The organism is Tenuibacillus multivorans (assembly GCF_900103915.1).
In the GTDB taxonomy this organism is placed as follows: Bacteria; Bacillota; Bacilli; order Bacillales; family Alkalibacillaceae; genus Tenuibacillus; species Tenuibacillus multivorans.
Genome location: NZ_FNIG01000001.1, coordinates 173015 through 287366, shown reverse-complemented (window position 1 = coordinate 287366; position 114352 = coordinate 173015). Strand labels below are relative to the sequence as shown.

The window sequence follows — 114352 nt, the reverse complement described above, 5'->3', positions numbered from 1 at the left end:
CAATCCCTTCAGCTACAACGTCTAGATTTAAATCTAAACCTAATTGGATAATCGTCTTACATATTCGTTGGTCAACCGGACTTTTATCAACATCATCGATAAAGGTTTTATCCAATTTAATCGTATCAACAGGTAGATACTTAAGATAGTTTAGAGAAGAGTAAGTTGTTCCAAAATCATCGATTGAGATTTTGCAGCCTAGACTTTTTAATTGTTGGAAGGTTACCGCAACATCCTCTAGGTTTTCCATTAATGATGTCTCTGTAATCTCAATCGTAAAAAATTCAGGCGGAAAACCTGTCTCTTCTAAAATGGTTTGAAGCCTTTGAGCAAAGCTTTCCTTTTTTATATGTACGGCTGAAATATTGACCGCAAGCATTAAGTTTTTCCCAGTTTCATCGATTAGCGCCTTCATATCCTGGCAAGCCTTTTTGCAAATGACCTCATCCAACCAGTGTACAAAATCTTGCTCCTCTGCATGTTCAATGAAATCAACCGGCGATACTAATCGCTTATCAGAGCGATGCCACCTGGCTAATGCTTCGACGCCATATAACGACTTACCATCACCTTTAAAAATCGGCTGATAATAAGGCAAAAACTCATCATTTCGTAATCCTTCTTTAACCGAATCAACATACGGCGTTGCTTGTTCAGCTACTCGATCCTCTTGTAATTCAGAATAAAAAGCATGATCCAAATAAACCTGTTTAGTCTCAGCGCACATATAATTAGAAATAATTAAAGCAATCAATTCATTATAAGCTTTTAGCGTTTCAACTTCTTGATCAACCGGACCATGACTATGCTTGGAATAAATCGCAAACGTTCCCATCACTTCATCTGTTCCGGGTAAATAGATAGGCATGGACCAGCACGATTTCAATCCATATGGTGCGACCACATCGTGGTAAATCTTCCAATCAGGATCCTTTCCAATTTCTTTGGAAACAACGAACTTCTTACGCATAGCAGCAACACTACAAGCTCCCATACCTTCAAATAAACGCTTATCTTTAAAGTTTTCTAGTATTTCATCTGGTAAGGTATACGCAACGCCATCTATGAATTCTTCTTTTTCTCTGTCTAACAGCATAATCGTACAATACGAATCGTCAAAACGATCTTCAAAATATTTTAGTGCCTTTTTTAAGACATCACGAAGAGGAATTCCTTCGTTCAAGTATTCCGTAATAAATTGATAACCTTCTACGAAATCCTCTGGGCTTAAAACTCTCTGTTTAATCAACTTTCTCTCCCCCATCACAAGAGCCTCCTGCTAATAAGACTTTAAAACTGTAATTTTTACAAAATTCGACAACTATAGGTAAAAAAAATAAGCTTTTCTGTTATGATAGACTTAAACATTGGAAAAATAAACCTTTATCTTTTATGATAAATAGAGTATTATGTAAAAAAAATGCTACCAAAAATAGTATTTTTGGTAGCTATAAAATTATGGACGAATAAATATGGACGACTTATAAGGAAATGCTTATTAAGTTAAGTGAATCTTGGTATTAGTCTAGAGAACCTGGATCATATCTGTCCTTGCCAATACCTTGAAGTTCTACGTCAAATGCTTGCTCGTTAAGGTCACCCGCACTTACGTTTAGAGAGAACCCAACGATTAGTGCAGTGATGACAGCAATACCTAATAGCTTCTTCATTTGTTTCACCTCCTTGTCCCAAATGACTTATACTAAAATAGTAACAGAAATTCAAATTAAGGATATTTACGATGACAGCCAATTACAAGCAATTAGATCTACTTTTTCTTCGATTTTCTTCAAATTCCTCAAAAAATATAAACATTGGAATATTTGTATCTTTAGGAGGTAATTCATATTGAATACTAGAGAAGAGATAGGAAAAAGAATTTATGAATTAAGAAGATATTTCAAAATAACCCAAAATGAATTATGTGAAGGCATATGTACACAAGCTTATATTAGTAAAATTGAAAACGGTTCGCTAGCTATTGCAGCAGATATTCTATTTCAAATAGCCGAAAGACTTGGGGTAGACATTAATTATTTCTATGACTCTTCTTATAATAGCAGAATAGATTATTCATTAGAAGTAGAATTATTAGCACGTGAATTAGTTGAACGAGATGATTATGACGCTCTAAATCAATTAATAATACGTGAAGAAAAAACGCCATTAATGGAAAATAAAAAATTTAAACAGTTTATACTTTGGCATAAATCACTTTGTAAAAGATTTCTAGGTAGAGATTTCCCAACTGCATTAAAATTATTGGATGAGGCATTAGCTTTATTCAATACCAGTAGCAAGGTGCGATCAGAAAGAGAAATACAAATATTAATTAATAAAGCGAACGTTTACGTCGATATAGAAGAGTATAATCAAGCAATTAAATATTATAAAGAAGCCGATTCGTATATAAAAAAATTACCCTATCTATATGATAAAAGTTTAATTATAATGGTGCATTATAACCTAGCCAGAACAAACTTGTTAAATGAAGACTACGAAAGAGCTATAAAATATGCTGAAGATGGAATATTACAATGTAAAAAACAACAATCGTTTTATGGGTTTGGACAACTCTATTTTGTAATGGGTATTGCAAATAAAAAGAGTGGTCGACTTATTGAAGCTTTAGAAATGTTTAATAGGGCAAAACCAATATTTGAGATTATAGACAATAGTACTTTATATACTAATACAGTTAAAGCGATTGAAGATGTTGAAAACGAATTAGTAGAGACTACGTAAAAGCCTCGCACTAACCATAATAAATTGATTATCCCCAGTAAAGAATCTCACTGGGGATAATTTTTGTTTATTTCACAACCCCACCATATAAACTTAGACCTCTATTCATCTGTGTAAAACCACTAATCCCAAACAATAAATTGTTCCCATTTGACATATAATTTAAATAGTATAAAATGTATAATATAAATTAAACAAACAAAAATAATTATATAAAGGGGGTAATGATTTGTCGGAATCAGACCACAAAGAGAAACTGCAAGAGTCACAGGATGTGATTGTTAGTGCAATCGCGCAATCCATGGTGATCTACGGTGTTACTCCATCAGTGGGTCGAATCTATGGGGTTCTCTACTTTTCGGATGAACCCTTAACGCTAGATGATATTAAGGATCAAGTTGCTATGAGTAAGGCGAGTGTCAGTAATGGCATACGTGAACTCATGGAGACCGAGATGGTCACGAAGGTCTGGAAAAAAGGGGAAAGAAAAGATCATTTTATCGCTGAAAAAGATTTCTTAAAGAATTTCCTTAACTTTTTTGTGAAAATGATCCGACTTGAGCGTAGCCTCATCACAAAAGCCATTGACCAAACGGAACCCGTTATTCAAGAAATAGCGAATGATCCTGACAGTGATGAAGCAGGTCGGACTGCCAATCGGGATTTAGAATTAATCTCGGGCGCAAAGGATTACCTAGATTGGATTATGCGGTTAGCTAACACACTTGAGTCTAGAGAGATTTTTAATCTCCTTCCAAAGGATAAATAAAAAGGGGATCTTAACATGCAAAAGAGTCAGACAGCTTTAGTGTTAATTGATTTACAAAAAGAATCTAATTTTGGTCTCAATAACATGAATTCAGTTATTCAAAACTCAAAACAACTAATCGAAACTTGTAAAGCGTCTAATATACCCGTTATTTATACACGGCAAATTAACAGAGCAGATGGTATTGGACTATCAATAGGAGAACCTTTAAATAACGATGGGACTCCCTATTTCTACAATACAAATACGGATCAAGTCGAGATATTTAATGATATTAAACCCGATTCTAGTGACATTATAATTGATAAATATCGCTGGAGTGCCTTTCATGAAACAAGTTTAGATTTAATTCTAAGAAATTTAGGCGTCACAGATCTTATGATTGGTGGTGTTGTAACAGATGGTTGTTTAATGACATCCGTGTTTGATGCGTACTTTAGAGATTACAACATTCACCTTATACACGATATATGTGATGCTTCTAACGAAGGTGCACATATGTCCGCGATGGTCAACATGGCTAATTGGGTTTATAACTTAAAAGTCTACAATACCGCTAACATGGTGAAAAAGATAAAGGGAGATCAACATGATTATTGGAAAGCCGACCAAGTGGATTCTCTACAATTTACACCAGAAACATTAAGAGAAAAATATAAAAAGATTGTACAACAAGGGAAGGAAGTTTTATAACGTATGAAGAAGTTTTTAACAACATTTATGTTCGTGACCGTTTTAGTTCTAGCAGCTTGCGGTTCACAAAATGAAGACTCAGAAAATGGAGAATTAGAAAACGAAACAAAAGAAAAAGAGACGATTGTTTTCGGTCAAACAACATGGACAAGTACTAAAGCTCCAACACAAATTGCTAAACAAATTTTAGAAGAAGCTGGTTACGAAGTTGAAATCAAATTATTAGACCAACCTATTATTTGGGAAGGTTTAAAAACTGAGGAAATCGATATCTTCATGGATGCTTGGTTACCGTACACCGAAGAAGCTTTATGGGAAAAATATAAAGGTGACCTACAAAAGGTAGCAACAAGCTATGAAGAAGTTCCATTAGGTTGGGTCGTACCTGAATATGTTGATGCTGAAACGATTGACGACTTAGCAGGTCAGGCTGATAAGTTTGATGGCGAAGTCTTAACGATCGGTGAAGGGGCTGGAATTGTTAGTATATCAAAAGAAGTCATGCAAGATGAAAATTACAACTTAGATGGATATGAGCTTGTCCCTTCTAGTGAAGCAGCTATGATGGGTGTCATGGAAAATAAATTCAAAAACGAAGAGCCGTTTATTATTACAGGTTGGCGCCCGCACTCCATGTTTGCGAAGTATGATTTAAAATTCTTAGAAGACACACAAGAACACTTCAAATATGATAATGTTTATGTACTCTCTTATAAGGGTCTAGAGGATAAGCACCCAGAAGTATATGATATTTTATCTGAGTGGAGTATTGAAGTATCTGATTTAGAAGAAATGATGAATGCGTATCAAGAAAATGATAAATCATTCGAAGATTCTGCAGCTGAATGGATTGAAGAAAACCGTGACACTGTGGATGAATGGTTAGGAAAATAGTATAACCTTATATAAACGTTCTTTAAAATAAATCACACAAAGAAACTCCCAGTTGAGCGGACAGGCTATAACTGGGAGTTATACTATATTTGAATGAGATCTCTGAGTTCTTCTTTATTCACAATTAAATCCTCTAACGTATATTGATTCAATCATTTGTTTGCTATAGCCATCCAACAGAGCAAGATGTATATAATAAAGAAGGTTATATCGACCTGCCTTGGTTAAATGAAATCCTTGATAACCAAGATTGTGAATTCTATTTCTGTGGGACAGAGGGCTTTATGAGAAACCTTAAACAAGCACTGATTGCTTGGAAGGTACCCGAGCAACAAATACACTATGAATTCTTTGGACCAAGTATAGAGCTTTAATCACTCAAAAATATATGGATCCCTTACACCAATAAGGGATCCATGTTTCTATTGACCGGCCACATCGCGTTTGTTGAAAAACACCCACGATAAGGATATAAATACGATAAAGTAAACAATCAAGATGGTAATCGAAAAGCCGAGAGTCATACCTTCCATTAAAACATTGCCGGTTTCATACTGTTTTAAATCTGTATTAGCAAATAGGATATATTTTGCCCAATCATAGTCTCGGAAAATGCCAACAACCATACTACCACCCATCATAAGGAAAATACCTAAACCTATCGCAAGCGAACTGTTTCTAAAGATGGTCGAGATCATAAATGCAAACGTCGTCATCATCACTAAATTGATAATGTTATAGCCATATGCTGATAGGGTTTCTCCAATAAGTGGGACATAAGTAAATCCTTCTGTTTTCTCTAATACAATGTGTGGATTAATGCCTTCAAATCCAAAGAAAATGCCACCTATTAATAACGAGCTCAACATCACAAACACTAATGAAAACAAGGCAAAAACTAGCACAGCACTAAACTTGCTTAATAGAATCATCGTCCGTGAAATCGGCCTTATTAATAAGAGTTTAATCGTCCCCCATTTAAACTCACTAGCTACGACACTTGCTCCAATGATGATCGTAAACAAGCTGACAAACGATAATAGACCAGCATTTTCTTGGACATATTGCCATGCACCGTAGTTCAGTGGTCTAATATCATGTTCAAGATAATAATTATTCTTCGCAATCTCACCTGAGTTATATTCAACAGTAAATTCTGGTCCACTATTTTCAGCCATTTCAGTATTTTGATTTAGAAGCTTTTCATTCTCTTGCGTTAGCTCTTCTCGCCAATTATCGGAGTATTCAGTTGTGATATCATCGAACGTAGTTGTTAATATAGCTCCACCAAGCACAATTAATGCCAATAAAATATACATAACCCAAGTCGATTGACGCACATATATTTTATACAATTCGTTGTATATTAGCTTTAGAAATTTACTCAATGACGTTCCCTCCCGTCACTTCTAAGAATTGATCCTCTAACGTTGTTTTCGTTTCTGTTACACAATAAACGGAAATGTTATGTTCAACTAATGCTTTGACGATGCCCGGGATCTCTTGTCGACTTAAATTAACCATGATTTGATCTCCATCACGCTCGAAGCTCAAGTCCTTATCCTTCAAAATATTAGCTGCTTGTTCAGCCTGTCCTACTTCAAAAACAACTTTATTTTTCGCCTCTGTTTGATCCGCTTCATCGTTTACATACCGTTCTGTGATTAATTCACCATTTTGAATAATTCCAATACGATCACACATTAGTTCAATTTCTGATAAAAGGTGACTTGAAATAATGACAGCGACATTTTCTTGAATAGCTAATTGACGTATGTATTCACGAATCTCACGAATACCAGCTGGATCAAGCCCATTTGTCGGCTCGTCCAAAATAAGGACTGCCGGGTTATGTAAAATGGCTTGCGCTATACCAAGTCGTTGCCTCATTCCAAGTGAATATTTACCCACCTTGTCATCGATCACTTTCTCTAATCCAACTAATGAAACAACTTCTTTAATACGTTTTTTCGAAATACCCTGATACATACGAGCGAAGTGTAGTAGGTTTTGCCATCCTGTCATAAACGGATATAATTCCGGATTTTCAACAATCGCTCCAATATTCTTTGCAGCTTCCTTATAATTGGATTGAATACTTTCTCCGAGAATTCGGACATCCCCACTACCAATCTTCATCAATCCGACAATCATTCGAATAGTTGTCGTTTTGCCGGCACCATTAGGACCAATAAAACCATAAACTTCACCCTGATTGACTTGAAGATTTAGTCCTTTAATAATTTCTTTCTTGCCGATACTTTTCTTAACTTCTTTTAATTCCAATGCAACTTGGTTCATACATACTCCCCCCTTAAATTTCATTCTATATGTTTTACGAATGTTAGTAAAAAATGGTTTCAAAAAGAAAAACTCCTTAAGCCATTTAGACTTAGGGAGTTCAGTTTACCAATATAGAAATACAGCTAGAACGGCAACAATAGAAACAATTAAACTCGATATAAATCCAATCACGAACTGCTCTTTTCTTGATATAATACCTTCTTGACTAGCATAAAAAGTCGACGGTGAATGAATTGGAATGATTAACGTACCGCCAATCACCATGATGACAAGCAAGGATAAGGCAATCGGTGAAATATTAACGAGTTCCGCATATGAAATGAAGATTGGAAACACGACGGCAATAGCTGAAGAAGAGTTTGTGAACATAAATCGCATCATCCAAATAAAACAGACTAGACTTATCACAATAAGTACTCTTTGATCATGACCTGGTAAAAACTCAACTAATGCTTCAGCGATGACTTGTGCTGTCCCATTATCTGCCATCAACATCCCTAATGAGAATGATGTCCCTAATAGTAGAAAACTTTCCCAATCAAAACTACGAATTAATTGATTATTAACCAACCCGACTTGAGGTAATGCATAAAACACGACCAACAACATAGGCGGTAAAATAATCGGAAAAACGCTAGGGTCCGTTAGTATCCAAGTTAAAATCATGACACCAAATGCTATAACTGCCAGCCAATACTGATGATGTTTCGCCTCTATGTCCGCTTCAACATCTTTTCCTTCGCTATGCTGTACATTTGCAACAGGTTCAACGGTCCGCCATTTTAAATAAACCCAGACCACGGCGGCTGATAATAGCATTGCTAGCCATAAAGGCGGTGCCATAAGGGTGAACCATTCTATCCATCTTAATTGTCCAACGCCGTATTCAACCATCAGCTGATAAGCAATCACTGAAAAGCCGCCACCAGTAAAAATGATGAGGGTTGCTTTTTGATTAAAAAAGCTGATGACATATAGACCGAACTTTTTAAATAAACTCTGATGGCTGTATCCATACAAATCATTTATTTTAGAAATTAAGGGGTACAGAATTTTATATCTTGCCATCGCTGACGGTAGAATAATCGGCATTAACAACAATAATAATGGCAATCCCACTATGAGCCGTTTAATTCGTCCTCGACTCACACGCTGAAACCACTCAGCTACGGTTCGGTCAAACCCGATTTTGACTAAAACTTGACTGATCAATGATAATAATAAAATAAAGTATAAAGCTTCCGTTAGAAAACCTCTAAATGCCATCTCCGAGCTTTCGACTATCCCCAAACCAATCATGAGTGCGAGAACTAAAAAACTAGCAGGCCCAGCTGGTATAGGGGAAGCAGTCCATAGATAAATCGCTACGATTAATACGAGTAGCGTCATCTGTTGTTGCGCAGAAAATAATTCAAGCCAATTTGACTGGCCTATCCAAAAGATTAAGCCAGTCATTAAGCCCAAAACTATTAGTGTCTTGTTCATTTTTATGCTTTTTTCTTCGCCCATATATTTTTTAATATTGGGAAGGACAGTGAAAGCGCGGATAAGATGATTAATACAAGTGAAATATTGCTTTCAAAGAAAATGGAAATATTACCATCGGAAATCGTCATCGACTGTCTAAAGGACTGTTCCATCATACCACCTAGGATAAAGGCTAGAATAAACGGTGGTGCTGGAAAAGCAAACATTCGCATTAAGAACCCTAGTACACCAAAGGCTAATAGTAAATACAAGTCAAAGACACTAAAACTAATAGCATAAACCCCTATTAAACTAAACATGATCACTAATGAGATTAATAGTGGGCGTGGGATAGTTAAGATTCTAGCAATATACGGGATTAACGGTAGATTTAAAATTAATAAAAAGATATTTCCGATATACATACTGGCAATGATACCCCAGAACACCTCTGGTTCATCACCCATTAACATTGGTCCAGGCTGTAAACCTAACACGAGAAAGGCGCCTAGCATGACCGCAGTTGTACCGGATCCAGGAATACCTAGACTTAGTAACGGCACAAACGCACCACTCGTCGCCGCATTATTTGATGTCTCTGGAGCTGCAAGCCCTTTGACATACCCTTTACCAAATTTATCAGGATTTTTCGAGATTCTTTTTTCGGTAATATAACTAATAAATGATGCAATCGTGGCACCCGCACCTGGCAAAATACCTAGTATGAAACCGAGAATCGAGTGTCTCCCAATAGGTCCGCTCATTTCCTTAGCATCTTCTTTAGATAGCTTAAGGCTTCCGATATCCTTTCCTGAACCTCCTAAAGATTTATGACGGTTCATAACGAGATAACATACCTCAGCAATCGCAAATAACCCTAAGGCAATAACTAAAAAGTCGATTCCATCAAGTAAGTTGGTACTACCAAACGTAAATCGAGCTGTACCTGTCTGTGGGTCAATCCCAATTGTTGCAACCATAAAACCAACCACAGCAGAAATTAGTGCTTTAATGGTTGAGCCTTCTGATAGACTTGCAATCGCTGTTAAACCGAGTAACATCAATGCAAAGTAAGCAGGTGGTCCAAACGAAATAGCGACATTGGCTAGCATTGGCGCAAATATCATTAATAAGACAACACTGACTGTTCCCCCGGCAAATGAGGATAGTGCCGCTATGGCTAAGGCTTTACCCGCTTTGCCTTGTTGCGCCATTGGATATCCATCAAACGAGGATGCAACCGTACCTGAAATACCTGGCGCGTTAAGCAAAATAGAAGAGGTTGAACCCCCAAATACAGCACCGTAATAGACACCCGCCATCATGACAAGTGCTAGTGTCGGCTCCATTCCATAGGTGATCGGAATCATAATCGCAATAGCGCTAATCGGACCTAGCCCAGGTAACATACCAATGAACGTACCAACAAATACACCTAATAGAACGAATAGAACACCTTCTATACTAAAGGCCACTTGAAAACCTGTTAAAATTCCTTCAATCGATCCCATGCTTCCCCTCCTCTCTTAAAACGGTAAAATTCCTTGTGGTAGTCTAATTTGAAGCATGTAGACAAAAATGCTATACAACGCGACTGGAAAAGCAATCGATACAATCGCATTAACAATGTGATTTTTATAACCTAAAAACCATGAACAAAAGTAAACAAATAAGGCCGTCATAATGATAAAACCGACCGTTTGGAAAAACGTAATATAAATAAATGCCAGCAAAAATACACCCAGTAACGCCAGTGTATCTTTTTTCGGTATACGACGCTTCGCTTTTTGTTCTTCTGTATCTTGATCCTTAGCAAAAAATAATGCGATTGATAGTACTAATAATAACCATCCTAATGTTTTCGGAATCGCATCAGCATCGACCGGTATATATGGGTAAGTCGGTAGTTGATAACTCATATATAGATAGCCAGCTGTTAGGATGGCTAAAATTAAACCAATTTTTCGATTCACACCTTGCAGCATCCGTATTCACTCCTTCCATAAAACATTCAGAAGTCAACGGAAAGCCCGTTGACTTCTGAAGTGAACTTATTCTGCTGTCAAACCAAGTTCATCAAGTAAGCCTTTTAACGCTTCTTTTTCTTGATCTAAGAACTCTTGATATTCTTCGCTGCCCATGAACATTTCGTTCCAACCATAGTTAGAGCGAACATCAGCGAAGGCGCCAGAGTCGCTTAACTCTTTAAATTTTGCTTCATAATATTCAACTGCAGCTGGGTCCATATCTTTTGGACCGAAGAAACCTCTCCAGTTAATAAATGATTCGTCAATTCCCTGCTCCATAGCAGTTGGGAATGTTGATAATGTTTCGCCTTCTAAGCGTTCTTCAGATGTTACAGCTAGTACTCTAATCTCACCTGCTCTAGCTTGTTCTACGACTTCTGCAACACCTGTTGAGAAGACATCTGCACTACCATTTAGAAGCTGTGTAATACCACCTGCATCTGGTGCAGATACATATTTGATTTTTGTAATGTCCACACCTGCTGCCTTAGCAAAACGTACGAACTGAATGTGGTCCATACTACCAGGAGAAGAAGTACCAACAACTGTTACACTTTGTGGATCTTCCTTCATATCTTCAAATAATTCATTTAAGTTATCCCACTCCGCATCATCACGAACAGCAAACGCACCATAGTCTGCAATAACGTTCGCAATCGGTGTGAAGTCCTCATGACCGTATTCTGATTGACCATTTAATGGTACTAATAGAATCGGAGAAGATGAAACGAATAGGTTGTGATTACTTCCTGCTTGTTCTGCCATATAAGCCCAACCTACTGCACCACCGGCACCTTCTTTGTTAACAACACCCATATCTTGCTCAATGATTCCTTCTTCATTTAACACCTGTGCTGACATACGAGCTGTGGTATCCCAGCCACCACCAGCACCCGCTGGCGCAACAATTTCAATTGACTCACTAGGTGCCCATTCTCCATCACCTTCGCTTGAGCTTTCATCACCGGAGCTTTCCTCAGATGATGTGTCATCTTCCCCAGCGTTGTCACCTTCTGATGACGTATCATCGCCACCACAAGCAGCTAGGAACAATAACATTAAGATAAACATCGATAATGCTAATAGCTTCTTCATTGATAAATCCCCCTAATTTAAATAAGTTTTAACAATTTCGCCTTAAAATTGTCATAAATGAGTGACTATTCATCACTATAATTCATAAAATTTTAAATGTAATCGTTTTCAAAATAATCAGCATTAAGAAACTTAAAATAATTTTGTTCATTTTGTTCACAAAAAGGGGTAAGTGTCCTAGTTTGACTTCTAAGTGTACGAGTTGCCCCAGTAAGTGGCCAAGATTGGCCTCTGAGTGTACGAGTTTACTTTCTAATTGTCCAAGTTGACCCTCTAAGTGGCCAAGTTCATATAAAAAAAGCTAGTTCCTATTGATAAGGATCCTAGCTTTTGTAATATTTACGTTCCGGTCTTCCGACAATGCCGTATTCTAATTCAGCTAAACATTCACCTTCAGAAATGAGGTGCTCTAAATATCTGCGAGCGGTTGTTCGGGAGGCCCCCATTTGTTGCCCCATTTGATCTGCTGTAATTCCCGATGATGCCTCTTGCAAAATGCCTTTTACTTTTTTTAACGTCAAAGGGTCAATCCCTTTAGGCGTATCCTCTATTTGTTCCGATGGTAAGCTGCGTCCAAAATATGTATCTAATAAAGCTTGATCGACTTCTTCTTTTTCACTCATTTTTTCATGAAACTGCTTATACTTGTTAACCGTATCTTTAAAACGATCAATTGTTACAGGTTTAATAATATAATCAAAAACGCCTCTTTTTAACGCTTCTTGTACAATTTGTTTATCCGTCCCAGCACTAATCATGATAATCCCGATATCCGGCTTGATCGCCTTAATCTCTTCGATAATCTCAGTACCTAGGCGATCAGGCATATAAATATCGAGTAACATTAAATCAACTTCAATCTTCTTAAGCTGGTCTAACGTATCCTCTGCGTTTAGTGCCTTAAATACAACTTCACACCCTCCAACTTGTTCGAGAAAGCCTTCATGGATGGAAGCCACACGATAATCGTCTTCAGTTATGGCAACTTTTAACATTCTATTCACCTTCATTCATCCGTTTTGGTAAATATACCGTAAAAACAGTCCCTTTACCTACTTCACTTTGTACTTCGATGGTGCCACTTAATTCATTTACGACTTCATCAACTATTGATAAGCCATATCCTCGGTCATCTTCATCCTTCGTTGAGAAACCTTTTTCAAAAATGTGACGCTGTAATTCTTTTGGAATGCCTGTTCCCTGATCGCTAACCTCTAAGATAATGTCATTCCCTAAGTCTGTTGCAAAAAACGTCACTTCATTATTGTCAGATTCACTAGCCGCTTCAATCGCATTATCCAATAAATTCCCTAAAATCGTAATCATTTTTGATGTGTTGATATGCTTCGGTAATGGCGATAATGAACTATTCTCGTCAATATTCAATTCAACCTTTTTCTCTGAAGCCTTCCCAATCTTTCCTAATAAGATGGCTTGTATGGTTTGATCTTCAATATGTGAAAATAGCGTTTTAGTTTGATAATTATGCTGATTCGACTCCTCTTGAATCAACCTAATAGCCTCATCATAATGACCCAGTTGCAATAAACCTGAGATGACATACAGCTTATTCGTATATTCATGCGTTTGCGCTCGTAAATCCTCTGAGTAACTTTTCACTTCGGATAGTGTATTCAACATCTCTTGAATCTCAGTCTTATCCCTAAAACTCGCGACAACCCCTGCAACTTCACCATTCTCATAAATTGGCGTACGGTTTACAATCACGACTCGGTCTTTTAGTATAATTTCATCATCTACATTCGGTTCGCCATTTTCTAAAACCTGCTTCATATTCGTATTAGGCAACACTTCATCAATGGGCTTAAACTTGGCATCTTCTGTTAACCCAAGCATTTCGCGTGCAGAGTGATTCAAAATGGTAATTTTCCCGTCCTGATCTATCGCAATAATCCCTTCTTTTATGGAGCGTAATACCGCTTTACGTTCGCGGTAAAAGGAAACAATCTCATGTGGCTCTAACCCTAATATATCTCGTCGTATACTCCGGGTTAAAAACACACCACCGACAATCCCGAGTCCAAGCACGACTAACGCGGTTATAAATATGACGATTAACCGGTCATAAACCATGCCCCGTATATCATCTAGCATGAACCCAACAGAAACTATTCCGATAATTTCGCCTTGATCATTAATAATCGGCGCCTTACCTCTTAAAGAGGGACCTAGTGACCCAACCGCTTCCGACTTATAATACTGTCCATGTACAAGGGCTTGGTCATTATCCCCACCGACCATCGTTCTTCCGATTTTAAACTCTTGAGGATGGGAGTAACGAATACTATCCTGATTGCCCACAACGATAAATTCCGCTCCGACCCTTTCTCTAATACTTTCGGCAATCGGCTGAATGACTTCAGAAGGTTCCTCTAATTCAAAAGCATCGATCACTTCAGGCATGAGGGAGATTGACGTTGCGACATCAAGGGCACGTTGGCCGATTGAATCCTTCGTCTGATTCCATTCAACATAAGAATAAATCCCCGTGATCATTAAAGTGACAAACAACAAAATTGAAATAAATAAAGATAATATTTTAGTTCGGAGTGAAAATTTCTGCATGTTAGACCTCTGTTCCTTTGTTATGATAATTCTATTGTCCATCATAACATGCCATATGTACAACTAAGTATTAAAAAATCCCCAATTAACAACGTCTAATCGGGGACATTATCATAGCGTATTATTCTGACTGTGTTAATTAACTTTTTAAGGGTAAAATAAAAACTCCAGCCGTAACTGGAGCTTTGGTTTACATAAATCCGTGATAACGCTTTTGAACCACGGTGCTATGCACATAATTAATCATCGTAATATAATCAAATACCGGTAATCGTGTCGCTTCTTGAACAGCTGCTGAATATGGTGGAAGGCTACTACACTCTAGTAGAAACACCTTGACATCTGGATGTTCTTGAACCAGTTCTGAAGCAGCAGAAACTACTTCACCTTCAATCACTTCTGGGTCTAGAACACCGATTTCATCATGGGCAGCTTTGACAAAGTTTTCACGATCCTCTAAACCTCTCACACGAAGTCGGGATAGATCTATATCAATCCCTAACATATCGATTAAATCTTCATTAAAATGATTAGAATGACTGCAAATAATACCGATTTTTTCATCTTTACCGATCATGGACGACATAAATGGTAGCTGGAGTAAACTGGACATAAATACCGGAACGTTTAACTCTTGAGCAATTTCTCTTTGAAACATCCCCATATAGCCACAATCTCCGGTTATAGCCCGGACACCTTCTTTTACTAAATTATGTCCAGCATCAAGCATTGAATCTATTACGGCAGGATCTTTTGACAATAGTCTATTAAATGTAAGTCCTTCTACTCTTTGATAACGGACTGGGAAAGAATAAGTGGTCGCATTACCCACATCACCTGGAATGAATGGGGTAAACGTATCTAACATCATAATTCCAATCGACTCACCATAACTGACTTGGCCTTTATTAGCTCTGATGATCACCCGTTTGTCCTCCTTCTAATGGGGCCTCTTGTCTAAACAATTGACCAAGTCCTTTTTGCGGTTTGAATTGGCCCGTGAGCCTCAATGCCTCCCAAAAACTTACTTGATTAGCCGTTAAGACAGGCTTTTTAATTACCGCTTCAATATCATCAATCCATTCAGCAGAATGCAATGCTGTATCTGGGATAAATAATGCATCTGCCTCTGGCAAATCATTTTCTTTTGCTAGATTCAAAACTTCCTCTTTTTCTAGTGTTCCAACTTCTGCAGCTGTAATAATTCCTTGGCTTGAATACTGCAAGACTTCAATTCCATAGTTTTCTAGAAATTTTTTAAACAAAAGCGCAATATCTTCAGGGTATGTCGCGGCAATCGCTACACGTTTTACCCCGATTGTTTTAGCCGCACGTACAAAAGCCATCGCTGTCGTAGAAGCTGGTACATTTAAAGCTTCTTCAAGCGCCGCAATTTGCTCTTTGACACCGTCGACCCCAAGCGTAAAACTCGCACTTGTTGATGTCCATAAAACGGACTGAATGCCTGTACCTTTAAGGTGTTTCGTCCCTTCTAAAATTCGCGGAATACTTCCCATTTCAGTTAACGCCTCTACTGTATGGGCATCTTGATTAAATTCTGTATGAATTAACTTCACATCAACTGAAGGTTCAACCATTTCTCCCAAACGCGGATAATCATCCTCCGCAGCAAAACCTGGGTATAAGAAACCTACTTTTGTTTGTTGACTCAATGACATCACTCCTATCGTCTAATAAGCTTTTTTCATTCTAGGGGATAGCTAATTGAGTGTCAATCATCAATCGATAGACCAATTTTCTTTAAACTATGATGGTATTAGATTGTTTTATAGTGGTTATTAGCAAAATTTACGCAATTTGACTGAATAAATATTAACCTTTATAATTCGATATATGTCGAAATATAAAAATGATTATTCAAAACAATTTAGTGAAATGTTTAAAGCTTTATCTAATGAGCATCGTCTTGAAATATTCTTATATCTAGCCAAGAATTGTTTCCCGGGAGAACTTAGCACAGATAAAGAAATGCGTGCTAGTGTCGGTAAATTAGGAGAAGGGTTAGGTATTGCTCCATCAACCATTTCTCATCATTTAAAAGAATTACGTCAATCAGGTCTGATTCGGATGGAACGAAAGGGAAAAACGATTGAATGCTGGATCGAACCTGATACTTTAGAAGATCTTATTCAATTTTTTCAACAAGCTAAGGGAGGTAAGTAAATTTTTTTAACCCATTATTTCGAATGTTTTAGAATTATAAAACTGATAAGGGGGATACACCATGATCAGCACAATTTTTAGCGGTTTATTATTAGGATTCGTTGCTTCTCCAACCTGTCCTAGTAATGGTGAAGAAATAAAACAAGGCACTAGATATCAACCTTTAATCCATTTACAGTGGTTTGGTGGATCGGGTTAATCACACCTGTTATGGCTGCAAACCAGAACCCAGTTCCATTTTCAATCGCTGTACTAATCGGTTCATTAATATGGTTCGTCATACTGGCTATCCTATTGCATATCGGAAGAAAATTACTAAATAAAATAACACTTCAATGGTTAATAGCTGCTAGTGGGATAGTCGTACTAGGATATAGCTTTTATTTCTTCTGGCAATTTTTTATTGAAATATTTTAATAAAATTCACTGTGGAATAGTGATTCTGTTCCACAGATTTTCTTGCTTAATTTTCTTAATTAATCTTTTAACCAGCAGAATGTCAATGTATAATACAATGCAGACATCATTAAAGAAAAATAATTAGACATTACAGAATAGAAAGTGTGTTGCAATTGAAAACGATTGATACAGATGTACTTGTCATCGGTTCCGGCGCAGCAGGTCTTTCAGCTGCAGCCTACGCCGCACAACAACAAAAAAACGTATTAGTTTTAGATAAAGGAGCTGTCGGACGAAGTGGCTCCTCTGTTGGCGCTGTTCAAATCGCCGGCTTAGGAGACTGGTCGCACGAAGACGATGGGATCGACAGCTATTTAAACGATATTAATGAAAGTGGACGCGGGTTAAGTGATCCAGAGTTAACCCAAACCCTTGCCGAAGAGATAGATGTTAGCCTAAATCATTTAATCGAATGGGGACTCAAACTAGACAAGAATGAGAACAAGGAAGTTGCCGTTTCTCACACATCTGGCCACTCTCTTCCACGTTCTATTAGTGCCAAAAAAGGTAAAACCGGACTTGGCATACTTCACGCGCTTCGCCGAAAAGCGACTAAAGACGAAAACATTCACACATGGAGCGACGTTATCACGCTTGAACTCGTGAAATCCTCTGAACGGGTTGTCGGCGCCATTGTATTCGATCTAACAGATAATCATCTCTATTTTATTCAAAGTAAAGCGACTATTTTAGCAACTGGTGGAGCTGGGCAACTCTATCCTACGACGAGTAACCCCGTACAATCAACCAGTGACGGATTTTCACTCGGATTAGGCGCCGGCGCAACGTTAGTCGATATGGAGCAAGTCCAATTTTACCCCGTTAGTATGGTCGCACCACATTCTATTGCAGGCTTTTGCATTAGCTTCTATCACTATTCCAAGCTATACAATAACCTTGGTGAGCGTTTTATGGAAAAATACGCCCCTAATACATTAGAAGACGCGACAAGGGATAAACTCTCGATTGCGATCGCAACCGAGATTGCAGAAGGACGCGGAACGGAAAACGGCGGACTTTTACTCGATGCACAGGAGGAAATCGAACAAGTTAAAAAAGAATTCCCACACGAGCATAAACTCTGTAGAGACCGTGGTGTAGATTTAAATACGGGTCGTGCTGAAATTGGACCTGCAGCCCACTTTATGATGGGTGGCGTCAAAATAAATAAAGAGGCGGAATCTGAGGTGCCAGGTTTGTTCGTCGCAGGTGAGACGTCAGGTGGATTACACGGTGGAAACCGTTTAGGAAATAATGCCTTATCCGAATGTATTGTCTTCGGGGCACGTGCCGGGCTAAACGGTGCTAAATTGGCGGAAGAAGCTGATGTACCGCAAGTCGACCCATCTGTATTAGAAAAAACTGAGGCACAATTTAAACAAATCCTTTCATCAGCTGAAGGTGAATATCGACCATATGAATTAAAGGAACGCATTCAATCTATTCTAGGTGTACATGCTGGTGTGCTTCGTAATAACGATGGCCTTCTAAAGGCACAGAACAAGCTTGAAGAAGTCCAAAAACAATTCAACCAAGTTAAAATAACAAATACAGCCTACTATTCAAGAGAGGTTTTAGACTATATTGAAGCTGGTCACATGATTCGTACAGCCCAGGCGATTGTCGGATCAGCTGCGGCTAGAAAAGAAAGTCGCGGAGCACATTATAATACGGACTATCCCGAGCAAGAATCGAGCCTACAGCATACACTTGTCAATTTCTCAGATAATCAAATCAACATCCGCACGGCACCGGTTAAAGGAGGTCTATAAGATGAAACTGCATGTGAAAATTCAACGTACCGATGACCAAACAGACCAATTTGAGGTGGATTATGGACCTGATATGACAGTTTTAAATGTTTTAGAAGAAATCTATCGTCATCATGATTCAAGCATCGCCTATCGTTACTCCTGCCGTACTGGGCTTTGTACGACCTGCATGATGTTGATTAATGGCAAGCCCGACCTAAGCTGCCAGAAGACGGCAGAACCCGGGGAAGACGGTTATTTAACTTTATCACCATTACCAAAAGGGAAAACGATTAAAGATCTCGTGAAGGAGTATTAAGTTGTTGAGGAGGAACGCCTATGATTACACTCATCAAAAACGCCGAAACCTATGCACCAGAATATTTAGGTGCGAAGGACTTATTAATCGCCGACCAAAAGATTGCTAAAATATCAGAACATATTGATATGCCCGAATGGGTTCCCACCATTGACGCAAATGGAAAAATCGTGACACCTGGATTCATCGACGGTCACGTCCACATTACAGGTGGAGGCGGTGAAGGAAGCTTTCACACCCGTACACCTGAGTTAAATCTAACCGATGCGACCACAAGCGGTGTGACAACCGTCGTTGGTGTCATTGGAACGGACGGAACCACTCGGACGATGACCAACCTGGTCGCTAAAGCGAAGGCTTTACGCGAAGAAGGGATCACGTGCTATGCCTTAACAGGAAATTACCACGTCCCTGTCCGCACGCTTACGGGAAAATTAGAAGACGATATTATGCTAATTGATGTCATTATTGGTGCGGGTGAAATCGCGATAGCTGACCACCGATCATCACAGCCAACTGCTGAAGAGCTGGCTAAAATCGGATCACAAGCCCGAATTGGCGGGATGCTTTCTGGTAAAAAGGGAATCGTTAATGTTCACGTCGGGCACGGTTCTGATCGCTTGCAACTCATTGAACAAGTCACTGAAGAAACCAATATCCCGGTGGAGCAATTCCACCCAACCCATATTAATCGAAACGAGGACCTTTTCCAAGATGGCTTGAAGTATGCTAAAAAAGGTGGTTTTATTGATTTTACGACCAGCACGATACCGAACCGATCAACCGACCAAACGCTTAAAAGTAGCCAAGCCCTAAAACGTATGCTCGTTGAAGGCGTTCCACTTGAACAAATGACCTTTACATCCGATGCACAAGGCAGCCTCCCACAATTTAACGATAAGGGTGAGCTCGTGGGACTAAAAGTCGGAAAAATAAAATCACTTCACGAAGCCTTTGTTGAATCGGTTAAGGATGAGGGCATTGAATTATCTCAAGCCCTACAAGTGATTACGAAAAATCCAGCGACAATTTTAGGATTGAAACAAAAAGGCTTCCTTAGAGAAGGCCAGGATGCCGATCTTGTATTACTAGATGATTCGCTTGAAATTGATACCGTTATGGCTTTAGGACAAGTCATGGTTCAGGATAAACAAGCTGTTGTTAAAGGAACATTTGAAGATTAAATACTAGTAGATGAGCTTGCTAAAAGCGTGAAAGTCATTTACTATTTTAACTAGAAATATGGCGTTATATAAAAAGTAAATATCATTTTTAAGTTGCCAAAAGTTAAGATGCCATTAGGCGTAAAAGGGAATCTGGTGAAAATCCAGAACTGCCCCCGCAACTGTAAATGCTGACGAAATGAGATCATCCACTATATAGAAACGTTATATGGGAAGGACTCAAAGTAGGTAGAAGCAAAAGTCAGGAGACCTATCTTAGCTTTCGATGTTTCAACTCCTTCGGGGATTGAGGAGATGAATCGGTAGCGTAAAGGGGGGTAATTCCTCTTGGCTTTATTAATGCTGTCGTTTCATCCGCTCAATTCATTTGGGCGGATTTTTCTATGCACTAAAAATTTTCGCTAGATTATTTACAAGTAAAGGGGATCAGAAAATGAAAAACGGATTGAAATTACCATGCAAACATTCAAAAACCATTCAAACGCGATTAGTCTTACCACCAGATACAAACCACTTAGATACGATTTTTGGCGGAAAAGTACTTGCCTATATTGATGAAATTGCGGCACTTGCAGCGATGAAGCACTCTAATAGTGCCGTTGTGACTGCATCTATTGATTCTGTAGACTTCCGATCATCAGCTAAAGTAGGCGATTCACTAACGATAGAGGGCTTTGTCACATACACTGGAAAAACCTCGATGGAAGTGTATGTAAAGGTCACAGCTCATAATTTGATCACAGATAGAAGAGCATTGACAACGGAATCCTTTTTAACAATGGTAGCTGTAAACGAAGAGGGAAAACCAAAACCCGTTCCGGAAGTATATCCAGAAACAGAGGAAGAATCAAAAATTTTTAAAACAGCAAGCGTCAGAAGAGAGAATCGAATGAAACGTTCATCAGTAAAGGATTCGTAATTCTAGAACAGTCTCAGTTTACTAATATTGTTACCGAATCTGAGCAAATGTTTTTATTAGAAAACACTCCGCCTAGTACAATCGCATTTGAATAGACCTTTCAAATGGATATCATACTAAAACCTATAATAAAAAAGAAGGTGACAATATGAAAGCAATAGTGATTGACCAATACGGCGGAGAAGAAGTGTTAAAAGAAAGAGAGGTTAAAAAACCAACACCTAATGATGGACAAGTCATCGTCAAAGTCCATGCAACATCGATCAATCCAATCGATTGGAAGCTGCGAGAAGGATACTTAAAAGAGCGAGTTCCATTCGATTTCCCAATCATTTTAGGTTGGGATGTTGCAGGTGTAGTCGATGAAGTCGCTGACAATGTAACTGATTATCAAGTCGGCGACCGCGTGTTTGCTCGTCCAGAGACCACAAACCATGGAACATATGCGGAATATACAGCCGTTGACGCCCATTTACTTGCTAGAATTCCAGAAAACATTAGCTTTGATGAAGCAGCAGCTGTTCCACTTACAGCTTTAACAGCTTGGCAATGCCTGTTCGATTTTGGTGATGTTAAGGAAGGCGATAGAGTCTTGATTCACGCTGGATCAGGAGGTGTTGGTTCATTTGCCATTCAGCTTGCTAAAAACATCGGAGCTTATGTCGCAACAACCGCAAGTGGCAAAAATGTAGAGTTCCTAAAATCGCTTGGAGCAGATGAAGTAATTGACTATACTCAACAAAATTTTGAAGAAGAACTAAACGACTACGATTTTGTCCTCGATTCTCTTGGTGGTGAGATTCAAGAAAAAAGCTACGATGTTCTAAAAGACGGTGGTCGACTAACCTCCATTGCCGCGCCACCTAATGAAGAAAAAGCCAAGGAGAAGAACGTTAAAGCCGGTTTCATTTGGCTAGAACCTAAAGGCGAACAATTAGCCAAAATAGCCAAACTACTAGAAGAAGGAAAAGTTAAAGTGACAATTGGACACCGCTTTCCGTTAACAGAAGAAGGTATTAAGGAAGCTCACGCTTTAAGTGAGACCCATCATGCTAAAGGAAAAATTGTAATAGAGGTTGAATAATATAGTATTAAACAGAACGAACATCAAAAAGAAACTACTTACTGTGAAGAGGTGGAATGTTCCAGCATTCCACCTTACTTATTCACTTTGTATTTTTTTGATTAATAATTTCACCCTGCATAAAACGGAAAATAAATAATTTAAAAAAACCTCTTTTAAAATTATTTTTCCTTTCTAAAGCCATCCAAATGTCTTTAAAGCCTTATACCGATCAACCGTTAATATCCCCTGCCAATATCTTCGGGCAATTGAATACTCCTCAGGATACATTCCCCAATCCCAAGAAATATCCCAAATGCCTTCATCCGTTATTCGCTCTAAATAAAAATTGATATTCTGTTCAACTAACGCTTCCATTCTCTCATATAGGGCATCATCAGGGCCGCTGATAAAATCTAATGGTAGAGGCAAATAATCCGTCGCCCATTTAGATGGATCTTTCTCGACACATATCTCTGCTAGTGACATTACTTTTTCTGTGACATCCTCATAAGTGTATGCAAGTTTAGCATTAAACGTCTCTTCATAAGGCTCAACAATTCTAACTAGTTGCTGAAAATTATTAATCTCATGATGATCCATTTCATCTGAAGCCATTAAATGATCAACAGCTTTTTCGATGGAAGCCCAGCCAATTTGCGATGCCTCACTCTCCACTTCAGACCAATGCACAAGAAAAGCAGCAAGTTCAGCACTCGGATTAAACATCCAGTTTTTCTGAACATCCTCATCCCAGCCCCACCAAGGTGCATGCGGATGGTCATTATTTTCTGGGATAGCTGAATCCCACATACCTGAGTCTTCATGATAGGTTTTCGTTAAATAATCAACCATCGATTGAACGATTTTATCATTTTTATCCGCTTCAATATCCATCAATATTTGTCCAGCTGCCCATGTAGACATCGGTGAAGATTGTGGTGTCCAAAAATCAGGCTCAATCCCATGTCCAAAACCACCATCATCATTCTGAAATGCCGATAAATATTTGATGACTTGCTCCTTGGTACCATTTTCAAAAAAATATTCCCACCGCGCAACATCCAACGACCTCGCATTACGTTTAACCCATGCACTAGATTTTTGGAAGGTTTGGTTTGAAATTTTCATTTTTATTCCCCTCTCTATTTCAGTATCCTATATAACTTTTCTTCACCTAATCAAATATTGTTTCATGAATCTCCCTTTTACTTGCCTCAAAGCAATACTTAATTTGCTCCTTTGTATTTCGCCTTGTAGATAATGGGGGTAGTTCATCAAAGTCATAAAAGCCTGATTCTACCGTTTCGATGTTTTTCTCAAACGCACCACTTACAAGCTCACATTCTACAAAAATTTTATATACACTATAGGGCAAAGGCTTGGCTTGGTGCTTATTGTAATCAAAAATTGTTACAACACGCTTTGGTTTGACCTCTAAACCCGCTTCTTCTTTAGCTTCCTTCATAATAGCCTCAGATAAAGATGTATCAATGTCTGCCCAGCCCCCGGGTAATGACCATAACCCATCCTTTTGCTCTTTAACTAGCAAAATTTTACCTTCCTTAAATATTGCTCCTCTAACATCAATCTTAGGTGTTTGATAACCTGTTTCGTTAGCAAATAAATCTCTCACTTTTTCATGCTCCAGCTCAGTATAATGATGTAATATATCAACACTAATGTTACGAATCTCCTCAAATCGCTCAATATCAAATCTATCCTTAGAATATGTTAAGCCCGATTGAGCGATAGACTGTAACTTTTTTGCATATTCAAGCCACTTATTTTTCATTGGATAACCCCCAAAAATCATCTAGTATCTCTAATAGCTCCTCATTATTCTCATAATAAAAGTCATCTATTTGTGAAGTGTTAAAAGAAAATACAACTTCTTCACCCTCATATAAACTTACGCTATATAAGTATCCCACTTCACCTTCCTGGTCCTCGTCTGGAGTAAACGAGATGTCACTTATTTCAGATAGGAAGGCTTTAATTTTGTTCGGTTTATCAAGAGACTTTAATTCCCCATTCCCATGTTTAATATCAATGTTTGTAACGTCTGATAAATTATTGGGGTAAATTTCTTCAAAGGTTTTGGATTCTAGTTTTTCTGTAGGTTGACAAGCAACAATTAATATTAGAAAGAATAGTAACATGTAAATTTTCTTCAAATGTAAGACACTCCTCATCAAATAATCCACTGACGAACGTACTCATCAACAATTTGTTGCTTATCCCAATTATCTTTGAAAGTAGTAAAAATATAAGTCTGATAGACAGTTAAATAATAAGCTGGCGAAATTGTTTTTAAAAGCTTATATTCATCATATAGCCTGTCCTTCGAGTCAAATTCACACCAATACTCTAAATATTCATCTAGTAATCTCTTAGCCGCTTCCTTAGAAAAAAGATGTTCAACTTCTTCTAACAACACCATCACGCTTAGAAAAGGATGTGACAATGTACTATCAGACCAATCATAGATAACCGGTCCATCTTGATGGATGATTATATTTCCCCCAAAGAAATCACCATGTTCTAATGCTAAAGGGATATTAGAATGCTGTAATTGGTCACACTTTCGAAAGATATTAGGGACACTCTCTAGTAAAACATTATATGTATGAGTTGAAATTTCTTTATGTTGGTATAGTTTATATAAAGCGGTCTCTAGGTGATGTTGTATCGTTGAGGTTACTGGCCGTGTTGGACAGTACATTGATGATGGGTTTGTGATATGTAAAGTCGACTTCTTTTGTATGTCTACTAATCTGATTAAAGCTTGCTCCCATTGGTGCAAATCGTTTGTTTTTCCAAGCAAGGGACCTTGCAGCTCCTGCATTAGGTACCAATTGTTTTGCGGATGAACTGCGATGACTTCTGGTACATACGAAGCGTGATGTTGGTCTAAAAATTGATTTATACTAGGCTCATGTGAAAAAATTATCGGAACAGCTTTAAAATAATAGTTTCTATTTTTCGCTATAACTTTAAATAAGGCAGAACGTTCCCAACTCCTGATTTGCTCAATCTCCACTGTTTGATCTTGTAAAACGTTTTTTATCCATTGTTCCATTTCCTCCCGCCAACCTGGTTTGAACCATGGAACTACAGGCTCTTCTGAGTTCGATAACCATTCTGATAATAAAGATTGATCAAGATCATTTAAATATCTTAGTGCCTCTGTAGAATCAACCCATGTAGCGTTAGTCACGGAACATGATTCGACTACTTCAACCTCATAACTTCGAACATTTTTCTCCTGTTTTAAACATCTCAAAACATTTGTTTTTATATTGTAGTTTTTATTTAGGTAATCATTAATATGGTTTATGACTGCTACATGACTAACTTCTGGTGAATAGGTGGGTAGCGATACGGAATCTAGTAAAATTTCATTCGTGTTATTCATAACAATTAGTTTGTAAGTCCAGTTAGTTGTCAAAGAAATTCCTCCATAACAATATAACTTCCACATTGACCTTCTTATTACCTTGTTCTCTAAACTGAATAAACTACCTTGCTTCTGGCACAAATAAGGCATCAGCAACTGCTTACAACGATTTAGTTTATGCTAACGGGACATCTTAACATAAGTCCCCTTCACCGCTTTTTCGTATGCCTTTCGATTCATCTTTCTAATAGATTCAGAAACTTCTGAAGCGCGTATAAGTTGATGGTTCAAGTTGACTAACGGATCAATTACTCTGACTTTATTCTTTCGGTGCAAATCATAATCGGACTCATTTTCTTCGATTTCAACATGGTCATGCAACTCATTAAGGTTTTTCATGATGTCAGAATCACCACTTCTTACTAACTTTTGAATAACATCTTCATCTTCCTCAAATAAATCATCCAGGATTAAAATATCTCTTTCCAACGCATGTTTGATCGCTCCCGCTAACCGATCATAACCAAAAATATTAAGAGGGTCCATAAAAAAATCAATAACTTCTTTATGATACGTCTCTACAAACCATTCTGCATGGGTCAGATTATTCAAACATATTTTACCGTCTACGATAGCTAGTGAATCTAAAAATCTGTCAACATCTTCTTTAGAAATTTTCTCGTAATGGTACATGTCTCTTAAAGTATAATCGACTCGATCTGCACATAGGTCAGGTGATGGCTGCTCCAAGATTGACCACTGACTGTCATCTAGGACTATATTTTTATAATCAAAACCGTACTTATGAAGTATGTCAGGTATCTCTGATTTTAATAAAACCTTCTCAAATATCTTTTCATGATAATCTTCTTCCTGATTCTCTAAGGCAAAGTCAATTACGTGAGAAAAAGCGGTATGTGATATGTCATGTAGTAATCCCGCAATTTGCTCCTCAATACAACCGCCTAGTTTTCGGATTAATAGCATCACGCCAATTGAATGCTCATAGCGTGTTACATTCCAATTTTCGTTAACGAGATAGCTAGCGCCACCTTGATGTATACCTTTTAAACGTTGAACAGGTTTGGACTTAATTAAATCTGTTAAAACAGGTTCTATGGTATATGTTCCAAATATAGAGTCATTGATTTGCATGATTTTCCACCTCAATGAGACTTATTGTAAAGAATTTACTGGCTCAAATCGTAGCTATTCTGTAATTTCAATTTTTAGGGTTTTCCTGATTTTTAAAAATCATATAGGGGAGTGAGAAGCACTTTCCCTTGCCTAGCCAGTCATTTAATATAATCCTGGTTTAATTCCAACCCTTTAGATACTTCACGTGTACTCATGATGTGATCAAAAGGATTATGCTTCATGATGTGATCTCTCACTTATAATTTCTGATTGCTAATACTAAGGCGGTTAATCCAATCACAAGTGCAAGTAACGATACAAAAAACGCTGCACTTTCCATTATTAACACCTCATTCTTGTTTTTTTTGAATAATGAGGGTATGATATAGGTAAGATGATAGTAGGGAGGGGCTTAAAAAGCCCCGACCCTTAGTTGTAGGTTGAACTCTCACTTTTTGCGGAAGTGAGGGTTCTTTGTCTTTTTGCTCCTGAAGATTAACAAAGCTACGATAAAATTAACGATCGCGACAGCTAAATTAATCAACGAAGTAAACGCTGATGTAATCTCTACCATCTTTTTCACCCCCTTTCGTAAGGGAGTAGAAGGTATATCATACCCTTTTACTATATTTTACCATTAGAATCACGGACTTCAATGTTAAAAATAATATTCTTGGTTTATATCAACTTCCATAGACACATTATTATTCAATTTCTTTTTTAATCTACCACTAATTTAAGTTAATTGATATAATTTATATTGGAGGTGAAATCAATGGACGAAATCAATTTAAAGAAAATGTTATCTTCACTATTTGATGAAAAATTACAGCCAATCAATGAGCGATTAGAGAAGCTTGAAAGTGGTCAAAGAATGCTTGAAAACAGTATTAAATCTCTTGATAACCGTCAGAGTATGCTTGAAGGCCGCATTAATTCCCTAGATAATCGCCAAAAATCATTTGAAAATATCATTAGTTCACTCGAGAATAGTGTTAGCTCACTTGAGCATAACGTTAGTTCGCTCGAAAATAATGTTAGCTCACTTGAGCATAATGTTAGTTCGCTCGAAAATAGTGTTAGCTCACTTGAGCATAATGTTAGTTCGCTCGAAAATAGTGTTAGCTCACTTGAGCATAATCAGAAGATCATTATTCAAAAATTGGATAACGTATCGAGACAAGTGGCTACTAATACTGAAAAACTAAATAATTTTGAAAGTGTTGTGATCATGGTTAAAGAACATGATACTGACATTAAATTTTTAAGAAATTATGTAACTAAGTAAAATGTAACCTTCCCCGGTACCTTTTTTGACTAAACAATAGATGTCATAATTCATGATATCTAGCCTATCCTAAACTCTACACATTCTCTTGTTTAACCAATAAACTCCATATATACTTGCTTTAATGAAGCTTTATTTGATAAGCAGGTGAAAGATTATGTTCAAATTACTTGTAATCGAGGATGACAAATCCCTTTTTCATGAAATAAAAGAAAGATTAACACAGTGGTCGTATGACGTCCATGGTATTAAGGATTTCAACCAAGTCATGGATGAATTTTCTGAGATAAAACCGGACTTAGTCATCATTGATATTCAACTGCCTAAATACGATGGCTTTCACTGGTGTCGCATGATTCGTTCGCATTCTAACGTTCCGATCATTTTTCTTTCTTCACGCGATCACCCAACAGATATGGTGATGTCGATGCAGCTTGGGGCTGATGATTATATTCAGAAGCCGTTTCATTTTGATGTACTTATAGCCAAAATCCAAGCGATTCTTCGTCGAGTTTACAACTATAGCACCGATCAAATCCAACTAAAAACATGGTGCGGTGCGACAATCGATTATGAGAAAAACACTGTTTCAAACGAATCTGGAACGATTGAATTAACTAAAAACGAGACATATATTTTAAGAGAACTCATTGAACATAAAAACAACATTGTCAGTCGTGAAGAGCTGATTAACAGCCTATGGGAGGACGAGCGTTTCATCAGTGATAACACCTTAACGGTAAACGTTAATCGCTTGAGAAAACGTTTAGACGAAATTGGACTTGGTCAATATATCGAGACTAAAGTAGGACAAGGATACATAGCGAAAGAAGGCAAAACATTATGATTAGAAGGTTTTTAATCGAGCGCAAAAGCTGGATTCTTCTTATTCTACTTTTCCATGCTTTACTTTTGTTTATTTCCTACTTAGATTCACAAATTCCAGTTAGTTCAATCGCTTATTATGTGTTTTTATCCTTTATCATTTTTGTGTTATTCATCATCATTCGATATCGAATAGAATCGCGATATTATAGGCAACTTCGAGAACGAACGAACTACCTTGATGAGGCTGATCTTCCGACTCCTGTCACACCTTTTGAAAAAATCGCCTCAACAAATATAACGAAGCAAACGGAACAGTTGAAGCAAGTTCAATCACATAATCAAACAAATTTGGAACAGGAGAAAGATGAGCTTCTTTCCTGGATTCATGAAGTTAAAACACCCTTAACGGCGATGCAGCTCATTATAGACCGAATCGAGGACCAACATTTAAAGGCTGACTTAAATTACGAATGGCTTCGTGTTCATTTATTACTTGATCAACAACTACATAAAAAACGCATGTCGATTATTGAAAACGACTTATATATCGAAAAAACGGAGCTTGAACCGATTATTTTCCAAGAGATTAAAACTTTAAAATCGTGGTGTATTCACAGAGGAATCGGTTTTGATATTAATCTAAATGAAACGAAAGTACTTAGCGATGGGAAGTGGCTTGCTTTTATTATCCGACAGATATTATCGAATGCGGTAAAATACAGTAAGAACTCTAATATCACCATCACGAGCATGACTCATGACGATCAAAAAATATTAACAATCCAGGATCAAGGACGAGGAATTGACATCAAGGACCTGCCGCGAATTTTTGAAAAAGGGTTTACATCAACAGCTGAGCATCAAGACAACGCTGCAACTGGCATGGGGCTTTATTTAACGAAACGAGTTGCTAACAGTTTACACATCAAAATAGACATTCAATCGAAACCGGGAGAAGGTACAACATTAAAACTCACCTTCCCTAAGAAAAATGATTTTGTGGATATTGCAGAAGTTTAAGGATCTCGCGTGATGCGAGATCCTTTCACTATATACCCTTGTTCTGAAGCCCCAAAATTACCGAAATGATGCATCTTTTCTTAAAGCCTTATAAAAACTGATGACTGTATCAATCAAGACACCGATTAAAAAGACAACCACTAAACCTAACCGAGAGTTATCCCATATTTTTTCAATGGTTGAATAAATTTCAGTTCCAGGCTCAACGTCACTTAGTTGTGTTAAATCTTGCATGAAATGAGGATTCCAGATTAAGTTATCTTTTAATAAGATAAAGATTAACGCTAAAATCACGCCATTTATAAGTAGATTAAAAATCGCTAAGTTCTTTGTCCATTTACCAATAATCAGCTTCAAACATTCCTTCAAAACCCCTACCGCTACTATAAGATAAATAATAGGTAAATACTGACCTATGACATCCTGGTCTAAAAATGGCGCAACACCAACTAAATCATCGTTTTCAAAGAAAAACATACCAATGAGATGATTTGAAAACGTCACAAAAATAAGAAATAAAATGGAAAAGATAATCCCTATAATAGATTCACTTCGTTTAATTTGCTTTTTGGGATCCGGAATTATTGGTAAATCCTTAGGGGACCATTTATAATGAGTGCCTTTAGTTAAACTCCTAGGATTCCAACCATTGTAATCTGCTATGACAAAGCAGACGGTTACCCATAATAAAGCCTGAACTGCCACTGTAATCGTATTCGTGATAAAATCGATAAAATGCTCCAAAATAGAAACCGGGTCCATGATAATTTCAATTGCAAAAACAACACCCATAGCCAACAGAATCGAGAATAGTACGACTTTTATTACCGAAATATAAGTATAGTATAATCTCGGCCCAATTAAAGATTCTTTAACCCCGCCATATTTAGCTGCTAGTTCACTAGGAGAACCTAAGGCGACTAAAACTTCCTCAACGTCTTGCTCCGTCGCTTCTCGATCTCCCACTTTGGAATCAAGCATATCTTCAATTAATCCGCGTAACTCCTCTGAAATATCTTCACGCTGAGAAGGAGGAAGTCGTTTCGAAACGGCGTAAAGATATCGATCAATCATCTTCATCATTAATTTCCCCTATCTTCTTCAATTATAAAATCCAGGCTTGATACGATTTTTCGCCACTCAACACAAAGCTCGTCGTAAACCATACGCCCTAGATGATTTAAATAATAATATTTCCGTGGGCGTGACTCATTCGTATCCCACTTACTACTTAACAGTCCCTGTTTTTCCAAGCGGCGTAATAACGGATACAATGTGCCAGGTTCAACCTGAACCCCTTTTTCGTTTAGCATCGTCACCAACGAATAACCATATTGAGGTTCAGAAAGCTGGCTTAATACTCCGATTGTAATCGTGCCACGCCTTAATTCATGCATTAGCTTATCGACAAGCTTATTGACGTCCTCACTCATGTCATCATCTCCTAAACTTAATATACTGTATGACATACACTATTGTCAATGGCACAATATTTGTCTAAATAAAACAAAAAGATTTCTGATATAATTCTATATAAAGTATCTAGGAGGACGTATGCCCATCATATACAGCTTGATCATATCGCAAATTATTTTTGTCATATTTATACCGCTTTGGATGCAGCTGACGCTTTACCTCCATGCGCTAGTCATGGCAGTTATTTGGTTTTGTTTAACATTCATAGGATTATTTGTGGGGCTATTGATAGGTCGAAAAAAACTTTATATTTCTAAACAAACCTTACATTTCATCATGTTTGTCTACAGTCTGGCACTATTTGCCCTATTATTTTTTAGGCCGAGTAGAGAAGGGATAGAAAACATTAATCTTATACCTTTTAATACAATTCGTTTTTATTTGAATGGAGAAGTTAACTTATTGATCGCGGCATATAATTTGGGAGCTAACCTTGGGCTATTCATACCATTTGGGATCTTCTATAGATATAGGAAACAACCTAGACTCATTCAACTTGTTGGATACGCTGTGTTAGGGGTCTGTATTATAGAAGGATTGCAATTTTTCACTGGACGTGGAAGTTTAGATATAGATGACCTAATACTAAACGTGACCGGGGTTATGGTGGGGTATTTAATCTATCCATTGATTCATAGAGTCATGGAGGTAAAGAATTAATCTTAGACTTATTTTAACCCACATAAAAGTAGGGTGCTTGTAACACCCTACCTGGACTACTATTTTAGTTCTTCCGTTTTACTAACCAGTTCCTCTAACTCATGAGAGATTTCATTTAACGTTGCAATGAGAGTTGATAGGAACTCTGTTGATTCTAGTTGTTCATCAGATGAACTTGCGACGTTCTGAGCATTATCCGTTGCTTCTTCAGCAAAGGCTGTCATTTCTTGAATAGTAGCTGACGATTGTTCGGATACGTCTGAAACATCCTTCGCTGAAGAAGAAATCTGTTTAATCTGTTCAGCCACCCCTTCAACTGACGTATGTATTTTACCGAAAATCTCACCGGTATCTTGAACAATTCGTAGTCCATCTTTAACCGAAGTCATAGCCTCATTCATAGAATCCGCTGAAGTCGTGGTATCTTCTTGAATGGATTGGACAAGCTCTGTAATTCGATTCGCTGAGTTTGCGGACTCCTCTGCTAATTGTCTTACCTCATCTGCCACCACAGCAAAGCCTTTTCCATGCTCACCAGCCCTTGCTGCTTCAATCGCAGCGTTTAAAGCGAGTAAATTTGTTTGTGATGAAATATCCGTAATCAACTCGACAATTTCACCGATTTCCCTGGAACGACTATTCAATAGTTTAATCGTATCAGATGACGAGCTAACTTTATCATTAATCGAGTTCATCTGATCGACTGTCTTTTGAATCATGTCATTTCCATCGTTTGCTTCCTGAACAGTATTTAAAGATACCTCAGAAGCTTCAGTTGATGTCGTTGCAATATTTTGAACGCCTGTGGCGATATCTTGAATGGCTTGTGAGCTTTGAACCGTTTTATTTTTCTGAGTTTCAGCCCCAGCTGAAATTTCCTGTATACCCGAAACAATTTCTTTAAGCGCTACCTGGTTGGACTCATAATTATGTTTTAACTTCCCTGATTCATCGATTAGCTTTTCAGACGTGTGAGATAACTTTTCGATAATACCATTTAAGAGTTCTTGTTTTTTCTCCTTCTCATCAAGGTCCGCCACGAGCTTTCGCTTATTTGCTGTTTGCCAAATAATAGCCCCGGATGTTCCAATTAAAAATAACGCATGAATCATGACCATTGAAAACGGATAAGAGTCTGTACCAAACACATACTCACTAATATAGAAAACACCAGCCAAATGTTGCACAGCAAATATAGCTGTCATAATCAAGATAAGTTTAATACTTTCATAGTAACCTATAATGGCCACAACCATGAAAATAGAGAAATGATATTCAACCATCCCTTCCCCGCCAGCAATCATCGACACACTACTAAAAGTAATCGTGAGCGTATTAAAAAGCGGCAGAAATGGATGTTCCCGATTCATTCGATACAAAATCAAAGACATAATAAAAAGAATAACCGGTACGATCAAAAAAATATTCGTAACCAGGCTTATCTGTTCCGCTCCATGATGATCCCATAGATCGGCAATGTTAAAGACCCGGTGCAATACATGAATTAAAAATGAAACCAAAAGAACAATAAAAGATAATATGAGAACAATGCGGTTTTTAATACCTCTTACCAACTAGCTCTCCCCCTTAAATTTTAAAAGCCACCCACCATAGGGACTTACCCCTAGCGAGTGGCTTCCCTGTGACCTCTCTCATAAGTCTTGTCCATATTTATTCAAAATTCTCTCTATCTAAGTCTATTATACTATGATTTAGCATATTTTGTCTATAAAACTGTTATAAAATCCCAGGAAATGACTTGATTCGAAAATCTAACACGCATATGACAAAATTGTCACATCAAAATCTAAAATGTTAGGTAAAATGAAGGAAAGGCTGCCTTGCTCCCCTATACAATAAAACCATAATCAAAGAAAGGAGCTCTCAATATGAACATGTTACAAGCTCATAAAATCCATAAAAGCTATGGAACCAAATTTAATCGACAAGAGGTTCTAAAAGGAATTGACCTAAGCATCGAACAAGGCGAGTTCGTCAGTATTATGGGTGCATCAGGCTCTGGCAAGACGACACTACTCAATGTTCTGTCATCCATAGATAAAGCGAGCCATGGAACGATTAATATCGATGGTAACGTCATCACCAATATGAAATCAAAGAAATTGGCAGAGTTTCGCAAGCAGCATTTAGGTTTCATTTTTCAGGAGTACAATTTACTAGATACCTTAACGGCTAAGGAAAATATCCTTTTGCCATTATCGATTCAAAAGGTATCAAAAAAAGAAGCCAATCACCAATTCGAAGCAGTTGCAAAAGAACTTGGCATCTATGAGGTCCGAGATAAATATCCGAATGAACTATCAGGAGGGCAAAAACAACGTACCTCTGCAGCTCGTGCTTTTATCCATCATCCGAGTATTATTTTTGCCGATGAACCAACAGGTGCGCTCGACTCTAAAGCCGCTTCAAACCTACTAAACAAATTAAGTGAATTAAATGAAAAACGTGACGCAACGATTATGATGGTGACCCACGATCCCGTTGCGGCGAGTTATAGTAACCGTGTCATTTTTATAAAAGATGGACTCATTTACTCTCAATTAAATAAAGGCGACGAAGACCGACAAAGCTTTTTCAAAGACATTATGAAAACCCAAGGCGTATTAGGTGGCGTTCAATATGAGCATTAATCAACTCATCCTACGTAACCTTAAAAAGAACTTAAGCAACTATTATTTATATGTATTCGCCTTGATTTTCAGTGTCGCCATATACTTTGCCTTTGTCACGTTACAATATGATCCATCCATGGATTCTCAAACAGGGACTGTTAAAGGTGAAGCAGCCGTTAAAGCGGGATCGATATTACTCGTTGCGATCGTTTCAATTTTTCTATTGTATGCCAACACCATCTTTATCAAACGACGAAGCAGTGAAATCGGACTCTTTCAGCTTTTTGGCATGACAAAGGGCCGAATCTTTCGCATTTTAAGTATCGAGAATTTTATTCTTTACTTTAGTTCACTCGTTATCGGAATCTTTGTAGGCTTCTCAATTTCGAAGCTGATTGTCATGATTGTTTATAAAATCACGGAGGTAGAAGCTGTAGCAACATTACGTTTTTCATCCGAAGCACTCATTCAAACTTTACTCGTGTTCATCGGGATTTACCTCTTAATTATGGTGATGAACTATTTCTTTATTAAAAAACAAAGTATATTGGCCCTGTTCCGGGTTCGTTCATCTACTGAAGTTAAAATTAAAAAATTATCCATTTGGCAAGTATTAATCGGCATTTTAGGTATCGCCATGATTGCAACAGGCTACTACGTATCACAAAAGTTATTCGATGGTGCTTTTGTCACCGTTAATGAATTGTTCTTTGCCATGGCGTTTATTTTAGGATCCGTCATAATCGGAACGTATTTCTTTTACAAAGGTTCTGTCACCTTTATCTTTCAGCTCATTCGAAAACAGAACAAAGGCTACTTAAACATCAACAAAGTCATGTCCTTGTCATCGATCATGTTTCGAATGAAGTCGAATGCTTTATTACTCACAATCATTACGACGGTATCAGCACTCGCCATTGGGTTATTATGCTTGAACTATATCTCCTATTACTCAGCGGAGCAGCAAGCAGAAGATTACGTTGTGGATGACTTTGCGCTTGTGAATGAAGAAAGTGTTGAGGAATTTACAACAGCCTTAGAGGACCATGACATCCAATACACCATGAATCAAATTGAAGTCTTTCAAGTTGAAGCAGACATCTCGGATGTGATGGATTTTGATACGGATGGCGCTTCAAACATCAACATGGAACAAAACCAAGCATCACTTCCAATTGTGAGTGATACAAACTTTGACCATATAGACCTTAACCAAAACGAAGCATTGTTCACGGGTTATTCTGACATTATGATGCGTTTTATGACGATTAAGGATTCAGGCGACATCGTATTAAAAGGCCAAAACGTAAGCCTTGATCAAGACTATCTCGGTCTTAACCGTGAATATTTAGTATCATCTTATTTTACAAATGGTGGCGGTATGCCATTAGGCGTCGTGGATCAATCAACTTACGAAACCCTAAGAGCTGATATGAATCCCGACATTCAGAAAGGTTCGTTAATGTTTACTGGAATTAATGTAAATAAAGATGACTTGGAAAAAGCCAATGATCTTTTCCATTCAACTGAAGTTGATCAATGGGCAGGAAACGACTCACAATTACAAATGAGTGGTAATCAGAAAATGAACATGGGACTCACGATGTTTATCGTCGGATTCTTAGGACTAACATTCCTCGTCACATCGGGCTGTGTGCTTTACTTTAAACAAATGGATGAAAGTGAAAGCGAAAAATCAAGCTATACGATTCTTAGAAAACTTGGCTTTACCCAAATGGACTTACTAAAAGGAATTCAGCTCAAGCAAGTCTTTAACTTTGGGATCCCGTTAGCTATCGGACTATTACACAGTTACTTTGCGGTTCAATCCGGTTGGTTCTTCTTTGGAACTGAGCTTTGGACGCCAATGTTTATCGTGATGGGGCTTTATACAGCCTTGTATTCGGTTTTCGGGGTACTATCGGTCATTTACTATCGAAAAGTCATTCGTGAAGCTTTATAAAAAGGGAGACGTTTTATGTTAGAAAGCATATTTTTAATTTTGGCGATTGCAAGCTTTGCCTTGTCTATTTCACTATTAATTTATGAGGCTATTTTTAAAGGAATTAGAAATATTAAAGAAATGAAACTGAAACCCGTTAAAATACTTTTTCTAATCTATGTTATATCAATCGTTGGCTTTTTAATCACAATTAACATGTAATGCCTCGGAAAGCTCCAGCCTTAAAACTGGAGCTTTCCTCTATTAAACTACTTATACAACCCATTCGTATACACTTCCGCAATGTTTTTAATGATCATATCCGGTTCCTTTTGTGTTTTTCCTAAAATCATATTCCACAGATTATTTTCCACCGTGTAAAACAGCACACTCCCGACAATATCAGGATCATAATCAGGATTTCTCGCTAACCCTTTTTCAACGGCATACTCGACATTCCGCCCAACCCGTATGATGAATCGTTGGCTAATATCCTCCCATTTTTCGTGAATAGATGAGGACAACCAAATCGTTTCATGGAACACTTTCAAAATCTCTTGATGCTTGTTAGCTAGGCTAAACAAACTCTCGACATTTCTATAAATGAACTGATAGGCTTCCTCTTTTGAACTTACGGTATACTCATTATTCGCAATTTCATAAAACTCGTCCATCACCTCTTCAATAACAGCGAGAAAAATATCGTCCTTACCATTTGGAAAATGATTATAAGCTGTGCCATAACCAACACCCGCTTGCATTGAAATCATGGAAACTGTCGTTTTTCGATAGCCATGTTCGATGAATAATTGTTTGGCTGCGTTTATTATCTTTTCCCTCGATTGTATCGCTCGGTCTGTTCTCCGGTCTCGTTTCACCTTTCCATCATCCCTTCTCCATATAGGGTACCATAATTTCATATTGGAATTTTCAGAAATTAATTATATAATAAAAGAAGTTGACATGATGTCATTTTCTGAATATTTAGTTCGAAAGGAGAATGTTTCAATGAAGAACATCGGTAACCAGGTGCAATACTCGATTTATCAGACCATGCAAAACCCAGACCCGAATCGCCTTCCCATTGCTTATGAGGAATGGGAAAAGAAAGCTCGTGAAAAATTAAAAGATGGTCCATTCTATTATGTAGCCGGGGGCGCAGGTGGTGAACGTACGATGGACACCAATGTTTCAGACTTTAATCAATGGAAAATCATGCCGCGTATGTTAAACAACGTCGATGACCGTGATTTATCCGTTGAGCTTTTTGGACAAACCTACCCGTCACCTGCAATGCTTGCACCAGTGGGTGTTCAATCAATCATTCATGAAGAAGGCGAGATCGGAACTGCCAAAGCTTGTGCTGAACTCGGTGTACCTTACACTACAAGCTCCGCTTCAACCATTCCGATGGAGAAAATTGCTGAAGTCATGGGAGATGCTCCGCGTTGGTTCCAGCTATATTGGAGTCGTGACCCAGAGATTACTGCAAGCTTTCTCAAACGCGCTGAGGCTTCAGGTTACTCCGCGATCGTCGTAACCCTTGATACGCCAATGATGGCCTGGCGCGAAATTGATCTAAAAAACGTCTACTTACCTTTCTTAATCGGTGAAGGGCTAGGAAACTATTTCACAGACCCTGCCTTCTTATCCAAATTAGACAAAACGCCTCAAGAAGACCCTCAAACAGCTATCATGCACTGGACACAGATTTTTGGAAACACAGGCCTTACTTGGGATGACATTGCTTTCTTAAAAGAACATACTCATCTTCCAATTATCTTAAAAGGAATTCTTCACCCTGATGATGCATCTTTAGCGCTTAAACATGGTGTAGATGGAATCATCGTCTCGAATCACGGTGGAAGACAAGTCGATGGTGCTATTTCAGCGATTGAAGCCCTCCCAATGATTACAGAAGTCGTCGGTGATCAAATCCCAGTTATGATGGACAGCGGGATTAGACGAGGCTCTGACATTATTAAAGCGATGGCTCTTGGTGCTAAAGCCGTGCTCGTCGGTCGTCCTGCTATGTATGGACTTGCCGTAGCCGGACAACGTGGAGTCTACGAAGTTATGCGAAACATGCTCGCTGATTTAGATATTACTCTCGGCTTAATTGGAAAAAGTTCAGTTAGAGAACTTGATTCATCAGTTTTGAAAAAGGTAACACACTATCAAAGCAAAATTCCAAGTGTATAATACATAAGACGAGAGCCTCCACTCTCGTCTTATGTTTCATCCATTTCCGTCTCAAGCTCTTCAATCCGTTCAATAATCTTATCCATATGCTGATCACCAACTGAACCCGAAATCATTTCTCTCCTTGTCAGCTCTTTAACCGATTGATACTCAACATACAACGCATCCCGCTTCGCACTTCTAATATGCTTCTCTTTAATCTTAGGGTACTTTTCATATAAATCATCTAGCTTTTCGTACAATCCCGACAGCTTCTCCTTATACCGATCCTTCAATTCCTCTAGCTCATTTTTCGTAATAAACGACTTGCGCTGCATTTCCTCCCAATCATTAATCGCCGATTCACACCGATAAATATTCGCCACCACGTTCTCGTAATGTTCGACACCCTCATCTTGACCAATGATGCCAACCTTTTTAATCAGTGGCTCAATCGTTAAACCTTGAACAATTAAAGAAAATAATACAACACTAAAGGTTAGTACGATAATGTCATCTCGACCATCAAACGTCGTCGGCAAGCTAAGCGCCAACGCGATAGACAGACTCCCTTTTAGCCCACCCCAATTTAACGCATGAATGAATTTGAGTGGAAAACCTTTAAGCAACGACAAACTGGAATAGACCGCAATCGCCCGGGACGCCACGACAATTAATATCGCAAGGACGACCATTAACCACTTGCCAGTCATATCAATATTATTTATTTCCAGGCCCACCATCAGAAAGATTAATGAATTGGCAACAAACGCAATAACACTCCAAAAGTTGGTGATATTCAACTTCGTCACCGGGCTCATTCCAACCGATCCACCATAATTTCTAAAAATAATCCCGGAGGCTACGACTGCAATAATCCCGCTTGTATGAAGAAATTCTGCTGTGAAGAAGCTTCCGAAAAACAGCAAAATCGAAATTGTGATTTCCATCGGATAATTATCCATCAATCTAATCACAAGTGAACCAATAATCCCGAAAATCGCTCCAATAATTAATCCACCTAAGGCAACCTTGATGAACAGTAGAATGCCACTTCCAAGACCAGCCCAGCCCATATCGATATAATCTAATAAATAAACAGACGCAATCGTAAACAACACAAACGCAAGCCCGTCATTAAACAACGACTCCCCTTCAATCATCGTCGTCAGCTTTTTCGTCACACCAAGCGACTTAAAAATCGACAACACACTAATCGGGTCCGTCGCACTCATTAAAGCAGCGAACGTAAATGCAACTGCTAAAGGTAAATCCAGAATGAAATAGGCACCTGCCCCGATTAATAACGACGTCAAAAACGTCCCGCCAAACGCTAACGTTAAAATCGGCTTTCGATTCTCCTTTAAATCGGAAAAAGGCAAATTTAACGTTGCTTCACCTAGTAATGTCGGTAAAAATATCGAAATAATAACAACCTGAAAAACCGCCGATTGCGTAATAAAATCCATCGCCTCTTCTAAAAAAGGCAAATGCATGAGACCAATCACTAAACCCACAATGACGAGCGCAATACTATAAGGCTGCTTAAAATAATTCGCTAGCATCGTCACCGCAACACTGACCGATAACAAAATCAAAATCTGCATAAAGAGCTCGTTAAACTCATGTACCATTTAATCACCTTTGATATTCAAATTAGTCCATAGCTTAGTATGTACCAATTTAAGGGATTAAATGTTAGGCAAAAATAAACTACCTTGCTTTTGCACAAGCAAGGTAGTAAGAAGAAAGCTACGACTGGATTTCTCTATCTCTTTTTCTACCCGATATGAACCACCATATAAGGTATGAAATGTAACCAACCAGAACTGGGCTTTGCCCAACCAAATTATATTCATAAGGTAAAGCTAGGATTAAAACAACACTTATGACAGCAGAGGGGATCATGATATAAAACCACATTCTCACACTTTTATTATTAATTTCTATTGTCATACCTGCGACCCCCTTTAATTTTTAAACAGCTTATTCATATGAACTTCCTTTTCCTCCATCTATGATCCAAACGATGACATACGATATCAGTGCACTTAGAATCAACTTATAATCCGCAAGCAAAGCTATGAAATCGTTATAACTAATAAAATGAATCACGGCATATGCAATAGCTGTTACAAGCGGTGCTGCGCCATTCTTTTTCGTTATAAAATAGGCAACCAAACCTAATACAGTTGCGATTAATGCTATTAAATATTCCATACCAACACACCTTCGTCATGATTACCTAAATTATAACATTAGATGAACAGCCTATAAAAAGTTTCATGTTGTCTCCTATCACTTATATTTCTAGTTCAGAAGCCGGTTGAACTTGTGGTGTCACAGCTGCATCAACTACCGTCTGTACACCAAATGTATCGACGATTGAATAGGCTACTTGATGCTCTTTACAAGTTTTGACCGTAAACTGGGAAGCATGATGCCGGATATATTTAATTAAAATAATGACCACATCCGCTTTAGCAATTTTCCGTTCTAAACGCTCTTCCCCTTCCGTACCTTCTACCCAATCAAATGTACCACCATGCTGTTCAATCGCCTGTTTATATTCTGCCTTTCTCGGTTCTAATCCTAAGACGAGCACATTTTTATTTTCTAAAAGCGGATCAACAAACTTCTCCTTAGTTCCATTAGAATCTTTGTAATAACCTGATTTAAGTGGCGCTTGATACCCTTTTTCATCCGTATCATGCTTCCAAACCACACGGACTGTTGAAGGTTTATTTTCATAAAAAGCCAAATCCACGACATCACCATCTTCTAATTTGAGCTCTAGCACGTCCTCTCTCGAAAGCAAAAAGGTATGCAAAACACCATTGATTTTTGTGTTTTGTCCACCATTCATTAACGACCGACTGACCATAAAAAGGTCACCACTTTGCTCAACAATACCAAACTGAACTTCCTTACGTTCAGTATTTATAGGTGATCCTTTCTCAGCCAATTCATAATAAAAATGTCCGCTACCCTTATGTTTCGCATACACATAATCGCCATCTTCTGCCCCGATTGACCGAATGGCTCCTTCTGGTACATACGCATTTAACTCTTTAATAAACCCACCACGCAATTGTCGTTCTAACCTATATTTAGGTATCTCTTCCTTAACGGACTCAAATTCCACTTCTTCATTTTCGTTTTCCGAAGCAGTGGTTTCCATCGTCGGCACTTGAAGATAAGTCATTTGGCTTAAAAAGTTTTCATAATGCCTAATCTGCTCTAATGTTTCTTCGATGTTACCGAGCGTCATCTGATCAATCCATAACTGCATGTCTTTCTTTGCTTGCATTAAGAGCTCCCGTTTGTCCATCCTTTCACCTCTTTTGAAGATGTTGGTTTAGTTAAAAACTTAAGTGTCACTTAATACAAAAGCTAAAACGAATAATCTTTTCATACATTTATAACACATTTACTAGTTTATAAACACTACTAGATTAATAATTCCATACAGATTAAAATAAATCCTTTAGAAATGAAAAAATAGAGTCGATGGAGGACTATACTAATTAAAACTAAATTAGTTATAAAAAGACCAAAACAATTACGAATCTTTTTCTGAAACGAGAATTACCTCTATTCACCCAAAATATGTTAAAATGATGTCAACATATGATTGAAGGTGACGTCTTATGGCACAGACCGTTCCAGAAACGATTAAACGATCAGCTACAACGGGTGAGCGCATCTTGTTTAATACATTAAAAAATTATCTTCCTGATGACTATCTTGTTTACTATGAACCCGAGATTCATGGTAGAAGGCCAGATTTTGTCATTATTGGACCGGATCTCGGCCTTATTGTGCTTGAAGTAAAGGACTGGACGTTAAATACAATTGTTCAAGCAACTAAGGATGAGTGGGTCATTTTCGGCAAAAACCAACAACAGGCTTTTGAAAAGAATCCATATAAAAAGGCTGAAGAATTTACGTTCCACATCATGGATCACTTAAAACAAGATAGTAATCTTATTCAAGCGGATGGTAAAAAACAACATCACCTTAAATTCCCCTGTGGGTTTGGTGCAGTATTTTCACGCTTAAATACAGATCAACTAACTAGAGAAAGCCTCTATAACGTGATTAGCCCACAGTTTTGTTTAGCTCGAAATGAAATTGACCCCGATCATGAGGACTTTTCTGAGGAAGTGTTAATTGAAAAACTCGTTAATATGTTTAAAGTTAACTTCCGTTTGCGCGAGCCTCTAAGTCCTGAAGACGTGAATGCTATACGCCATAATTTGTTACCTGAAGTCCGGATAAGTGCGGAATACAAAGAACCTGTGCCTCATCAGGATCAGATTTTATTATCCATGCATAATTTAAAAACTATGGACATTCATCAAGAAAACTATGCGAAGAACATCGGGGATAAAAACCGTTTAATCCGAGGTGTCGCTGGTAGTGGAAAGACGCTTATTCTAGCTACACGCGCGGCACTCCTAGCACGTGAGAACCCTGATTGGAACATATTAATACTATGCTATAACATTTCACTTGCTAGATATTTACGTCAGTTGATTGATGTAAAAGTTGAAGAAATCAACCAAGAAGGGCATCAAGAATCCCTATTTGAAGAAGAGGAAAACGAAGAAAAGCAAGGTAAGATTGACATCTATAACTTTCATGCATTACTTAAGCAAAAGCTTAAAATTCACGAAAACCAACTTTCAGCTCTAATTGAGTCACTAAAATCAAACAATCAATTGATTGAAAAATATGATGCCATTTTAATCGATGAGGGTCAAGACTTTGAACAAGAGTGGCTACAGTTAGTGAGTCATCTTTTAAACCCTAGCACACAATCATTATTACTAGTGGAAGACCGTGCACAAGAGATTTACAAACGTAAACGCACTTATGTTCAAGATGTTGGATTAAACTTCCGAGGTCGCTCAAAAATTTTATCGATCAATTATAGAAATACACAGCAAATTGTTCGATTTGCGTGGGAGTTTTATCAGCGAAATTCGATATTAAAGGATAAAGTCGTAGAACAAGGCTTTGAAGGTGAAATTATTGCACCAAAAACGACGCCACGAAAAGGACCAGAGCCGTTTATCTACAAAGCGAATAACTTTATGGATGAGATGAAAACGGTCTCTCAAATCATACAAAAACTCCATGATAAACATAAAGTCCCTTATGATGAAATGGTTATACTGTACCGCGTCAAACGCGTTTCATCTAAACACGATTACATCGGAACAATTCAACGCACATTAAGACAACAAGACATTCCACATTATTGGATAAGTCAAAATCCAGATTCAAAACGAAGCTATGTTAAAAACGACAACCAAGTCAAAATAAGTACGATAGAATCCAGTAAAGGACTAGACTTCCAGGCTGTCTTCATTGTAAATGTTGACAACATGCCTTTTTTCATGGAAGAAGACGAAAATAGGGAAGCTGCTCTACTTTATATCGCCATGACAAGAGCGCATAAATATTTGTCTTTGACTTATTCAGGGGAGTCGAAGTTTACAAAATTTCTTAATGAATTTTATAAAAATATGACAAATAAAATAAAAAGTGATTCAGTGTAAAACTTTTATATAACAAAAGATGGCCACTCTAATGGTGTGCCATCCACTCCTAATGTATTTAATAAAGCATTGAAGGTTAATTAATAAGACTTGCTATAAAGCTATTGTTTAACCAATAACACTGCTTTGTTACCATTTGCCCATCCGGTAATCTTACCTTATCTGTTCCATCTCTTCCTTTAGGTCTAACATGGGCAACTCCATTGAAATCCTTGTTAGGGAAGTTATTACTTTCAACTATTTGATGTCCCCGCTTTTTGTACTCAATTTCTACACCTTCCCTAACTAATTTATTAATCTCATACCAAAGATTACGAATTTTTGTATCAAGTATATCTTCAGGCATGTTCCATAGCTTAATACCCTTAAAATATGGCTGTCTATCTTTGTTTTCTGCTTTTGTTTCTTTAAATTGAAAAATTACAAACAAAAATTTCGTGTCAATAAACCTTTTACGAAGATGACTATTTTCCCATGTTTCATTATATACTTCATGAAATCTAATTTGTTCAAATGACATGTGCTCTTTTGATATTCCATTTGGTTCTAATCTTACTGTTTTATATTCAATATTGGCCTTAGCAAACTCATCTATTTCGTCTAACCTAGTTCCTCTTATCCCTAGAATTGCACTAATTAATTGCGGAATCATATGTTTCGAGTTTTTCTTGTACTGTATATTAACCTGTTTTGCAATTTGTTCCGGTTTTAATCCTATATATGGTTTAAACCTTTCCATAAGCAAATCTTCTAATGATTTTTCTTGTAAATCCTTTTCGTTAGAAAAACCGACCAATTCATCATTGTCTACCATTTGTCTAAGTAATGCAGTCATATAGGAAGTTTTTAGGGCGAAGGCACGTTGCATTGCCATTTCACCTGAAAATGGCTGAGATCTTAAAGAGTTTTTTGTTGCGCCTTTTGTACAAGCTCCAAGATAATTGGTATCACCTTCGGACAATTTATGTGCTCTTCCTTCCAAAACTTTCTTCCGGATATAATTCCAATCATCTTTGATGACTTTTAAGTCTTTCTCAGGGAATTCATAAAGTTGAACTTTCTTTATGAGATAGTCAAGTTTATCTTTATCTTTTTCATACAAGTAGTGTATAAGGAGAATAAGTTGATTCTTTAACCAAAAAGAACTGTTTTCAAAGTTTTCTTCTACTATTTCTTCATAGTTAATAATATTCAAAACTAATCTTTCTTTAGCTGATAACTTCCCGCTTTTTAAACGTTTAAAAGGGGTGACTTTTAATTCTACACCTGCTTCCTCAAAATCCGGTTTCCGGTCGCTATTAGGTTCATATTTAAAGTGATATTTTTCAACTAATTGACCTAAGCTACCTTTTGAAGCCTCAGCAGATAAATATTCATAACCTGATTCTTTTACAACCGAATCACTACTTTTTAAAATATCTCTAAATGTGTTATTTTCTATAGTTTTTCCGTATTCTTCAATTGATTTTGGACTATAAATGTCGTAACCTTTATACATAAATCCACTTCCTTAAAATTAGGTGTTGATCTTTACATAAAAATTTACTATAATAGAGATAGAAATAAAACCGAAAGGATGTTCGGTCATGATAAATGCCGTAGAATTATTTGCTGGAGTTGGTGGATTCAGAGTTGGATTAGAAAAAGCAAGTAAACAATTTAATGTTACATTTGCTAATCAATGGGAGCCGGCAACAAAATCACAGCCCGCATTTGAATGCTATAAGCAGAATTTTAACGCTGATGACAATGAAGTAATTAATGAGGATATAGCTAATATTATAGGGTTAATACCTGAACATGACTTGCTAGTTGGTGGATTTCCGTGCCAGGACTATTCTGTAGCAAGGACTCTAGCTGGCGAAATGGGAATCGAAGGCCAAAAGGGTGTTTTATTTTTTGAAATTATGAAAGTTGTTAATAGAACAAAACCAAAATTTATTTTATTGGAGAATGTTGACCGTTTACTAAAATCACCTTCAAAACAGCGTGGAAGAGACTTCTCTGTTATGCTTGCCAGTCTTCAAAAGCAAGGTTATGGAGTAGAATGGCGAGTAATTAATGCAGCTGATTATGGCTTTGCCCAAAGAAGACGACGAGTTTTTATATTCGCATACCGAGAAGATACTAACTTCTGCAAAGAACAACAAAAATTCAAGTATAACGATATTCTCCATAATAAAGGTTTCTTTGCAAAGGAATTCCCGGTACAAGAAAAACATAACGCACGTCACGGTGACCAGGATTATGATTTACCAAGCAATTTATTTGAGGTATCAGATAAGTTCAGTGCCAAGTACCTAAACAGTGGTGTAGTTATGAATGGCAAAATTTACACTGCTGAGCTTCTACCAATTGAGATGAAGCCTACGACACTGGGGGATATTCTTAATCAAGCTAAGAAATTTCAGGGAGAAGTTAATGAAAAATACTACCTTACTAATGATAAGAAAAACAAAAAAGATAGAACAGAATACCAAGAAATGAAATATCAAAAAGGTGCAAAAAGAGAGAAAAGAATCTCTAAAACTGGACATGAATATTATTACACCGAAGGCTCTATGTCATTTCCAGATCAATTAGATTTGCCTAGTAGAACCATGCTCACAAGTGAAGGAACTAAAAATAGAAGTTCACATGTCGTAAAGGATTTAGATACAGGAAGAATTAGATATTTAACGCCCATAGAATGTGAGTTGCTTAACGGATTTGAACCGGGTTGGACAGACACTGGAATGCCTGAAAGAACTAGATATTTCTGTATGGGTAACGCATTGGTAGTCGGGTTAATAAAAAAGATGGGTAATCAAATAGTTGAAATTTTCAAGGATGAAAATTATGAAGATGAAACTAGTCACTCCACACAACAATTAGCCTTATTCTAAGTTGTAATGCTATTAGCATTGCAACTTTTTTATTTTAAAAAGGATTTTATCAGAAGCTTATAGTAATCTATTATAGATAACTTATAACTTAAAAGGAGTTTTTCTAAATGGCAGGTTATATTATGACTTTCGATGATTTAGATGCATTAATGGAAACGGCAAAAATAGGGGTCTATTCTACTAGGATTAAAATTAGTGATAATAAATTATGGTCTACAACAAATGAATCTACTTTAGCCGACTATAGTACAATGAAGGAAGGAGACAACATTTATCTATTTCACAAAAGAAAAATTTACGGAATCGGTGAACTAGTAAACATTGAAAAAGACTGTAAGTTGTTAAACTTTCCAGAAGCAAATTTACCGTCTAGGACAAAACTTAAGGAGATTAAAAATGACGCTATTATTATTGACAAAAATGAATGGACAGATAATAAAGAGCACAAAGAACTTAGGTGGGTATGCACTTTTAAACATGAACCTTATTTCTTTAGTGAAGGAATAGATATGGATGCAGCTTTAATGTCTAACCCCTCTGCTTTTAAAATGTTAAGAGCCTTTGAAAGATTATCTTTTATCAAAATTGATGATGTTGAAAACCAAGCTTTAAAAAGCTTGTTTATTAAGAGATTCGAAAATCAGTTAGAAAAACCAGTTGATATAATAGAAAATCATACTATTGACAAACACAATAATATTAAACTGAAAGTTAAAAATGGTAATTATACATTTAACATAGATGGAATCACAGAAAATTCAAAGATAAATACACACCGTTTTAGAAGAGAAACCACATTAGAATTATCTTTACTTTATCAGCTTGCAGAAGAGGATAAACATACTGTAGATATATTTGGAAAGTGGGATTATATATCTCACCAAGTTATCGCTTCACCATTTAAACCGATTATTTATGCCGACAAGATAGATATCTTTGGATACAAATATGTTAAGAAATACCCAACAGTAATCTCAAAGTACTTAGTAACTGAACTAAAAAAAGGTGAAGCAAATAAAGAAGATATAGAGCAACTTCTCAAATATGTTGATTGGGTTAATAGTGAATATTCATTCGGGGATTACTCGATGATTCATGCATACCTAGTTTCTTCCGACTTTAACCAAGAGGTTTTACAACATGTCCAAGATATTGGTACAAGAATTTATACTACTAACTTAAGAGATAATCGAAGTTCTGAAAAATGGAACAACATTACTTTGGTTAAGTATAAATATGATAGTTATATCAAAAGAACAAAGTTCGAAATTGTTAATAAATAAAGGCTGTTATTCTCATGTTAGAACTGGAATGTGAATAACATTCTAGATTGTTTAATTAAGGGGGGAGTGTTTTGTTTTATCGAACAATTTTAATCGTGCTCGGTGTCTTAGCCGTTTCATATCTAGGTATTCGTATGGTTACAGGGTTATGGATTCCGGCAATGCTCGTGATTGGACTTATGACAATCAGTATTGTCAGTTATTTTGAAGATGACAATGTTGATCAAAAGGAAACAAGGCTAGGGGTTAGTTTGGTTTTGTCCTTATATTTGCCATTTGTTCTATTAGATCTGGCTTCAACTTATGATTGGTTGCAGGCGTTTTACTTAATCTTTTATTTTATTATTCCGATGATTAGTTTCTTATGGTTTCAGTCGTTATTATATAAGTTTAAGTTATTTGATTAAGTCATTTAAATCTTGCCCGTCAATAGCAAATGAGCGCTTCCTTTTTGTCTGAAACGCTCATTTATGACTAACTTCGAAAGGTATGATTAAACGTCTTAATTCTATGTGTCCAAGTTTATCAACTAATGATAGCTTAATAAATTCAAGTCACTAATCCGAAACGTCCAAGTATCGCTTTTCATCAGTTCATTTTTCTCAAAGGCATAGATGACGGTTTCGCCGTATTTGTCTTGACTGCTATCACCGGAGCCTGTCCAATAGTGTCCCAGGTTACCATCTTCGGCAAAAGCCTCCAGTCTGACAGTACGAGATTGGGTGCCATCACTATACGCCGATTGGGTGAGCATGGTCCCTCCGTCTTGGGTGTATGTATTTTTAAATCCTACGACAATATTAATCTCTGCTCCGCCTGACATCGTATTCGTGTCTTCATAAACTTCAATTAAATGAACGTCTGTATCATGGACACTAGTGATTTTATGAGGTTCATCGATTCCGAGCAGCATTTCCGAGGTTGAAAGTTTGAATTCAATTGTATCTTGATAAGGTTCGGTATGTATGTTTAAATCGCTAGCTTTTTCCTTCACCTGATGAAGTCCGTCTTCTGAACATGCATTTAGTGTGACTAATATGATACTTAAAGCTAGTCCCATTATCACTTTTTTCACATCGTAACCCCCTTGAAAAATCCTTTTATACTATCATAATCTTCCATTCTAAAGTTATTACATGAGATTAAACCTTTTCCTTGTATTTCAAGATTATATCTGCTAAAGTATATTTAAAATCTCAATACTTTTCTTATTTTAATGCGTTTAAAGTAAGGATAGAGGCGCAATGACCATCAGTACTTATGTGGAGGAGAATGAGCTCCAGAGAAGCATAAGGAAAGGGGGATTTGCCGAAGTGGAAAAGGGACTCATCCCTTGAAGCTGGTTCTGCGATTGAATAAATGCAGGGCTGTCATATAGGAGACTATATGGAGGGCTATCTAGCTTAGGATTCTAAAGAAATTCTAAAGCAGCAGCGAGCTCTCTCGCTGTTGCTTTTTTAGTCCTCCACACCTTAAGTATTTAAAATTTTTGTAAAGGGTGTGTGAAATTTTATGAATTTCGGTCAAGTGTTAACAGCAATGGTAACGCCATTTGATGAACATGGTGAACTTGATTTTGAGGCAATGAGAGGTCTGATCAATTATTTAATTGCAAATGGATCAGATGGTCTAGTGATTGCGGGGACAACAGGTGAATCCCCAACCTTAACTCATGATGAGAAGCTGCAGGTGTTTAAGTTTACAGTCGAGGAAGTAAATGGGCGTGTACCGGTGATTGCGGGTACGGGTTCAAACAACACGAAGGCTTCACTTGAACTTTCAAAAGAGGCTGAAGCTATCGGTGTCGATGCCATCATGCTTGTAACGCCTTATTACAATAAGCCGTCTCAAGAGGGCATGTATCAACATTTCAGCGTGATTGCACAAAGTGTAAGTGTTCCTGTCATGCTTTATAACATTCCAGGACGCAGTGTTGTGAACATGAGTGTAGACACGATAGTGCGGCTTTCTCAAGTTGAAAATATTGTATCGATTAAGGAAGCGAGTGGCGATTTAGATCGCGTCACCCAAATTGTGAATCATACAGCTGATGACTTTTCCGTATATAGCGGTGAGGATAGTCAATCGTTACCAACCCTAGCTGTTGGTGGAACGGGTATTGTTTCAGTTTCAGCCCACGTGATTGGTAATGAGATGCAAGAAATGGTTCGGAGTTACCGTAAAGGAGATGTAACCAAGGCTGCATCTATCCATGGTTATGTTTTACCGATGATGAAGGCAATCTTCTCAGCACCAAGCCCAACACCGGTAAAAGAAGCCTTAAACCGAATCGGCGTACCCGTTGGAAGCGTCCGCTTACCACTCATTCCATTGAATGAAGAGGAACGAGCTTCGTTATATCACATTTTGGATCAACTGAAAAACACAAAAGTTGCAGGTTAATGCATACTAGCTGCAGGGTTTACTTTTCCCTGTAGTTTTTTCTTATTTTATGATATAGTTTCCTTAAGGAAACATTTATTCCTCATATCAACTTTTAAATCAAATACATGCACACTTAACAAATCAACGACATAAGGTTTTAGTATATTTTTTAGCCAAAAAGTTTCCCTAAGGAAAGATGTGGTCTTTAAGGAAACATGCTTTGAGGAGGTTTGTTTATGACTGAGAATTTATTATTTGCTTTTGGGTTAACATTGATGGCGGGTCTTGCAACGGGAATCGGTAGTCTTTTAGCCTTTTTTACTTCAACCACAAACACTCGTTTTTTTTCGTTTTCACTTGGGTTTTCAGCTGGGGTGATGATCTATGTTTCGATGGTTGATATTTTCGTTAAAGCTCAAGATGCCCTTGTTGCCGCCTTGGGTGAAGTACCAGGCAATTGGGCGACAGTAGCCGGATTTTTCGGGGGTATGGTGTTAATTGCATTAATTGACCAGGTCATCCCTAAACAGGGAAATCCACATGAGCTTAAAAAAGTAGAGGAAATGGATAAAAGCCCAAAGAACAATAGCTTACTAAAAATGGGGACTTTTACGGCTATTGCGATTGCCATACACAACTTTCCTGAAGGGATTGCAACATTCACTTCAGCCTTACAGGATCCAGCTTTAGGGGTGGCGATTGCTGTTGCGATTGCGATTCATAATGTACCGGAGGGAATTGCTGTTTCAGTACCTATTTATTATGCAACGGGAAGTAAGAAAAAAGCCTTTAAACTCTCATTTTTATCAGGCTTATCTGAGCCAATCGGGGCGGGCGTTGCCTTTTTAGTTTTAATGCCATATTTGAATGATATTATGTTTGGTGTCATTTTTGCGGGCGTTGCCGGCATTATGATCTTTATCTCCCTAGATGGATTATTGCCTGCAGCCAAAAAATACGATGAAACCCATTTACCAATTTTCGGAGTTATAGCTGGAATGGCTGTTATGGCACTTAGCTTACTATTATTGATTTAAAAAGTCATCCAATTCATTTAGAATAAGAGATAGACTAGTGAAAAGGAGGAAGTTAATTGGCTACCACTCCAAATATGGAAGACTATTTAGAAGTCATCTATATGAAATTTGAAGAAAAGGGTTATGCCCGCGTAACTGATATCGCGGATCACCTAGATGTTCTACCTTCCTCTGTAACAAAAATGATGAAAAAGCTAGATGAACGAGGGCTTGGCGTGTATGAAAAGTATCGCGGCTTTGTCCTGACTTCAAAAGGTAAAAAAATTGCTAAAGATATCGTTGATAAACACCAGACGTTAGAAGATTTTTTCCGAGTCTTTGAAATAAATTCAGACCATGTTTATGAAGAAGTGGAAGGAATAGAGCACCACATTGGCAAGGAAACAACATTCTGCATCTCGACTTTAGTTCGATTCTTTGAAGAACACCCAGAGATTAAACAATCCTATTTTAACTATCGAAAAAAATATAGACCATAAAAAAAAACACATGTTATGTGTTGATATAACATGTGTCTTTCAGTATCTAGGTTCTATTAATAATCGGTAAGATGATAGCCGATGGATAATCCTCACTATGATAGATTGTTTGATGAGCAACTTTCATCTCGCTTGTTTTGCCGAGTGGGGCACCTGTATTTAAATTACGATCATATTTTGGAAAAGCACTCGATGAGACCTCAATTCGAACCCGATGACCTTTTTTAAAGACATGGGATGTATTCCAACAATCAACCTCTAATTTATAGATTTGACCTGGTTCCATCACCTCTGGTTGGTCCATACCATTTCGAAAACGACCACGTACAAAGCCGTCCGTGAGCCGCTGCGCAAAGCCAGAAGGCCTAACATCTAGTAATTTCACCGTAAAATCGGTGTCAAACGCATCGGTTGAGGCATACAACTCTGCCGTTACGGGGCCTGTAACTTCAACATCCTCTTGCAACTCTTCACTCGTATAAACTAAAATATCATCGCGGCGTTCAATGGAAGCGTAATTATCTGGCCCACCAATTTGATGGGAAACCATTTCTGTAATAAATGGCACAGGATTGGCTGGATCATATGTGTAGTGATCCCCTTCTGCTTCGTTATCCGTTGGTTTTCCCTGATTAATCAAACCATCACCAAATCGGCTGTTGGCTTTGCCTCCACTGTGTAAATAGTATGGCGTCCAATCTGTATTTGGAAGAGGCCACGCTTTTTCACCTCGCCATTTATCATCACCCATGACAAAAATGTCGACCGGGTCTTTTTCCCGAAATCCGTTGTCGACACCTTTTAGGTAACAGTCAAAAAACCGCTGCTGATAATAGTACATATCAATTAACGAATCAGCTCCAAAATCTATTTCGCCAAGCTTTGTTGACTGATTTATATTGTGTGGCCAAGGCCCCATGAGTAGATGCTGATCGAGCTTACCCGCTTCAACCATGCCACGATAATTCAGTGGTGTTCCGACCTGCTCATCATCATACCACCCTGAAATATGTAGCACTGGCAAATCAATCTCATCAAAACGATGCTGATAAGCGATATGTTCCCAGTACTCATCAAAATACGGGTGCTCAATCTCTTCACGCCACTGCTCTGAATACCAGCCCGTCTCAGTGTCCATTTCTTGATAAGGCAAATGCCAATATACCTTTTCCCAATCAACTAGATTAATATTTTGTAGCATACGTCCTCTCGTCATATACAACCAGCACATATGCATAGGATTAGGCATACCAGTAGGCCATTCTACAAATGGATCAGATGGCGTTACCATAGGAATCATCGCCTTTAAGGCTGGTGGTTTTTCAAGAGCTGTTAACCATTGAATACGTCCGAGATAAGAACCACCAAGCGTCCCGACATTGCCATCACACCAAGGTTGTTTAGCTACCCACTCAATTGAATCATATCCGTCAATGCCATCATGGCGATAAGGGACAAATTCTCCATCTGAATCCCCACGCCCTCTCACATCAATGTTAACGACAGAATAATCATGATTTGAAAAATAGAGCGCTTGTTGATGCTCTTTATCTCTCGTTTTCATGTAAGGCGTTCGAACGACGATGGTCGGATAAACTCCTTCACCTTTTGGCAAGTAGACATCGGCAGATAGCATCACACCATCACGCATCGGAATTTTAACATCACGTACAATTCGGCTCTCTTTCATCATAACCTCCCCTTTTAGATTTATTTACTTCTTCAAAAGAAGCAAATGTCCTTTATATTAAACCAAATAGGAGAAGTTTTAACTGTTATGAATTAATCAAGTTCCATTTCCTTTTCAATTTCTTTAAGAATTTCATAAGCTCCTTCATCTTCATTAGAGCAGACAACTATGGCCGTAGATGTTTCTGGATAATAAACAGATCTAAAATTAACACCCGGATCGTAACCCATTAAAATATACTTAACGACACCTTCTTCGCAAACCTGCATATAGCCAGCGTAGCCATAATAAATGTCATCTTCGACTTGTTCGCGTGGTTTTAATAGTTGTTCAGTCATTTCCTCAGATAACAATTGATTATTAAACAGACTTTCCCAGAATGTGACCATATCTTTGGCTGTGACATAAGCACCACCATCTGAGCCACCTTTTGCTGGAAGTGAGTATATATTCGTTTTCCATTCACCATTTGGTTTTTCAATATAACCGAGTGCTACTCGTTCTGGTAAGGCATCCATATCAAAGTACCCGGAGTCTTACATACCAATTTTATTTTTAGAATTTTTAGTATAATGGGTATTATAACCTATAGAAAAAATTTAATCTATCAGCTTCTGGGCTGAATGAGAGCAATCATAATCCTTTTGTTGAGGAGAAGGAAAAATTCGAACAGATGGTGAAAGAGTTTAGAGCATATAATGGATGGTGACAACATGTTAAAGAAAATCAGCATAGTATTATTATTTTTCTTAATGATATCTGGATGCGACCAAGAAGGTATGAATCATTGCGACGTCGCTGAAGGTGAAGGGAAAATTGAACATGAGGTTTATACTGCGATTACACTTGATGATGATTTAGATCAAGATGGATATAAAAGGGTTAATTCTAATCTGCTCATTAATGATAACGAGGATGAATTATGTGTTGAAGTAGAAGAGGTAGTGGATTATTACTCGCTTGATCATGAATATTTAAGGTCAGAGGTCTTATCTAGTTATAGTCGTAAGGATAAACTAACTAAGAGACAGGATGAGGCTGAAAAAGTCGAAGAAATTAATGGGCCAGCTACGATTTTGTTACCTGATTCTGTTAAAGGGCCGGATTATCCCGCTGATTTATCTGAGGAAGAAAAACAACGTGTTAAAGAGCATGTGGATCAATTAGTTGAAAAGCATTTAAATTAAGGGGGATTAAGAATGAATAAATTAACAGCATCACTAGTACCAGGCTGTACGATGCTCGGTTTAGGAATTGGAATGCTTGTTGACCAAGATGATTAATTTTTCTAAGTGTCCAAGTTCATGAAGTTAGTGTACAAGTTGCTTCTTTATCTGTGCAAGTTCGTCATGTGAGTGTCCAAGTTTCCACATTATTTGTCCAAGTTTTATGTATCAACTTCACTCTGATAGCTTTTGATAGTTTCTATTATTCATTTTCCACGTTATAAGACCGAACGGAACACCAGCAAACATAAAAATAACGATTCCTATCAAAAAGTCCAGTAACCAACCTTCTGAAAAGTAACTTGAAAACGTCATTCCGTATGTAAGCAAATTTAATATAAAGAAGTATAATATTCCAGTTGAAAGTCCCCAACCTAGTACACCATACTTCATGACATAGTTTTTCTTACCCTTAGCTTGGATTTGTTCCCATTTTGCTTTTTTATCCATCATGACACCTTCCTTTACAATCTATTCTTCAGGGTCCCTATAACGATATTGATGTTGATAGTCACGTACTTTTTCTTTTGTTTTAAATGAATACTTTCCCCAAATTTCCTTGAAGTCCAATGTTTCTTCTGTCTCAACCATTTTTAACTCACCAGGATCTAATTTCATGATATCAGATTCTATCACTTCTATCTCTTGTCTATTTTTTCCTAAAGCACGGATGAGCAATTGAACTTCTTTTGCCTGATCCAGGTTATTTTTAACGTAAAATACATTCATATATTCTGGATCACAGTAACGAATCCTTAGACAATAGTCCTCAGAGGAAACAAAGGTTACATCTATTTCCTCATTACTATTCTCCGTTTCAGCAATGGCACTATTAAGGTTGTCAACATAACGCATTTTTTCTCCGCCTGGAACAAACCAAACAAACATGATCGTGAGGCTAAGAAATATAAGCCCTATAACAGTCCATGCCGTCTTTGGATTGTGAACCTCTTCTGGATAAGGATTTTTTCGATGTCTTAATGAAACGAAAACATTAATGATTGAGGCGATAATTGCAATGGCGCCAGTAATGATGAGACCTACAAATACCGTCATGGTGTTAACCAAAATCGGAATACTATATTCATTCGCATAGTATAGGTTTAAGATAAAAACCGCGACCATCAGGACCACTAATAGTGCTAGTGGTCCCTTCCAATTGGTTCGTTCCCGCTTACCATTTTTATAATCGATAAATGACCATGCCAGCCAAATATACGGTATAAGCGATAAGACTACAAAAGTTCCTACGTAACCCATGGTAGCTTTCCTTCCTCCCCAGTTATACCTCGCCTTTACATTATGCCGATTCCCGATGTTCTTTTTGTCTAATTGAGTTCAAGTGATTCTTACGCATAAACGGTAATGCTATTCCAACGACAATGGCTGTATACGGAAACCCTCCAGACCCCGCAAGCCATTCAGTAACTGTAATAGGTGCAAAAATCGCATAGATGAAAATCATTAAAAATAAATACAACCTTCTCCAACGTTTTTCGGATTTAGACATTAGAATTGGAATCCTCCCTTACTATCTACTCTTCTAATTCTTCTTCTTCTATGTTGTACTCTTGAGCTAGTTCATCCATTTTATCAAGCGCTTCTTGCTCATATTCATTCGCTGCCATATACTTTTCGCTAGCTTGAGCATATAATTCTTGTGCTTCTGCTTCAGTTATCTCACCATTGATAAATTGACCCATCGTTTCATATTCCATCATGATACCGTCGTACCAATTATTCAGTTGACCCTCGATGATAGCATGATACTCCTTAACGACATCAGATTCTGGATTTTTTGAATCGATGAAGTCTTTAATGTCTTCAGCAATCGGAACCAATTCATTCTCTTGAATCTCATAAGCCTCTCCCGCTGTCGCTGCCATATTTATTTTCTGTAAAACTTCATCAATCTCTACTGACAATGGATTAATAAATTCGACATAGCTGTTTTGATATTCTATGATTTCATCTGCCTCTGGTGAGGAACAAGCTCCTAGTAGAACAACCCCCATGATAACTAAAAATCCTAATAACTTTTTCAATACAACTCTCTCCTTTATTAAGTTTTATATATATTAGTGGTTGGACCACTTACATCACATTTATAGTCTTTCTTTTTACTGACTCATTATCTTTTTCATCCTGTCTTCTTTAATCAGCATAATTGGAGCTATAAACCAGAATAAAAGAGCCATAAAATGGCCAATAATAGCTATAGTCAATGCGTCTAGATAATCTATCTACTGTCAAATTACTAGTAAAATAATGTCCCTCCAAAGAAAAAAATTAAGAAAGTATAAATCAAGCAAATCTTTCCAAGTTTACTTTTATGAGGTTTTTGTACACCGAAGGCAATTTCTTCTGCAAATAAATAAGGTAAGATTAACTTAGGATAACCACCAATATCCCAACCACAAAAGCTAAACCACCGTAAATACATCTCCTCTTTCAAATTAATCCTCATCAAGCGGAATTGTCTCATTCTCTCCCCATACTAAATTCAAAAAGTCTATTTTAGGACCAGCAGTTTCCTGATAAACATTTTCCTTAATTTCATCTACTACCCCATTCAATGATGTGGATTCAAACTCATTAGCCGCGCGGACATAAAAACGATTATTTTTTACGATCAATTCTGCCTCTTCTAAAACACCGCCATTTTCATGAATAGCATCTTTAACAGCAGTAATTACCTCTCCCCTAAAACTTTGACTTCTGAGTAAAAAAAGTAAATCTGCTCTAGTAGAGGCTTCTGAACTCAATACTTGGTCAAAAGCTTCAAGTTCTATTTCATTGGCAGACCAGTCACTATATGCCACTAAACTACTTAAATCTGAAATTTTGTCATTTAGTTTTTCGTTAAAATACTCTTCATATGACATATCATCTTCTTCATCCTCAGAATCCTCTGGCTCTTCATCGTCGGATTCTGGCTCAGGAAATTCATATCTATTTAAGGCAGCTCGCATCTCCTCATAAAATACACTGGAAGCAGTTAAACTTGCCTGTTGTGCTGTAGTCGCTGACTTCTCCTTTGTAGCCAAAGCTCCACCAAGATTCAAAACAAAAATAAATAGAATCATAATGATGCTAAGCATACCAAGAACGAATAAAGCTATATTCCCCTTTTCGTTAGCCAACATGTTTTTCATCACTCAATCACCCTACTACTGGCTTCTACTGTACTAGTAATCGAAGGGACAGTCGCGCCTAGGATCTCTTCGGGTAAAAATATCAAGTCAATACTGAAGTTAATTTGTACTTTAAACTCTTTTAGATGTGTTCCTGACTCATCATGAGAATTATCTATATCTTCATTGGTCAAATAACTACCCGTTGAATCAAATATTTGTTCTGCTGCGAGTTTAGCTTCGTCATGTTCTTCCGTTACAGAATAAACCTTGGCATACTCATTAGCTGCAGATTGAGCAACTAAATAGCCATTTACACTCACAATAAATTGAATAAAAATCATGAGTAATACAAAGGCCAAAGGTAAAATTCCTAAGAACTCAATAGTAGCCGAGCCGTTTTCGTTTTTAACTTTTTTAACCAATAATTTCATTTCAAATCTCCTGAATATTAATTTGATATATTCAAAGGATATTAAAGATTTCTTATGTCCTTTTTCAGTTTTGCAAGATCATTTCGTTGCGAATCATTATATCGTTTTTTTACCATTCTCATATGTTGCTCTTTTGTTAAATTCTCTTGGTTTTCAAAATAGGTAATCGTTTTAATATTTTTTTTCAATTTATCTTTATTCCTTGAAAATTCCTCAATAAATTTTTCTATTTCATTATTTACAAATCCCTTAATATTTTTATCTTGTTTAATATGATTTTTAATATAGTTAAAATCATCTATAGTTTTATAATCAGTCACAGCTTGATGAAATTGAATATAATCTATTTCAGCTAAAACATCTTGAATATAATCAACATCCTCTTTTGTAAACTTATTCCCTTCTACATTTTTACGTTTCTCAAATTCCTCAAATTGGTTCATCAGTTCAATTAATTCCTGTTGTAATGAAATGCCACTTTCAATAGATTTTAAACAATTTTCAAAATAACCTTTTTCATTATGACTAAGTGTGCCTTCACTAAGTATTTTCTGGATGAAATCCTCAACTTTATGGAATGCTATCATATTAATATTTTTCCTGAATTCACCAATATCTTTTATACTTGACCAGTTATTATACATAAAGACTAATAATTCAAACGCTAGATTATAATCCTCATTAGAGTTATCTGAATTAGGTGATAATATAACGCCAGCAGTATTCTTACGAAATCTTTTGAAAAAAACAAGATAAAAGTCCGACCCATTAAGGTAAAGATGCCTTGGATTGACGTAATACGTTTCGAATATTTTTTTATACTCTTTCGCATGTTGATGAATTATGTCAGGAATCATTATTTAACATCCTTTCGAACAAAACCCAATTGGAATAAATTCAGATTTTTACCTTCTGATTATTTTAAGAAAACCAGCCTTTAACTGTATCCCAGGCTTTTTTGGCTGATTTTTTAGTTGTATTCCACATTGCCTTTGCGGTATCTTTTACATTTCCTTTCCAATGTCTAGCTACAAATCCAGTTCCTTTAGATACTAGCCATACGCCTGCCCCTACAGCAACCATACCTGCTCCAATTGCCTGTGCTCCCGGAATTGCAGATGTAACTACACCTGCATTCATTAAAGTATCGCCTAGGCTTGCTGTTGTGTCTGCAACTGCAGCTGTTTTGACATTACCATCTGCATTACTATTTAATATATCAACCGCATTAGCCGCCTTCATACCAGTATCAACAGCTGAGAATCCAGCCCCTACTGCTGCTGCAGCAACGTTAAATTTAGATAAAGCACCCACAGTTGATGGCGGAGGTGAGGTATTTGATATTTTTTGACTAGCTTGTGCTAAGTCGTCAATACCCTTTGTATTACTATAGGCTTGCTTAATATACCTATAATCCTGGATACCTTCAATTCCCTGATAAACATGTGAGTAAGTATCATAAGCATCTGTTAATGCATTATCTCCAACCCCAAGCTTCAAACCATTCATTAAAATATTGCCACGGTATTTAAGCCCATAGCTCATCTTGGAGTCATAACCCATATCATTCATGTTCTGGTGGGTTAGCAAGTCACCAATTAAATCAGCCTGCCCCATCACTACATCTTTAGTTATATATTTAGAAACTTCATATTCGTACGGTAGTGGCGGAGTAGCATCCTCAAGTGTTGGTTTATCAACTTTATATTTAGTTGACGAATTTTGTAACATCCATGGGCTGCCTATCCCAGCCATACCCTGTTTTACCCATGGCTTTCCATCAGTACTATTACCATTAAAGCCCTCAGTACTAAATGAATTACCATTTGTTCCATTACCGCTGAAACTATCACCAGACCATGGATCAGCGCCATTAGAACCGTTTAGATACCATCCTTGCAGATACCATGGCAAACTACTCCAATCTTCTCCTGTCCATGAATCACCCGATGTACCGCTAGAGTCTCCTTCCCATGGTTCTCCCTCTGTTCCGTTACCTTCCCATGGATCGCCTTCCCAGCTTTCACCATTCCATTGTAAATCAGATCCATCCCAAGGATCCCCTTGCCATTCCAAATTGGAACCGTCCCATGGGTTCCCTTCCCAAGGGTCGCCTTCCCATGAATCACCGGTCCATGATTCTACTGCATATGCAACTGGTACAAATACTGGTTGAATGGCAACAACCAAAATAAAAAATGAGATTAATAACTTTTTAAACCATCGAAACATACGCACACCTGCTCCCTAAATAAAGTTTCCTTCTCTTTTGACTTCAATCGTTCTAAGGTTGTTTCGCCACTTAAGGATAAAAGAAGTCATAAGCATAATAACGAAAGGATAAATAATAATATTAAGCGACATTTGTGTAATCATCTGTGCTGCAAACGATGGTGTTATATTAAACAACTGATAAGTAACAAAAACTCCAAATAAAAGCTCTGCAAACCCAATAAGAATGAGGAGGAGGAAAATCTTAAAAAAGTGCTTTCTACCAATTCGAAAACCTTCTTTAAAAGACTTCCAAGTTGATTTTTCATCAAACACACTGATATAAGGTACAGGGAATACTAAGGATAGAATAATGATTCCTGGTAGTATTAATAGCGCAAAACCAATCGTACTAAGTATGGATATTAGACAAGCAAAGACAAAAATAGTAAAACCATTAACTACAAAATGATAGATTGTATTTCTAAGATTATGTTCAACTCCTAAATGTTCGTTGTAAACAAACCTTATATAAGGTACCTGAGCATAAAGAAAAAAGAGTAAAGTTATTAAGCCATAATAAATATCTGCCACTGAATAAATGCCTGTTGAGCTCGGAGTGATCAAATATATGTAGTTCATTACATATGAATGTGCTAATAGTAGTGGAAGTGTAGTTGTTAACATTAACACAAGTATTTTTTCAAATTGCCCCGTATATAATTCCCATGTGTTCTTAAATGGATTCTCCATCACTATCTCCCCATTGTCATAGAAAACGGGATAATCCCGTTTTCTATGAATTAACTATTACTTTCTGTTTGACTATCATATTTTTCCTCAATCATTTTTCGTGCTTCTTCCAATGTTTTTTGGCTAATTTCTTCCATGTCTTTCTCCAATTGCTCTACAGTCTCATATATCTCAGCCATAGTTTTATCAATTTTACTTTTAAGCTTTTTTTTCTGTTCATGAGTTATATATTCTATATTTTGTAGTACATTTGAAAAACTATTTAGCTGATTGTCTGTTTTTAATGTAGCAAAATACCAATCATTATTAACTGCTAAAATATCAAAACTATTTTCCACTCTTTGTACGTCAATTTCATACATAGCGTCTTCTTTCCATTTATTCCAAGCTTCTAGGACCTTCTCTGCCCGCTCAAATTCTGATTGAAGCTCCTCCTCATTTCTAGCTGAAGCAAAGATTCCTCCTGTTATCTCTGCCATTTCCTCAAGTTGTTTTTGTGCTTCAGCATCCGTTTGAAACCCGATGATGTTAATAATAGGTTTCGCATTTGACTGTGATAATGATTCGGCCACAGCTACTGGGTCACCATCACAGGTTTCAACCCCGTCACTCACAACATATATTAAGTTTGTATTATCACTTGAATTATAAGGTTTTAAAGCTTCTTGTGATTGTTTTAAGGCATCAGCCAATGGTGTCCAGCCACTTGGTTTAAATTGATTTAATGCTTCATGGAATTGTGTTTCATCATACGCTGAGAAACCATAAACCTGTTCGATTGCATTACAGGAGAGTTCCTTGTCACTATTAGATCCTGTACCTTTATGACCATATACACGTAAAGAAACATTAGCTTCTTCCGGTACTTTAGCTAAAAAATCGTTTATGGCTTTTTTAGCTAATGCCATTCGTGTTTGGTCACCAACATAATTTGCCATGCTACCACTAGAGTCTAATATAATTTCAATATTATAGTTTTCTTTAAAATGAAAACGAGAATCAGGTAAATCCGGATTGCCAAAAGAAGCAAACTCCCATTTTTTAATCGTATCCTCTGGGTTTGTATAATCTTTAGCTACTAACCAATACATTTGGCGTAAGTATAGTTCATATTCTTCCTCAGTGGGATTATCACTCATTGGCCCTAAATCTTTCATTGCTTCTTCTATCTCTGGTTCTTGATTATACAAGTTCTCTGATTCCCGAAATGATCCCGGAAGTTGACTAGCTAACCCTTCAACATCAACGGGTATTGGGTCAACATCTTCTAGCGTTACATTTCTTTCTATTTCTTCCTTTTCGCTTTTTTCATTATCCGTTTCAGTTTCAGCTTCGTTAGTTTCTTCTTCGATTTGCTCTTGTTTTTTTGTATCTTCTTGTTCTTCTGTATTTCCTTCATCTTTATCACTACAAGCTGATAATAATAACAGTAATAAAACAATAGAATATACTAGAATGTGTTTATTCATTTCAACTCTCCTTGATTAGCACTATTACTCTCCTGAACCTCCACCTATGTCACCTATTAATCCTTTGATTTTGTTAAGTACCTCAGTGCCAATTCCTGAGCCATCACTAAAAGCTGATGAAATGACACCAACCATTATCACAACTACCGCTGCAATTCCAAGCCATTCTAAAGTTTGTGAACCTCTTTCATCTCGTTTCAATCCTTCTAATTGATGCATTACTTTCGCATACACCTTCGTTAAAAAACTCATGAATATTCCTCCTTAAAATTTTTTAAAATAAATTAAAAATGCTATTTTCACCCATCAACATATTCATGATCATTAAGCCTGCAATCATCAATATAGATACAGGTGCAATTAAAAATGTAGTTACCAAGGTTACCTTCGGAGATGCCTTGGCTGCTAGTTCTTTGACCTGCTCTTGACGCATTTGACGCAGATCTTCTGCCTGGATCTTAAACGTCTTCGCTATGGGTATTCCAAGATCCATCCCTTGAATAAGGGCTTTAATCAATGCCTGAAATTCTTCATTGTCATTACGTTTAAGTAACTCTCGATAGGCTCTTTCTCTAGGTACGCCTAAGTCAATTTCCTGATTAAATCGAGAAAATTCCTCTCTAATAGGTCCGTCGAAATAGCGGATGACCTCTCTTAATGCGTTATCCAAACTTACTCCCGCTTGTAAACTCGTACTTACAGTATCCATAAAATCTGGTAAATCTCTTCTAATTAATTGTTGTCTCTTTTTCACCTCTCTTCTGATTAAAACTATTGGAAGAAGATAACCTATAGCAGGATTAAAAACTAACATATATTGTGAAAACGGTAGACCCATAATCGTTGCTAAAATGCCTGTGATAAAACCAATAATCAGTAATAATATTTTTAGCCCTTGGAATCTAGCAACAGAAAGCTTTAATGGGTTTCCCGATTTTCTTAACCATTCATCAACCATGTGATTCTCACTAAAGAAATTAATCCGTTGACCTATATCAGCAAAATCATCAGCATATTTAGTCATTTGACTAAACACTTCAGCACGTCTATTTTTCTTCTTTTCTTTCTTTTCAAATGGATCAATATGAGTGACATCAGAAACGTGTTCTAAGACATCTCTCTTATCATCCAAAAATGTCCAAAGATGTTTTAAGAACAGTAAAATACAAAACCAAAATATTATAATGGCTAATATAATTAATGCATCCATAAGCTACACCTTTATATTTGTAATTTTTCGAATCAAAATAAATGACAATATAATTGCTCCTAGAAACAACGTCAAAATAACCAATCCAAAGCCGGACCAGAGTGGATCAATAAATCCATCAATAACATTATTCATAACAAGCAGTAAAAAAATCGGTAGTGCTGGTACAATAAAAGAGATGTACTTTTGTTCCGATGTCATCGTTTTGATAATTTGATTTAAAACCTTTCGATCCTCAAAGGTATTAGCCATCGTATCTAGGGTTAATGCCAAATTCCCACCTGTTTTTTTCTGAATGAGTAATGTTGCAATAAATAAATTGAAATCTCTTGTACTGTTTTTCTTCTGTGCAGACCGCAATGCCGCATCAAGTGTGACTCCCATCTTTAATTCGTTTGCTATCTTTTTAAATTCATCACCCGCTGGGGAAGCTACTTCACGAGCTACAATGTCAATCCCTTGATTGATTGTTAAACCTGACCTCGCAGCATTTCCTAATATTCGGCATATCTCACTTAATTGTTCGTTAAATCTCACCTCATAGCTGTTTTTTCTAAAATAGAATAGTAGATAATGAGAAATGAAAAGTAACGCAAATGGTAGTAATAGGCTTAATTCAATTGGCATACTAAAGATTGAATTCATCAAAACAAATAATGCCAAATATCCGACTACTAAAATTCCAAGATACTCAGATGGAAGTAATTTTAAATTAGCCTTTTGTAGTTTAATTCTTAGCGCTCGTGATGACTCTCTTTTATCAAATTGATCTCCCCATCGGCTGATAAAGCTTTTTCGCTCTTCCTCAGGAAACCATTGTTTTACCTTTTGTTTCCATTCTTTCTTTTGTGATCTGTAGCCTAGGAAGAAATATGCACAAAACAGAAGTGATAGTACTGCTAAGCTATAGAGAATAGACACCGTTATGTCCATCGTTCATTTCCTCCTTTGGTTTGAACAGATCAGTGTCGATTTTAATACCATGCACTTCAAAATGTGATAAGCATTTTGGAACTATTCCGGTTGGAGTAAAGTATCCTTGAACTTTGCCCGTATGATCGACACCCGTTCGTTTAAATCTAAATATATCTCTTACTTCAATCTTGTCATTTGATGATTTTTCTACTTCTGATATATTCATAATTTTTCTTGTTCCGTCTGTTAGGCGCTGGACTTGCACAATATAATCAAGTGCACCTGATATATAATCTCGAATAACGTTAGTTGTAAGGTCCATTCCCGCCATTACAACCATCCCTTCGACACGGTTAATAGCATCAATTGGTGTATTAGCGTGAACGGTTGTTAATGAACCTTCATGCCCTGTATTCATTGCTTGTAGCATGTCAAAGGCTTCTGGTCCACGGACCTCACCGACAATAATTCGATCGGGCCGCATACGTAATGAGTTTTTCACAAGTTGCCTAATCGTAATTTCACCTTTTCCCTCCACGTTTGGTGGACGTGCTTCCATTCCAACTACATTAGGGCGGTCGAGCCTTAATTCTGCTGAATCTTCTATGGTTATGGCTCGCTCTCCAAGTGGTATAGATTTAGCTAGTGCATTTAATATTGTAGTTTTACCGCTACCCGTACCACCAGATATAAGTAAACTTAGTTTAGTTTCAACCAAGGCTTGCATAAACATCGACATATCATCGGTAAATGTTCCAAACTCCTGTAAATCATCCACTGTAAAAGGTGTCTTTCTAAACTTACGGACTGAAAGTAAAGTCCCGCCCAAACTAATTGGATTAATAACAGCATTAACACGGCTACCATCAGGTAATCGTGCATCAACCATAGGTGAACTTTCATCTATGCGACGTCCAAGTGGTGCGACTACACGGTCTACAATATGTCTGACATGTGCTTCATCCTTAAACGAAACATTGACACGTTCGAGACGGCCATTACGTTCGACATAAACTTCACTTGGGCGATTAACAAGTATTTCCGTAATTGAATCATCTTTTAGCAACGGCTCTAATGGACCGAACCCGACACTTTCATCTATCAGCATTGATAGCATTCTTTTTTTGTCTTGTTTTGGGATGACCACTTTTTCCTCAGACATAAACTGGTTGACTAAACGTTCGATTTTGAGACGTTTATCAGCTTCGCTTAAGCTAGTGATTTGTTCAAGATTTACCTCTGAAAGCAGTCGATTTTTGAAGTGTTCAACCAGTTCATCAAGGTAACCTGAGTTTGAAGCAATTCCTGAATCTAAATCACTTTTACGTTCATCGGTGTTTCTTTGAAAAAGTGACATAGCATTACCCCCAACTAAATTATTTCAACATTGAGTGAACCCATTTATGTATATCCTTCGCAAAGGGTGGCAGCTTCTTTTCCTGAGGTTCTTTTCTTAACGGCTCACCTTGATTAATTTTGGCTTGCACATTTTTAATGTCTCTTTTAATCTCGGCTGCTACAGGATAAGATACGAATCGTTCTAAATCTTTTTTAGTCAACTCTACATCTTTGTTTTTATAATTAATCACAACCTCAAGTTTTTCTTGTGTATTAAGACCTAAACGATGGAATAAACTTTCTACACTTTTTAAAATGCGTAGAGAAATTGTATTTAAGTCCATGACATAATAAACTCGATTAGCTTCTTCTAAAGATGTTAAGGTGCGCTCATCCATCCAACCAGGTAAATCAACTATTATAAAATCAAAATTTCGCTTACTTGCTCGTAAAAGACGCAGAACAAAATCCTCAGAAATTTTTTCAGCCATTTCTGCATCTTTTGGACTAATGAGAATATTGAGGTTGGAATGGTTTTCTTTCTCGGATACATTTCGTATATGGTGTTCACCAAGCTCATTTATGACAGGAATTAAATCAATAATCGAACGATTACTATCTAATCCCAAATATGATTCTGCTCCACCATAAAGTAAATTCAAATCTATAAATAGTACCTTCGCGGTAGACTCTAATTTCAAAGTCTGAGCGAAAGTCGTGCTAATCAATGACTTACCTGTTCCACCAGAACCACTATAAAATGCAAATATTTTTCCTCCGCCGCGTTTAAAACCTTCAACTTCATTCAAAACGTCACTTTTACTTTGAATCTCTCTAGTGATTTCATCCAACCGTTCCCTTAAGATTATCTCTTCTCCAGGAACAATAAAATAATCTGCAACACCTAAGCGATTAAGACTTCTTAATAAATCAAAGTTTTCCCGATCACTTACACAAATTATGAATGCGTTTGGGAATTCGGATAATGCCATTTGTGCCATATCAGCCGTTGAATCACTTTTACTCGTGATTAGAATGATTTCTGCGTCTATTTTTCTAAAGTCAGTTGTTGAAATAGATTTTAATTGAAAATCTTCTTTTAATTGTTCATGTAACGTTGAATTTAATTCATCATGGTCTCCTAAGACATATATATTTTTACTCATAAGGTTCCTCCACGACTAAGTGTTATTCCTGACCATTTTCGTTTTGGTCGTTTGCTTCTTCACTGGTTTCGTTTTGTGTTTCATCGTTTATTTCCTCTTCTGGCTGTTCTTCTTGTGATTCTGTAATTTGCTGCTGCCCTTCCTCAGGCAGTTGTGTTTGTTCTGATGGTACTGCAGTTGTACCTACATTCGCTTTAACAATTCGTAAACGATCAGCATAATGTTGCATATGGATTAATTCATCCGCTTTATTAAACGGAACCTCTAGCTGAATCCCTTTATTTTCTGAAGCAATACTTGCCACTTTTATATCCTGCATAAATATTTCCGTAACAGGTTCATCTTCAAAGGTGTGTGACACAAATAGATCAACACGATCATTCGGTGTAAACTTATCATCGAAAGCGATTCTTGAGGATTGGATTAAAGAAACGAGGCGGTTGTTTTCTTCACTGACGGACGATGCTGGTTTCAGCATATTTTCTGTAAATATCTCGCCACTTTTTAACGGTACTAAGGAAACTTTCCCCTCAAAAAGGCTAATATTTGTAATGTATTCATCTCGTTCGTACTTTTTGGGGATCTCTGTTGTTGTAATCGCATCAGGAGTAATGATTTTCCTAGAGTCAATATCTTGATTCGCTATGTATACTGTTACCATTGTCCCTAAATTATCATTAATGGACTGAACTTTATTTAACACTAAATATCCGGAGACTGCGGCAAAGATAACGGCTAAGATAAAAAATATAATGGCTTTCCGCTTTGATTCCAGCATTTTTACAACCTACTTTCCAATTGCAGTATCTTTACTTAATTTCATTGCAAAACTTCAATATTAAAACTATATTATTTTTCCCAATCAAAAATTACTTTGAATTCAAGATAATATTGATATAGCGCGGTTTTTGAAAGATTCTATGAATTCATGTTACCAAACGAGGAAAATTTTTCTATGATGCATATTAACTAAAAAAAGACCCAAAACTCTTGGGTCTTTTTAATTACATAATTACCTAAAATTATGAAATTGTTAACAATTAATTACTGCCTTGATTTTTATTACTTTGATTAAATTGCATATTTGGTGCGCCTGGTGGATTATAAGCCGGTGGTCGTTTGAGCCAACCTCTTTTACGCATGATCTCTTTGGCACTAAAGCCTAGTGAAAACTTATCGACTTGAAATTTCAAAAACATCAGTCCAACATCCGTTCGTATACATTGACTGGCAGCTGCAGCGCACATATCACCTGCATATACAAAGTTAATACTTAATGTATTCATCAACTCATCATCAGTTAATTTTGTCCCCTCTGGTACTGCTTTAGGGTCAGCCTTAGGCTTGTGTTCAGGTGAAGAAGGTAATGGGACGCCCTCTTTTAACATAAAGTCTCTTAATTCTTGCTTATGTGAATTAGCCACCTTTAAAGCATCTGGGATAAATTTTTGTACATCCTGATCCGTTGTCATATTTAGGCCTATCTCTTCATAAGAGATAATGCTTTCAACAAATGCTAAGTAGGTCCAACAAGCCATAACTTCACCAATATGAAGTTGATCTTTTCGGTTGTCATTTAATGATTTTAAGACCTGTAAGGAAGACTCAAACCATTTACCAAAATTATTACTATTATTTTTGTTGGGCATAACGTTAACCCCCAATTTAGATTTACCTTTATTTTGAACTAAAATGGAGGTATTATTCAGATTCACGAGGGAAAATCTTTAGTCTTACATGTTTCACCTCATTATGTTTAAACTAAGCTTTAAACGTATTTGGCATCAAAACCGCGATGACTTCACCTTTTACAACGATATCGTCACCGGCATAAACATCGGTATGTACTTTAAATTTTTTAGGGTGTATTTCTTCAATTGTACCTACGGCTTTTAATGTGGTGTGCTGGGGTGTTGGTTTTAGAAATTTGACTTCTAAGGAGCCTGTGACAAATCGTGGTGGTTCAACATCACCTTCTGGTTCGTGTCCATTTTTGCGATGTAGTGCTAATGAAGCTGACCCTGTTCCGTGGCAGTCAATCAATGATGCAAGTAATCCTCCATATACAAACCCTGGAACGGCAGTTTGTTCTGGGTTAGGATCATAGTAGGTAACGGTTTGTTCTCTGTCCCAGCCTGTTCGAAAATGATGTCCACCCTCATTTAGTCGTCCACAGCCATAACAATGTGAAAAATCGTCAGGATATACGTCTTGGATAGCATGTGTCACTTTTGACATTTAGATCACCTCTTTAAAATATTTTGGTTGTATACAGGACTATTTTACTATATTATAATAATGATTGAAATTTTCAGAAATAACGTGACTTATTTCTCACTTGAGGGATGCCTTATGCGCAAGGATCAATGGTTTATTGGAATCTTATTTATCGCTTCTGTTTTATTAGCCTTGTTTTTTGGTTTTCGAAATTTAGAAAACGACACCCTTATTTTCACTATACTATTATATTGGTTTTTCTCAACTGTTTATTTTAATTTACGTTACGTAGTGAAAATGAATAAAGGGGCCACCATTGACTATGGGATTAATTATAGCTTATCAATCGGTATTTTTGCCGGTCCCCTTGGCGTGTTGATTTACGAATTACTTTATCACTTCTCAGTTTACACATCACGGAAAATCACGAAAACGGCTGACCACGATGAATTGTCACATACGTTCTACAATGTTGGTACTTTTACCTTAACAACGACACTGGCCTATTGGCTTTTTAATACGTTTGCAGGGCATTTTTCTGTTCTACCGTTAGGTTTCTGGATTTTATTTATTTTAATCATGTTCATAACTGTCATGATATCAGATGCTTTTTTATTAACAGTCCTTCATTTACTAGGGGAGATTACGAATCGTGTGGAAGCTGTTGAATTTTTCAAAATGCGAAGTTTGACAGATACGATGAAAACAGCTTTAACGAATGCCTTCTTACTTTATTTATTGTTTGAAAACCATATGGAACTTGTATTTATTTTCTTCATTATTAATTATACGATTAACCGCTCAATTGCTTTTAAGGCCAAGGCGACCCAGGATCGAATTGAGCGAGATCAGTTTGAGAAAATGGCTTATACCGATTTCTTAACGAGTGCATACAATCGTGCGTTTATGAATAAGCGAATTGAAGAATTAGCTGCTCAGCAAAGCGGTGAAAACCTTGGTATTATCTTAGCTGATTTGGACAATTTTAAGCAGATCAATGACGCGTATAATCATCATGTCGGTGATCAGATCATCCAGCATTTCGTCGATTTAATGCGCAAACATCTTGGAAAAAGTGGTGAAATTTTTCGAAGTGGTGGGGAGGAATTCACATTATTCATTTATGACAAGGGATTTGATGAGACCTGTGAATTGATAGAAGGACTACGAACAGCTATTAAAGAGAAACCTGTTCTTGTGGATTATTCAGGTGAGCCGGTAAATGTCCATTATACATCATCCTTTGGCCTATATTATTTTCAAATCACTGATAAGAATTCGATTGAAAAGGCCCATATTCATGCAGATGATTTATTATACGATTCTAAAGAACTGGGAAAAAATCGTTTGACAGTCCATCATGAATCAAGCTGAAACCAATCCGTTATCTATTAACGGGTTGATTTTTTATGTATACGTTTTGTTGGATCTGGTCAAAATGGTAATGTTATAGATTATGGAATAGGTTGTGAGCAGTCATGGAGATGATTGTGGTCTCTACGAAACTATTTATTGGATTAAGAAATAAGCTGACGATGATCATTCGAAATTGAAGGATAGATCTTTTTTGCGGAAGGACTTGAAGGTGAGTGAATGTATATTTCGACTTATAAACCTGAAGCGAGTATGACTTAGTCAAAGGAGAGCTTGAAGATGGATGAGACGTTAAAAGAATCACTAATTGTTTTAGGTCGTATTATCACCATCTTTCCTTTATTATTACTGGTTACGATTTATATGGGGAAACGTGCTATCGGTGAACTACCGATTTTTGACTTTTTAATTGTCATTACACTTGGCTCTATTGTAGGTGCCGATATTGGGGACCTTTCTATTAACCATTTGTATACAGCCATTGCGATCGTAGCTATTGGTTTATTACAAAGAGGCGTTGCCAAGCTGAAAATCATGAATCGAACAATCGGTCGTCTCATTACCTTTGAACCGACAGTGGTTGTGCAGGACGGGAAAATTTTAAACCAAAACTTAAAAAGGATCCGATACTCCATCGATAACGTCCTCCAGCTTTTACGTGAAAAGGATATTTTTGATATAAGTCATGTTCAAACCGCCATTATTGAGTCAGATGGTAGTATGAGCGTCATCAAAAAGCCTTCCAAAAAATCAGTCACATTAGAGGATATGGAATTACCGGTAGGTCGCTCGGCTATCGCTTTGCCAGTTATTATAGAAGGGAAAATTAATTCAGCAGGATTACAGTTTTTTAGCTTAAATGAAGGTTGGTTAAAAGAACAGCTTAGTCAGCGTGGTATAAAAGATCTTAAAGAGGTATTTTTTGCTTCGGTCAATTATGATTTAGAACTACATATCTCGTTAAAGGATGATACAGACCTACTCGTGCCAAGGTTTTTGCATTGATAAATTGTAAAACTTGGACACTTATAACGCTAACTTGGACACTCTCAGAGTAAACTTAGACAATTACTTTGCGAACTTGGACAATCAGAGGCACAACTTGGACAATTAGATGTGAAACTTGGACACTCAGGAAATTTCACTAATCATAGTAAAAAACTCTGGCAGCTAAGCCAGAGTTTTCGAATTAACAGAACGTATCTTTGATTTTTGGTACGGATAGCCCGAATAGTGGTCTGAGGTATAAGGCAATAAATGTACCGGCTAACGCTAGGATTCCCCAGATGTATCCGTGTAGACTAAAGGATGCGATTCCGCCGAAGTATGCTCCGATGTTACAACCAAATGCTAGACGTGCTCCGTAACCCATAAGCAGTCCGCCGATAATAGAAGCCATTACATTACCTTTTCTTAGTTTTGAAAACTTGAATAGCCCACCTGCGGCTGATGCTAGGAAGGCACCTAAGATGACACCGAAGTTAAGAACGGTTGTTGTATCAGCAAAAATTGATGCCTCTAAGGCTTGCGTATTACCTTGCCAATAGCCCCAGCTTGCTACATCAATACCGATAAAGTCAGCTGCTTTAGATCCCCAAAGCGCAAACGCAGATGTAATACCCCAAGGCGTACCGCGTGTCATTAATGTTAACGCATTTAAGACGGCAAGCACGATTGCTGCTGCAAATAGCGGCCAAGAACCGCGGAAAATACGTTTCCAGCCTTTAGCTGTTGGAAGTGGTGCCATTTTTGGTGCTTTTTTCTTTTTTTCAACTACTAACGTAATCCAAGCTATTAAACCGAATAATGCGATGGATACGGCCCATGCACCGCCATAACCTAGACCTGTTGATGTTGCTAATGAAACTGAGCCCATTGATGGTAAATCGTCTGTCCAGAATGGTAAATGTGCAGCGCCAATGGTTGCACCAACGATGAAGAAGATTAGTGTCACAAACATGACGGTACGTCCTCCACCGATTGCGTAAAGTGTCCCTGATGCACAACCACTACCTAGTTGCATACCAATACCGAACATAAATGCACCAACGATTAAACTCACACCTACTGGTGAGACATAGCCTGATGCACCAGTTCCAAAGAAAGAAACACCATAAGCAAGAATTGGTGCAAATAGTGTTACCGCTACACCAAGCATCAACATGTGTGATCGTAGCGCTTGACCGTTACCGACTGACATAATGCGTCTAAATGCGGATGTAAAACCAAAACGTGCATGAAATAATGTATAACCTAATAAGAGTCCAAGTAGTAATAGTACGGGTTGCATAGCTGCTTGCGTCATCATGAGATAGACCATAAGAATTCCAGCTACAACTAATCCCCCGACAATTAATTTCGTTTGCGGTTTATTTAAACCCGTAGTTTCAGCTACAGAATTGCTTTTCATTTCTGTTTGTACTTTCGTTGTTGCCGTTGCCATTCATTAACACTCCTTTTCTGATAAACTTACTCGGAATTTACAACATTATATATACTAATAGGGATTTCTGTTCGTGTCAAAGGAAAAAATTATGAATCTATTTAACACCTTTTTCTACTTAAAGTGAAATGAACCTCAATTTAATAAACCACTTTATGAAATTTTTGTCTCATCCTCAAATATGTAGTCCTACTCTCCTAACTTTCTATTAAAACTAGCAATCACGACTTAAGTCTTGTAAAGCGACTCAAGACCTCTCTGCCTATAGGCTATACCAACATTTTATTACGATACCATGTTATAAAGGTACTAATTTTATTAAATTGTAAGATAATTCAAAATAATCATGACAATTCAATTCTATCAATCTATAATATGAATTATATTTTCTTGGGAGGGATTTGTATTGAAGAAAACACAGTACGCGACATCTGTTGCACTAGCATCAACGCTATTATTTAGTAGTTTTACGGTGAGTGATGCTTTAGTAGAGGAGGATTTTCAAGCTCCAAATGTTATGTCGCAACAGAAGATGAAGGAATTTAATGAACATGTTCCAGTCTTCGTGAAGGAAAAGTTCTCCGAGCGTTTTGCTAGTAGCGATGCTAAAAATGCCATGGCCTATTTGAAGAAGAATGAAAAGGCCCATGGGATTGAGCAGGCCGAACAAAACCTAAAATCTAAGAACGTGGAGAAAGACGAGCTCGGAATGACACACATCCGCTTCAACCAAGAGAAAAATGGTGTTCCGATTGAAGGCACCGAAGTTATTGTTCACTTCAATAAGCAAAATGAGGTCGTCTCCGTCAATGGACATTACAATGAGGATATCCTGAAAACTGACCTCAATACATCTCCAACGATTAACCCTACTGACGCCATAGACAAGGCGAAATCATCTGTAGATGCTCCGAATGATATGAGATACAATCCTACTTCTCAACTTGTGATTTACCCATTTAATGATGAAAGTTATTTAGCTTACAAAGTAAATCTTACCTTTTTAACGGATGAACCTGGTAACTGGTTTGTTTATGTCGATGCCCAAAATGGACAAGTCATCGATCAGTTCAATGCGCTTCATCCTTTGGAAGATTATGAAGGTGAGCATCATGAAGGTGTTGGAAAAGGTGTTCATGGTGAACTCCGTGAAAACATGCACATGACAAAATTGAAAGGAGAGCAGGAAGGAACTCAATTTGTACTGTCAGATGAATCGCATGCAGGTTTAGATGGCATTTATACGTTTGATTACGATACAGAGGAATTGGCAGCTAATAATAGTGCAGCATTTATTAGTGAATACGACCACCCAGCTGTTGATGCGCACTATAACTCAGAAATCGTCTATGAGTACTATAAAGGGGAACATGACCGTAACTCGCTAGACGATGAAGGTATGCCTATTATTTCATACGTCAACTTCGGGACGGATTTCAACAACGCATTTTGGAATGGTCGTCATATGACGTACGGGAACGGTGATGGTGATTTCATGGTCCCATTATCAGCAGGACTTGATGTAGCTGCACACGAGATGACGCATGGTGTTATTACACACACCGCTAATTTAGTTTACCGTAACCAATCAGGAGCCTTAAACGAGGCATTTGCTGATATTTTTGGAGCCATTATTGATGATGAGAACTGGGAGTTAGGCGAGGATATTATGGGGCCAGGTGCTATTGAAGATGGTCGCACAGCACTTCGTAGTTTAAGCGATCCTAGTAAATTCCCAGTTAATGAGGATTATATTCCTTATGGTAATGGTGATGGTATGTATCCTTCACATATGGATGAATACTACGACTTACCATTATGGTTAGATAATGGCGGTGTTCATATTAACTCATCTATCATTAACCATGCTGCTTATTTAACCGGACAAGAACTCGGTCGTGACAGGCTTGGTCAAATCTATTACCGTGCACTAGAGCACTATTTAACACCTTATTCCGACTTCCAAGACGCACGTCAGGCAGTTGTTCAATCAGCCGTCGATTTATATGGTGAAGATAGTGAAGAAGCATTAGCAACCGCAAGTGGTTTTGATCAAGTTGGCATTTATGAGGAATAATTAATAGACAAGGGGAGCGGAACTCCCCTTGTCTTTATTTAAGTTTAATGATAAAAGGTACTGCCCTTTTTTTACCACTCGGATCATAATCATAACTGTTATAGGCCATTTGTGAAGAACCGCCACCATCGAGGTTAACGATTGTGTTTAAGTCATATCCCATTATGTTTAAATCAGTTATACATTCCGGTATGGTAACCTTTTTAACCGTTTGGATTAAATGAACCTTTTGATCTTGTTGTGCAATTAAGGTTCGATATGCCTTAGAGAAGTATTTTCCTCCATATTTATAATTATCTCGGTTAAAATCTTTACCACCAACGGCAAAATACACTTGACCTACTTTACCTTCAAGCTCTGATATAGTTAAAGCATTCGTGCAGCCCATTTGTTCATCATCCGTAATGTAAAACGTCCAGCTGTTTACATTTGGTTGTGATGTTTGATTTACCGATTGTCCTTTTGTATAGTGGATATTTAGAACATCCCTTGATCTCGAGAAAAACCCTCCATTCACACCATCATGACCACTATCAAATAGTGACTTACCAATATATTCAGTAGCAATATGGTATGGTTCCACGCTTATGATGCGGTAGATTGAATGTTTTCCTGCTTTTTTCTTAAACCTTGACATGTCATTCCCTCTGTTAGTTTAGATTGTTCCCTTTCATTATAACCCACCGCGGAGAGTGAATGACATCATCATGCTCTACCAACCAATATCCTCTAGTGGTACAAAGGTTGGAATAAGGGAATTATTATAAACCTCACGAATATGATCGGCTACGACTTCTTGTTGATAAATCTCAGCAATTTTTTGGTATGTTTCATGATCAGTTTCATCTGCGCGTGCGGCGATAATGTTAATGTATGGTGTTGCCGTATCATCCTCGATAAAAATAGCGTCTTCAACTGGGAGGAATCCAGCTTCGATAGCGACACCATTATTGATAACCGAAATCGCCACATCTGGTAATACTCGTGGTGTTTGAGCAGCTACAATTGGTTCAAATTTAAGTCCTTTAGGATTTTCAACAATTTTATCAATCGCACCATTTCCATCAAAGTCTTCTGGTAGTGTGATTAATCCAGCCTTTTCGAGTAAAAGTAGTGCACGGCCCATGTTCGTCGCCTCTTTTGGTAGGGCGACCTTTCTACCTTCAGGGATTTCATCTACACTTTCATATTTGTCGGAATAAATGCCCATAGGTGCGATATAAGTTGATGCAATCGGTGCTAAATCCAAATCATGTTCTTCTATAAAAGAATCAAAGTAAGACACTGTTTGAAAAGCGTTTAAGTCAATGTCACCATCCGCCAATGCTAGGTTCGGACGGACATAATCAGCGAACTCAACTAATTCAATTTCAATACCTTCTTCCGCAGCAAGCTCCTTCATTTTTTCCCAAACTGGAACACCTGAGCCGTTTAATCCAACTTTAACGGTTTCATCAGATGAACCTGATGAACCACAACCCGCTAAAATAATTGATAATACTAATAATGCCAAACTAATATTTAATAATTTTTTCATGTTTATTTCCCCCTGTTATAATCTTCGTAGTTTTTTAGATAAGTAATTTCCTAGTGTTTGAACGATTTGAACGAGTATGACGAGTAAAATCACCGTCACGATCATGACGTCCGTTTCAAATCGCTGATAGCCGTAAGTGATGGCTAAGTCACCCAATCCACCACCACCAACAAATCCTGCCATGGCAGATGCCCCGACTAATCCAATGGTGGCAATCGTAATGTTTAACACAATCGAGCTTAATGCCTCTGGCAAGAGCACGCGGTAGATGATTTGCCAGGTTGATGCTCCCATTGCTTCAGCCGCTTCAACGACACCTTTATTAACCTCTAGTAAACTATTTTCAACGAGTCGCGCGATATACGGACCCGAGAAAAAGACAAGTGGTACCACGGCAGCTGCCGTACCGATAGAGGTTCCGACAATGAACCGTGTAATCGGTAAAATGGCAACGAGTAAGATAATAAATGGAACCGATCGGAAAAAGTTAATTATGATGTTAAGAGTATTAAATACTGGACGGTTTTCCATTAAACCCTGGTCCCGGGTTACAACCAGTGCAATCCCTAGAGGAATACCTATTAAGCAGGCTAAAACTAATGCAATAAACACCATGACAAGCGTTTCGTTGGTTGCTTCTAATATTTTCGGCCAAAATTCGAGTAAATTAACTTGCATCAACCTTCACCTCTTGTATGCGTACAGCTTGTTGGATGTCATTAACGGCTTTAAGAATTTCCTCCTGATTGCCTTGGAACTCAACCACTAAATTTCCAAATGGTATGTGCTGTAGCTCTGTAATTTGCCCATAAAGTACATTGACATCAACGTCAAATTTTTTCGCCACGCTGGATAAAATGGGTTTTCCAGCTGTCCCTTCATTAAATGTCACGCGATAAATATGACGGCTTTCCACTTCACTTAAAATGGACGCTGGAATCTCGTCATTCATAACACTCTGCACAAATTTTTGCGTCGTTGGATGCTGTGGATTTGAGAATAGGTTAAAAATCGTGTCTTGTTCGATGACGCTACCATCCTCCATAACCGCCACGCGATCACAAATTTTTTTAATGACGTTCATCTCGTGCGTTATCATCAAAATCGTGATGTTGTACTCATCGCGTACTTTTCTTAAAAGCTTTAAGATCGACTTAGTCGTTTCTGGGTCAAGAGCTGAAGTTGCCTCATCGCAAAGCAATATACTTGGTGATGTCGCCAGTGCCCGAGCTATTCCGACACGTTGTTTCTGACCACCCGATAGCTGATCTGGATAATGTTTTGCCCGATCTTTCAATCCGACAAAATCAAGGATTTCTTCTACTTTCTCCTTCACCTCATTCTTGGGTGTACCCGCTAATAACAACGGAAAGGCTACGTTGTGATAGACCGTCTTAGTTTCGAGTAAATTAAAATGCTGAAAAATCATACCGATATTACGGCGAATGCCTCTTAGTTCACGAGTTGATAAGGCTGACAGGTCTTGATCATTGATCAAGACCCTCCCCGAAGTCGGTCTTTCTAATTGATTTACTAACCGTATTAATGTACTTTTACCAGCCCCACTAAAACCGATGACCCCAAAGATTTCACCTTTTTTAATTTCAAGGTTAACCTGATCAACTGCTGTTAACTTGCCACCTTCATGTTCGAATGTCTTCGTAACCTGATCAAAGCGAATCATCGAATCTATTCCTCCTAACCAAAATAAAAACCCTCTCCCCTTATCCAAAATGAATAAGAAGAGAGGGTTGGAATAACAAATATGTACCCTGCTATTCTTATCTTCCAAATACTCATCTCGAGTATTTGCTGGAATTGGCACAGTATCTGAACGAAATCAGATCCGCTGCCGAGGTATCTAAGGGCCAGTCCCTCCACCTCTCTGGATAAGAAGAATGTATTTTTATTAAAATGTGATGTTGTTAATCATAATCCCATTTGATAAAACTGTCAACTATAAATTTTTTAAAAAAGACTGTAGATTCTTCTATGTACTCTGATACCTTATCTAGAGCTCTAAAATAATGAACTATTTATGCGACTTTGAATGAATCTTAACCTAAGTATTAAAACCAATCATTCTTACTTTGAAAAATCTAGCCTTCCTTTTTACCTAAATAATCCACAATCCCCATAGCACAAACCTTCATATCGAGATCTAGGTAATTATAAATGATATGGTTGCTTGGGATGTTTTGTTCGACTAAATGCGTGGTTACGATATTTTTCAACCCTTCAGTTACAGCAACACTTTTTTCTTCAAATGAAGTGTCAGGTTTTTCTTCAAACACCTTTTCCCCCACTTCCACAAAACGAGGTAACCAAAATCTAATTTGTTCATAAACATGTTCAGGATCTCGAGAACGTCCGTAATGTCCAAAGTATATTTGGTCAACGTTTAGGCTTTCGATTTTTTCTAAAGAGTTCAACATTGCATCTGGATCGAATTGATTCGGTGATGTTGAGGGCAGTACAAAATTTAACCCTTCAGCCTGAGGGTAATAAACGCCAATCGTATCACCCGTAAATATGCCGTTACTTAAGGAATCGTGAATACTAAAATGATGTTTCGCATGGCCTGGGGAATCGTAAAAGGTTAGGACGCGATCTTCATCAATTTTTAAGGAATCCCCTTCATTCATTTCAATTAAACGGTCTTCAGGTACAGGAACAATAGGGTCAAACAACTCATCAAATTGCTCACCGTAGACTGCACGTGCCCCAGCAATTAATTTACTCGGATCGGCTAGGTGACGTTTTCCTTTTGGATGGACATAAACAGTCGCATTCGGGCAGCTTTCTAGTAAAAGACCTACTCCACCCGCATGATCTAGGTGAATATGTGTAACAATGATATGCTTAACGTCTTTAGGATCAATATTTAAATTTTTTAAGCCTTCTAACAAGTACGGAACTGACGGACTTGCACTTGTTTCAACAATCGTTAATTCTTCGGCATGCAGAATATATGACCCGGTTCTCTCTGGCATCTTTAAATCATACAAATCAATTAATGTTATTTGGTTTCCTAATGCTTTTGGCTGTGACATAGTAACCTCCTTGTAAGTACTCTCTATTTATATTTTCGATTTTTGATGGAAATAACCTTCTTATGGGAATGTTAATTTTTATTAACGTACATAATGTACATTTTATCATTCCTGGCGAGAAGACTCCCTCCTCAAGATGATGGTTCTGTCTCTGGTTCTCTAGTAGAAATACCGGATTTAATAGATAATGGCAATTCAATAGACCAACTAAAAAATAGATTAGCTATTCAATTGAAAGAATACGCCGAGGATTATTATCATGATTTTAAACGATACTACCATGCAAATAACCGTAGCCAGCACTTACCTATTATCCTTCAAACCCTTATTCAGGATGACCTTCATGGTGTTATACAACTGATCGATGCCTAAATGGAAAGACTTACGTAGATTTTTAATAAACGAAGGATATAGGTTTGTGCGTTATGGTAGTCGTGATGATATTTATGAAAAAACACTGCCTAACGGTGAAATTATGCGTGTTAGAGTATCGAAAAGTTCAGGAGAAATTAAACCTCCATTATTTAAAAGAATCCTAAAACAGCAAATCTTGGTGTTTCTAAAGAGTACTTTAATAAAAGAGTTAAGAAAAGAAAAAAATACTAAACCTTCCCTTTCATACGTATGACCTTCCCATCGAATTCAGGTCCGATTACTTTCATACCTAACTTCTTATAAAAAGATAATGCTTGATCATTGCTTGGCGCTACTCTTAAGTGAAATTCGGCAACTTGATGTTTTCCGAAAAATTTACGAGCGTACTCATCAAGCTTAATTCCAATCCCTTGCCCTCGTTTTTCTGGAACAAGGTAAAACAAATGAACATACCCTATTTCTTCTCCTTTGTATTCCCGAATAGATAACTCGAGTTGTCCGATTAACACCTCGTCTTCTTCGACCATAACAAAACCGTCTGGGAATTTTTCTTGGTTCTGTGCAAGCCACTGAATATAGCCATCAGGATCACCAAAGCCATCATCAGTTCCAAAGCTTACGATAAAGGAATCACGCCGAAACGCAATAGCCTTGGCTTTATGTTTAGTTAAATCAATCGGCAAAAAATTCATCGAAAATTCCCCTTTTAAAGATTAATCATTCATTTCGCTTACCATACTCAAAAACCTTCTTAGAATCAAATTTTCTTTAAAATTCTGTTATGCTATTAATAGTAGTTAAAACGGTGTTGAAAGGAGTTTGTATATGGCGACTGAAAAGCAAAAGTTTTTCGAGAGATTTAATCAGGCATTTATGACAGGTGATCGTGACTTTATATTAGATAGCGTGACTGATGATGTACAGTGGGAGATGGTTGGTGATGATATCATCGAGGGAAAAGAAACGCTAAGAGAGGCGCTTAGCGGAATGGAATCTAACGATAGTTTTAAGCTAACAATTCACCACACCATTACTCATGGCATTACCGCATCCGTCAACGGTGTGATTACGTTTACGACGGATGAAGGCGAAGATAAGAAGTACGGCTATTGTGATGTGTACAAGCTAAACAGCTTTAAGTCAGGGAAAATTAAAGAATTGACGTCTTATGTTATTGAGATGAAGTAGGGAATCCCGCCATGGCGGGATTTTTAATTAAGTGTTAAAAATTGATGAATAACGGGAATATCAGGTGGATTTAGTCTATCAGGCAGCTCATTAATATCGAAAAATTGCAAGCCTTCACTCTCATTATCATCGATTTTTAATTCCCCAGTGTATTCTGTACATATATAATTGGCTGTCACATTATACAGTTCATCACCGTGTGGAAGCTTGTAGTACTGTTCTTCACCGGAAAAAATATCTAAAAGTTTAAGTTTTTTCGGTGTTAATCCTGTCTCTTCTATCATCTCTCGTGTTGCGACCTCCTCGAGTGATTCACCAAGCTCCATTGAACCACCTGGTAGCCCCCAACATTGATTATCCTTACGCAAATGAAGTAATAGTTGTTTATCTTGGTTTAGAACGATCACACTAGCGCCTACAACAATTAAGGGTCTGTTTCCGACTAGATTTCTTAAGTCCTTAACGTATCCCATCACTTTTCATTCCCATCTATTTTATATATTTTTTGTTCAGCTCCGAACCTTTCAACTGTTTGTTCAAGCTTCATTCCGACCTTCTCCAGTAGTCGACATGATGCTAAGTTAGCTGATTGAGTCTCAGCCACTAAACGAGCGATTGATAGCTCTTCAAATGCATAATTGATCATTTTCTGAATAACTTCTGTTGCCACACCCTGTCCCCATGCTTCGGGCAAAAGTTGATAAGACACTTCCGTACTAACCTGATCATGGTGTTTATCCAGAGAAACTAGTCCGATAAAATCATTGTGGTGTTTCAACCGAACAACCCAGTACCATGAAGTTTCGTCCGTCAGCAAGGCTTGAAACTTTCCTCGAAAAGCTTGTTCATCTATTGTTCCGCCAAGATATTGACGCACTCTTTCATTTGAAAATAATCGAAATACTTCATCCAAATCTTTTTCTTCAAGTCTGTTCAACTGACATCGAACTGTTTCCATATCATTCACACCCATCATTGAAATTGATAACCTGACACAAAGTCTATGAATTCTGTTTCCAGTGAATGCTGGTATTTTGTTAAGGCATAGGTATTCACCTTGGGTAATGTTATATTCGGCATATCTACCTGCAAAATCCTTCCTTCTAGCAATTCTCTACGAATGGTTGACTTCGGTAAAAACGAAACACCGAAGCCGCTTAAAATAAACCGCTTCGTAATGTGATTTTGTGAAACCCTCATTGTTTTCGTTTTTGGAAATTTGGTTTTGATCTCATTTAATAATGCACCCCAGTAAACGGGATGATTGTGTGTAAGTAAATAGTTTTCTTCTAGGAGGTTAATCGGATCTAAGGCTGGGGCTGTTTCAGCATCCAATCCGTCGTGTGGAACGCAAAATACGACTTGGTCTTCGTATAGTTTCGTCTTTTGAAGTTGGTCTTGGCGGCTTTCTAATAATGTAAACCCGATATCGACAACCTCATCTGATACCGCTCGTTCGATTTGTGCCGACTCCATAATTTCGATTGAAATTTCGACTTCGGGGTTTTGTTCCAAATAGTTGTTCAATACAAAAGGCATGATTGTATCCGCAATTAAAGGTGAAATGGCTAGTCGGAGCTTTTTTCTATAACCTTGAGCAAACGATTGGATGTTTTCTAAACCTAACTGGTGCATGTCTAATAGCTGTTTAGCATGCGGAAGATAAATACGGCCTTCTTCGGTCAACCTTACAAAACGTTTCCCCCGTTTAAACAAAGTAACGCCTAACTCTTTTTCTAAAGCTTTGATATGGACGGTAACCGTAGGCTGTGAAACGTAAAGGGATTCTGAAGCTTTACGAAAATTGCCCAGTTCTGCAACCTTAACGAACGTTTTCATCCAGGAAAGTTCCATTGAGAACACCTCTGATTATATTTGTTAATCAATTACTTTAAAAATATTTAATGTTATTAATCAATCATACCTCATATACTAAAAGTAGACAATGTTTGGAGGGATGGTTATGATTCATAAAGGTCTTAAAGGTATTGTTTGCACGGAAACAAAAATAAGTATGATTGATGGGGAACAAGGACAGCTTGTTTATAGAGGTTATGATGCGAAAGCATTAGCTAAAGATTGTTCTTTTGAAGAAGTGGCATATTTATTATGGTATGGGGAGCTTCCTACAGAAAGGCAGTTAGATCATATCAAGGGCCAATTTAAATCAAGTCGCCAACTTCCCAACTACATGAAGCATATCATTGAACAGTTACCGGAAAGCTTAGATATGCTGGATGTATTACGTAGTGTGATTTCAACCGTTGAGCTTAGTTCTTTTGATGAACCCCGAGTTAAGGATGCGATCAAAATTACCACACTCGTTCCAGGGATAATCGCTTATCGATTGCATATAGTGAGTGGCAAGCTTTTTCCAGAAATTCGAGACGACCTTGACCATGTCGCCTACTATTATTACATGGTCACCGGTCAGGAACCGAAACTGGAACACGTCCGCGCACTAGAAACGTATATGATATTAACGATGGAACACGGATTAAATGCATCAACTTTTTCTGCGAGAGTGACCGTGTCTACTAAATCCGACCTCGCATCAGCTATTACATCAGCCATTGGCACGATGAAAGGACCGCTTCACGGCGGAGCGCCAACAGGAGTGCTCGAACTATTGAATGAAGCCGTTCAAACCCATGACATCCGATCCATGATCCAAGAAAAAGTACAACAAGGTGAAAAGCTTATGGGATTTGGTCACCGTGTTTATAAAACGATGGACCCTCGTGCGATAGCTTTAAAGGACGTTTTACAACAAAATAAACAGGATGATGACTGGTTTGATTTAGCATTAATAGTCGAAGAAATCGCCATTAGCGTTCTTGAAGAACTCAAACCCGGTCGAGGCTTATATACCAACGTGGAATATTATGCTGCCGCAGTGATGAATGAATTAGAGATAGACGCTAATTTGTTTACCGCAACCTTTACAGCTAGCCGTGTTGTCGGATGGTCCGCCCATGTGATGGAGCAGCTGTCCGATAATGTGATTTTCCGTCCGAAAGCCGAATATGTTGGACCTGTGTTTAATCATTAATAAAATTCCGCTCAAGGGCGGAATTTTTTATTATAACTTTTAATCTTCAGTTGCATACACATTGACGTTTTGTCCCTTAAGTTTGATTTGTTTATCTAAATACATACCTATTTTTTTAGCGACATTAAGGGATCCCCTATTATCAGGTTGAATAAGCGCAATTAGACGCCTTTCACCTAAATCGTATAGACCATACTTTACGAGCTCTTTCGCAATCTCTGTAGCATAACCTTTTCCCCAATGTTCACGTGCAATCCAATAGCCCACTTCTAGCTCGCCTTCACCTTCAATCCTTTGTGGAACTAATCCAGCATGTCCAACCCGCTCACCTGTTTCTTTTAAACAAATGACTTTTAGTCCATAGTCTGAATTCTGTTGATATGTACGTTGTATCCAGCTATAGAAGTTTTCGATTTCTTCTTTATCTTTTATGGACCCGTCACCAATATAGCGAACGACCTCCTGATTCGACAAAAGTGAAGTCAAAAACTCAACATCATTCTTTTGATATGGCCTAAGTATGAGTCTATTAGTTTGTATTTCCATTTTATAACTCCTTTTTCCATTTAGCTCTATTTAATTCTACTGAAAAATAAAGGAAATTTCACACGCTTGTCGAATCTTTATAGTTTAGGGGGAGGTTTGTGTATGAATCGAGTCGTCACATTTGAGGTTGAGTACAAATGAATAACATAAAGATTAGTGCATTAAACGAACAAGACCCAGAAATTGAATCGATCGGACGGTTATATTGTACGTCATTTATTGGAGGAAATTTTTCATCCAGTGATTTAAATCAAGCTATTGAAAATATAAAGAAGCATTCCAATTATGAAGGTTTTAAAGGACTAAAGCCGTCAAGGATGAGAAAATAGTTGGTTTTACCTATGGTTATACCAGTCTACCTCAGCAGTTTTATCGTCAAAAAATAGAACAACAACTATCAGTAGATGAAAGAAACACTTGGTTGGGCCATTGTTTTGAATTTGTTGAGCTAGCTGTTGATTCAAGTTATAAGCGCCAAGGAATAGGCGGGCAATTACACAATGAACTCTTATCCAACCTAACCCATCAGACATCTATCTTAACAACTCATATCGATAACCTTCCAGCGATTAATTTATACAAGCAAAAAGGATGGGACATGATTAAAACGAATGCCCCGATCATAACGGCAGACCATCTGCAGGTAATTATGGGTAAAAGATTAAACTAACAAAGGGTACATAACAAGATGTTTAGTGAGTTTTTAATATTAATTTTGAACTATTAAGGGTATATTGGAACTAAAACCCTTAAGCTTTCCTATAATGTTATTAAGAGGTGAATATTTATGTCTGTAAAATTAGATTTACAGGATGAAGAGCGTCAAAAGCTACGTGATGCGAAAATTATGTTAAAAGATATGCATCTCATTTCACCGATTGAACTATCAAAGGCTATTCAATGCACCTTTGAGCGCGCGAGATATGTTATTGGCCTTGCTACGTTTCAACGAATCCCATCAATTGGCTATCGTATGGCATATAATTTTGTTCATTATCTCAACATATATTCGTTAAATGAAATCAGGGATGAAGACCCAGCCCAATTATTTGACCGATTTGAAAGGATTGTTGGTGAATCGATTGATCCATGTGTGGAGGATCAAATTCGATGTGTTATCCATCATGCCAATTATCCTGGAAGTGAAAAGCTGTGGTATGATTTTACTGAAGAACGAAAAGCTTATCGCCAAGAAAATATGTAAAGGCAATCTCCATTAGTTTGAGATTGCCTTTCTTTTTATAGGATTTTACTTAGGAATGATTGTGTACGTGGGTTTTGTGGGTTATCAAAGATTTGCTTTGGATTGCCTTCTTCCATAATAATACCTTCATCCATAAAAAGTACCCGATCACCGACTTCCTTAGCAAAGCCCATCTCATGTGTCACCACAACCATGGTCATCCCTTCTTCTGCTAGGTCCTTCATAACCTGAAGCACGTCACCAACTAACTCTGGATCTAATGCAGAAGTTGGCTCATCAAACAACATCACCTTTGGATTCATGGCTAGTGAACGAGCAATCGCCACCCGCTGTTTTTGACCACCTGAGAGACTATCTGGATAAGCATCCGCTTTATCGGACAATCCAACCTTCTCTAATAATGGAATTGCCACATCTTTGGCTTGTTCTTCATACATACCTTTAACTTTAATCGGACCAAGTGTAATATTTTCTAAAACTGTTTTATGAGGAAACAGATTAAAGTGCTGAAAAACCATTCCGACTTGTGATCGTATTTCATTGATGTCAACTCTAGAGTCCGTGATGACATCGCCATCAATGATGACTTCCCCTGATGTCACTTCTTCTAATAGATTCAAACAACGTAAAAACGTACTTTTACCTGAACCTGATGGACCGATGACACAGACCACTTCTTGCTCATTTACTTGAGCATCGATTCCTTTTAATACCTCTAGATCACCAAACGATTTGTGTAAATCTCTAACTTTTATCATTTATACATCAAGCTTCCTTTCTACCCTACGCAAGATAATTGATGTTGGAATCGTAATAATTAAATAGAAAATACATACCATGATTAATGTTTCAAAAATCTCAAAAGTAGTATTGTAATATTGTTTTGCCATATATAAAACTTCACCAACAGCAATAACTGAAAATAATGATGTGTCTTTTAAACTAATAATAAATTGGTTACCTAGAGGTGGAATCATACGTTTGAAGGCTTGCGGCCAAATAATGTAACGCATCGTCTGTCTTTCTGTTAACCCAATCGCACGACCTGCCTCGCCTTGCCCCTTATCAATGGAATAAACAGCTCCTCTAACAATTTCAGCAATATAGGCACCTGCATTCATTGTGATAGCGATAATAGCAGCGGTGATTTCTCCAATATTAATTGCTGTTAATCCATAGTAGATAAATAATACCTGTGCTAGGATTGGTGTGCCTCTTACCACTTCTACGTAAACCGTACTGATCCAACGTAGAATAGATACTTTTGATAGTCTTCCTAAACCTGCGATTGCTCCCATAATAAACCCCAAAAACAGTCCAACTATTGTGATGTATAAAGTAAGCTGAATCCCTTCCCATAGGTAGGGTAATGATTTGACATAAGCCGAGTCCATTAAGTAGTCTATCATTCTAATTTATCTCTCCTTGAAAAATAGCGTAACAAGCAAAGTACTTGTTACGCTTGATTTCTAGATTTTCATGGTAGTTTATAGTTTATTGTGGTGGTGCCTCACCAAACCACTTTTCATAAATTTCATCGTATGTTCCATTTTCCTTAATTGTTTTTAGGCCTTCATTAATTGATTCTAAAAGTTCCGGATTTGAATCTTTTGGTAGTGCGATACCATAAGGCTGACCTTCCATTACATCTCCAACTGTTTTAAGACTGTCTGACGCTTCTTCCTTAATGTAATATTGAACGTTAGGTAAATCATATAGAACAGCATCTAAACGACCACGTTCAAGATTCATATAAGCTGTTACGATTTCCGGGTAAGCTGTTACCTCAGCATCCGTGTTATTTAACAGAAAATCTTCACTTGTTGAACCTTGACGCGCCCCTACATTTAAGCCTGCAACATCGTCAATAGACTCAATGTCAGAATCAATCGGAACAGCTAAAATTAATCCAGAATCATAGTATGGATCCGAGAAGTCTATGAATTCTTTACGGTCTTCTTTAATCGAAATACCAGCAATACCAATATCGTGTTTACCCGACCTCATTGAAGCAAGTAAACCATCAAAATCCATTGTTTCGAACTCTACCTCAAAGCCTTGATCTTCTGCAATTGCTTCAATTAACTCAATATCGAAACCTTCCATCTCACCAGTGTCTGGATTTTTATACTCAAAAGGCTGGAAGTTTGCATCTGTCGCTACTGTGTAAGTATTATCTCCATCACTTCCGCTTGTCCCACATGCTACAAGGATTCCTAAAGCAATCATTGCAGTTAACATAATAAATAATTTCTTCATTCGATTATATCCCCCTACGAATTTTTCTTACCTATTTAATTGTCTCATGACGTCAGGTGTTTTTAAATTCAGATTTTTCAATATTATTATAAATTATCTGACATTTGACGGTGTTATAAGTACCAGAACTCCGCGAATTATACAATAACTTAAAAATAATCTATAATACTCTAATTTCTTGCAAATCCCCCTCTCTAGTCATTAAGTTGGAGAAAAGGTTATAAAAAAGGTGATTTCATTACGAAATCACCTTTAATACAACCTATGCTCGTCACTCTAAAATAGAATTATTTTATTGTATTACCATGTTAACAAACCATTCCTTCGCTTCTATATAAGTAAAGGCATCATCTTTGTATTTTTCCGCATTTTTAATCTTGAGTGCTTCATATTCCTTAGCTAGGTTGGGATTATCATTAAGTCGATCTCTGAACTTGAGGTGAGCCTTCCACCAATAACCCTCATATTCAACGACATGTAGATAATGCGATTTTGTAGATCGACCAGAATCTAATTCGGGAAACTTAGCAAATATTACTTTCCCTTCCACCGTTTGTCTTTGTAAGCGATAATAAGCCCCTTCACTCATCCTTCTCATATCCAAGTCTCTAGCGTTATCCAGTTGCTTCAACCCTACCATCATATCAATGATTGGCTTGGCTTTAATCCCTTTGATGGCAGTACTTCCAATATGTTCGATTGCAACCGCAACATCACCAATCAACGAATTTAGGAGTTGTTTTTCTTGTTGGAACAGTTCAGTCCATTCTGGGTTGTGTGGAACCAGTTTGACTTCACCTTTGTTTAAACCTAACATTTAACCCTCCAATACCGTAGTATCTCTCTATCTTAATAGGTAATGAAAGAGAATAATAGACTGAAAATTCCTTCAAATATATGGTATAATATAATTGTAAAATTAAGATCTATAACTTAAATGTTTTGTTATCGTTAAGAATCTTGATATTGATTTAACGATTTCATAATCCTCGGCTTACTTGTTTCTTCAATTGTCAGCTACCAACTGACCCTATGATATGAATACGATTAGGAATCGATATGTAGTCCCACCCTTTCACTATTTGCCTATCAACTTAAAACATTATACAATATTGTTAATTATCTGGAAAATTAATTTCTGGAAGGCAAATCATGAACATAAGAAAAGCAACTAAACTCGACATTCCATTTTTAAATAAACTGTGCCAATTAAGCTGGCAAAATAAGCATCAGTGGATTGGGTATCCGAGAGTAATGGATTTAGATGAATTATTAGCCGAAATAAAAGAGCATGACAATACATTGGAAGATTCCGTGTTAATCATAGAAGATTCCAATGGTGCTGTTGGATTTACTGGTTTCTTGTATGAACCGGGTGATGAGGATGCTACCATCATAGGGCCAGTCTTGACTGAAGCAAAACATAATCAAAATAATATAAAACAGGCTTTAGAAGAAGTTATGAAAGAATCGACATTTGATGAGTTATTTATTAATTTGCCAACTGAGAATAAAACGACGAATGCCATTCTTCAAAAGCTTGGCTGGACATTAACTCATGAACAATATGAAATGTCTTTCGACTTAAACCATATCAATCAAGTAAAGCTAAAACATTCAATCGAACTACTATCAGATAAAATGATAAAGCCTGTAGCCCAATTATTTGAAAAGGCGCTTCAGTGGAAAAATGCTAAGGATCGTCTAAATCATTATGTAAATGAATTTGGAATGGATGTAGCTTACATTGAAAAAGATGGAACATTAATGGGTGCCGTAATGTGGCACGATTTAAAGGATACCGATTTTGTCCGATTAGAGGATGTCGCAGTTTTCCCAGAGGGGCGGCGGCAAGGTATTGCTACGGATTTAATCCATTATGTGTTAAATGTTTCTTTTAAAGTGGGCAATTCTGATGTTTTTTTAGCTGTAGACCACGATAACATCGGTGCTCAGAAGCTTTACAAAAAGTTAGGCTTTGAAACGACGATGCTGAATTGTTCGTATGAATATTAAGGAGGATTGATATGTTTAAGTACTTCGGAATTGGTTTGGTCGTTACTGCAGTAGCCTCCCTTATCGGTTATCTTACAAATAATTGGGAGTTGTCATTGATCATTATTGCTATAGCTGGTTTAGGTCCATTGTTTATGGCAGGCTTTATGACTGGAGCGTTTGTTAGTGGCGACCGGAATCGTGCGAACTATCATACGGAAAGTCAGAAAGATCGAATTGCCAAAAATCAATCAATGAAAAAATTATTATTACTTGGTGCACCAAACCTAGCATTTTTAATTATCTTAGTCATTCTAGCACTCTAAGGGAAAAGGCGAAATCGTTACAGGTTTCGTCTTTTTTTGGCTACTGAAATAGGCTTTTCTATTAAGCACGTTTGCCCATTTGAAGAATATGTTATGGATGAAAGAATAAGGAGGTATTTAAAATGAGTCATCAAGATCAAATGCAACCTGAGATGCAACAACCCAATATGCAGCCGAATGTAGAGCCTAACATGCACCCGAATATGCCACCAAACATGCATCACAACATGCCGCCGAATATGCAGCCGAATATGCAGCCGAATATGCAGCCGAATATACAGCCCAACATGCAACCTAACATGCTTCCAAATATTCAACCGCAATTGAAACCGCAGATGAAACCAAATATGGGGCCAAACATGCAACCGAATATGAATCCATTTGGTATGTTGGCTGGGCAGATGCAGGAACCTAAGCAGATGAAGCCTGAGATGCATAAAAAACATATGCATGATATGTGTAAAAATCACCATCTTCACCTTGTGCAAGTCGTCACAATTGATGGGCAAATGTTCGACGGGATTATTGATGAGTTTGACGACGATGGGGTAACCTTAATCGTTCCTTATGGCGATATGGATGATAATCGAATTGACGGACCCGGATATGGATACGGTTACGGACCTGGTTACGGTTATGGTGGATACCCTAGACGATTCCGTCGATTTAGACGTTATCGTTATCCTTTCTTTAACTTGTCACGAATTTTCTTCCCATTCTTTTTCTAAAGACGTGGTAAATACCCATTCCCTCTCGCTGTCTCTTACATTTAATGATAAGAGACAGCTTTTTTGTTTGAAATATGTAGTGAGGCTTGTTTGATATCTACTCACTAAATGGTTGTTTTGGGAGGGAAATGATGAATGATTTGATCATATATAAGGCAATCGGTGACTCATTAACGGTCGGAATTGGAAATTATTTATCTAAAGGCTACGTCAATCGTTATGCTCAGCGAACCGTAGAAGTACTCAATCACCCTGTTCGAACTGAAGTTTTTGCAAAAAATAAATTAACGAGCGACGATTTGTTGTATCTAATACAGGATGATCGAGTGCAATCACGACTGATGACTGCCAATATTATAACGATTACAATAGGTGGTAACGATCTTCTACGAGCTAATAAGATTTTTGCCAAAACCTATAATCCAAACGTCTTTAATGAAGCATCGTTACAGTTTTACCAAAATATGATGGCCATTTTAGCAGAAATTCAGTTTCTTAAATCGATGTATCCGACCCCATATATCATCCGCCTAATCGGCCTCTATAATCCATTTCCTAAACTTTCTTATAGTGATTTTTGGGTGCAACGTTTTAACGATATTTTATTATCCTTTTCTGATGATCATATCGCGTTTGTCGATATATACCCTTATTTTATTTACGCTGGTGATCATTTGTTATCGTTTGGGGGACTTCATCCAAATAAATACGGTTACGAGGTCATTTCAGAAGCGACCGTTCAGACTGGATATGGACCTTTAGAACGTGCTATTTTTAAAGAGAAGGAGTATTAAAAAATAAATTCCCCAGCTGACCTGGGGAATTTATTTTTACGTCGAACATGAATCATCATCACAATATTCTGTTTGGGATTTCTTTCCATTAAGAACTTGAATTTTTGGTTCACTTTTTTCTTCTTCATAAACCTTTTCTAACACTTCAAGAAAAACATCTGTTGGCTGTGCACCGAAAACAGCGTATTTTTCATTAAAAACGAAAAATGGAACACCTTGAACGCCGATTTGCATCGCTTCTTGTTGGTTATTCGCAACTTCGCGCTTATGTTTACTTGTTTTGAGGACTTCTAAAGCCTCTTCTCTATTCAGGCCGACCTCTTCAGCAAGGTCAGCTAATACGTTATGGTCACCAACGTTTTGACCATCTGTGAAGTAAGCTCGCATCATGTTTTCCATCAATGCATACATTTTTCCGTGTTCATTTGCGTAGTGACTTAATCGATGTGCGTCTTCAGTATTCGTTGGGATCACTTGATCTAAGTTAAACTCAAGGCCGACTTCTTTTGCCTGCTCGGCCATACGATCATTCATTTTCTTACCTTCTTCATACGGCACACCGTACTTGGTCGCTAACATTTCATGAATATCATAGCCTGGATCCTTCTCCGCATTTGGATCTAATTGATAGCTTTTATATGTTAATGATACTTTATCATCATGTTCAAACTGGTTCATCGCTTGTTCCAGACGTCTTCTTCCAATATAGCAAAAGGGACAAACGACATCTGACCAAATTTCAACATTCATGTTTTAACCTCCACAATCATTTTCAGTGCAATTATTGTATAAAATTAATTCAAAATCAATTGAAATGCTTACTTACTATTAACGTGACGGGATTTATCCTCATTAATGTTCAGCTCTTTTTTTCGTACCTCAAACAAGTTATGCATCCATTTGTAAAGAAGGGTTGCGGCTATAACAAGAACTATTATGGCCAATACATATAGCACAATATTCACCGCGATCACCTCATTTTTAAAAATCATATTCATAGTTTACGTGTATTTTTTGAAAATTGTCAAAAGATTTGACACTATAAACAGTTTGTATTTTAATAAAATTACTATGGTCCACACAACCCCCCTTTATTCTCCATTCAAGAGGTGATGTTCTATTGGTTGTCAAAGCATTCGAAATTCCGATTGGTCTTTTGATTTGTACAGCGCTCCTTAACCGACTTCCTAAACAATCTCCATATTATTCTAAAGTTCAGAATCAGAAATCAGCTTATTATAGTGGCTTTTATGGCGAAAAAACGCTCCAATATCATTTGAATTTCTCCCAACAGAACCGCTTTTCTGTTGTCAATGGCCTTCGATTATACCACCTTGGCAAAGCCTTTCAAATTGATTCCTTGATTATGAACCCAAGATTTTTCCTACTAGTTGAAGTCAAGAATATGGATGGAATTATTTCGATTGACCCTGTAACAGGACAGATGACAAGGGTGAAAGATGGCCGAGAGGACGTTTTTAAAGACCCAATCTCCCAGGTAGGAACGCAGTCTCTGTTATTACAAGATTGGTTGATGGAATAAGGTTTTTTTAATATTCCATTGAGGCACCTTGTTGTATTTACTCACCCGGCTGCCAATTTAAAAGTTCCATCTAACGAAACACGTATCATTCGTGCCCACAAATTATCTGAGCGAGTGGACCAGCTTGAAAATCATTTTAATAATGACATTTTGACTCTGAGGCAAATGCATGGTTTAGAGGGAATCATGAAAAAGGAGCATACCCCTTTAATTCCAAATATTGCAGGGAGAACAGGAATAGAAGCTAGTCATCTATCCTCTGGTACGATGTGCATGAACTGTAAACAGTTAGGTATGATCCGCTATAACGGTTGGTGGCGATGCTTAAATTGTGGAAAACGTGCACGCTACGCACATGAATACGCCCTAAGGGACCACTTTTTACTAATAGGCGATACGATTTCGACAAGTAGCGCGATGTGGTGGCTTGGAATCGAGTCGGGGAGCTCGACGAGGAAGGTGTTGGGGGCGACAAGTGGTGTTCAAATATTGGGTAAACTAAAACATGGTGAAAATCTTTACAGTCTAAATTATAAACACAATACTCATTATGAATACCTAGAAGAATTCTTTTAAAACAGGACGTTTTTCTCTAGTTGAAAGTAAATTGAGCCAGTATTAATCAATTAGAATCTTATTGCCGAGCACCTGGAACCCCATGCCGAGCGAATTAATACAAAAACCAATCGGAAACTAAATGAAAAACGCCTTGCGCACCAAAGCGCGAGGCGTTTAATCATTTTTGTAATTCACGATATTCTTTATCAGAGAATGCACGGGATCGGGTAAGGAATCGTTTGCCCTCGACTCCTTCGAGCGAGAACATGCCGCCGCGGCCATCGACAACATCAATAATCAGCTGGGTGTGTTTCCAGTACTCAAATTGGTTTCGGTGGATGTAAAATGGTGCACCACCGATTTCTCCTAAATACACATCTTGGTCACCGATCATCAGGTCGCCTTCCGGATAGCACATCGGTGAGCTGCCATCACAGCAACCACCTGACTGATGAAAGATGATCGGGCCGTGTTTGTTTCTCAGTAATTCAATCAGTTCCAACGTGGTGTCAGTCGCTGTGACACGTTCAACCATGGTAGCACTCACCTTTCAAAAATATTACTACATTATATTCATGCAAGTTTTTCTTGATAACCTAGAAGAAACCTAATTTTTGTGGGCTGTAGTTAACGAGCATGTTTTTCGTTTGCTGGTAGTGACTGAGCATCATCTTGTGGTTTTCACGACCGAAACCGGACATTTTATAACCACCGAATGCGGCATGTGCCGGGTAGTCATGGTAGCAGTTCGTCCAAACACGTCCAGCCTGAATGCCCCGTCCGAAGCGATAGGCTTTATTGATATTGCGTGTCCAAACGCCTGCACCTAGACCATACAGGGTGTCGTTCGCAATCTCGAGTGCTTCGGCGTCATTTTTAAATGTTGTGACTGCCAATACGGGGCCGAAAATTTCTTCTTGGAAAATGCGCATTTTGTTATGGCCTTTAAAGATGGTCGGTTTTACGTAATAGCCATCCGCGAAGTCACCGTCTTTCATATTACGTTCCCCACCGATGAGGCATTCCGCTCCTTCTTGTTTTCCAATATCGAGATAAGATAAAATTTTCTCAAGCTGCTCATTGGAAGCCTGCGCTCCCATCATCGTATTCGGATTAAGTGGGTTATCTGTAGAAATGGCTTTAACTCGCTCAATAGCGCGCTCCATAAATTCGTCATAAATATCTTCATGAATCAACGCGCGTGACGGACATGTGCAAACTTCTCCCTGGTTTAGCGCAAACATGACCAGGCCTTCAATTGCCTTATCTAAAAAGTCGTCATCTTCATCCATGACATCTCTAAAGAATATGTTTGGCGATTTTCCACCAAGCTCAAGAGTGACTGGAATTAAAGATTGTGAAGCATATTGCATGATCAAGCGTCCAGTTGTTGTTTCACCGGTAAAGGCAACTTTGTCAACGCGTGGATTTTGTGCGAGTGGTTTACCGGTTTCAAGGCCTAAACCATTGACGATATTGAGGACGCCGGCCGGGATTAGGTCTTCAATCAACTCCATTAAAACTAAAATGGAAGAAGGTGTTTGTTCGGCAGGTTTAAGCACGACGCAGTTACCTGTCGCTAAAGCTGGCGCTAGCTTCCAAGTCGCCATTAAAATCGGAAAGTTCCACGGAATAATTTGACCCACTACCCCAATGGGTTCGTGAAAATGATACGCGACTGTATCGTGGTTGATTTCTCCAATAGATCCTTCTTGGGCACGGATCGCACCTGCAAAATAGCGGAAGTGATCAACAGCTAATGGCAAGTCCGCATTTAATGTTTCGCGAACCGCTTTACCATTTTCCCAGCTTTCGGCTACGGCAAGCATCTCTAGATTTTCTTCAATACGGTCTGCTATTTTATTTAACATGTTAGCTCGTTCGGCAACCGAGGTCTTACGCCACTCATCCTTCGCTGCATGTGCCGCGTCTAATGCCAGTTCTATATCCTCCTTAGTCGAGCGCGGTACCTCACAGAATGCTTTACCCGTAATGGGTGTCACATTCTCAAAATATTGCCCATTTACAGGCGGTCTCCACTTTCCATTAATATAGTTTTCATAACGACCTTTAAAATTTATGACTGCACCATCTGTGTTGGGAAATGCATACGTCATCATCATTCCTCCCTTAAGATTTTTGACCAGATGACTTGTCCAATTGTCAATAAAATATATGCTTTTGAGCGGAATAATATGTTAGGAAAAAGCCCACACAAAAACCCCTCTCATTCAATAAGGTGGCAACAGGAATGAAAGGAGGGTTTTTGTCCTTTATGTGGAGATCAAATTGGGTATATGAAATTTTCACGATTATAGCGATTATTGCCCTTTTTGCTATCCCTCTCATCTTATACACTGCTTTTGGAAACGGAGATGATGAAGATTCCGACACTTCAAATCAAAGTGAAATCATATGGGGTGTAGACTCGGCTAGTTACACCGATGAAAATATGTACGCTTGTGTGACGCAAAATTTTGGGGAACCAGAAGTTTGGGGACGTTATTTAGGTGACCGCGAAGATGTTTCCGTTGGGCTTGATTCTAATGAGGTTGACTATCTTCATCAAAATGACATTAGCATTCTACTCATCTATAATCACGTGAATGAAGCTGTCGGCTATGATCATGGTATCGAGCATGCTAAACAGGCGATTCAATACGCTAAAAACTTAGGTGTGCCTGAGGGTGTCGCATTATTTGTTGATATTGAACCAAGTTACCCCGTTGATTCAGTCTTTATAGAAGGTTGGTATGACCAATTAGCTGAATCAGCTTACTACCCGGGTATCTACGGCGTCTTTGATGGCGAAAGTGAACTCGATGCAGCCTATCAGGATATGAAAAATGACGTGCAGCAAAATACGATTGTATGGTCAGCCTACCCTCAATTGGAAGTGACAACGAAAGAAAATGCTCCTGACTATCAACCACAAGCCCCTGACAATGCGATGGCATACGGTTGGCAATACGCGATTGACGCCGACACGTGTAATATTGATACGAATCTATTTAAGAGTGAATTGATTGATTTTCTCTGGTAAGCGATTAAGGAGTGGTCACCCCACTCCTTAATTTTCGTCCTTATGAAACTTGACTAACCTCAATATGCTTTCTATTTCGTTTTTCTGTTATAAAGATATACACAGTCATAAGGATACAGAAAAGCAGTGTTACATGAAAAATCGTATGTAACGTATTTGGGACAAGTCCATTCATCTCAGGGAGAAATGAATGCGTATCACCGAACATTCTTTCATATCTTTCCACACGCCCCTCTGCTCCATACCCCGTCAGATATGGAATCCACCACGCAAAAAGTGCTCCTACAAATATTGACGATTGGTGAATCACTAACCATAACTTCACCCAGATCGGGTACCTTTTACCCATAAAAAATATGACAAACCCCATGATTAATAAGATCTGGCTAACGCCGATTAACGTTACGGTTACTAATTCTCCGACCGTTTGTTCTTCTGAAATGGCTTGTATGTCATTTAATGGCCCCAAAGATACCCAGTCCTGGACAATCATAAATAATAGAATAAAACTCAAACCGGATAATAACAATTTTTCGGATAAACGAATTTCTCTTTTCATAACTTCTACCTCCCTTTGTTATGGGAATATTATAACCCAATTTCAAGAAAGTTTTGGTAATTGTATAAAACTTATTTGAAAATATAATTGACTTTAAATATACACACTGTATATACTGTGTATATAGATATAAACAGAATAACAGTTAGTAAGGAGGTTAAATTGAATGAATACCTGGAAGGAAGCTAGGGCATTAGCACGATTTGAATTCAAAAGTTCGTGGAGTAAACGAATCACACTTTTAATATTTACTACCCTTTTGATTCTGTTCATCATGATTAGTTCATTTCAATCTTATTTTGATAACAGCAATATGGGGATTGATGTCTTTTTTATTATTTTAATTGGTTATAGCTATATGTGGTCTATTCCAAAAGGTTTTCAATACGAAAAGGTCAGTGAGCACACATATGTATCACCAGTGTTTATTTTTATGCATCAGCTACCGATCAAAAATGAAGTATTAATTAAAAGCCGATTTTATATATTTCTAATGCAATTAATACCTTTTTTAGTAGTTGTCATGAGTCTATTATATTTATCTCCGGAATTAAGAAGTGTTCTTGATGTCAGTTCGTTCATCGCTTTTGTCATTCTATGGGTTAGTTTTGGTGTCGCATTCGGTGCCATTTTTCCAGCCTCGGATCTTGGGGACCATAATGTGACCACTGAAAGGATAATTGTATATTCTGCCGTGTTTTTAATTATCTTTTCAACGGTTTTTGCTGTGGTTTACATCACTTACGGCGAAGGCATTATCCATTTCACAACATATTTAGCTGACAAGTGGCCGGTACAAACCGCGATTATTTCGATTGTGGTTGCGATAACGAGTGTCATCGGTTGGCTAAAAGCCGCATTAAGGAAAATTGAAAAAGTCGACTTTTTAACATAGGGGGGAGTTAGCTTATGGAGCTTCCAATTAAGATTTCGCAACAGTCACGAGAGCCAATTTACCACCAGATTGAAAATCAAATCAAAGCGTTAATTGCAAGCGGGCAGCTTCAAACAGGTACATCACTCCCTTCCATTCGTGCCTTATCAAAGGATTTGGAGGTGAGTGTCATTACAACCAGACGTGCCTATCAAAATCTTGAGTATCAAGGTTTTATCCAGACATTACAAGGTAAGGGGACGTTTGTAGCCGATTTGAACCCTTCAATTAAACAGGAGATTAAACAAGACTCTGTTTCGCGTGCATTATCTGAAGCGATTGAAACAGCGTATCAGCATAATTATTCCAAACAACAAATCAAAAAACTATTTCTATCATTATTAGATACTTAAAGGAGGGAAACCATTGAAACCAGTGATTGATGTTTCGAATTTATATAAAACCATTGACGATTTCGAATTAGGACCATTCAATTTATCGATTGAGCCAGGACTAGTCACCGCTATTGTCGGAAATAACGGGGCCGGAAAAAGTACGTTACTCAAGATGCTCATGAATTTAGTGAAACCTAACCAAGGAGATATTCGTCTTTTAGAACGGAATATCAGCGAGGATGAAAGCTGGAAACAGCATGTTGCTTATTTACCTCAGCGTTTATTGGGTTATGATCCTTTTAATGGACATCAACTGAAAGAAATCATTTCAAACCTTTATCCGAATTGGGATGAATCACGGTTTAACAAAATGGTCGATATGTTTAATGTCAATCTTTCGAAAAAATATGGTAAGATGTCACAAGGTATGCAGCAAAAACTCGCACTCGCGTTAATGCTGCCACGAAATCCAGATATTATGATTTTAGACGAACCTACTTCTCATATGGATATTCCATCAAAGTATCTATTAATGGATATATTAGTTGAATGGATGGAGGAAGGCCATCGTACACTAATTCTAGCGAGTCACCAAACGGAGGAAATCCGAAAATTAGCCGACACGATTGCTATCATCCGGGACGGAGACATCATCGGACATTATGAAAAAGATGAATTATCGCGTTATTTCACCCAATATTGGCTAGCTGATTCGCTGCCTCATAAAACATTACCAGGCGAAGTCAAACGAAAAGGTGAACGGATAGTGATCACAAATCAAGAACGAGAGCTTGAAGCATACTTGAAGCGACACCAACTGAAATGGTCACAAAAGGAACACATTGATTTAAATGACGCCATTTCATTGATGCTCATATAAACATGTGAAGGGAGAGAGTCTAGTGGAAAAAGTCTTAAGTGTAGAACATTTGCAGAAATCGTTCAAGAACACTAAAGTTCTTAAAGATATTTCCTTTGATGTCCATCAAGGGGAAATCATGGCGATCTTAGGTCCAAACGGTGCCGGAAAATCAACCACGATTCGAAATATTATGGGGATCATGTATCCAGACGAAGGTCGAGTCACCTTCCACAATCATAACGGTGATGAGATTCCACGTCATAAAATTGGCTATTTACCTGAAGAACGTGGACTATATAAAAATGTCAAAGTCATGGATATTTTACTTTATTTCGCTAATTTAAAGGACTATCCGAAAGAAAAAGCTAGAAAGCGAGCTTTAGATTATTTGAAAAAGCTTGGTTTAGAAGGAAAAGAAAATGCTTCGGTTGAAGAGCTATCTAAAGGTATGGGACAAAAAGTACAATTTATCGGCTCGATCATTCATGAGCCCGAACTCCTTATCTTAGATGAACCGTTTTCTGGGCTAGACCCTGTCAGTCAGGAAATTTTTAAGGATGAAATTAAAAATCTTGCGAAAAATGGTACGGCGATTCTACTTAGCTCACACCAAATGAATTTAGTTGAAGAGATGTGTGACCGTCTATTTATGATTAGCAAAGGCCAAAAGGTGATCTACGGTTCAATGGATCAAGTTAAAGCTGAATATGCAAACTTTAAATGTACCATTCGTGGTAAAAATGGCCAAAATACATTCAAAAGCTTACCCGATGTAACGAGAATCGATCAAAGTGATGATATTTCTGTTTTGTATTTATCGAAGGACGTTCATGTAACGAACTGGTTAAAACAATTACCTAATGATTTAAATGTGCAGGAACTATCAGTCGATCGTGTGTCATTGCATGAAATATTTGTGGATATTGCAACCGATAAAAACATTGCACAGGAAGCAGGTGAGTCCGATGCGTAATAGCTTAAAAGTGGCAAAATGGGAATTTAGACGTAATATTCGAAATAAATCATTTATCGTTTCGTTATTTTTAACGCCGGTTATTTTTGTTATTTTTGCGACAGCCCCAACTTTATTAAGTAGCTTTGGTGATGATGAATCAGAATCAACTAAGGTTTATTTAAATGATCAGTTAGGTGTCTACGATTCAGTCGAACCTGCCATAGAAGAAGGCGAGTTCGTCGACTGGGATGTTGAACAAACGGATGCTGATTTAGAAAGTATGAAAACACAGCTCCAATCCGAAGAAGAGTCTGCTTACATTTTACTCAATGATGAAACCGTCGAAACTGGAACAGTTACCTATTTAACAGGTGATGAGTTAGGTGCAGGGTTTGAAAGCGCAATACGTGTATTCGAACAGCCAATTAAACAACTGCAATTAAAACAAGCCGGATTATCCGCGGAACAAATGCAGGTTGTAGCAAACCCTATTCAGTTTGAATCAGTTGAATTAACCGAATCGACTGGTGAAGCCATGGGTGAAGGTGAAACCATGGGATTCCCGTATGAACGAGCGATTCCGGCTATTTTTGCGGGGCTAGTACTGTTCTCAATTGTTATCTCCGGTATGATGATTTTCCAAAGCGCATCACAGGAGAAAAAGGATAAGGTTGCAGAAATTATCCTTTCATCTGTGACAACAGGCGAACTGATGCAAGGGAAGATCCTCGGTTACTTTAGTTTAGGAATTTTACAAGTGGCGGTATGGTTAACAATGGCGCTGCCAATTGCGATTTGGAAGTTAGACGATGTACCGTTACTTGAATATTTATTCGTCCCTGAAACGTTGTTATTAACGTTTATCGCCGTTTTAGGTTATTTATTATTCGCATCCATTTTCGTTGGTCTTGGTGCTACAATTGAAGACTATTCGACGAGCGGGAACTTCCAAGGTTTCGTATTAATGATTCCGTTCCTACCATTCGTTTTAATTGGACCAATCTTTAGTAATCCGAGCGGTGTTGTAGCGCAGGTAGCCTCTTATGTACCTTTCACCGCCCCAGGTGTCTTAATTATGCGTCTATCTGCACTCGATGAATGGCCATGGATTGAAATTATCATAGCCATCGCCGTGTTAATCCTTAGTATTTGGATCTTTATGAAGCTTGCAGGTAAGATCTTCCAGGTTGGTATTTTAATTTACGGTAAAAATGCAACACCACAAGAAATATGGAAATGGTTAAGAGCTTAATAATCCGCCGGTTGACTCTCGTCAACCGGCTTATTTTTTATCCATAAAAATTGTTTCAAGCTCTGCACCTTTTTAGATTTATAACTATATTCTGTAGTATACGACTTTGAATATGAGGTGTTTAGCATGAGCAACCCTATTGTAAAAGGAAGTGTTACAGAAGATACCATTTCCGTCCATATAGATTTGTATCAATATCCAGTTCGGTACATTAAAACATACTTAGGGCAGGAGTTGGTCGGGACATTCCATCCGATGTCCGACTTTCATTTACGTAATGAGAAAGGATTTCCATTAAGGGTTGAATTAGTTTTCTCAGATGGAAATAGATATGAAACGACTATAGCAGGAGGTCAAATTCAAAGAGAAGAGGATCGTAACTTTTTACCCGGGGATATTCTAGTCGCGTGTGATAATTTTGGTGATTTTCTACCACCAGGTTATATGGGTCATTCGGCTATGGTATTAGATGAGAAGCATATAATTGAAGCCGTCACCACCTATCCCCAAGTTAGAAAAGCCACCATTCAAGAATTTAAGGAAATACACCCGCTTCATCTACAATTACGCTGCAAAGACCGTGAAGCTGCATTAAATGCAACTGAATTTGCTAATAATTATTTACAGATCTATACCGAAAATTTAAATCAAAACAAAGAAGTCCCTCCATTTTCATTTACCACACAAGTGGCATTGGATGACCCGTGGACGGCGATTTATTGCTCAAAGCTTATATGGTTATCCTATTATTACGGCGCTGATATGGAATTAGAAAATGATTATTTCTTATTTTCACCAGAGGATTTGTCGATGCTTGAATATGATGAACGGTTTGAAGTGATTTATAAACATCCTGATTTTCAATTTAATATTGATCTTTAGTGATATCAGAGTACAAGTATGCCAAGACATAAAAAACTTAAGTTTCGCTTCAATAATTAAGGGCTGAGCCAATTAATTGGCTCAGCCCTTTCGTACGTTCTTAGCGATGTTCGACTTCCATATTATCAAAGTTGTTTGTTGTGACTTGATCTATTTTCAGGGTTGATTTCTTCTTCTTGAACGTCGAAATAACCTTATCCGCTGCGTACAATACTAGAAACGTTAATAAAATGGTTAAAGAGATAAAGATAAGAGATGTTTGCATAACCCTCATCCCCTTTCATCAAATATTGTGATTTATTATGATTTGCAAGTATATAATATCAAATTTTACGATAAATGCAACCTTAAAAATTAAATTCTTTAATAAATTTTCGTATTCTCTTATATATTCCTATATCCTTTAGATTTACACCCACTTTAAAGCCATAAAGTATTAAAATTTTCACAAAAGTCAGTATATTTATTTTATAATAGAGTTAGTAAAGGGGAGGCTTTTTATATGGAACGTGCAGTTGTTGTTACCGGGGCTGCGCAAGGCATAGGTTATGCTATTGCTAAAGCCTTTATTAAAAATGGAGATTTCGTGATGATTTGTGATTTGGATTTAGTTAAAGCTCAAGAGGCGGCTTCAAGTCTAGGACAAGCTAAAGCTTTTAAAGTTGATGTTTCCGACGAATATGAAGTTGATCAATTTGTCCAACAAGTGATTGATGAACGAGGTCAAATTGATGTATTAGTTAATAATGCGGGACTTCAGCATATTGATCAGGTTGAAAATTTCCCAGTGGGCAAGTGGCGCCAGTTAATTGAAGTCATGCTAACAGGCCCATTTTTAATGACGAAGTTCACCCTGCCTCATATGAAAAAGCGTCAGTATGGTAGAATTATTAACATTTCATCTGTGCACGGCAAATCCGCCTCACCGTATAAATCAGCTTATATCTCAGCGAAACACGGTGTAGTTGGGTTAACACGTACTGTTGCCATTGAGACGGCAAACGATGGCATTACCGTGAACGCCATTATGCCAGGGGCTGTCCGAACTAAATTAATTGAAAATCAGCTGGCTAAGCTTGCTGAAGAAGATGGGACATCAGAACAAGAAGCGCTCCATAACAATTTACTAATAAAACAACCGATGAAGCGTTTACTTGAGCCAGAGGATATTGCGCACACAGCTGTTTTCCTTGCATCTGATGGAGCTGGTGCCATTACAGGTGAGACTGTTAGTGTTTCCGGTGGATGGTAAGATAGAAATAGATATCAATTGAAGGAGGATTAAAATGCCACAGGATATTAATTTCTCTCAAGAAGTAAACAAACGAAAGGACGAACTCATTAATGATTTAAGTAATCTTCTCTCGATTAAAAGTGTTAAGGATCTTGATTCGGCAACTGATAAACGGCCAATGGGAAACAAAATTGGAGAAGCCTTAGATTGGATGTTAAATTTGGCTGAAAAAGATGGCTTTCAAATTGACCAATTAGATGGATATGTCGGTTGGGTTGATTTAGGTGAAGGCGAAGAAGAGATTGTCACGCTTGGCCACCTAGATGTTGTACCTGCGCCAGGTCAATGGAGCCATAATGAACCGTTTGAGCCGCTTGTTAAAGATGGTAAATTATATGCAAGAGGCGCTATCGATGACAAAGGCCCTACAATGGCGGCTTATTATGCGATGAAGGTGTTAAAGGAGCTCGATTTACCGTTAAAAAGACGAATTCGGTTAATTTTGGGAACGGATGAAGAAAGTGGCATGCGATGTATGAAAAAATACGTTGAGACATTTGGCAGTCCGAAGTATGGCTTTTCTCCGGATGCGGACTTTCCCATCATCTATGCAGAAAAAGGACAAATTAATGCTAAAATTGCAATGGATATTACAGAGAGTAACGAAAAGGATGTTCTTCATTTAACTTATCTACAGTCAGGTGAACGAGGAAATATGGTACCTGACCATGTTACAGCTCATATTAGAGGCCCTAAAGAAAAGCTTGAGGCGATGAAAAAGGATTTTAAAACATATTGTGAGAAGGAAAGTTTGTTGGGTGATACACAGTACAAATCAGATAACGAGCTTGAACTTTCATTAAACGGTAAAACGGTACATGGTATGGAACCTTTTAACGGAATTAATGCTGCCTTAAAGCTTGTTCCGTTTCTAACGCCTTATGAATGGGATAATCAAAGCTCTAATTATCTTCACTTTATTCAGGATATGCTTTGTGATGACTTTTATGGTAATAACATGGGAATAGCAGTTAACCATGACGAGGTAGGGCCACTTACCGTTAATGCAGGCGCTTTTCGATATGAGTTAGGTGATCAAGCTGAAGTTCATTTAAATATTCGTTGCCCAGTTGGTACGGACTATGACCAATCATTAGAAAACATTCAAAAGGCTAGTGAAACATATCAAATGGAATTGAGAGGTGTCAGAACAAAAGATCCACATTATGTCGACCGCGACCATCCAACGATTAAAATTATGCAAAATGCTTATGAAACGGAAACGAATGAGGAACCTACTTTACTCACTACAGGTGGTGCAACTTATGCGCGCTTCCTAAAAAACGGTGTTGCTTATGGCGCGTCCTTCCCTGGAAAGACCATGACGGCGCATCAGGTTGATGAGCATATCGAAGTCGATGATTTATTAAAAGCTACAGCGATTTATGCTCGTGCATTGTATGACTTAGCCAATGAGCCATTTTAGAAAGGTACCAACTCGCTTGAATGCGAGTTGGTTTTTTACTGACAAAAGTCATGACTAAAAAAGCCCACCAACATTGGCAGGCCTTCTTCATTAAACATATTGCTCAAAGAATTCGAGCACTTTCTTATAAACTTTAATTTCGTTTTCCTTCTTAGAGAACCCGTGACCTTCATCGTCCAGCACTAAGTAATCTACCTCTGTACCTTGTTTTTGTAAAGCCTCGACGACTTGATCGGATTCGGCTTTAACTACTCGTGGGTCTTGAGCCCCTTGAATGACGAGCATCGGTTTGGTCATGCTGTCTAAATACGTAATGGGTGTATCTTCTTCAAATTTTTCTTTATCTTTCTCTGGGTCACCTAACCACTGCTTCATTATAGGCTTCCAATGTTCTGGTACACTATCTACAAAGCTAAATAAATTACTAACGCCGAAGATATCAACCACGGCTTTGAAATATTCTGAATGACGACCATGTAACAATAACGCCATATAGCCACCATAGCTTCCACCCATTAGTAAAATTTTATCACGGTCAGCATAGCCGTTTTTAATTAACCATTCTAATCCTTCGACGTTGTCTAATCGTGGTCCGTAACCCCAATCGCCTTCTACCATTTTCGTAAACGTCAAGCCGTAGCCAGTTGAACCTCGGAAGTTTGGCGTGAAAAGACTATAGCCTTGATAGATTAAGAATTGGAATAAAGCACGGAATGTTGAACGCTCCGCTGCTTGTGGCCCACCATGTGGCCATAAAATAACGTAACCATTATCATTTTCAGGCTTTGCACGGAAATACATCGCTTCGATTTCTTTTCCATCAAAAGAAGGGTAAGTGATGATTTCTGGTTCAACCATTTCTTCTTTTGCCACACCAGGCACACCGAAGTTAGTGAGCTGTTCCCATTTTCCATTGGCATATTTATAGATATTAGCCGGTGCCGTAGCGGAAACGCCCATTAGATAAACGTTTCCTGACTTAGCTACCTCCACTTGTGCAATGACACTTGTAGGCGGATTAAGCTCTTCTAATGTGCCATTTTCTAAATCATATCGATAGAAGGAGTCTTTAACACCTTTTACACCGACTAGATATAAAGAATTTGACGATTCATCATACTTCACATCCGTTAAGGCTTCACCTTCTATCTGTTTAACCTTAGAAAATTCTTTGGTCTCTAAATCAAATTTTGCGAGATACTCAAAGTCAGAGTCATACGATGTTGTAAAATAAATTTCGGTCTCAGAAGCAAAATCCAAACCACCAAACGTATGCTGATGGTCCGTTTCGGGTGTTACCCTGTAATGCTCACCATTATATAAGACGTAAGCTAATTGTGACGTATTAGAAAACATTTTGGAATAGATCAAGCTTGTCTCGTCTGGACTCTTTTTCACAAGAAAAGTTGGCGCATCTTCACCCTCAAGAAAAACGTCCTCTTCATCATTTTCCATATCATATACATAGGCCTTTAAAAAGGTCTGATCCTCTTTATTCGACGTGTAGTAAACCTTTTTACCATCGTTTGAAAGCGACGGCATTATATGACGATGGCCCTCAGACGTTCGAATTGGCTTAGGTTCACCACCTTGAGGCGGTATTGCATATAATTGCGAATTCTCATCACCATCATGATCAGACGAAAACAACAAATACTCCCCACTTTTATCGTACTGCAACGAATCCGTACTTTGATCATGGAACGTTAACGGGTACGGAAACGTATTCGGTATGTCCATTGCCCATAGATTAAACTTACCATTTAAATTTGTTGAAAATGCAAGCTGCGATTCATCTGGGCTTACCGCAAACAACTGAATGCCATATGTTCGAAAAAATTGTTCTACATCCGGTTTCTTAAATTTCACTTTAGATTTCCTCCCCACTTTATACTCTCTTAACTAATTCGCCAAAAATGATTAAATTCCTACGATTTTCGAATTATTTTTTGTTTATTTTAGGAAAATTTCGGTAAGATGAATAATAAAGGATTGGAGGTCTTTATGATGGTGAGACTGTTGTTTGTTTTAAGCCTTTGTATACTTGCCACAGGTTGTTTTAACGATTCTTCCGAAGATTCGTTAAAATCAAATGAAAGTTCAGAAGCTAGTCACGATTTAAATGCCAAACCCGTAATTCATCTTGAGGAGGAAGAAAGGGTAACCCTTGCTCAAAACCTTGAGATTCCGTGGTCAATTGCTAAGTCCGATGATACGTTTTATGTGACGGAACGCGGTGGAAACTTACTTCGGATTGAATCAGACGGTGAAGTCGTAGAACAAGAGATTATGCTTTCAAAGGACGTGTTGCATTTTGGTGAAAGTGGATTATTAGGGTTTTTACTAGCACCGGACTTTGCTCAATCTGGACAGGCTTATGCGTACTATACATACCAAGAAGGTGAGCACATTTATAATCGCGTTGTTTTGTTAGAAAATGAAGGCCATCGTTGGGAGGAAGTAGACGTCTTAATTGATCAAATACCTGGCGAGGAGTTCCATGATGGTGGACGGCTTGAAATTGGACCAGATGGAAAGATATATGTGACGACTGGTGATGCTGTTGTCCGTGAATTAGCCCAAAACGTGAACAGCCTGGCTGGGAAGATACTGCGGATGAATTTGGATGGTTCGATTCCGGAAGATAATCCATTTGAAAATTCCTATGTCTATTCTTATGGACATCGAAATCCTCAAGGGATCACCTGGGACAATAATGGTGTCATGTATAGCACTGAACACGGTAGTAGTGCGCATGATGAGATTAACTTAATTGAACCAGGTCAGAACTACGGGTGGCCAGCCATCCAGGGTGATGCACAGCAAGAAGGGATGGTTACACCGATTTATCATACAGGTGAGACGACTTGGGCACCATCTGGCATCGACATTTACAAAGGGAAAATTTATATCGCAGCATTAAGAGGTTCACAAATTATCGCATACGATATTGCAGAAGGAACGACAGAAACCTTTTACCAAGATAGTGGACGTATGCGGGATGTTTGGATTGAAGACGGTTATTTATATACGATTACGAGTAATCGGGATGGACGTGGAAATCCAGAAGAAGCTGATGACCAATTATTGCGTTTGAAACTGCCGGATTAATATCCGGCTTATTTTATGTTTATTTTTTCAGATAATTATAAAAATTTGTTATAATGAATTTAAGAGTATGAATACAGAGAGGGGCGACTAAGATGCGAGAAGTAGTCATTGTAGAAGCTGTTAGAACACCAGTTGGACGAAGGAAAGGGTTACTTAGTCATAAACGACCAGATGATTTGGCAGCATTAACGTTAAAGGAACTCGTCAACCGAGTAGGAATAAACCCAAGCCATATTGAAGATGTCATTATGGGGTGTGTTTCACAAGTAGGTGAGCAGGCAGCCGATATCGGGCGAATTGCGGCACTTATTGCAGGTTATCCAAAGGAAGTACCCGGTACGACGATTGATCGCCAATGTGGGTCAAGTCAGCAAGCGGTTCACTTTGCCTCACAGGCGATATTAAGCGGTGATATGGACGTTGTCGTGGCAGCTGGGATAGAAAACATGTCACGTGTTCCGATGTTTTCGAATATGAATGGCGCCTCATTCAGTCCACAATTAAACGAAAAATATGAAATGATTAACCAAGGGCTCTCAGCAGAACGGATTGCCGAAACATGGGGTTACACACGCGAACAATTAGATGAGTTCTCCTATCAAAGTCATCAAAAAGCGATTCAAGCCCAAGATGAGGGGCGATTTGACAAAGAGTTGTTGCCAGTCGATGTCACATTAGAGGATGGTACGACGAAAACAATGACTTCTGATGAAGGTCCTAGACGCGAAACAACACCTGAAGCTCTAAACGGACTCAACCCTGTTTTTAAAGAAGACGGTGTGATTCATGCCGGGAATTCTAGTCAGATTAGTGATGGTTCTGCGGCATTACTTTTAATGTCTAAGGAAAAAGCAGACTCATTAGGGTTAAAACCTCGCTTTCGAGTCATTGCCCGTACCGTTGTTGGATCTGATCCAACGATGATGTTAACCGGTCCAATTCCAGCAACAGAAAAAGTGTTAAAGAAAGCTGGATTAACGATTGAGGATATGGATTTATATGAAGTCAATGAAGCCTTTGCGCCTGTGCCAATGGCATGGTTGGATGAGACAGGGGCTGACCCTGAGAAATTAAACGTTAACGGGGGAGCGATTGCGCTTGGGCATCCACTAGGTGCAAGTGGTGCAAAACTCATGACAACCCTAGTACATGAACTCGAACGAACAGGTGGACGTTACGGTCTGCAGACGATGTGTGAAGGTCACGGTATGGCCAACGCTACGATTATTGAACGGTTAGATTAGAATTTTACAATAGGGGAGGAATGATTTTGGATATTCAAAACAAAGTCGGCTTAGTCACTGGCGGAGCTTCAGGCTTAGGAGAAGCTACCGTCCGAAACCTTGTACAAAATGGTGCTAACGTAATAATCGCTGATTTACAGGAAGAAAAAGGGCAATCCCTAGCTAATGAATTAGGGTCAGACCAAGTTCAGTTTATTAAAACTGATGTCACAGATGAACAAAGTGTCCAGAGTACATTAGAACAAGTTAAAAATACGTTTGGCGATTTACATATCGTCGTAAATTGTGCAGGAATTGGAGCAGCCAAAAAAACGGTGAGCAGTAAAGGCGTACATGATCTTGAATCCTTTCAAAAAGTTATCCAAGTCAACCTAGTCGGAACATTTAATATGATTCGTCTTGCGGCTGATCAGATGACGGCTAATGAACCAAGCGACGAAGGTGAACGCGGTGTCATCATTAATACCGCTTCAGTCGCTGCTTATGAAGGCCAGGTCGGGCAGGCAGCCTACAGTGCTTCGAAAGGCGGTATTGTCGGAATGACGATGCCAATTGCACGCGATTTATCCCCTCATGGCATTCGCGTCATGACGATTGCACCTGGCTTATTCGATACACCGCTATTTGCATCGTTACCTGAAAAAGCACGTGATGCACTCGGTGCCATGACGCCTTTCCCATCTCGGTTAGGCTATCCTTCTGAGTACGCGAAATTAGCAGAAAGCATTGTTGAGAACCCGATGTTAAACGGTGAAGTGATCCGATTGGACGGTGCCATTCGCATGCAGCCGAAGTAGAATGCCGAATTTATGGAGATACCCATTTCTTGATAGATGGGTATCTCCATTTTTTATTTAAGATTGTACAGCGACAAAGCCTTTTTCTCATTTTTCCTCCCAAATGAAATATGTTCCCTCTCATGAATCCATTCAATAATGGGTAGTACTAAGCTTATATATTGCTGATTGAAATGGGGTCGTCATATTGATTATAGATCACACATCACCTTACGTCATACTCATTCCAGCCTATAACCCTAATCATCAGCTGGTTCAGTTAATAAAAGATTTAAATGAATTGAATTTAAACAATATTTTAATTGTGAATGATGGATCAGATGAGGAGCATCAACCTATTTTCAAACAATTAGATGACTATCAGTGTCATGTTCTGAATCATGACACGAATCAAGGTAAAGGAGCGGCACTGAAAACCGGAATTGAATATAGCCTTAAGGAATCAACGGAATTAAAACGAATTATTACAGCCGATGGTGATGGTCAGCATCTACCTAAGGATATTGTAAGGGTTTTGGAGGAATCGCAGAATCAAGCCGATGACTTAGTTTTAGGAAAAAGAAGTTTTACCAAAGAGGATGCGCCATTTAGAAGTCGGGTGGGCAACTTCATGATGAGGTATGCTATCAAGTTCGAAACAGGAATTAAGTTAGACGATACACATACAGGATTAAGAGCCATTCCAATTCGTTATGCGGAAGAAATAGTTGACATCCCTGGAGATCATTATGAATTTGAGATGAATATGATTACGAACGCTAATAAATTTGATATCGATATTCATGAAGTACCAATTAAGACCGTCTATTTAGAAGATTCCTCCCATTTTAGACCGATTGTTGATACCATCCGGATTTACTTTGTCTTTTTTAAATATGTTTTGTCATCAGTCGCGTCATACATTATCGATATGTTATTGTATACGCTTTTTGTCTTTATCTTTGATCCTTTTTTCCAAACGAAACATGTTATCGTGGCGACTATATTAGCGCGTGTGTTATCTGCTTTATTTAACTACACCGTTAACCGAAAAATCGTTTTTAAATCCGATTCAAAACGGTCTTTATTAAAGTATGCGATCTTAAGTATAGCCATTTTAGCTACTTCAGCAACTGGTGTGTACTTGATTTACTCCATAATTGGGCACGGTGAGGTCATCATAAAAATGGGAGTGGATGCCTCTTTATTCATTGTTAGTTATTTAGTTCAGAAGCTATTTATATTTAAGGGTAAAGTAAATGAATCGATTTAGGCTCGCATCATAATCATCGTATCGCAGCTCATCACTTCTTTTTCGCCTTGGTTAAAAACTTTTATACCTAGGCTTAGGATGCCTTTTACGTGATCGAGTTCTTTTTTACTTGAGACAGTAAAGGTTGCGTGGAGTTGATCACCTGGGTAGACGGGAATGCGCCAAACGATTTGATTCATACCCATCCCGCCAAGACAATCACGTCCGAGGATATCTTTTTTAATAAATTCGACCCAAACGATCGATAAGGTTTGGAAGCCTGAAGCGATTAAGCTGCCAAAAGGCCCTTGTTTCGCTACTACTTCATCGATATGAAAATATTGTGGGTCATTGTTTTTAGCAAAGTCTAAAATGGCTTCCTTCGTTACCGTAACTGGATCTGTATGGAAGGTTTGACCGACTTCAAACTCGTTTAACTTCATTATTTCACCTCGATAAATATGTAGGAACTCGCTTTTCCGCGAGTTCCTTCTTTCATTAATTTCATTCTATCGGCGTATTTGAAGGTTCTATCGGTGTATCTTTGAATCCTATCGGTGCTTTTCCACATTCTATCGGTGTATCTTTGAATTCTATCGGCGTTTTTCTACATTCTATCGGTGTAACTTTGAATCCTATCGGTGTATTTAAGCATTAAACGGTTAAATAATCCTGAAGCTGTTCTCGCAGTCTGTTTTTTTGGAATTTACCGACAGATGTTTTTGGGATTTCATCCATAAAGATGATGTCATCAGGTAACCACCAGTTCGCAAATTGTGGCTTTAGAAATTCAAAAAGTTCTTTTTTGCTGACCGTAGCATCTGGTTTTAATACGACTGCTGCAATCGGGCGTTCCTGCCATTCAGGGTGTGGTACACCGACGACCGCCGCTTCAAACACGTCTTCATATGCCATGAGAACATTCTCTAAATCAATAGTTGAAATCCATTCC

129 protein-coding genes and 3 riboswitches (2 of these 132 cut by a window edge) are annotated in these 114352 nt (G+C 37.8%); of the genes, 57 read left to right on the top strand and 72 right to left on the bottom strand.

What is annotated here, in order from left to right; genetic code table 11:
* Both BLP77_RS01485 and BLP77_RS15740 read right to left on the bottom strand, forming a co-directional pair.
* On the bottom strand, window positions 1-1264 hold the 5' portion of the coding sequence (locus BLP77_RS01485) for a sensor domain-containing phosphodiesterase (RefSeq protein WP_093855331.1). Its footprint begins 113 nt before the window's first position; only the first 1264 of its 1377 coding nucleotides appear in the window; its start codon is at window positions 1262-1264; its stop codon lies off the left edge, out of view.
* Between the two features lie 256 nt (window positions 1265-1520).
* Entirely contained in the window at window positions 1521-1670 is a 150-nt protein-coding gene (locus BLP77_RS15740) for a hypothetical protein (RefSeq protein ID WP_176752920.1), read from the bottom strand.
* 178 nt (window positions 1671-1848) lie between these two features.
* On the opposite strand from BLP77_RS15740, the gene BLP77_RS01480 reads away from it, so the two are divergent.
* From BLP77_RS01480 to BLP77_RS01465, 4 genes are all read left to right on the top strand, one after another.
* Window positions 1849-2745 (top strand): helix-turn-helix domain-containing protein, encoded by an 897-nt coding sequence (locus tag BLP77_RS01480; protein ID WP_093855330.1) that lies wholly within the window; start codon window positions 1849-1851, stop codon window positions 2743-2745.
* A gap of 229 nt (window positions 2746-2974) precedes the next feature.
* The gene (locus BLP77_RS01475; protein WP_093855329.1) at window positions 2975-3514 is read left to right on the top strand and encodes a GbsR/MarR family transcriptional regulator; all 540 of its coding nucleotides are present in this window, start codon (window positions 2975-2977) and stop codon (window positions 3512-3514) included.
* Between the two features lie 15 nt (window positions 3515-3529).
* Window positions 3530-4207 (top strand): cysteine hydrolase family protein, encoded by a 678-nt coding sequence (locus BLP77_RS01470; RefSeq protein ID WP_093855328.1) that lies wholly within the window; start codon window positions 3530-3532, stop codon window positions 4205-4207.
* A 3-nt stretch (window positions 4208-4210) separates the two neighbouring features.
* On the top strand, window positions 4211-5101 hold the full coding sequence (locus BLP77_RS01465) for a glycine betaine ABC transporter substrate-binding protein (RefSeq protein WP_093855327.1): 891 nt from the start codon (window positions 4211-4213) through the stop codon (window positions 5099-5101).
* 422 nt (window positions 5102-5523) lie between these two features.
* Here the strand turns inward: BLP77_RS01465 and BLP77_RS01460 are convergent, their stop codons facing one another.
* The 10 genes from BLP77_RS01460 to BLP77_RS01415 form a co-directional block, all read right to left on the bottom strand.
* A complete protein-coding gene (locus BLP77_RS01460) occupies window positions 5524-6489 on the bottom strand; it encodes an ABC transporter permease (RefSeq protein WP_093855326.1) in 966 nt (321 codons plus the stop codon).
* Window positions 6482-7402: an ABC transporter ATP-binding protein gene (locus BLP77_RS01455; protein ID WP_093855325.1), complete on the bottom strand. Its 921-nt coding sequence runs from the start codon at window positions 7400-7402 to the stop codon at window positions 6482-6484. Before BLP77_RS01455 ends, BLP77_RS01460 begins: the two co-directional genes overlap by 8 nt.
* 105 nt (window positions 7403-7507) lie before the next feature.
* Window positions 7508-8890 carry an SLC13 family permease gene (locus BLP77_RS01450; protein ID WP_176752919.1) on the bottom strand — a complete coding sequence of 461 codons (1383 nt, stop codon included), beginning with the start codon at window positions 8888-8890 and terminating at the stop codon, window positions 7508-7510.
* A 2-nt stretch (window positions 8891-8892) separates the two neighbouring features.
* Window positions 8893-10383, bottom strand: coding sequence for a tripartite tricarboxylate transporter permease (locus BLP77_RS01445; protein WP_093855323.1), 1491 nt, complete (start codon window positions 10381-10383; stop codon window positions 8893-8895).
* A gap of 15 nt (window positions 10384-10398) precedes the next feature.
* A complete protein-coding gene (locus BLP77_RS01440; RefSeq protein ID WP_093855322.1) occupies window positions 10399-10857 on the bottom strand; it encodes a tripartite tricarboxylate transporter TctB family protein in 459 nt (152 codons plus the stop codon).
* Window positions 10858-10923: 66 nt separating this feature from the next.
* Entirely contained in the window at window positions 10924-11994 is a 1071-nt protein-coding gene (locus BLP77_RS01435) for a tripartite tricarboxylate transporter substrate binding protein (RefSeq protein ID WP_093855321.1), read from the bottom strand.
* Window positions 11995-12317: 323 nt separating this feature from the next.
* Window positions 12318-12989 carry a response regulator gene (locus BLP77_RS01430; protein ID WP_093855320.1) on the bottom strand — a complete coding sequence of 224 codons (672 nt, stop codon included), beginning with the start codon at window positions 12987-12989 and terminating at the stop codon, window positions 12318-12320.
* A gap of 1 nt (window position 12990) precedes the next feature.
* Window positions 12991-14580, bottom strand: coding sequence for an ATP-binding protein (locus tag BLP77_RS01425; RefSeq protein ID WP_093855319.1), 1590 nt, complete (start codon window positions 14578-14580; stop codon window positions 12991-12993).
* A 190-nt stretch (window positions 14581-14770) separates the two neighbouring features.
* Window positions 14771-15505: an aspartate/glutamate racemase family protein gene (locus tag BLP77_RS01420; protein ID WP_093855318.1), complete on the bottom strand. Its 735-nt coding sequence runs from the start codon at window positions 15503-15505 to the stop codon at window positions 14771-14773.
* Window positions 15489-16253: a maleate cis-trans isomerase family protein gene (locus tag BLP77_RS01415; protein WP_218118843.1), complete on the bottom strand. Its 765-nt coding sequence runs from the start codon at window positions 16251-16253 to the stop codon at window positions 15489-15491. Before BLP77_RS01415 ends, BLP77_RS01420 begins: the two co-directional genes overlap by 17 nt.
* 181 nt (window positions 16254-16434) lie before the next feature.
* On the opposite strand from BLP77_RS01415, the gene BLP77_RS01410 reads away from it, so the two are divergent.
* The 8 genes from BLP77_RS01410 (at window position 16435) to BLP77_RS01385 (ending at window position 22480) form a co-directional block, all read left to right on the top strand.
* Complete coding sequence (locus tag BLP77_RS01410; protein ID WP_093855316.1) at window positions 16435-16764, top strand: ArsR/SmtB family transcription factor; 330 nt, start codon at window positions 16435-16437, stop codon at window positions 16762-16764.
* A gap of 61 nt (window positions 16765-16825) precedes the next feature.
* Window positions 16826-16963, top strand: a complete 138-nt coding sequence (locus BLP77_RS15735) for a hypothetical protein (RefSeq protein ID WP_176752918.1) — start codon at window positions 16826-16828, stop codon at window positions 16961-16963.
* 11 nt (window positions 16964-16974) lie between these two features.
* Window positions 16975-17181, top strand: coding sequence for a DUF3810 domain-containing protein (locus BLP77_RS15730; protein WP_147034616.1), 207 nt, complete (start codon window positions 16975-16977; stop codon window positions 17179-17181).
* A 155-nt stretch (window positions 17182-17336) separates the two neighbouring features.
* Window positions 17337-18995, top strand: coding sequence for an FAD-dependent oxidoreductase (locus tag BLP77_RS01405; protein ID WP_143001382.1), 1659 nt, complete (start codon window positions 17337-17339; stop codon window positions 18993-18995).
* A gap of 1 nt (window position 18996) precedes the next feature.
* A complete protein-coding gene (locus BLP77_RS01400) occupies window positions 18997-19293 on the top strand; it encodes a 2Fe-2S iron-sulfur cluster-binding protein (RefSeq protein WP_093855314.1) in 297 nt (98 codons plus the stop codon).
* A 20-nt stretch (window positions 19294-19313) separates the two neighbouring features.
* Window positions 19314-20477, top strand: coding sequence for a beta-aspartyl-peptidase (gene iadA / locus BLP77_RS01395; protein ID WP_093855313.1), 1164 nt, complete (start codon window positions 19314-19316; stop codon window positions 20475-20477).
* Between the two features lie 89 nt (window positions 20478-20566).
* Window positions 20567-20749: riboswitch (cobalamin riboswitch) on the top strand.
* Between the two features lie 161 nt (window positions 20750-20910).
* A complete protein-coding gene (locus tag BLP77_RS01390; RefSeq protein WP_093855312.1) occupies window positions 20911-21396 on the top strand; it encodes an acyl-CoA thioesterase in 486 nt (161 codons plus the stop codon).
* A gap of 148 nt (window positions 21397-21544) precedes the next feature.
* On the top strand, window positions 21545-22480 hold the full coding sequence (locus BLP77_RS01385) for an NADP-dependent oxidoreductase (RefSeq protein WP_093855311.1): 936 nt from the start codon (window positions 21545-21547) through the stop codon (window positions 22478-22480).
* Between the two features lie 174 nt (window positions 22481-22654).
* Here BLP77_RS01385 and BLP77_RS01380 read toward each other — a convergent pair whose 3' ends face one another.
* The 6 genes from BLP77_RS01380 to BLP77_RS16095 form a co-directional block, all read right to left on the bottom strand.
* Entirely contained in the window at window positions 22655-23590 is a 936-nt protein-coding gene (locus BLP77_RS01380) for a prenyltransferase/squalene oxidase repeat-containing protein (RefSeq protein WP_093855310.1), read from the bottom strand.
* Window positions 23591-23636: 46 nt separating this feature from the next.
* Entirely contained in the window at window positions 23637-24254 is a 618-nt protein-coding gene (locus BLP77_RS01375) for an NUDIX hydrolase (protein ID WP_093855309.1), read from the bottom strand.
* Entirely contained in the window at window positions 24244-24636 is a 393-nt protein-coding gene (locus BLP77_RS01370) for a hypothetical protein (protein ID WP_093855308.1), read from the bottom strand. Before BLP77_RS01370 ends, BLP77_RS01375 begins: the two co-directional genes overlap by 11 nt.
* 17 nt (window positions 24637-24653) lie before the next feature.
* Window positions 24654-25910, bottom strand: a complete 1257-nt coding sequence (locus BLP77_RS01365; RefSeq protein WP_176752917.1) for an aminoglycoside phosphotransferase family protein — start codon at window positions 25908-25910, stop codon at window positions 24654-24656.
* Between the two features lie 129 nt (window positions 25911-26039).
* Window positions 26040-27014: an HD domain-containing protein gene (locus BLP77_RS01360; RefSeq protein ID WP_093855306.1), complete on the bottom strand. Its 975-nt coding sequence runs from the start codon at window positions 27012-27014 to the stop codon at window positions 26040-26042.
* A 430-nt stretch (window positions 27015-27444) separates the two neighbouring features.
* Window positions 27445-27570: a hypothetical protein gene (locus tag BLP77_RS16095; RefSeq protein ID WP_261753369.1), complete on the bottom strand. Its 126-nt coding sequence runs from the start codon at window positions 27568-27570 to the stop codon at window positions 27445-27447.
* A gap of 201 nt (window positions 27571-27771) precedes the next feature.
* Between BLP77_RS16095 and BLP77_RS01355 the strand changes: the two genes are divergently transcribed.
* The 3 genes from BLP77_RS01355 to BLP77_RS01345 all read left to right on the top strand — a co-directional run bounded on the left by BLP77_RS01355 (window position 27772) and on the right by BLP77_RS01345 (window position 30132).
* Window positions 27772-28284 carry a V-type ATP synthase subunit I domain-containing protein gene (locus tag BLP77_RS01355; RefSeq protein WP_093855305.1) on the top strand — a complete coding sequence of 171 codons (513 nt, stop codon included), beginning with the start codon at window positions 27772-27774 and terminating at the stop codon, window positions 28282-28284.
* Window positions 28285-28441: 157 nt separating this feature from the next.
* Window positions 28442-29131, top strand: coding sequence for a response regulator transcription factor (locus tag BLP77_RS01350; RefSeq protein WP_093855304.1), 690 nt, complete (start codon window positions 28442-28444; stop codon window positions 29129-29131).
* The gene (locus BLP77_RS01345) at window positions 29128-30132 is read left to right on the top strand and encodes a sensor histidine kinase (RefSeq protein WP_093855303.1); all 1005 of its coding nucleotides are present in this window, start codon (window positions 29128-29130) and stop codon (window positions 30130-30132) included. Before BLP77_RS01350 ends, BLP77_RS01345 begins: the two co-directional genes overlap by 4 nt.
* A 57-nt stretch (window positions 30133-30189) precedes the next feature.
* On the opposite strand, the gene BLP77_RS01340 is transcribed toward BLP77_RS01345, so the two are convergent.
* Window positions 30190-31212, bottom strand: coding sequence for an HAAS signaling domain-containing protein (locus tag BLP77_RS01340; protein ID WP_093855302.1), 1023 nt, complete (start codon window positions 31210-31212; stop codon window positions 30190-30192).
* Between the two features lie 2 nt (window positions 31213-31214).
* Complete coding sequence (locus BLP77_RS01335) at window positions 31215-31565, bottom strand: PadR family transcriptional regulator (RefSeq protein WP_093855301.1); 351 nt, start codon at window positions 31563-31565, stop codon at window positions 31215-31217.
* Window positions 31566-31686: 121 nt separating this feature from the next.
* On the opposite strand from BLP77_RS01335, the gene BLP77_RS01330 reads away from it, so the two are divergent.
* Window positions 31687-32268, top strand: a complete 582-nt coding sequence (locus BLP77_RS01330) for a VanZ family protein (protein WP_093855300.1) — start codon at window positions 31687-31689, stop codon at window positions 32266-32268.
* Window positions 32269-32327: 59 nt separating this feature from the next.
* On the opposite strand, the gene BLP77_RS01325 is transcribed toward BLP77_RS01330, so the two are convergent.
* Window positions 32328-33842 (bottom strand): methyl-accepting chemotaxis protein, encoded by a 1515-nt coding sequence (locus BLP77_RS01325; RefSeq protein ID WP_093855299.1) that lies wholly within the window; start codon window positions 33840-33842, stop codon window positions 32328-32330.
* 315 nt (window positions 33843-34157) lie between these two features.
* On the opposite strand from BLP77_RS01325, the gene BLP77_RS01320 reads away from it, so the two are divergent.
* Genes BLP77_RS01320 through BLP77_RS01310 form a run of 3 tightly spaced genes read left to right on the top strand, consistent with a single transcriptional unit; the run spans window position 34158 to window position 37065 of the window.
* The gene (locus tag BLP77_RS01320) at window positions 34158-34919 is read left to right on the top strand and encodes an ABC transporter ATP-binding protein (RefSeq protein WP_093855298.1); all 762 of its coding nucleotides are present in this window, start codon (window positions 34158-34160) and stop codon (window positions 34917-34919) included.
* Complete coding sequence (locus BLP77_RS01315; RefSeq protein WP_093855297.1) at window positions 34909-36864, top strand: ABC transporter permease; 1956 nt, start codon at window positions 34909-34911, stop codon at window positions 36862-36864. The genes BLP77_RS01320 and BLP77_RS01315 overlap by 11 nt, the downstream gene beginning before the upstream one ends.
* Before the next feature lie 15 nt (window positions 36865-36879).
* Window positions 36880-37065 carry a hypothetical protein gene (locus BLP77_RS01310; RefSeq protein WP_093855296.1) on the top strand — a complete coding sequence of 62 codons (186 nt, stop codon included), beginning with the start codon at window positions 36880-36882 and terminating at the stop codon, window positions 37063-37065.
* Between the two features lie 47 nt (window positions 37066-37112).
* On the opposite strand, the gene BLP77_RS01305 is transcribed toward BLP77_RS01310, so the two are convergent.
* Window positions 37113-37721: a TetR/AcrR family transcriptional regulator gene (locus tag BLP77_RS01305; protein WP_176752916.1), complete on the bottom strand. Its 609-nt coding sequence runs from the start codon at window positions 37719-37721 to the stop codon at window positions 37113-37115.
* Window positions 37722-37851: 130 nt separating this feature from the next.
* Between BLP77_RS01305 and BLP77_RS01300 the strand changes: the two genes are divergently transcribed.
* Entirely contained in the window at window positions 37852-39045 is a 1194-nt protein-coding gene (locus BLP77_RS01300; RefSeq protein WP_093855294.1) for a lactate 2-monooxygenase, read from the top strand.
* A 29-nt stretch (window positions 39046-39074) separates the two neighbouring features.
* Here BLP77_RS01300 and BLP77_RS01295 read toward each other — a convergent pair whose 3' ends face one another.
* The 4 genes from BLP77_RS01295 to BLP77_RS01280 all read right to left on the bottom strand — a co-directional run bounded on the left by BLP77_RS01295 (window position 39075) and on the right by BLP77_RS01280 (window position 42355).
* Window positions 39075-40658, bottom strand: coding sequence for a cation:proton antiporter (locus BLP77_RS01295; protein ID WP_093855293.1), 1584 nt, complete (start codon window positions 40656-40658; stop codon window positions 39075-39077).
* A gap of 118 nt (window positions 40659-40776) precedes the next feature.
* On the bottom strand, window positions 40777-40980 hold the full coding sequence (locus BLP77_RS01290) for a hypothetical protein (RefSeq protein ID WP_093855292.1): 204 nt from the start codon (window positions 40978-40980) through the stop codon (window positions 40777-40779).
* Window positions 40981-41010: 30 nt separating this feature from the next.
* Complete coding sequence (locus BLP77_RS01285) at window positions 41011-41244, bottom strand: hypothetical protein (RefSeq protein ID WP_093855291.1); 234 nt, start codon at window positions 41242-41244, stop codon at window positions 41011-41013.
* An 82-nt stretch (window positions 41245-41326) separates the two neighbouring features.
* Window positions 41327-42355 carry a DUF2325 domain-containing protein gene (locus tag BLP77_RS01280; RefSeq protein ID WP_093855290.1) on the bottom strand — a complete coding sequence of 343 codons (1029 nt, stop codon included), beginning with the start codon at window positions 42353-42355 and terminating at the stop codon, window positions 41327-41329.
* A gap of 319 nt (window positions 42356-42674) precedes the next feature.
* Here BLP77_RS01280 and BLP77_RS01275 point away from each other — a divergent pair, with 319 nt between their 5' ends.
* Complete coding sequence (locus BLP77_RS01275; RefSeq protein WP_093855289.1) at window positions 42675-44591, top strand: DEAD/DEAH box helicase; 1917 nt, start codon at window positions 42675-42677, stop codon at window positions 44589-44591.
* Window positions 44592-44667: 76 nt separating this feature from the next.
* Here the strand turns inward: BLP77_RS01275 and BLP77_RS01270 are convergent, their stop codons facing one another.
* Complete coding sequence (locus BLP77_RS01270) at window positions 44668-46089, bottom strand: Sau3AI family type II restriction endonuclease (protein WP_093855288.1); 1422 nt, start codon at window positions 46087-46089, stop codon at window positions 44668-44670.
* An 88-nt stretch (window positions 46090-46177) separates the two neighbouring features.
* Between BLP77_RS01270 and dcm the strand changes: the two genes are divergently transcribed.
* The 3 genes from dcm (at window position 46178) to BLP77_RS01255 (ending at window position 49166) form a co-directional block, all read left to right on the top strand.
* Window positions 46178-47476: a DNA (cytosine-5-)-methyltransferase gene (dcm, locus tag BLP77_RS01265; RefSeq protein ID WP_093855287.1), complete on the top strand. Its 1299-nt coding sequence runs from the start codon at window positions 46178-46180 to the stop codon at window positions 47474-47476.
* A 107-nt stretch (window positions 47477-47583) separates the two neighbouring features.
* Window positions 47584-48759 (top strand): PDDEXK family nuclease, encoded by a 1176-nt coding sequence (locus tag BLP77_RS01260; protein WP_093855286.1) that lies wholly within the window; start codon window positions 47584-47586, stop codon window positions 48757-48759.
* Between the two features lie 71 nt (window positions 48760-48830).
* Window positions 48831-49166: a hypothetical protein gene (locus BLP77_RS01255; RefSeq protein ID WP_093855285.1), complete on the top strand. Its 336-nt coding sequence runs from the start codon at window positions 48831-48833 to the stop codon at window positions 49164-49166.
* 122 nt (window positions 49167-49288) lie between these two features.
* On the opposite strand, the gene BLP77_RS01250 is transcribed toward BLP77_RS01255, so the two are convergent.
* Complete coding sequence (locus BLP77_RS01250) at window positions 49289-49834, bottom strand: hypothetical protein (RefSeq protein WP_093855284.1); 546 nt, start codon at window positions 49832-49834, stop codon at window positions 49289-49291.
* Between the two features lie 151 nt (window positions 49835-49985).
* Window positions 49986-50164: riboswitch (Lysine riboswitch) on the top strand.
* Between the two features lie 107 nt (window positions 50165-50271).
* On the opposite strand from BLP77_RS01250, the gene dapA reads away from it, so the two are divergent.
* The 3 genes from dapA to mntR all read left to right on the top strand — a co-directional run bounded on the left by dapA (window position 50272) and on the right by mntR (window position 52660).
* Window positions 50272-51162, top strand: coding sequence for a 4-hydroxy-tetrahydrodipicolinate synthase (dapA, locus tag BLP77_RS01245; protein WP_093855283.1), 891 nt, complete (start codon window positions 50272-50274; stop codon window positions 51160-51162).
* A gap of 218 nt (window positions 51163-51380) precedes the next feature.
* On the top strand, window positions 51381-52181 hold the full coding sequence (gene zupT, locus BLP77_RS01240) for a zinc transporter ZupT (protein WP_093855282.1): 801 nt from the start codon (window positions 51381-51383) through the stop codon (window positions 52179-52181).
* Between the two features lie 56 nt (window positions 52182-52237).
* Window positions 52238-52660 (top strand): transcriptional regulator MntR, encoded by a 423-nt coding sequence (mntR, locus tag BLP77_RS01235; protein ID WP_093855281.1) that lies wholly within the window; start codon window positions 52238-52240, stop codon window positions 52658-52660.
* A 46-nt stretch (window positions 52661-52706) separates the two neighbouring features.
* On the opposite strand, the gene BLP77_RS01230 is transcribed toward mntR, so the two are convergent.
* Window positions 52707-54350: a CocE/NonD family hydrolase gene (locus BLP77_RS01230; protein WP_218118842.1), complete on the bottom strand. Its 1644-nt coding sequence runs from the start codon at window positions 54348-54350 to the stop codon at window positions 52707-52709.
* Between the two features lie 92 nt (window positions 54351-54442).
* Window positions 54443-54868 carry a serine hydrolase domain-containing protein gene (locus tag BLP77_RS01225; protein ID WP_176752915.1) on the bottom strand — a complete coding sequence of 142 codons (426 nt, stop codon included), beginning with the start codon at window positions 54866-54868 and terminating at the stop codon, window positions 54443-54445.
* Between the two features lie 195 nt (window positions 54869-55063).
* Between BLP77_RS01225 and BLP77_RS01220 the strand changes: the two genes are divergently transcribed.
* Complete coding sequence (locus BLP77_RS01220) at window positions 55064-55537, top strand: hypothetical protein (RefSeq protein WP_143001381.1); 474 nt, start codon at window positions 55064-55066, stop codon at window positions 55535-55537.
* A gap of 213 nt (window positions 55538-55750) precedes the next feature.
* On the opposite strand, the gene BLP77_RS01215 is transcribed toward BLP77_RS01220, so the two are convergent.
* From BLP77_RS01215 to BLP77_RS01125, 19 genes are all read right to left on the bottom strand, one after another.
* Window positions 55751-56026 (bottom strand): hypothetical protein, encoded by a 276-nt coding sequence (locus BLP77_RS01215; protein WP_093855278.1) that lies wholly within the window; start codon window positions 56024-56026, stop codon window positions 55751-55753.
* 21 nt (window positions 56027-56047) lie between these two features.
* A complete protein-coding gene (locus BLP77_RS01210) occupies window positions 56048-56836 on the bottom strand; it encodes a hypothetical protein (protein WP_093855277.1) in 789 nt (262 codons plus the stop codon).
* A 40-nt stretch (window positions 56837-56876) separates the two neighbouring features.
* On the bottom strand, window positions 56877-57086 hold the full coding sequence (locus tag BLP77_RS01205; RefSeq protein WP_093855276.1) for a hypothetical protein: 210 nt from the start codon (window positions 57084-57086) through the stop codon (window positions 56877-56879).
* A gap of 25 nt (window positions 57087-57111) precedes the next feature.
* Window positions 57112-57621, bottom strand: a complete 510-nt coding sequence (locus tag BLP77_RS01200) for a hypothetical protein (protein WP_093855275.1) — start codon at window positions 57619-57621, stop codon at window positions 57112-57114.
* Between the two features lie 212 nt (window positions 57622-57833).
* Entirely contained in the window at window positions 57834-58031 is a 198-nt protein-coding gene (locus BLP77_RS01195; protein WP_093855274.1) for a hypothetical protein, read from the bottom strand.
* Window position 58032: 1 nt separating this feature from the next.
* Window positions 58033-58731 carry a Tad domain-containing protein gene (locus tag BLP77_RS01190; protein WP_093855273.1) on the bottom strand — a complete coding sequence of 233 codons (699 nt, stop codon included), beginning with the start codon at window positions 58729-58731 and terminating at the stop codon, window positions 58033-58035.
* Window positions 58731-59144, bottom strand: a complete 414-nt coding sequence (locus BLP77_RS01185; RefSeq protein WP_093855272.1) for a TadE/TadG family type IV pilus assembly protein — start codon at window positions 59142-59144, stop codon at window positions 58731-58733. The genes BLP77_RS01190 and BLP77_RS01185 overlap by 1 nt, the downstream gene beginning before the upstream one ends.
* Before the next feature lie 41 nt (window positions 59145-59185).
* Window positions 59186-60001 carry a hypothetical protein gene (locus tag BLP77_RS01180; protein ID WP_093855271.1) on the bottom strand — a complete coding sequence of 272 codons (816 nt, stop codon included), beginning with the start codon at window positions 59999-60001 and terminating at the stop codon, window positions 59186-59188.
* 64 nt (window positions 60002-60065) lie between these two features.
* Entirely contained in the window at window positions 60066-61376 is a 1311-nt protein-coding gene (locus tag BLP77_RS01175; RefSeq protein ID WP_093855270.1) for a hypothetical protein, read from the bottom strand.
* Between the two features lie 15 nt (window positions 61377-61391).
* Entirely contained in the window at window positions 61392-62108 is a 717-nt protein-coding gene (locus tag BLP77_RS01170; protein ID WP_093855269.1) for a hypothetical protein, read from the bottom strand.
* 50 nt (window positions 62109-62158) lie between these two features.
* A complete protein-coding gene (locus BLP77_RS01165) occupies window positions 62159-63577 on the bottom strand; it encodes a VWA domain-containing protein (RefSeq protein ID WP_093855268.1) in 1419 nt (472 codons plus the stop codon).
* Between the two features lie 24 nt (window positions 63578-63601).
* Window positions 63602-63829 carry a hypothetical protein gene (locus tag BLP77_RS01160; RefSeq protein WP_093855267.1) on the bottom strand — a complete coding sequence of 76 codons (228 nt, stop codon included), beginning with the start codon at window positions 63827-63829 and terminating at the stop codon, window positions 63602-63604.
* Between the two features lie 22 nt (window positions 63830-63851).
* On the bottom strand, window positions 63852-64787 hold the full coding sequence (locus BLP77_RS01155; protein WP_093855266.1) for a type II secretion system F family protein: 936 nt from the start codon (window positions 64785-64787) through the stop codon (window positions 63852-63854).
* 3 nt (window positions 64788-64790) lie between these two features.
* Window positions 64791-65720 (bottom strand): type II secretion system F family protein, encoded by a 930-nt coding sequence (locus BLP77_RS01150; RefSeq protein WP_093855265.1) that lies wholly within the window; start codon window positions 65718-65720, stop codon window positions 64791-64793.
* Complete coding sequence (locus BLP77_RS01145; protein ID WP_093855264.1) at window positions 65692-67059, bottom strand: TadA family conjugal transfer-associated ATPase; 1368 nt, start codon at window positions 67057-67059, stop codon at window positions 65692-65694. The genes BLP77_RS01150 and BLP77_RS01145 overlap by 29 nt, the downstream gene beginning before the upstream one ends.
* A gap of 19 nt (window positions 67060-67078) precedes the next feature.
* Complete coding sequence (locus BLP77_RS01140) at window positions 67079-68206, bottom strand: CpaE/TadZ family protein (protein WP_093855263.1); 1128 nt, start codon at window positions 68204-68206, stop codon at window positions 67079-67081.
* Between the two features lie 22 nt (window positions 68207-68228).
* Window positions 68229-68984: a Flp pilus assembly protein CpaB gene (gene cpaB / locus BLP77_RS01135; RefSeq protein ID WP_093855262.1), complete on the bottom strand. Its 756-nt coding sequence runs from the start codon at window positions 68982-68984 to the stop codon at window positions 68229-68231.
* A 262-nt stretch (window positions 68985-69246) separates the two neighbouring features.
* Window positions 69247-69855, bottom strand: a complete 609-nt coding sequence (locus BLP77_RS01130) for a DUF3231 family protein (protein WP_093855261.1) — start codon at window positions 69853-69855, stop codon at window positions 69247-69249.
* 112 nt (window positions 69856-69967) lie between these two features.
* Window positions 69968-70444, bottom strand: coding sequence for a PaaI family thioesterase (locus tag BLP77_RS01125; protein ID WP_093855260.1), 477 nt, complete (start codon window positions 70442-70444; stop codon window positions 69968-69970).
* Between the two features lie 114 nt (window positions 70445-70558).
* Here BLP77_RS01125 and BLP77_RS01120 point away from each other — a divergent pair, with 114 nt between their 5' ends.
* Window positions 70559-71797 (top strand): GGDEF domain-containing protein, encoded by a 1239-nt coding sequence (locus tag BLP77_RS01120; protein ID WP_176752914.1) that lies wholly within the window; start codon window positions 70559-70561, stop codon window positions 71795-71797.
* Between the two features lie 279 nt (window positions 71798-72076).
* A complete protein-coding gene (locus BLP77_RS01115) occupies window positions 72077-72802 on the top strand; it encodes a DUF421 domain-containing protein (RefSeq protein WP_093855258.1) in 726 nt (241 codons plus the stop codon).
* 184 nt (window positions 72803-72986) lie between these two features.
* On the opposite strand, the gene BLP77_RS01110 is transcribed toward BLP77_RS01115, so the two are convergent.
* On the bottom strand, window positions 72987-74207 hold the full coding sequence (locus tag BLP77_RS01110) for a YeeE/YedE family protein (protein WP_245686788.1): 1221 nt from the start codon (window positions 74205-74207) through the stop codon (window positions 72987-72989).
* A gap of 439 nt (window positions 74208-74646) precedes the next feature.
* Here BLP77_RS01110 and BLP77_RS01105 point away from each other — a divergent pair, with 439 nt between their 5' ends.
* Window positions 74647-76317, top strand: a complete 1671-nt coding sequence (locus BLP77_RS01105; protein ID WP_245686770.1) for a M4 family metallopeptidase — start codon at window positions 74647-74649, stop codon at window positions 76315-76317.
* Window positions 76318-76351: 34 nt separating this feature from the next.
* Here BLP77_RS01105 and BLP77_RS01100 read toward each other — a convergent pair whose 3' ends face one another.
* From BLP77_RS01100 to BLP77_RS01080, 5 genes are all read right to left on the bottom strand, one after another.
* Entirely contained in the window at window positions 76352-76954 is a 603-nt protein-coding gene (locus BLP77_RS01100; RefSeq protein WP_093855256.1) for a phosphodiester glycosidase family protein, read from the bottom strand.
* A 75-nt stretch (window positions 76955-77029) separates the two neighbouring features.
* A complete protein-coding gene (locus tag BLP77_RS01095; protein ID WP_093855255.1) occupies window positions 77030-77854 on the bottom strand; it encodes a MetQ/NlpA family ABC transporter substrate-binding protein in 825 nt (274 codons plus the stop codon).
* Between the two features lie 15 nt (window positions 77855-77869).
* A complete protein-coding gene (locus BLP77_RS01090; RefSeq protein WP_093855254.1) occupies window positions 77870-78532 on the bottom strand; it encodes a methionine ABC transporter permease in 663 nt (220 codons plus the stop codon).
* Complete coding sequence (locus tag BLP77_RS01085; RefSeq protein ID WP_093855253.1) at window positions 78522-79538, bottom strand: methionine ABC transporter ATP-binding protein; 1017 nt, start codon at window positions 79536-79538, stop codon at window positions 78522-78524. Before BLP77_RS01085 ends, BLP77_RS01090 begins: the two co-directional genes overlap by 11 nt.
* A 94-nt stretch (window positions 79539-79632) precedes the next feature.
* Window positions 79633-79750, bottom strand: a riboswitch (SAM riboswitch).
* Window positions 79751-79953: 203 nt separating this feature from the next.
* Entirely contained in the window at window positions 79954-80907 is a 954-nt protein-coding gene (locus BLP77_RS01080; RefSeq protein WP_093855252.1) for an MBL fold metallo-hydrolase, read from the bottom strand.
* A gap of 93 nt (window positions 80908-81000) precedes the next feature.
* On the opposite strand from BLP77_RS01080, the gene BLP77_RS16210 reads away from it, so the two are divergent.
* Both BLP77_RS16210 and BLP77_RS01070 read left to right on the top strand, forming a co-directional pair.
* Window positions 81001-81279, top strand: coding sequence for a hypothetical protein (locus BLP77_RS16210; protein WP_093855251.1), 279 nt, complete (start codon window positions 81001-81003; stop codon window positions 81277-81279).
* Entirely contained in the window at window positions 81272-81535 is a 264-nt protein-coding gene (locus BLP77_RS01070) for a hypothetical protein (RefSeq protein ID WP_093855250.1), read from the top strand. The genes BLP77_RS16210 and BLP77_RS01070 overlap by 8 nt, the downstream gene beginning before the upstream one ends.
* Here BLP77_RS01070 and BLP77_RS01065 read toward each other — a convergent pair.
* A complete protein-coding gene (locus BLP77_RS01065) occupies window positions 81510-81974 on the bottom strand; it encodes a GNAT family N-acetyltransferase (RefSeq protein WP_093855249.1) in 465 nt (154 codons plus the stop codon). The genes BLP77_RS01070 and BLP77_RS01065 overlap by 26 nt on opposite strands.
* 133 nt (window positions 81975-82107) lie before the next feature.
* Between BLP77_RS01065 and BLP77_RS01060 the strand changes: the two genes are divergently transcribed.
* Entirely contained in the window at window positions 82108-82470 is a 363-nt protein-coding gene (locus BLP77_RS01060; protein ID WP_093855248.1) for a nuclear transport factor 2 family protein, read from the top strand.
* Between the two features lie 23 nt (window positions 82471-82493).
* On the opposite strand, the gene BLP77_RS01055 is transcribed toward BLP77_RS01060, so the two are convergent.
* The 3 genes from BLP77_RS01055 to BLP77_RS01045 are packed head-to-tail and all read right to left on the bottom strand — an operon-like array spanning window position 82494 to window position 84324.
* Window positions 82494-82943 (bottom strand): NUDIX hydrolase, encoded by a 450-nt coding sequence (locus BLP77_RS01055; RefSeq protein WP_093855247.1) that lies wholly within the window; start codon window positions 82941-82943, stop codon window positions 82494-82496.
* Window positions 82943-83428, bottom strand: coding sequence for a GNAT family N-acetyltransferase (locus BLP77_RS01050; protein WP_245686769.1), 486 nt, complete (start codon window positions 83426-83428; stop codon window positions 82943-82945). Before BLP77_RS01050 ends, BLP77_RS01055 begins: the two co-directional genes overlap by 1 nt.
* Before the next feature lie 14 nt (window positions 83429-83442).
* Window positions 83443-84324 carry a LysR family transcriptional regulator gene (locus BLP77_RS01045; RefSeq protein WP_093855245.1) on the bottom strand — a complete coding sequence of 294 codons (882 nt, stop codon included), beginning with the start codon at window positions 84322-84324 and terminating at the stop codon, window positions 83443-83445.
* A 109-nt stretch (window positions 84325-84433) separates the two neighbouring features.
* Here BLP77_RS01045 and BLP77_RS01040 point away from each other — a divergent pair, with 109 nt between their 5' ends.
* Entirely contained in the window at window positions 84434-85522 is a 1089-nt protein-coding gene (locus tag BLP77_RS01040; protein ID WP_093855244.1) for a citrate synthase/methylcitrate synthase, read from the top strand.
* 39 nt (window positions 85523-85561) lie between these two features.
* On the opposite strand, the gene BLP77_RS01035 is transcribed toward BLP77_RS01040, so the two are convergent.
* Window positions 85562-86068, bottom strand: a complete 507-nt coding sequence (locus tag BLP77_RS01035) for a GNAT family N-acetyltransferase (protein ID WP_093855243.1) — start codon at window positions 86066-86068, stop codon at window positions 85562-85564.
* Window positions 86069-86205: 137 nt separating this feature from the next.
* Between BLP77_RS01035 and BLP77_RS01030 the strand changes: the two genes are divergently transcribed.
* From BLP77_RS01030 to BLP77_RS01020, 3 genes are all read left to right on the top strand, one after another.
* Complete coding sequence (locus BLP77_RS01030; RefSeq protein ID WP_093855242.1) at window positions 86206-86397, top strand: hypothetical protein; 192 nt, start codon at window positions 86206-86208, stop codon at window positions 86395-86397.
* Window positions 86394-86738, top strand: coding sequence for a GNAT family N-acetyltransferase (locus BLP77_RS01025; protein WP_093855241.1), 345 nt, complete (start codon window positions 86394-86396; stop codon window positions 86736-86738). Before BLP77_RS01030 ends, BLP77_RS01025 begins: the two co-directional genes overlap by 4 nt.
* 117 nt (window positions 86739-86855) lie before the next feature.
* A complete protein-coding gene (locus BLP77_RS01020; protein WP_093855240.1) occupies window positions 86856-87272 on the top strand; it encodes a helix-hairpin-helix domain-containing protein in 417 nt (138 codons plus the stop codon).
* Between the two features lie 35 nt (window positions 87273-87307).
* Here BLP77_RS01020 and BLP77_RS01015 read toward each other — a convergent pair whose 3' ends face one another.
* The 4 genes from BLP77_RS01015 to BLP77_RS01000 form a co-directional block, all read right to left on the bottom strand.
* Entirely contained in the window at window positions 87308-88030 is a 723-nt protein-coding gene (locus BLP77_RS01015) for an amino acid ABC transporter ATP-binding protein (RefSeq protein WP_093855239.1), read from the bottom strand.
* A complete protein-coding gene (locus tag BLP77_RS01010; RefSeq protein ID WP_093855238.1) occupies window positions 88031-88681 on the bottom strand; it encodes an amino acid ABC transporter permease in 651 nt (216 codons plus the stop codon).
* An 85-nt stretch (window positions 88682-88766) separates the two neighbouring features.
* Window positions 88767-89531 (bottom strand): transporter substrate-binding domain-containing protein, encoded by a 765-nt coding sequence (locus BLP77_RS01005; protein WP_093855237.1) that lies wholly within the window; start codon window positions 89529-89531, stop codon window positions 88767-88769.
* A 292-nt stretch (window positions 89532-89823) separates the two neighbouring features.
* A complete protein-coding gene (locus tag BLP77_RS01000) occupies window positions 89824-90348 on the bottom strand; it encodes a GrpB family protein (protein ID WP_093855236.1) in 525 nt (174 codons plus the stop codon).
* 335 nt (window positions 90349-90683) lie between these two features.
* Between BLP77_RS01000 and BLP77_RS00995 the strand changes: the two genes are divergently transcribed.
* The 4 genes from BLP77_RS00995 to BLP77_RS00980 all read left to right on the top strand — a co-directional run bounded on the left by BLP77_RS00995 (window position 90684) and on the right by BLP77_RS00980 (window position 93374).
* Window positions 90684-91547: a GNAT family N-acetyltransferase gene (locus BLP77_RS00995; protein ID WP_093855235.1), complete on the top strand. Its 864-nt coding sequence runs from the start codon at window positions 90684-90686 to the stop codon at window positions 91545-91547.
* Between the two features lie 11 nt (window positions 91548-91558).
* Window positions 91559-91852: a DUF5316 domain-containing protein gene (locus tag BLP77_RS00990; protein ID WP_093855234.1), complete on the top strand. Its 294-nt coding sequence runs from the start codon at window positions 91559-91561 to the stop codon at window positions 91850-91852.
* Between the two features lie 122 nt (window positions 91853-91974).
* Window positions 91975-92580 carry a hypothetical protein gene (locus tag BLP77_RS00985; protein WP_093855233.1) on the top strand — a complete coding sequence of 202 codons (606 nt, stop codon included), beginning with the start codon at window positions 91975-91977 and terminating at the stop codon, window positions 92578-92580.
* A 131-nt stretch (window positions 92581-92711) separates the two neighbouring features.
* On the top strand, window positions 92712-93374 hold the full coding sequence (locus tag BLP77_RS00980) for a GDSL-type esterase/lipase family protein (protein WP_176752913.1): 663 nt from the start codon (window positions 92712-92714) through the stop codon (window positions 93372-93374).
* A gap of 36 nt (window positions 93375-93410) precedes the next feature.
* Here the strand turns inward: BLP77_RS00980 and BLP77_RS00975 are convergent, their stop codons facing one another.
* Window positions 93411-94124 (bottom strand): DsbA family oxidoreductase, encoded by a 714-nt coding sequence (locus BLP77_RS00975; protein ID WP_093855231.1) that lies wholly within the window; start codon window positions 94122-94124, stop codon window positions 93411-93413.
* 370 nt (window positions 94125-94494) lie between these two features.
* On the opposite strand from BLP77_RS00975, the gene BLP77_RS00970 reads away from it, so the two are divergent.
* Together BLP77_RS00970 and BLP77_RS00965 are read left to right on the top strand one after the other, a co-directional pair.
* A complete protein-coding gene (locus BLP77_RS00970; RefSeq protein WP_176752912.1) occupies window positions 94495-94917 on the top strand; it encodes a nuclease-related domain-containing protein in 423 nt (140 codons plus the stop codon).
* Between the two features lie 18 nt (window positions 94918-94935).
* The gene (locus BLP77_RS00965) at window positions 94936-95493 is read left to right on the top strand and encodes a hypothetical protein (protein ID WP_093855229.1); all 558 of its coding nucleotides are present in this window, start codon (window positions 94936-94938) and stop codon (window positions 95491-95493) included.
* Window positions 95494-95653: 160 nt separating this feature from the next.
* Here the strand turns inward: BLP77_RS00965 and BLP77_RS00960 are convergent, their stop codons facing one another.
* Both BLP77_RS00960 and exaC read right to left on the bottom strand, forming a co-directional pair.
* Window positions 95654-96010: a DUF779 domain-containing protein gene (locus tag BLP77_RS00960; RefSeq protein WP_093855228.1), complete on the bottom strand. Its 357-nt coding sequence runs from the start codon at window positions 96008-96010 to the stop codon at window positions 95654-95656.
* Window positions 96011-96071: 61 nt separating this feature from the next.
* Window positions 96072-97592, bottom strand: a complete 1521-nt coding sequence (gene exaC, locus BLP77_RS00955) for an acetaldehyde dehydrogenase ExaC (protein ID WP_093855227.1) — start codon at window positions 97590-97592, stop codon at window positions 96072-96074.
* A gap of 158 nt (window positions 97593-97750) precedes the next feature.
* On the opposite strand from exaC, the gene BLP77_RS00950 reads away from it, so the two are divergent.
* A complete protein-coding gene (locus BLP77_RS00950; protein ID WP_093855552.1) occupies window positions 97751-98518 on the top strand; it encodes a glycoside hydrolase domain-containing protein in 768 nt (255 codons plus the stop codon).
* Between the two features lie 40 nt (window positions 98519-98558).
* Here BLP77_RS00950 and BLP77_RS00945 read toward each other — a convergent pair whose 3' ends face one another.
* Window positions 98559-99077 carry a hypothetical protein gene (locus tag BLP77_RS00945; RefSeq protein WP_093855226.1) on the bottom strand — a complete coding sequence of 173 codons (519 nt, stop codon included), beginning with the start codon at window positions 99075-99077 and terminating at the stop codon, window positions 98559-98561.
* Between the two features lie 166 nt (window positions 99078-99243).
* Between BLP77_RS00945 and BLP77_RS00940 the strand changes: the two genes are divergently transcribed.
* The 6 genes from BLP77_RS00940 to BLP77_RS00915 all read left to right on the top strand — a co-directional run bounded on the left by BLP77_RS00940 (window position 99244) and on the right by BLP77_RS00915 (window position 104297).
* Window positions 99244-99972 carry a hypothetical protein gene (locus BLP77_RS00940; RefSeq protein WP_093855225.1) on the top strand — a complete coding sequence of 243 codons (729 nt, stop codon included), beginning with the start codon at window positions 99244-99246 and terminating at the stop codon, window positions 99970-99972.
* A gap of 14 nt (window positions 99973-99986) precedes the next feature.
* Entirely contained in the window at window positions 99987-100364 is a 378-nt protein-coding gene (locus BLP77_RS00935; protein ID WP_093855224.1) for a GntR family transcriptional regulator, read from the top strand.
* A gap of 22 nt (window positions 100365-100386) precedes the next feature.
* Entirely contained in the window at window positions 100387-101226 is an 840-nt protein-coding gene (locus BLP77_RS00930) for an ABC transporter ATP-binding protein (protein ID WP_245686787.1), read from the top strand.
* Between the two features lie 22 nt (window positions 101227-101248).
* Window positions 101249-102181 carry an ABC transporter ATP-binding protein gene (locus BLP77_RS00925; RefSeq protein WP_093855222.1) on the top strand — a complete coding sequence of 311 codons (933 nt, stop codon included), beginning with the start codon at window positions 101249-101251 and terminating at the stop codon, window positions 102179-102181.
* Entirely contained in the window at window positions 102174-103415 is a 1242-nt protein-coding gene (locus BLP77_RS00920) for an ABC transporter permease (RefSeq protein WP_093855221.1), read from the top strand. The genes BLP77_RS00925 and BLP77_RS00920 overlap by 8 nt, the downstream gene beginning before the upstream one ends.
* A 126-nt stretch (window positions 103416-103541) precedes the next feature.
* Window positions 103542-104297 carry a C40 family peptidase gene (locus tag BLP77_RS00915; RefSeq protein WP_093855220.1) on the top strand — a complete coding sequence of 252 codons (756 nt, stop codon included), beginning with the start codon at window positions 103542-103544 and terminating at the stop codon, window positions 104295-104297.
* A 100-nt stretch (window positions 104298-104397) separates the two neighbouring features.
* Here the strand turns inward: BLP77_RS00915 and BLP77_RS15725 are convergent, their stop codons facing one another.
* A complete protein-coding gene (locus tag BLP77_RS15725; protein ID WP_176752911.1) occupies window positions 104398-104562 on the bottom strand; it encodes a hypothetical protein in 165 nt (54 codons plus the stop codon).
* Window positions 104563-104799: 237 nt separating this feature from the next.
* On the opposite strand from BLP77_RS15725, the gene BLP77_RS00910 reads away from it, so the two are divergent.
* Together BLP77_RS00910 and pepV are read left to right on the top strand one after the other, a co-directional pair.
* Entirely contained in the window at window positions 104800-105549 is a 750-nt protein-coding gene (locus BLP77_RS00910; RefSeq protein WP_093855219.1) for a 3-hydroxybutyrate dehydrogenase, read from the top strand.
* A gap of 34 nt (window positions 105550-105583) precedes the next feature.
* The gene (gene pepV / locus BLP77_RS00905) at window positions 105584-107017 is read left to right on the top strand and encodes a dipeptidase PepV (RefSeq protein ID WP_093855218.1); all 1434 of its coding nucleotides are present in this window, start codon (window positions 105584-105586) and stop codon (window positions 107015-107017) included.
* Between the two features lie 90 nt (window positions 107018-107107).
* Here the strand turns inward: pepV and BLP77_RS00900 are convergent, their stop codons facing one another.
* A complete protein-coding gene (locus BLP77_RS00900; protein ID WP_093855217.1) occupies window positions 107108-108886 on the bottom strand; it encodes a S9 family peptidase in 1779 nt (592 codons plus the stop codon).
* 138 nt (window positions 108887-109024) lie between these two features.
* Between BLP77_RS00900 and BLP77_RS00895 the strand changes: the two genes are divergently transcribed.
* The 4 genes from BLP77_RS00895 (at window position 109025) to BLP77_RS00880 (ending at window position 113421) form a co-directional block, all read left to right on the top strand.
* Entirely contained in the window at window positions 109025-110128 is a 1104-nt protein-coding gene (locus BLP77_RS00895; RefSeq protein WP_093855216.1) for a PQQ-dependent sugar dehydrogenase, read from the top strand.
* Window positions 110129-110220: 92 nt separating this feature from the next.
* Window positions 110221-111372, top strand: a complete 1152-nt coding sequence (locus BLP77_RS00890; protein WP_093855215.1) for a thiolase family protein — start codon at window positions 110221-110223, stop codon at window positions 111370-111372.
* A 26-nt stretch (window positions 111373-111398) separates the two neighbouring features.
* Complete coding sequence (locus BLP77_RS00885) at window positions 111399-112169, top strand: 3-hydroxyacyl-CoA dehydrogenase (RefSeq protein WP_093855214.1); 771 nt, start codon at window positions 111399-111401, stop codon at window positions 112167-112169.
* A gap of 187 nt (window positions 112170-112356) precedes the next feature.
* Window positions 112357-113421 carry a bifunctional glycosyltransferase family 2/GtrA family protein gene (locus BLP77_RS00880; protein WP_093855213.1) on the top strand — a complete coding sequence of 355 codons (1065 nt, stop codon included), beginning with the start codon at window positions 112357-112359 and terminating at the stop codon, window positions 113419-113421.
* Here BLP77_RS00880 and BLP77_RS00875 read toward each other — a convergent pair.
* Together BLP77_RS00875 and BLP77_RS00870 are read right to left on the bottom strand one after the other, a co-directional pair.
* Complete coding sequence (locus tag BLP77_RS00875) at window positions 113418-113843, bottom strand: MaoC/PaaZ C-terminal domain-containing protein (RefSeq protein ID WP_093855212.1); 426 nt, start codon at window positions 113841-113843, stop codon at window positions 113418-113420. The genes BLP77_RS00880 and BLP77_RS00875 overlap by 4 nt on opposite strands.
* Before the next feature lie 211 nt (window positions 113844-114054).
* Window positions 114055-114352, bottom strand: partial view of a long-chain fatty acid--CoA ligase gene (locus BLP77_RS00870; RefSeq protein WP_093855211.1) — the final stretch only. The gene runs 1316 nt beyond the window's last position; 298 of the gene's 1614 nt are visible here — the last part of the coding sequence; its start codon lies off the right edge, out of view; it ends in the stop codon at window positions 114055-114057.

Excerpts from the sequence above, each read along its gene's own strand:
- BLP77_RS01040 (WP_093855244.1), top strand. The coding sequence starts at position 84,434 with ATGATTCATAAAGGTCTTAAAGGTATTGTTTGCACGGAAACAAAAATA.
- BLP77_RS00990 (WP_093855234.1), top strand. The coding sequence starts at position 91,559 with ATGTTTAAGTACTTCGGAATTGGTTTGGTCGTTACTGCAGTAGCCTCC.
- BLP77_RS00940 (WP_093855225.1), top strand. The coding sequence starts at position 99,244 with ATGAATACCTGGAAGGAAGCTAGGGCATTAGCACGATTTGAATTCAAA.
- BLP77_RS01260 (WP_093855286.1), top strand. The coding sequence starts at position 47,584 with ATGGCAGGTTATATTATGACTTTCGATGATTTAGATGCATTAATGGAA.
- exaC (WP_093855227.1), bottom strand. The coding sequence starts at position 97,592 with ATGACGTATGCATTTCCCAACACAGATGGTGCAGTCATAAATTTTAAA.
- BLP77_RS01065 (WP_093855249.1), bottom strand. The coding sequence starts at position 81,974 with ATGAATTTTTTGCCGATTGATTTAACTAAACATAAAGCCAAGGCTATT.
- BLP77_RS01100 (WP_093855256.1), bottom strand. The coding sequence starts at position 76,954 with ATGTCAAGGTTTAAGAAAAAAGCAGGAAAACATTCAATCTACCGCATC.
- BLP77_RS01055 (WP_093855247.1), bottom strand. The coding sequence starts at position 82,943 with ATGGGATACGTTAAGGACTTAAGAAATCTAGTCGGAAACAGACCCTTA.
- dcm (WP_093855287.1), top strand. The coding sequence starts at position 46,178 with ATGATAAATGCCGTAGAATTATTTGCTGGAGTTGGTGGATTCAGAGTT.
- BLP77_RS01320 (WP_093855298.1), top strand. The coding sequence starts at position 34,158 with ATGAACATGTTACAAGCTCATAAAATCCATAAAAGCTATGGAACCAAA.
- BLP77_RS00875 (WP_093855212.1), bottom strand. The coding sequence starts at position 113,843 with ATGAAGTTAAACGAGTTTGAAGTCGGTCAAACCTTCCATACAGATCCA.
- BLP77_RS01455 (WP_093855325.1), bottom strand. The coding sequence starts at position 7,402 with ATGAACCAAGTTGCATTGGAATTAAAAGAAGTTAAGAAAAGTATCGGC.
- BLP77_RS00985 (WP_093855233.1), top strand. The coding sequence starts at position 91,975 with ATGAGTCATCAAGATCAAATGCAACCTGAGATGCAACAACCCAATATG.
- BLP77_RS00935 (WP_093855224.1), top strand. The coding sequence starts at position 99,987 with ATGGAGCTTCCAATTAAGATTTCGCAACAGTCACGAGAGCCAATTTAC.
- BLP77_RS01080 (WP_093855252.1), bottom strand. The coding sequence starts at position 80,907 with ATGTCACAGCCAAAAGCATTAGGAAACCAAATAACATTAATTGATTTG.
- BLP77_RS01280 (WP_093855290.1), bottom strand. The coding sequence starts at position 42,355 with ATGGACAAACGGGAGCTCTTAATGCAAGCAAAGAAAGACATGCAGTTA.
- BLP77_RS01425 (WP_093855319.1), bottom strand. The coding sequence starts at position 14,580 with ATGCAGAAATTTTCACTCCGAACTAAAATATTATCTTTATTTATTTCA.
- BLP77_RS01435 (WP_093855321.1), bottom strand. The coding sequence starts at position 11,994 with ATGAAGAAGCTATTAGCATTATCGATGTTTATCTTAATGTTATTGTTC.
- pepV (WP_093855218.1), top strand. The coding sequence starts at position 105,584 with ATGCCACAGGATATTAATTTCTCTCAAGAAGTAAACAAACGAAAGGAC.
- BLP77_RS01125 (WP_093855260.1), bottom strand. The coding sequence starts at position 70,444 with ATGTCAAAAGTGACACATGCTATCCAAGACGTATATCCTGACGATTTT.
- BLP77_RS00890 (WP_093855215.1), top strand. The coding sequence starts at position 110,221 with ATGCGAGAAGTAGTCATTGTAGAAGCTGTTAGAACACCAGTTGGACGA.
- BLP77_RS01285 (WP_093855291.1), bottom strand. The coding sequence starts at position 41,244 with ATGGAATATTTAATAGCATTAATCGCAACTGTATTAGGTTTGGTTGCC.
- BLP77_RS01340 (WP_093855302.1), bottom strand. The coding sequence starts at position 31,212 with ATGAAGATGATTGATCGATATCTTTACGCCGTTTCGAAACGACTTCCT.
- BLP77_RS01005 (WP_093855237.1), bottom strand. The coding sequence starts at position 89,531 with ATGAAGAAATTATTTATTATGTTAACTGCAATGATTGCTTTAGGAATC.
- BLP77_RS01090 (WP_093855254.1), bottom strand. The coding sequence starts at position 78,532 with ATGCAAGTTAATTTACTCGAATTTTGGCCGAAAATATTAGAAGCAACC.
- BLP77_RS01020 (WP_093855240.1), top strand. The coding sequence starts at position 86,856 with ATGTCTGTAAAATTAGATTTACAGGATGAAGAGCGTCAAAAGCTACGT.
- BLP77_RS01010 (WP_093855238.1), bottom strand. The coding sequence starts at position 88,681 with ATGATAGACTACTTAATGGACTCGGCTTATGTCAAATCATTACCCTAC.
- BLP77_RS01410 (WP_093855316.1), top strand. The coding sequence starts at position 16,435 with ATGTCGAAATATAAAAATGATTATTCAAAACAATTTAGTGAAATGTTT.
- BLP77_RS01300 (WP_093855294.1), top strand. The coding sequence starts at position 37,852 with ATGAAGAACATCGGTAACCAGGTGCAATACTCGATTTATCAGACCATG.
- BLP77_RS01210 (WP_093855277.1), bottom strand. The coding sequence starts at position 56,836 with ATGGGTTACGTAGGAACTTTTGTAGTCTTATCGCTTATACCGTATATT.
- BLP77_RS01230 (WP_218118842.1), bottom strand. The coding sequence starts at position 54,350 with ATGAAAGAGAGCCGAATTGTACGTGATGTTAAAATTCCGATGCGTGAT.
- BLP77_RS01430 (WP_093855320.1), bottom strand. The coding sequence starts at position 12,989 with ATGTTAAAAGTTGCCATAACTGAAGACGATTATCGTGTGGCTTCCATC.
- BLP77_RS01355 (WP_093855305.1), top strand. The coding sequence starts at position 27,772 with ATGGACGAAATCAATTTAAAGAAAATGTTATCTTCACTATTTGATGAA.
- BLP77_RS01095 (WP_093855255.1), bottom strand. The coding sequence starts at position 77,854 with ATGAAAAAATTATTAAATATTAGTTTGGCATTATTAGTATTATCAATT.
- dapA (WP_093855283.1), top strand. The coding sequence starts at position 50,272 with ATGAATTTCGGTCAAGTGTTAACAGCAATGGTAACGCCATTTGATGAA.
- BLP77_RS01310 (WP_093855296.1), top strand. The coding sequence starts at position 36,880 with ATGTTAGAAAGCATATTTTTAATTTTGGCGATTGCAAGCTTTGCCTTG.
- BLP77_RS01400 (WP_093855314.1), top strand. The coding sequence starts at position 18,997 with ATGAAACTGCATGTGAAAATTCAACGTACCGATGACCAAACAGACCAA.
- BLP77_RS01290 (WP_093855292.1), bottom strand. The coding sequence starts at position 40,980 with ATGACAATAGAAATTAATAATAAAAGTGTGAGAATGTGGTTTTATATC.
- BLP77_RS01170 (WP_093855269.1), bottom strand. The coding sequence starts at position 62,108 with ATGGAGAATCCATTTAAGAACACATGGGAATTATATACGGGGCAATTT.
- BLP77_RS01270 (WP_093855288.1), bottom strand. The coding sequence starts at position 46,089 with ATGTATAAAGGTTACGACATTTATAGTCCAAAATCAATTGAAGAATAC.
- BLP77_RS00995 (WP_093855235.1), top strand. The coding sequence starts at position 90,684 with ATGAACATAAGAAAAGCAACTAAACTCGACATTCCATTTTTAAATAAA.
- BLP77_RS01190 (WP_093855273.1), bottom strand. The coding sequence starts at position 58,731 with ATGAAAAACATGTTGGCTAACGAAAAGGGGAATATAGCTTTATTCGTT.
- BLP77_RS16095 (WP_261753369.1), bottom strand. The coding sequence starts at position 27,570 with ATGGTAGAGATTACATCAGCGTTTACTTCGTTGATTAATTTAGCTGTC.
- BLP77_RS00945 (WP_093855226.1), bottom strand. The coding sequence starts at position 99,077 with ATGAAAAGAGAAATTCGTTTATCCGAAAAATTGTTATTATCCGGTTTG.
- BLP77_RS01165 (WP_093855268.1), bottom strand. The coding sequence starts at position 63,577 with ATGAATAAACACATTCTAGTATATTCTATTGTTTTATTACTGTTATTA.
- BLP77_RS01380 (WP_093855310.1), bottom strand. The coding sequence starts at position 23,590 with ATGAAAATTTCAAACCAAACCTTCCAAAAATCTAGTGCATGGGTTAAA.
- zupT (WP_093855282.1), top strand. The coding sequence starts at position 51,381 with ATGACTGAGAATTTATTATTTGCTTTTGGGTTAACATTGATGGCGGGT.
- BLP77_RS01275 (WP_093855289.1), top strand. The coding sequence starts at position 42,675 with ATGGCACAGACCGTTCCAGAAACGATTAAACGATCAGCTACAACGGGT.
- BLP77_RS00895 (WP_093855216.1), top strand. The coding sequence starts at position 109,025 with ATGGTGAGACTGTTGTTTGTTTTAAGCCTTTGTATACTTGCCACAGGT.
- BLP77_RS01205 (WP_093855276.1), bottom strand. The coding sequence starts at position 57,086 with ATGTCTAAATCCGAAAAACGTTGGAGAAGGTTGTATTTATTTTTAATG.
- BLP77_RS01215 (WP_093855278.1), bottom strand. The coding sequence starts at position 56,026 with ATGGATAAAAAAGCAAAATGGGAACAAATCCAAGCTAAGGGTAAGAAA.
- BLP77_RS01110 (WP_245686788.1), bottom strand. The coding sequence starts at position 74,207 with ATGAAAAGCAATTCTGTAGCTGAAACTACGGGTTTAAATAAACCGCAA.
- BLP77_RS00975 (WP_093855231.1), bottom strand. The coding sequence starts at position 94,124 with ATGAATGTTGAAATTTGGTCAGATGTCGTTTGTCCCTTTTGCTATATT.
- BLP77_RS01225 (WP_176752915.1), bottom strand. The coding sequence starts at position 54,868 with ATGGATGCCTTACCAGAACGAGTAGCACTCGGTTATATTGAAAAACCA.
- BLP77_RS01155 (WP_093855266.1), bottom strand. The coding sequence starts at position 64,787 with ATGGATGCATTAATTATATTAGCCATTATAATATTTTGGTTTTGTATT.
- BLP77_RS01015 (WP_093855239.1), bottom strand. The coding sequence starts at position 88,030 with ATGATAAAAGTTAGAGATTTACACAAATCGTTTGGTGATCTAGAGGTA.
- iadA (WP_093855313.1), top strand. The coding sequence starts at position 19,314 with ATGATTACACTCATCAAAAACGCCGAAACCTATGCACCAGAATATTTA.
- BLP77_RS01390 (WP_093855312.1), top strand. The coding sequence starts at position 20,911 with ATGAAAAACGGATTGAAATTACCATGCAAACATTCAAAAACCATTCAA.
- BLP77_RS01030 (WP_093855242.1), top strand. The coding sequence starts at position 86,206 with ATGAATAACATAAAGATTAGTGCATTAAACGAACAAGACCCAGAAATT.
- BLP77_RS01375 (WP_093855309.1), bottom strand. The coding sequence starts at position 24,254 with ATGAAAAATAAGTGGCTTGAATATGCAAAAAAGTTACAGTCTATCGCT.
- BLP77_RS00950 (WP_093855552.1), top strand. The coding sequence starts at position 97,751 with ATGTGGAGATCAAATTGGGTATATGAAATTTTCACGATTATAGCGATT.
- BLP77_RS15730 (WP_147034616.1), top strand. The coding sequence starts at position 16,975 with ATGGCTGCAAACCAGAACCCAGTTCCATTTTCAATCGCTGTACTAATC.
- BLP77_RS01160 (WP_093855267.1), bottom strand. The coding sequence starts at position 63,829 with ATGAGTTTTTTAACGAAGGTGTATGCGAAAGTAATGCATCAATTAGAA.
- BLP77_RS01150 (WP_093855265.1), bottom strand. The coding sequence starts at position 65,720 with ATGGACATAACGGTGTCTATTCTCTATAGCTTAGCAGTACTATCACTT.
- BLP77_RS01050 (WP_245686769.1), bottom strand. The coding sequence starts at position 83,428 with ATGGAAACAGTTCGATGTCAGTTGAACAGACTTGAAGAAAAAGATTTG.
- BLP77_RS01335 (WP_093855301.1), bottom strand. The coding sequence starts at position 31,565 with ATGAGTGAGGACGTCAATAAGCTTGTCGATAAGCTAATGCATGAATTA.
- BLP77_RS01000 (WP_093855236.1), bottom strand. The coding sequence starts at position 90,348 with ATGTTAGGTTTAAACAAAGGTGAAGTCAAACTGGTTCCACACAACCCA.
- BLP77_RS01145 (WP_093855264.1), bottom strand. The coding sequence starts at position 67,059 with ATGTCACTTTTTCAAAGAAACACCGATGAACGTAAAAGTGATTTAGAT.
- BLP77_RS01180 (WP_093855271.1), bottom strand. The coding sequence starts at position 60,001 with ATGATTCCTGACATAATTCATCAACATGCGAAAGAGTATAAAAAAATA.
- BLP77_RS00915 (WP_093855220.1), top strand. The coding sequence starts at position 103,542 with ATGAGCAACCCTATTGTAAAAGGAAGTGTTACAGAAGATACCATTTCC.
- BLP77_RS01440 (WP_093855322.1), bottom strand. The coding sequence starts at position 10,857 with ATGCTGCAAGGTGTGAATCGAAAAATTGGTTTAATTTTAGCCATCCTA.
- BLP77_RS00960 (WP_093855228.1), bottom strand. The coding sequence starts at position 96,010 with ATGGTTGAACGTGTCACAGCGACTGACACCACGTTGGAACTGATTGAA.
- BLP77_RS01130 (WP_093855261.1), bottom strand. The coding sequence starts at position 69,855 with ATGCCCAACAAAAATAATAGTAATAATTTTGGTAAATGGTTTGAGTCT.
- BLP77_RS01070 (WP_093855250.1), top strand. The coding sequence starts at position 81,272 with ATGCCTAAATGGAAAGACTTACGTAGATTTTTAATAAACGAAGGATAT.
- BLP77_RS01175 (WP_093855270.1), bottom strand. The coding sequence starts at position 61,376 with ATGTTTCGATGGTTTAAAAAGTTATTAATCTCATTTTTTATTTTGGTT.
- BLP77_RS01060 (WP_093855248.1), top strand. The coding sequence starts at position 82,108 with ATGGCGACTGAAAAGCAAAAGTTTTTCGAGAGATTTAATCAGGCATTT.
- BLP77_RS01045 (WP_093855245.1), bottom strand. The coding sequence starts at position 84,324 with ATGGAACTTTCCTGGATGAAAACGTTCGTTAAGGTTGCAGAACTGGGC.
- BLP77_RS01345 (WP_093855303.1), top strand. The coding sequence starts at position 29,128 with ATGATTAGAAGGTTTTTAATCGAGCGCAAAAGCTGGATTCTTCTTATT.
- BLP77_RS01085 (WP_093855253.1), bottom strand. The coding sequence starts at position 79,538 with ATGATTCGCTTTGATCAGGTTACGAAGACATTCGAACATGAAGGTGGC.
- BLP77_RS01465 (WP_093855327.1), top strand. The coding sequence starts at position 4,211 with ATGAAGAAGTTTTTAACAACATTTATGTTCGTGACCGTTTTAGTTCTA.
- BLP77_RS16210 (WP_093855251.1), top strand. The coding sequence starts at position 81,001 with ATGTACATTTTATCATTCCTGGCGAGAAGACTCCCTCCTCAAGATGAT.
- BLP77_RS00920 (WP_093855221.1), top strand. The coding sequence starts at position 102,174 with ATGCGTAATAGCTTAAAAGTGGCAAAATGGGAATTTAGACGTAATATT.
- cpaB (WP_093855262.1), bottom strand. The coding sequence starts at position 68,984 with ATGCTGGAATCAAAGCGGAAAGCCATTATATTTTTTATCTTAGCCGTT.
- BLP77_RS01470 (WP_093855328.1), top strand. The coding sequence starts at position 3,530 with ATGCAAAAGAGTCAGACAGCTTTAGTGTTAATTGATTTACAAAAAGAA.
- BLP77_RS01295 (WP_093855293.1), bottom strand. The coding sequence starts at position 40,658 with ATGGTACATGAGTTTAACGAGCTCTTTATGCAGATTTTGATTTTGTTA.
- BLP77_RS00980 (WP_176752913.1), top strand. The coding sequence starts at position 92,712 with ATGAATGATTTGATCATATATAAGGCAATCGGTGACTCATTAACGGTC.
- BLP77_RS15740 (WP_176752920.1), bottom strand. The coding sequence starts at position 1,670 with ATGAAGAAGCTATTAGGTATTGCTGTCATCACTGCACTAATCGTTGGG.
- BLP77_RS01035 (WP_093855243.1), bottom strand. The coding sequence starts at position 86,068 with ATGGAAATACAAACTAATAGACTCATACTTAGGCCATATCAAAAGAAT.
- BLP77_RS01450 (WP_176752919.1), bottom strand. The coding sequence starts at position 8,890 with ATGAACAAGACACTAATAGTTTTGGGCTTAATGACTGGCTTAATCTTT.
- BLP77_RS00910 (WP_093855219.1), top strand. The coding sequence starts at position 104,800 with ATGGAACGTGCAGTTGTTGTTACCGGGGCTGCGCAAGGCATAGGTTAT.
- BLP77_RS01315 (WP_093855297.1), top strand. The coding sequence starts at position 34,909 with ATGAGCATTAATCAACTCATCCTACGTAACCTTAAAAAGAACTTAAGC.
- BLP77_RS01120 (WP_176752914.1), top strand. The coding sequence starts at position 70,559 with ATGCGCAAGGATCAATGGTTTATTGGAATCTTATTTATCGCTTCTGTT.
- BLP77_RS01360 (WP_093855306.1), bottom strand. The coding sequence starts at position 27,014 with ATGCAAATCAATGACTCTATATTTGGAACATATACCATAGAACCTGTT.
- BLP77_RS01385 (WP_093855311.1), top strand. The coding sequence starts at position 21,545 with ATGAAAGCAATAGTGATTGACCAATACGGCGGAGAAGAAGTGTTAAAA.
- BLP77_RS01115 (WP_093855258.1), top strand. The coding sequence starts at position 72,077 with ATGGATGAGACGTTAAAAGAATCACTAATTGTTTTAGGTCGTATTATC.
- BLP77_RS01185 (WP_093855272.1), bottom strand. The coding sequence starts at position 59,144 with ATGAAATTATTGGTTAAAAAAGTTAAAAACGAAAACGGCTCGGCTACT.
- BLP77_RS01220 (WP_143001381.1), top strand. The coding sequence starts at position 55,064 with ATGTTAAAGAAAATCAGCATAGTATTATTATTTTTCTTAATGATATCT.
- BLP77_RS15725 (WP_176752911.1), bottom strand. The coding sequence starts at position 104,562 with ATGCAAACATCTCTTATCTTTATCTCTTTAACCATTTTATTAACGTTT.
- BLP77_RS01330 (WP_093855300.1), top strand. The coding sequence starts at position 31,687 with ATGCCCATCATATACAGCTTGATCATATCGCAAATTATTTTTGTCATA.
- BLP77_RS01350 (WP_093855304.1), top strand. The coding sequence starts at position 28,442 with ATGTTCAAATTACTTGTAATCGAGGATGACAAATCCCTTTTTCATGAA.
- BLP77_RS01445 (WP_093855323.1), bottom strand. The coding sequence starts at position 10,383 with ATGGGATCGATTGAAGGAATTTTAACAGGTTTTCAAGTGGCCTTTAGT.
- BLP77_RS15735 (WP_176752918.1), top strand. The coding sequence starts at position 16,826 with ATGATCAGCACAATTTTTAGCGGTTTATTATTAGGATTCGTTGCTTCT.
- BLP77_RS01140 (WP_093855263.1), bottom strand. The coding sequence starts at position 68,206 with ATGAGTAAAAATATATATGTCTTAGGAGACCATGATGAATTAAATTCA.